The following is a 115,343-nucleotide window of genomic DNA, read 5'->3' as shown; positions in this document are numbered from 1 at the left end:
TGCCCGCCGCCACTTCCCGTGTGGTCAGTACCTTGACCGACGGATCGGCCAACGAGACATCGCTCAGGTACGCGGCACAGACCTGGATGAAATCCTCCACCAGCTCGGGATCGTAGAGTCGCCCGGCATAGCTGCGGATGTAGACCAGCGCTTCATCGCTGTTCATCTGCCGCTCGAGAATCAGCCCGCGCTGCAACTCGATGAAATCCACCGCCAGTTTCAACAGCCGCGAACCGAACGGAATCGCCTCGCCCTTGAGCCGGTCGGGGAATCCGCTGCCGTCCCAGCGCTCCTGATGATGAAGAATCAGGCGGGCGGCGTCCTTCATCGGGTCGAGCGTCATCAACAGCGATTCACTCTGCTTGGGATAACCGCGATAGCGTTCCCGATCGCTGTGATGCAGCAGGTCCGCGGGCGCGGTCATCATGCTGTCGGTCCAGCTCAGCTTGCCAATGTTGTAGAGCGCCGCGGCCATGGTCAGGTCGCGACCGGTACCCTCGTCCAGGCCATGAAGTTTGCAATACACCCGCACCAGCTCGATGATCTGGCGGTTGGTCTGTTTGGCCGGCGGCAGGCGCAGGTTGGCCAGCAGCGAGAACACCTCGGTGCCGGTGACATAGCTGTGCTTGAGTTCTTCGTAGGCCAGGTCGAGCATGTCGGCGGTCTGCTGGAGTTCGGCAGTGCGGGCGGCGACGTGTTTTTCCAGGGTGGTATTGAGCGACTTCAACTGGTCGTTCTGCACCCGGGTCAACTGCTCCAGGCGCTGGCGTTCGCGCTCGGAATGTTGATGAGCCAGGGCCTGGCGCAAGGTCAGGAGCATTTCCTCGTCGTTCCAGGGTTTGCTGATGTAGCGGTGAATCTTCCCTTCGTTGATCGCCTTGATGATCGTCGGCATGTCCGCGTAGCCGGTGAGCAGAATCCGGGTAGTCGCCGGGTATAGCTGATGGATGCGGGCCAACAGCGTGGCGCCATCCATATTGGGCATGCGGGCGTCCGTCATCACCAGCTCAATGGAATGTTGCTCCATGATCTCCAGCGCCTGGGCACCGCTGGTGGCCAGCAGCAACTCGTAGGGCTGGCCGCGTAACAGGCGACGCAGGCTGTTGAGAATTGACTCCTCGTCATCGACCAGCAGCACCTTGGGTTTATCGTTCAGTGTCGTGGGGAGTTGCTCTTCCATGGCGTTACCTCAAGTGAAACGGGCAGATCGTTGTGGCAGGCCCCGAGGCAAACATCCCCTATTGCCGGAGCCTGACCTACAGGCTAGATGATTTTCCGCCCGCCAACCGAAATGATTCGGCTCATTGAGTTGCGCGAAATGCAGGACAGGCGACTATGCTCAGCTGACTCGGATCCATAATCTGTGCGTTCGGCCAGGTGATCAGGGAAAGGAAGCCCCGTATGAGAAAACCGCATCAAGCTGCCGCCGGTACTGGCGTATGTCGATAAATACGCTGCTGGCGCGGACCAATCGACGAATTCTTATCGTCGACGACACAGCCTCGATTCATGCGGACTACACCAAGATCCTCAGCCCGCCATCGATCGATGACGACAGCCTGATCAGCGCTGAAAATGCCCTGTTCGGCACTCCTGCGGCGCAATCGCTGCAGAGCTTCGTGCTCGACTCGGCGTTTCAGGGCCTCGAAGCCCTGGACAAGGTCGAGACGGCACTGGCCAACGACATGCCTTACGCGATGGCCTTCATCGACATGCGCATGCCGCCGGGCTGGGACGGGCTGCAAACCATCGAACGGTTGTGGCAGGTCGATCCCAAGCTGCAAGTGGCGCTTTGCACCGCTTATTCCGACTATTCCTGGGAAGACATCGACGACCGCCTGGAACTGGGCGATCGCCTGCTGATTCTGAAAAAACCCTTCGATGCCATCGAAATTCGCCAAATGGCCAGCGCATTGACGGCCAAGTGGCAAATGACCGAAGACGCAGAGCTGAAGATGTCGCTGCTCGAACAGGCGGTCGAAGAGCGCACCCGAGAGCTGTCCGACGCCAACATCATCGTGCAGAACAGCCCGACCATTCTGTATCGGTTGCGCGGCGAGCCGTCGTTTCCGTTGATGTATATCTCGCACAACATCACCAAATACGGTCATGTCGCGGCGCAACTGGTCGCTTCGGCCAACTGGGCCCAGGAACTCATCCATACCGATGATCAAAGCAAGGTCGACACTGCCATGGCCCGGGTTCTGGACCGGCATGCGGCAGGCGCTTCCATCGAGTTCCGGATGCGCACTGGCGAAGGAGCCTGGCGCTGGGTCGAAAACCGCTACATCCCGGTGCGCGACGATGAAGGCCGGTTGCTGGAAGTCGAAGGCATCATCATCGACATCACCGAACGTAAACTGGCCGAAGAGAAAATCGCCCTGTTGGCCCGTACCGACGGGCTGACCGGGCTGGCCAACCGTGCGACGCTGATCGAGCGCTTGCACCAGGCATTCGCCTCGGCGCGTCGGGGGGCGGCACCGTTCGCCATGTTTTACCTGGACCTGGATCACTTCAAACGCATCAACGATACCCTCGGCCACCCGGTGGGCGATCTGTTGTTGCAAGAGGTTGCGCGCCGGATCAAGGACTGTGTGCGCGAAAACGATGTGGTTGCTCGCCTCGGCGGTGACGAGTTCGCGATCTTGCAGCTGGACGTCAGCGACCCGACCCAATCAGCGGCCCTGGCCGCCAAGATCCGCGACACGCTGGTACTGCCCTATTCCCTGGACGGCAATGATGTGCGGGTTTCGGTCAGTATCGGCATCAGCAGTTACACCCCGGTAAGCACCAGCGCCGACGGTCTGCTGACCCAGGCCGACATGGCGCTGTATCGCTCCAAGGAAAAGGGTCGCAACCAGTACCACTTCCACTCCGAGGAGATCAATCAGGAAGTGGTCGAACGCATGACCATCGCCAGCGACCTGAGAACGGCCATCGAACACGACGAACTCGAACTGCATTACTGGCCGGAAGTGGACCTGAGCAGCGGCAAGATCCTCGGCATGGAAGCGCAGGTCAGCTGGAACCACCCGGAGCGCGGTTTGCTGGAAGCCCCGGCGTTCCTGCCCGCGGCGGAAAAGACCGGCACCATCGTCGCGCTCGGTCACTGGGTCCTGGATCATGCCTGCCAGCAAATGCGTCAATGGCGCGATGAGGGCATGGCGCCGCCGGTGATTGCGATCAAGCTGTCCCTGGCCCAACTCAAGAGTGGACCCGAACTGATCTATGACGTGTTGCGCACCACTGCACGCTGGGAACTCTGCCCCTGGGACCTGCGCTTCGATGTCACGGAAGCGACGCTGGCCCAGACCAAATGGACGCACAACGATGTGCTGCCGCGCCTGCGTGAACTGGGGGTGAAGATCGCCATCGACGACTTCGGCACCGAGTACTCCTCGTTCGACTACCTCAAGACCTATCAGGTCAATCACCTGAAACTCGCCCAGGCCTTCATCGACACCGCGGCCCGCGATCCGGCCAGTGCGAACACTTTGCGCGCCATCATCAACTTCGCCCGTGATGTCGGGATCGGCATCATTGCCGAGGGCGTCGAAACCCAGGAGCAGCGCAGCTCGCTGATGGCCACCGGTTCACCGATGAACGCCCAGGGTTACTTCTTCAGCAAAGCGGTCAGCAGCCAGCAGGCCGCCGAGCTGCTGAAGGCCGGCAGCATCGTGCCCCCCAGCCATGACATCGGGCCGATTCTGGACAACATGCCACGCCTCACGGAGGACAAAGGATGAAATCGCCTTTCGTGCGGACCAACCGGCGCATCCTGGTCATCGACGACACGCCCTCGATTCATGAAGACTTTCGCAAGATTCTTGGGCCTGAGGCCGATGACGAAAAGACCCTGGCCGGCACTGAAGAAGCCCTCTTCGGCACCGTGCAGCTGGATCGGCTGACGTTCCAGCTCGACTCGGCCTATCAAGGCCAGGAAGCCCTCGAACTGGTCACGCGCGCACGGGCCGAAGGTCGCCCCTATGCCATGGCGTTCACCGACATGCGCATGCCACCGGGCTGGGACGGCCTGGAAACCATCGAACAACTGTGGAAGGCCGACCCTCACCTGCAAATCGCGTTGTGCACCGCTTTTTCCGATTACACCTGGGAAGACATGGCCGAACGACTGGAATTCGGCGACCAGTTGCTGGTGCTGAAAAAACCCTTCGACAGCCTGGAAATCCGTCAGATGGCCAGTGCCCTGACCTGGAAATGGCAGATGGCACAGGACGCGGCGATGAAGGTTCTGAGCCTGGAGCAAACCATCGAGGCGCGGGTCCACGAACTGCTCAAGGTGTCGCACCTGTTGCAGTACGACGTACTGACCGAGCTGCCCAACAGCACGTTGCTCGGTGACCGGTTGAACCAGTCCCTGGCCCTGTCCCGGCGCCATGACAAACAACTGGCCGTGATGTTTCTGGGCCTCGATCGCTTCAAGCGCATCAACAATGCCCTGGGTCATCCGGTCGGTGACGAAATGCTTAAACAGGTCGGGCGCAATCTGGTGGCGACGGTGCGCGAGTCCGACTCGGTGTTCCGCTACGGTTCCGATGAATTCGTGGTGATCCTCGCCGACGTCCGCCATCCCCAGCAGACCAAAGGCATCGCCGAAAAACTCTTGAACGCCATCCGCGTGCCGCAGCACATTGCCGGCCACGACCTGAGCGTTACCGCCAGCCTGGGCATCAGCATTTACCCGGACGACGGCTTCGATGCCATCGCGCTGATCAAGAAAGCCGAAACCGCGATGCGCAACGTCAAGGAAACCGGTCCCAACGATTTCAGTTTTTTCATTGACGAGATGAACCAGCGCGCCCGGGATCAGCAAAGCATCGAGAGCGGCATTCGCCTGGCGCTGGAGCGCAACGAATTTGTCCTGCATTACCAGCCCAAACTGGACCTGGGCAGTGGCCAGGTGGTCGGGGCCGAGGCGCTGATTCGCTGGCAAAAACCGGGGCACGGCCTGGTCTACCCCTCGGAGTTCATCAGTGTGGCCGAAGACAGCGGCTTGATCGTGCCGTTGAGCAAATGGGTGCTGGCCGAGGCGTGTCGCCAAAGCTGCGCCTGGCAGGCCGCGGGGCTGCCGAAGATCTGCATGTCGGTGAACATGTCGGCCATCGACTTCCGTCAGCGGGACTTTATCGACGGCATCGAACAGACACTCAAACAAACAGGCCTGGACCCGGCCTTGCTTGAGCTGGAAATCACCGAAGGCGTGTTGATGCAGAACGTCGAATCCACGGTGAACGCCCTGACCCGGCTCAAGGAGATGGGTGTGCGGCTGGCCATCGATGACTTCGGTACCGGTTATTCCAGCCTGAGCTACTTGCGGCGTTTTCCCATCGATGTGCTGAAAATCGACCAGTCGTTCATTCGCGGTTTAAGCAACGACAGCAGCGACGCCGCGCTGGTCAGCGCCATCATCAGCCTGGGCCGGAGCCTCAAGCTGACCATCATTGCCGAAGGGGTGGAAACCCTCGAACAACTGGATTTCCTCAAGGCCCATCGATGCGAAGAAGGCCAGGGTTTCTATTTCAGCAAAGCCGTCGAACCCGATGCCTTCGTCCGGTATCTGGGGTCGGTGAAGCCCTCTTCGCCCGCAGCCACGTGAACGATGCGCCACGACACACAGGCCCAAGCCAAGGAATCATCAGATGTCGCCTTTCTTTCACCGTCTGCTATTGGCGCCGTTGTTCGGACTCTGCCTGAGCGCTGGCGCCGCGCCGCTGGATGAACCGCTCAAACCACTGCCGGCGGAGCCCCAGCAAAATCCGCTGCGGGTCGAACTCGGTCGCCAGTTGTTCAACGAGACACGCTTGTCGGTGAACAACTCTCTGTCCTGCGCCAGTTGCCATCGACTGGAAAACGGCGGTGCCGACAACAAGGCATTTTCCATCGGGTTCAACGGCGTTCCAGTGACGGTCAACACCCCCAGCGTGTTCAACTCCAGCCTGAATTTCCGGCAATTCTGGAACGGCCGCGCCGACACCCTGGAAACCCAAATCCACGAAGTGGTGCAGAGCCCCAGCGAAATGGGCAGCAACTGGGTACACGTGGTGAAAATGCTGTCCGCTGACCCGGCTTACAAGACCTCGTTCAGTAACGCCTACCCCGACGGCGTGACCATGAACAATGCGCAAAATGCCCTGGCCGCCTACGAACGCACGCTGATCAGTGCCAACTCGCGTTTCGACCAATACCTGATGGGCGATACCGACATTCTCACCCGAGAGGAAAAGTACGGTTACCAACGCTTCAAGGAGTACGGCTGCATCGCCTGCCACCAAGGGGTGAACATCGGCGGCAACATGTACCAGAAGTTCGGGGTCATGGGCGATTACTTCCAGAGACGCGGCAATCCCACCGAGTCTGACCTGGGCCGTTACCTGGTCACCAAGGATGACGAAGACCGCAATGTGTTCAAGGTGCCGAGCTTGCGCAATGTCGCCGTGACCGCGCCGTACTTTCATGACGGCTCGGCCAAAACCCTCGAAGAGGCGGTGGACGTGATGTTCAAGTTCCAGCTCGGCCGTGACCCCTCTGACGACGACAAGACCCTGATCATCAAATTCCTCAAGACCTTGACCGGCGAATGGGGAGGCAAGCCCTTATGAACATTTCCCGTCGTCGCAACCTGATGCTGCTTGGTTTGGTAGCCGTGCTGCTGGCCTCGATGTTGCTGTTCCTGTACCTCAAATCCAATTCGAGCCAGACGACGACCTACGCCGAATCCCGGGACCTGATCGGCCGGATCAAACAACTGAACGCGCAGTGGGAGACCGAGATCCTCAAGGCCAGGATTGCCATCAGTCACAACTACGATCCGCTGGTCACACCGCCTACCCAGATGTCGGCGCTATGGGAACGGTTCGACACCATGGAAACCAGCCACGGCCGTAAAGAATCACCTATCTGGCGTGAAAGCCATGCTGCCTACCTCGCCGCCATTCAGGAAAAAACCCGTCTGGTGGAACGGTTCAAATCTCACAATGCGGTGCTGCGCAACTCGCTGGCATTTCTGCCGACCGCAGAAGACGACATTCAAGGGCAACTGGGTCAGGTGGTGGATGGCGACCAACTGCAACTGCAGAACATCGCCACCGACACCTATGACTTGCTGCTCAGCAGCCTGGAGTTCGCTCAGGTCACCTCCGACGACAAGGCCGCCGACATCTTGCTCGGGCTGAACAAACTGGGGGTCAACAAACAGAGGTTGCCGGAGCAGTTCCACAGCCCGATCGATATCTTGAGCAACCACATCGCGCTGATCCTGCGCGAACAACCGGTGGTCAATCGGTTACTGGAGAACATCGAAGCCGTTCCCGTGGCCCAACGCCTGGACGACATTACCAACCTGCTGAACACGGACCAGCAGCAGACCGATGCAATCGACCAGCGCTATCACTTCTACATGTTGTTGTTTTCGGTGCTGCTGGTGTTGCTGCTGGTGTACCTGGCGATTCACCTGATGCGCAGCTTCACGGTGATCAATCGCGTCAACAAAGCCCTGCAAACCGCCAATGAAGACCTGGAACTGCGGGTTGAAGAACGCACCCGCGAACTCAAGGATACCCAGAGCGAACTGCTCGACACCGCACGTCAGGCCGGCATGGCCGAGATTGCCACGAACGTGCTGCACAACGTCGGCAACGTGCTCAACAGCGTGAACATTTCAGCCGACCTGGTGAGCCGCAAACTGCGCGCCAGCAAAACCCAGGGCCTGGGCAAGGCCATGCAACTGATCAACGACCATCAAGGGGACCTCGGTACCTTTCTGACCGAAGACGCAAAAGGCAAGTTGCTACCGGGCTACCTGAACCAACTGGTGGAGGCGATAGCCCTGGAACAACAAGGCATGAGCGACGAACTGGCCCAGCTGACCAAAAGCGTGGACCACATCAAGGACATCGTTGCCACCCAGCAGTCCTACGCGGGCGCCAACAGCCTGATGGAACCGCTGTACATCAGCGAATTGCTGGAGGACGCCCTGCGCATGAACTCCGGCGCCCTGACCCGACACCACGTCACGGTGGTCAAGGAATACGGCGATGTGCCACAGGTCATGGGGGACAAACACCGATTGCTGCTGATCCTGATCAACCTGATCAGCAACGCCAAATACGCCATGTCCGATCTCACCAATCGCCCGCGGCAAATGACCCTGGGGGTCAAAATCGTCGAAGACACGACCCTGCAAGTCAGCGTCAAGGACGACGGCGAAGGCATTGCCGAGGAAAACATGACACGCATCTTTGCCCACGGGTTTACGACCCGCAAGGAAGGCCACGGCTTTGGCCTGCACAGCTGCGCCCTGGCCGCTATCGAAATGAATGGCCACCTCACCGCCCATAGCGACGGACCGGGCAAGGGCGCGCTGTTCACGTTGCAGATCCCGCTGAAAACCGTACCGGAGGAAGCATGAGCGAGCTTTCGAACCGACGCATTCTACTGATCGATGACACCCCGTCGATTCACGTGGACTTCCGCAAGATTCTCACCCCCATGCCGGAGCAGACCGCCGAACTGGACGAGATGGAAGCCGCACTGTTTGGCAACGAAGTGAAATCAACCCGTGCACTGTTCGAGCTGGACTCGGCCTATGGCGGCCAGGAAGGCCTGGGCAAACTGAACGAAGCCTTGCAGCAAAACCACCCCTACGCCCTGGCATTCGTCGATATGCGCATGCCCGAGGGCTGGGACGGTGCGCAAACCATCGAACATTTGTGGCAGGCCGACCCGCGCCTGCAAGTGGTGGTGTGCACCGCCTATTCCGACTATTCCTGGGATGAACTGCTGGACCGCTTGAAAGCGCATGACCGGCTGCTGATTCTGAAAAAACCGTTCGACAACATTGAAGTCCAGCAGATGGCCAATACCTTGCTGACCAAATGGGACATTACCGAACGAGCCAGCGTACAGATGGACCATCTGGGTCAGATGGTCGAGCGCCGAACCCGCCAGCTCACCGACGCCAGCGTCGAATTGCAGCGGGAAATCGACGAGCGCAAACAGCTGGAAACCCAATTGGTGCAATCGGAAAAACTCGCTTCACTGGGGCAACTCGCGGCCGGTGTCGCCCATGAAATCAACAACCCCATCGGCTTCATTTCCTCCAACCTCGGTACCCTGGACGGCTACTTCAAACAGCTGCAGGAAATGCTCGACGCCTATCGGGATGCGGAAGAAGCGATCGGCTCCAGCGAGCTCGTCGAGCGTTTGCACCAACTGCGTGAACGGGTCGAGCTGGAGTTCCTGCGCGAGGACATTCCGCTGCTGATCAAGGAATCCAAGGATGGCATCAACCGGGTCGGGCAGATCGTCAAGGACCTGAAGGACTTCTCCCGGGTGGACTCCAGTCAGGAATGGCAGTGGGCCAACCTGCAACAGGGCATCGAATCGACCTTGAACATTGTCGCCAACGAACTCAAGTACAAGGCCGATGTAATCAAGGAATATCAGGACCTGCCCGACATCGAATGCCTGCCTTCGCAAATCAATCAGGTAATCATGAACCTGATCGTCAACGCCTCTCAGGCCATCGGCCCGGAGCGCGGCACGATTACCTTGCGCACCGGGCTTGAAGCGCAGACGGTGTGGATCGAAGTCGCGGACACCGGCGCCGGCATTGCGCCGCAGTGCCTGCAAAAAATCTTCGACCCGTTCTTCACCACCAAACCGGTGGGCCAGGGGACGGGGCTGGGGTTGTCCCTGTCCTATGGCATCGTGAAAAAACATCGCGGGGAAATTACGGTGCGCAGTGAGGTGGGCGTGGGCACAACCTTCAGGGTTCAGTTGCCCGTGCACCAGACAAAACCAGCCGCCTGAACACAATTCAAACTGTGGGAGCGAGCCTGCTCGCGAAGGGGCCATGTCAGTCAACATCGATAGTGACTGACACACCGCCTTCGCGAGCAGGCTCGCTCCCACAGGGTTCTTCACCGGTATGGACGTCAGGTGGCTTCCTGGAAATCCATCTCCGGTGGCTGGCGACGGAAGCCGCCGGTCAGCACCGCCAGGTACACCACGCCAATCGCCAGCCAGCTCAGGCCCAGATAGATCGCCAGATGATCGAGGCTGACCATCAGCCACAAATCCGCCGCCAGACCGATAAACGGGAACAGCAGGAACAACACGAATTCACGCAGCCCTTTGTGCTCACCGCCAATCCAGTAGTGAAAGATCACCGACAGGTTCACCAGGCTGAACGCCAGGAACGCGCCGAAGTTGATGAACGAGGTCGAGGTGGTGACGTCCAGTTTCAGCGCCAACAAAGCGACTGCGGCGCACAGCAGGATGCTGTTGAGCGGCGTGCCAAAGCGTTCATGCAAGGTGCCGAAGAACGATTTGGGCAGCACGCCGTCACGGCCCATGGCGAACAGCAGCCGCGAGCCGCTGGCCTGCGCCGACAGGCCCGACGCGAACTGGCCGACGATCAGGCCGATCAGGAAGATCGACACGAACAGGTCACCACCGATGTTGCGGGCAATTTCATAGGCCGCCGAGTCGACGCTGTCGAACTGGAACGACGGATGCGCGATCTGCACGAAGTACGACACACCGACAAAGATCAGCCCGCCGATCAGGGTGATCAGCATGATCGCTCGCGGGATGGTGCGGCGTGGGTCGCGGGTTTCTTCGGTCAGGGTGCTGACCGCGTCGAACCCCAGGAATGAATAACAGGCGATAGCTGCACCGCTCATGATCAGCGGCATCTGCATGTCACCGTTGAAGAACGGTTTGAACGACCACAACGGCGTGCTCGCATCACCACCGACGTAATGAACGCACAGCGCCACGAAGGCGATCAGCACCAGGAACTGCACCAGCATCAGTAACGCGTTGATGCCGTTGGCCAGTTTCAGGCCGACGATGTTGATCGCACTGGTGATGCCGATAAACGTCAGCACCCAGATCCACTGCGGCACGGCCGGGAAGGCGGAGTGGAGGTAGGCCGCGCCGATCAGCCAGATCGCCATCGGCAGGAACAGGTAGTCGAGCAGCACGGCCCAACCGGCGATGAACCCGAGTTTCGGGCTGATCGCCTTGCGAACATAGCTATAGGCCGAGCCAGCGACGGGGAACGCCGCGGCCATTCGGCCGTAACTCATGGCGGTGAAAAACATCGCCACCAGCGCCGCCAGGTAAGCGGCCGGGACCATGCCGACGGTGGATTGAGCGAGGATGCCAAAGGTGCCGAGCACGATGATCGGCGTCATGTAGGCGATGCCGAACAGCACCACCGACCCCAATGACAGGGTGCGTTGCAAACGAGCCATGAGCGACTACTCCGAATTTATTGGATTTATGGCAGAGCCGAGTTCGGCGCTAAATTTCGGGTATTGCATGATCGTTCCCACGCTCCGCGTGGGAATGCAGCCCGGGATGCTCCGCGTCCCAAAAGCGGACGCGGAGCGTCCGTTGAGGCATTCCCACGCAGAGCGTGGGAACGATCGGTCTTCTTCAGTTTTTAGGAATCAGCAGCTCCCGCAATCCACAAGCATGCTCAACAACCTCCCCCGGCAACCGCAGCCGCTGATCATCCAGGTACCGATAATCCTGCCGCGCCGCCGTCAGCTGAGTCAGGTCCAGCTCCACTGCAAACTGCCCCTCCTCCCGCCCGGCCTCGAACAGCAAAGTCCCCAGCGGATCCACCAGCGCACTGCCGCCCGCGAACACCAACCCGCTATCGCCCTCTTCCACCCGGTTGACCATCAGCGCAAACGCCTGGTTTTCCTGGGCGCGGGCCATGATTGCGGTGCGGTGAGTCGGGCCGTAAGGGTCCATGTTGCCGTTGGTGACGATCAACAGTTCTGCACCCAATTGCGCCAGGGCCCGAGCGGTTTCCGGAAATTCGATGTCGTAGCAAATCAGCAGGCCGACCCGCACACCGTTCCACTCACACGTCGCGTAACGGTCGCCAGCCTCGAACACTCCGCGATCCGACGCCCAGAGGTGCGTCTTGCGATATTTCAGCGCGATACCTTCGGGAGTGATCAGCAACGTGGTGTTGTAGAAGCGGCCGTTGTCGTTCTCGGCCATGCCGATCACCACGGCGATCTGGCGTTCACGGGCCGCGGCCAGCACCGCGCTGACGGTCGGGCCGTCCAGCGGTTCGGCGGTCTCGGCCAGCGCTTCGAGGGTCGGGAAGCCCATCAGGTGGGTTTCGGGAAACACGATCAGCTGCGTATCGGCAGCACAGCCCGCTATCGCCTTCAGCGCGCGTTCGAGGTTGTAAGCCGTGTCGTTGTCACGGCCCGCCAATTGGGCGAGTTCGACTTTCATGGGTATTCCTTGTTCTTGACCAGGCTGGCAGAAAGATTGCCCGGTCGGTGTCTGTGCGCCAGTATGCGCAGCAAGCCACCGGCCGGAAAATCACGCCGGTGGGGTAACCCGATAGGGGTAGAGGCATGACACTCTCGTTAGACGACATCGCGTGGCACCGCTCGGTCGGGCAACTGATCGACGCCCTGGACAAGCCCAATTTCTGGACGCAACTGGTCCGGTTACTGGATCAGTACGTGACCTTCGACAGCTGGGTGGCGCTGCTTTTCAGCGCCGATCAGCACCCGCAAGTGTTCGCCGAATGCCCGGGCGCGGACGGCAGTCCTGATCAGTTGTTCCAGGACTATCTGCGCGGTCTGTACCTGCTCGATCCGTTCTACATCGCCTGTCGCGAGCAATCGCGCACCGGGCTCTATCGTCTGTCGGAAGTCGCGCCGGAGCATTTCGAACTGACCGAGTATTACCAGCGCTACTTTCGTCTGAATGTGGTGGCCGATGAAATCCAGTTCAATTGCCAACTCGAAGGCGACCGCACGCTGTGCCTGTCACTGGGCAGCAAGCAGCGTTTCAGTGGCCAGCAGATCGCCTTGCTGTCGCTGATCCAGCCCTGGGTGCTCGGCCTGTTGCGTCAGCGCCTGCCCTACGAAATCAACGAAGTCGTGGCCCTCGCACCCGCACCGCCGCAAGTCGACTGGCGCGTGCAGCTGGAAGCGTCGGTACAGCAACTCAAAGGCGCGCAATTGACCGCACGGGAGCTGGATGTCGGGCGCTTGATGCTCAGCGGTTGCTCCAGCAAAGAAATCGCCCGCAAGCTGGAAATCTCTGTCGAAACCGTGAAAGTCCATAAGAAACACATGTACAGCAAACTGGGGATCAAATCCCAGTCAGAGCTGTTTTCGATTTTTCTCCAGGCCCAAAATGCCTGATTACAACGCGGAGTGCTTTTTACTGTGGGAGCGAGCCTGCTCGCGATTGCGGTCTTTCATTCAGCATTGATGTCGACTGAACCACCGCAATCGCGAGCAGGCTCACTCCCACAGGGATCTGTGTGTATCCATGCCCCTGCTGCGTTGAAACTATTGAGTCCGAACCCAAGGAAACCGTATGAGCCTGTCACTCCTGAGCCGCTACGCCTTCTTTGCCGTCTGTGTGATCTTTACCCTCGCCAGCCTGCCCTTCCTGGCGCACGACTGGCTGTGGCCGATCACCGCCGTCACCGGCATTCTCAGCCTCGTGGGCCTGTTCGATCTGCTGCAAAGCCCTCACGCGGTGCGCCGTAATTATCCGATCCTCGGCAACATCCGCTATCTGGTGGAGGGTATTCGCCCGGAAATCCGCCAGTACCTGCTCGAGTCCGACAGCGACGCCCTGCCCTTCTCCCGGGCCCAGCGTTCGCTGGTCTATTCACGGGCCAAGAATGAAAGCGCCGACAAACCCTTCGGCACCTTGATCGATGTGTATCAGTCGGGTTTCGAATTCATCGGCCATTCCATGCGCCCGGCGCCATTGAGCGACCCGAGCAGTTTCCGGGTAACGGTCGGCGGCCCGCAGTGCACGCAGCCGTACTCGGCGTCGGTGTTCAACATTTCGGCCATGAGCTTCGGCTCCCTCAGTGCCAACGCGATTCGAGCGTTGAACCAGGGGGCAAAACTCGGCAACTTCGCCCACGACACCGGCGAAGGCAGCATCAGCGCCTATCACCGGGAAAACGGCGGCGACCTGACCTGGGAACTGGGCAGCGGCTACTTCGGCTGCCGCACCGCGGACGGCCGTTTCGACCCGGAACGCTTCGCGGCACAAGCGCAGACGCCGCAAGTGCGGATGATCGAAATCAAGATGAGCCAGGGCGCCAAGCCCGGTCATGGCGGGATCCTGCCCAAGCACAAAGTCACCCGGGAAATCGCCGAGACCCGCGGCATCCTGATGGGCGAAGATTGCATCTCACCGTCGCGGCACAGTGCGTTTTCCACGCCGATCGAACTGATGCACTTCATCCAGCAACTGCGCGAACTGTCGGGCGGCAAACCGGTGGGCTTCAAGTTCTGCCTGGGCCACCCATGGGAATTCATGGGCATCGCCAAGGCCATGCTGGAAACCGGCATCCTCCCCGACTTCATCGTGGTCGATGGCAAGGAAGGCGGCACCGGCGCCGCGCCCGTGGAATTCACCGACCACATTGGTGTGCCAATGCGCGAAGGCCTGTTGTTCGTGCACAACACGCTGGTCGGCCTGAACCTGCGGGACAAAATCAAACTCGGCGCCAGCGGCAAGATTGTCAGCGCCTTCGACATCGCCAGCGTCCTGGCCATCGGCGCCGACTGGGCCAACTCGGCACGCGGCTTCATGTTCGCCATCGGCTGCATCCAGTCGCAAAGCTGCCACACCAACAAATGCCCGACCGGTGTCGCCACCCAGGACACACTGCGCCAACGCGCACTCGTCGTCCCGGACAAGGCCCAACGCGTCTTCAACTTCCACCGCAACACCCTCAAGGCCCTGGCCGAAATGCTCGCCGCTGCCGGGCTGGATCATCCTTCGCAATTGTCGGCCAAGCATTTGGTTCGACGCATGTCGGCGACCGAGATCAAACTGTTCTCGCAGTTGCATGTGTTCTTGAAACCGGGAGAGTTGCTGACCGGGGAGGTGAATGGCGAATTTTATTCGCGGATGTGGCAGATGGCGCGTGCGGACAGCTTTGAGCCGAACGAGTCGGCTGCCGCGTAAACAACGATTGAACGCCAACCTCATCGGGAGGTTGGCTTTTCACCAAGGAAGGACAGCATGCTGAAAGTCATCGCTCAGGATTTGATCAAACCCGAACACATTGAAACCGTTCGCCCGTGGTACGCCGAACTTGTCGAGAAGACGCGACTGGAACCCGATTGCATCGCTTACGACCTGTTCGTCGATCAAAAAGACCCCGGGCACTTTATCTTCGTCGAACAATGGCCGAATCAGGCAGCGCTGGATGCTCATTGCCAGTCTGAGCACTTTCGGCGACTGGTACCGCAGATCAATGCTTACCAGGCCAGGGATTGTATTGTCGTGCTGATGGATGCGTTCTGACGCCTGCGTCACCAGTGCAGCGGCCCAAACATCAGGATCGTCGGCTGAAAACCCCTCATGACTCACACCCACGAAACACCACAAACCTGGAAAAGAAGAACTCGCCAATCAGGTACAACAACCAAGACGATGTCACCGTCACCAAACCATGCACCTGCCACAGATCTGCGATATGTCCGACGCCATAGCTCACGACACCCATGACAGCGCTGAACAACAGATAGCCCAGCACCATCGCCTTCCTGTCAAAGGTGTAAAGCGCATGCACATGAAAGGAAAAGGAGACGGCGACGCAAAACGCCACAAGGTTGCTGATCGCCTGACTGAGTTCGAAGGCGACGGTGAGTACGAAAAAAATCTGCCAATGAATGAGCGCATTGATCACGCCAATGACCATGTAGCTACAGAATCCTTTCCATAACGCTTTCATTCCGGCACCTGCCAATATCCCTGTTTCAGGTGCCTTTCAAATTAAGTGACAACCCTGTAGCGGTCTACTGACAGAAATAACAGGTAGATGAGGCCTCCTGACCAACGGTCATCTCCTCACCTTTCACCAGCGCAGCCTCTTAACCGGCGCGGGTTCTTTCATGACAATAAAACCGTAATCGCCAATCAGATAAATCCGGTAGTACTGGCTCTCCACCAGCGGCGGATAGTGCTGATAACCCACCCGGGTGGCGTTACGTCGCTCCTTCTCTGCAACAACGTTGGTGATCCCCACTTTCGGCAGGTTCTCGGCCAGCATGAAGAAGTCGATGTTCAGCAGATAGTGCAACACCGGCATCTGCTTGAACGAGCCCGCCGCCCCCCTCAGCCAGTAATCGGAATAGGTCACTGACATGTAAATGCGCTTGGCCTCGAGCAGCTGTCGATTCGACGCGATGTCGTGTTCAAGACTCAATAGTGCGCTGGACGCGAAGGCTTTCTGCACCGTCAGCACGCGCCCGTAGGCGTACGACAGCGAAAGCATCGCCAACAACGGAATCACCAACAACAGCGGCAGCCGCTGGTGGATTCGTGCCAGCGCCAGATGGCTCAAATAGAACAACAGCACCAACAGGACCGCGAAGCCCATCAGGGTCCTGGCCCCTTCATTGAAGTCCCGAAAAAACAGCGCCATACCCGACACCAGTAAGGTCACTGCCGGTAATGCCAGCACGCAGATCAGGCCGATCAGCATTTTGTTCGCTGGGCGGTCCTGGCGCGCCACGACGTTGAGCCCCAGTCGCACCGCGCCAGCCATGGCACACAGCAACAACCCGGCGAACACCCAGGTAAATCCGCCATGAAACAGCAGCACGACTTTTTCCAGCACCCTGGCGATGTTGACGTGCAGTTGCAGCAACGGCTCCGCGCTCCAGTTCAGCAGCAGGGTGCGCTTGTGCTGAGTGAACGGATAAGCACTGACGGCGTAAATCAGGCAGCCGAGAAAGGCCTGAGCGATTTTCCAGCCGATCAACCCGCACCATTGCGGCCAGGCCAGTTTGTCATTGGCGCCCCTGAGCACTTCCAGGCAACACAACCCGAGAAACACATTGAAGCTCACCTGATACAACCCTATCGCCAAGGCAACCAGAAAGGACGGCACCAGCCACTGCTGAATGCGCGAAGGGGAACGAAAGGTGATCGCATGGATGACCGCCACCACGCTCAACGCCATGGCGGGCCCGTCGTATTGATAAGACAGGTTTTGCAGGAAGAACGGGTTGTACCAGAGCGGTAGCGTTACCAGGCAGCAGGCGATTGTCGGTTGGGGATAGTAATGAAACGTCAGGCTGGTCAGTGCCGCGGCCATGGCCAGCGTGGCGATCAACAGCGGCAGCGGAAAGATGTTCGGCGCGGCCTGGCTGAAAGTCAGCAGGTTGTAGAAGAACTCGGTGAATAACCGTCCCTGCTCCGCCCAAGCCATACCGGCCGACAAGGATCGCCAGTTGTCATCGATATACGGATAGTCCGCAAGGATCAGCGGCACCACATACACCAGGGTTGCCAGCAAAAAAAACAGCCAGACTTGCCGACGCCCGAGTTCCTTGCTGAAAAAATCGCTGAACCTGCCCATGCTAAATCCCGAGCCGGTCTTTGCCGCCGATGATGTCTTTCACCACGTAGCGCGGCCGATGCTTGGCTTCGATGTAGATGCGGCCAACGTATTCACCAAGGATGCCGATGCCGATCAGCTGCACGCCGCCGAGAAACAGAATCGCGGTCATCAACGACGGGTAACCGGGGACGCTGTTGCCGAAGAAAATCTTGTCCAGCACCATGTACACCGCGTAGAGCACCGCGAAGATCGAAATACCGCCGCCGACGTAAGTCCATAAGCGCAACGGCACCGTGCTGAACGACGTCACGCCTTCCAGCGCCAGGTTCCAGAGTTTCCAGCCATTGAACTTGCTGGTGCCCGCCACTCGCTCGGCGCGCTCGTATTCCACCACCACGGTGTTGAACCCGGCCCACGACAGCACACCTTTCATGAACAACTGGTGTTCGGGAAGCGTGCGAATCACGTCGACCACCTTGCGGTCCATCAGCCGAAAATCGCCGACGTTTTCTTCGATGCGGGTGTAGGCGATACGGTTCAGCACCCGGTAGAACAGCGAAGCGCTGTGGCGTTTCAGGTAACCGTCGGCGGTGCGATCCCGGCGTTTGGCAAGCACCACATCCGCGCCTTTTTGCCATTGGTCGATCAACCGCGGGATGACGCTGATCGGGTCCTGCAAATCGACATCCATGGGAATCACCGCATCGCCGGTGGCGTATTCCAGGCCGGCGAACAACGCCGGTTCCTTGCCGAAGTTGCGCGAAAAGTTGATCAGCAATATCTGTTCATCGGCCTGCGCCAAGGCCTTGACCTCCTCGGCCGTGCGGTCGGAACTGCCATCGTTGATGAACACGATTTCGACCTCGGTCTGGTCAAGCTTCAACTCGCGACGCACGGCCTGGTAAAACAGGCTGACCGCCTGTTCTTCATTGAATACCGGAACGATCAGCGAGACTTTCATGCGTTACGCCTGCGAAAGACCACGTACTTTGAAAACAGAAAGCCCAGCACCAGGCTCAACGCCGAAAAAATAGCCACCGTCAGCAGGCCATGAAGTCTCCATACGTCACCGGCATGGCCGACGCCCAGACTCAGCGCCCCCATGGCTCCCAAGAATAGAAGATAACCGCCGACCGACGCCTTGGCTTCGAAGGTATACAGCGCGTTCATGTAGAAGGAAAACGAGGCGGCAACGCAGAAGGCAGACAGGTTACTGACAGCCTGACTGAAGCCGGCCCCCACGCTCAGCAGGAAGAAGATTTGCCAGTGAATCAGCGTGTTGGCGACCCCGACCACCGTGTAACTGGAGAATCCTTTCCACAAGAGCCTCATGGTGATTCTCCCGTTTCACTTCATAAAACTTTGAACATGTCTACTGTCAGAAATCACAGGTCTGACGACCTTTCAGACCAGCGGTCAGGGCTTACCTCAATGCCAAGAGACATTCCGTAATATCCCCGTTTTGCAATTACCAGCAAATCACGCCACCCTGCGCGCCGCCTAAGTGCGGCGCGCAATCTTTAGCGCCCTTGGCTTTTTCCTTTCTCAACACCCGCCCACGAGCCTGCCGTCATGACGTTTGAGCGCGATCACCGAATCGACTTTTTTCGCGGCCTGGCACTGATCTTCATTTTTTGGGATCACGTGCCTCACAACCCCCTTGGCCAAATCACCCTGCGCAATGTCGGTTTCAGCGATGCGGCAGAAATATTCGTGTTTCTCGCCGGCTACGCGGCCGTTCTGGCCTACGGCAAAATCCTTGCGCGCGATGGTTACCTGATTGCCTGCGTGAAGATTCTGCGGCGCGCCTGGGTGCTCTACGTGGTCCATATTTTCCTGTTGGCCATGCTGATGGGCATCGTGTTCTTCGCCAACAGCCATGTGGAAACCCGCGATCTGGTAGAAGAAATGGGCCTGCATCACTTCATCACCAACCCCCAGCAAGCGTTGACGGATGAGTTACTGCTGCGCTTCAAGCCGAACCTGATGGACCCGCTGCCGCTGTACATCGTGCTGCTGGCGGGATTGCCGCTGGTCCTGCCGTTGCTGGTGCGCAAGCCGTGGGCGGTCGTCGCCGTGTCATTGGCGGTGTACTTGCTGGCTCCGCGGTTTGGCTGGAACCTGGCGGCCATCAAGGACGGTGTGTGGTACTTCAACCCCGTGACCTGGCAACTGCTGTTTGTCCTCGGCGGCTTCATGGCGATTCATGGGCAGCGGCCACGTGTGCCCGACACTCGCCCGCTGGTGCGTCAGCCGTTGTTTGTCAGCGCGGCGGTGTACGTGGTGGTGGCCGGGGTGATTACTGTCTCCTGGCGCTGGCCGCAAATACACGATGCCCTGATGCCGGCGAGCCTGAGCAACTTGTTGTACCCGATCAGCAAGACCGATCTGTCGCCGGTCCGTTTGCTGCACTTCCTGGCGCTGGCCTATGTCACCGCCAGGCTCTTGCCCGGCAGTGGCTGGACGCAAAACTGGCTGGCGCAGCAATGCTGCCGCATGGGGCGCTACTCACTGGAAGTTTTCTGCCTCGGCGTGCTGTTGGCGCCCTTGGCGGACATGCTCAACGCCCTGACCGACGATGCGTTTGCCATGCAGGTTTTCACCGCATTGGTGGGTGCCGGGGTCATGGCGTTGCTGGGGGCGTGGCTGGATTTCAACAAACGCCTGAATCGGCAACTGTCGGTGGCGACCGCTTAAGATCAAAAGATCGCAGCCTCGTTTCACTCGACAGCTGCTACAGGGGAACGTGTTTGCCGAATCCGTGTACGGTCGTCAATCGCGATTCCTGTAGCAGCTGTCGAGTGAAACGAGGCTGCGATCTTTTGACCCTCCAAACGCAAAAGCCCCGATCATCACGACCGGGGCTTTTTCATTTCAGGTGTTACGTCTTACGAAGCTGAACGCACCGCCCCCTGCGACACATTGGTCGGTTGCAGCTTGAACACGTAGAACAACACTGTCAGCAGGACCAGGAACGCCGGGCCGACATAGAGCGCCACGCGGGTGTCCGGGAAGTACGCCATCAGGCCGACCACCAGCACCAAAAACGCCAGCGCCAGGTACGAGCTGACCGGGTACAGCCACATCTTGTATTTCAGACCGGCACGTTCGCTGGCGCTCAGGCCTTGGCGGAACTTGAGCTGGGCCAGCAGGATCATCACCCAGGTCCAGATCGCGCCGAAGGTGGCAATCGCGGTGACCCAGACGAAGACTTTCTCCGGGACCATGTAGTTGAGCAGCACACCCAGCAACAGCACGAAAATCGACAACAGCAACGCGCGACGGGGCACCCCATTGCTCGAAGTCTGGGCGAAACCGGCCGGGGCCTGACCGTTCTGCGCCAGGCTGTAGAGCATGCGCCCGGTGCTGAAGATACCGCCGTTGCACGACGACAGTGCCGCGGTGATCACCACGAAGTTGATGATGCCAGCGGCAGTCTTGATGCCCAGACGCTCAAAGGTCATCACGAACGGACTGCCCTGGGTGCCGATTTCGTTCCATGGGTAGATCGACAGGATCACGAACAGCGCGCCGACGTAGAACAGCAGAATCCGCCAGAACACCGAGCCGATCGCATTGGGAATGGTCTTCTGCGGGTTCTTCGCTTCACCGGCAGTCAGGCCGATCATCTCGACGCCGAGGTAGGCGAACATCACCATTTGCAGGGACATCAACACGCCTTGCACACCGTTGGGCATGAAGCCGCCGTGGGCCCAAAGATTGGAAATCCCCAGCGCCACACCGTCGTTGCCGAAACCGAATGCGATCACGCCGACACCGCCGATCACCATCGCAATGATGGTGACGATCTTGATCAAGGCGAACCAGAACTCGAACTCACCAAAGGCTTTTACTGCGATCAGGTTGATCGAGCCCATGCTGATCAATGCGGCAAGTGCCCAGATCCAGCGCGGCACATCAGGGAACCAGACGCCCATGTACACCGCCACCGCGGTGATTTCCGCAACGCAGGTCACCAGCCACAGGAACCAGTAGTTCCAGCCGGTCAGGAAGCCCGCCAATGGGCCGAGGTAGTCTTGAGCGTAGCGGCTGAAGGAGCCGGCGACGGGGTTGTGCACCGCCATCTCGCCGAGGGCGCGCATGATCACCAGGATCGCCAGACCGCCGATGATGTAGGACAGCATGATTGCCGGGCCAGCCATCTCGATGGCCTTGGCCGAACCGAGGAACAGACCGACACCGATACAGGCACCGAGCGCCATCAACCGAATATGCCGTTCGCCGAGTTCGCGTTTGAGCGGGCCGCCTTGAGCGGTCTCGCCATTGGGCAGGTGATTGCCTGGCATAGGAGTACAACCTCATCTTGTTATTGGATATGACCACCGAGTGTCGAAGCGCTGACCGGTAAGCCAATGCTTTTCTGAAACCGGACCTGCTTTGTGGGCAAACCCGTCTTGCAGGACAAAACCGGCAAGATCAGCGGGGCGTGCAGTATAAAAAGCTTCTGACAGGGTTTTTCACTCTATAAACCACAACATTCAGCGAGAACTCTCGGGAAAAGAGCGGTTTACGGAGTGGCATTACCTGGCTTACGTAGGATTAGTTGCCGATTAAGCGGCGCAGAGTATTGCACGGTAATGGTGCATCGTCATGCCCCTACATGCGTAGAAGTTACCGTCTGATGGCTCTAGTTCAGGCGTTTCAGACTCCCCACCGCGCATGGTGAGGGGGCTCTTGTGGTGAGGGGCTTTGTGGCGAGGGGGCTCGCCCCCGTTCGGCTGCGCAGCAGTCGTATTACCGGTACACGCGATGTTCCTGATGGGACTGCTTCGCAGTCCAACGGGGGCAAGCCCCCTCGCCACAGCAAGCCCCCTCGCCACAAAAGCCCCCTCACCACAGGGAATGATGGGAAATCGATACTTGTGCATTCACAATTTTTTCACCAAGGCCAACCACCGTCTAAGCTTCAGACAAGTCCTCTCAATCTGCGTGAATGGATCAGTCGACTATGGGCGTTTTGTGGCAAACCGATTCGAGTAAAAATGTGGTTCAGACTGGACGTATGGACGAAACGCCTTTACCTGAAAAATCCCGAAGCAGTCGCACCAGGCACGGCTGGGGTGCGTTTTGGTTGTTGTTGCTGATTATCCTGATTGTCGTCGGGTTGGCCGCAGCCAAGGAAATGCGCACGTCGAAGTTTCAATCCCGGGAACTGAGCCAATACGCCGCCACTTTGAGTTACGAGCTCAAACCCGGTCCCAGCGATGCCATTCGCTATCCCGGTGCCGGTCCTTTCGACTTGCGCCTGGGCTACAGCTCTCTGGATGAATTCCTGCCACGTCTGATCAAGCGTGACTACGTTGTGGCAGCCCAGACCCGGTTTTCACAAAAACTGATGGACTACACCGACAAGGGCTTTTTCGTGCCCTACCCGGAAAAAATCCAGGCGGGATTGTCGATCACCGATTGCCGTGCGGCACCGCTTTACCAGTACAAGTACCCACAACAACTGTATTCAAGCTTTGCGGCAATCCCTCCCGTGGTGGTCAACAGCTTGCTGTTCATCGAAAACCGCTTCTTGCTCGATCCCCGTCAGCCCCGGGCCAACCCTGCCGTGGATTGGCCGCGGTTCGGCATGGCGGCGTGGTCCCAGGTCGCCAAGTTGATGCACCTGCCGGGCCAGTCGGCGGGCGGCAGTACCCTGGCGACGCAACTTGAGAAGTACCGGCATTCACCCGATGGCCTGACCGTGTCGGGCGCGGAAAAAATCCGTCAGATGATTTCTGCCAGCGTGCGCGCCTATCAGGCCGGGCCGGAGACCCTTGAAGCCCGGCAGAATGTGATTCGCGATTACCTCAACAGCGTGCCTCTGTCGGCGGTACCCGGCCACGGTGAAGTGCATGGCATGGCCGAAGGTTTGCGTGTCTGGTACGGCGCCGACTTCAACCAGGCCAACGAGCGGCTGGCCAGCAAGGAGACCGATCCGAAAAGCATGTCGGAAAAAGGTCTGGCCCTGCGGGAGATGCTGTCTTTGATGATTGCCCAGCGCCGCCCTTCCCACTACCTGACCAAGGGCCGCGAGGAACTGGCCAGCCTCACCGACAGCCACATCCGCCTGCTGGCTCAGAATGGCGTGATCGATGCGCCACTTGCGGCGGCGGCATTGGCCAGCAAAGTGACCTATCGCGACTGGCAGACACAACCCACCATTCAGCCCATCGAAACCAACAAGGGCATCAGCGTGGCACGCAGTCGTCTGGGCGGGTTGCTCAACCGTCCGCTGTACGACCTCGATCGCCTTGATCTTTCCGCCACCAGCACCCTGCAAGGCGAGTTGCAAGCCCAGGCCACCGAGTACCTCAAGCATCTGGCCGACCCTGAGTTTGCGGCGCAGATCGGCTTGATGGGCGAACGCCTGCTGACCCCCACCAGTACCGCCCAGGTGCGCTACAGCTTCACACTGTTCGAACTGACCCCGGATGGTTCGCGGGTGCGGGTGCAGACCGACAGCACCGACCAGCCGTTCGATATCAATGAAGGCAGCAAGCTGGAACTGGGCTCCACCGCCAAGATGCGTGTGCTGACCACCTATTTGCAGATCATCGCCGAGCTGCACGAAAAATACGCAGCCATGACCGTCCCGGAACTGAAGAAGGTCGACGTCCCGGATCAGGACCGCCTGAGTCGCTGGGCCGTCGATTACCTGATCCAGACCAAGGACCGCAATTTGCCAGGCATGCTCGGCGCTGCACTGGATCGCAAATACTCGGCCAGCCCCGGTGAAGCTTTTTTCACCGGTGGCGGGCTGCACACATTCGTTAACTTTCGCAAAGAAGACAACGGGCGCCTCCCGACCCTGCGCGATGCCCTGCGCGAGTCGATCAACCTGCCATTCATTCGGCTGATGCGTGACCTGGTGCGCTACACCACGTATTCCGGCCCCAATAGCAGCGCCGAATTGCTCAAAGACGACCGCGACCCTCGGCGTCAGGAATACCTGGCTTCGTTTGCCGACCGTGAAGGCACATCGTTCCTGCTGAAGTTCTGGAAGAAGTACAAGAACAAGGACACCCAGGCGCGACTCGAGACCTTCCTCGACGGAATGCGCCCGACCCCGATCCGCATGGCCGCGGTGCATAGGTATCTGTTGCCACAGGCCAGTCAGGAAAGCTTCAACATGTTCGTGCGCTCGCACCTCAAAGGCGCCAAGCTCACCGAAAAACTGACTGACGAACGTCTTCAGCGGCTTTACGAAAGCTACGGCCCTGGCGCCTATGACCTACCGGACCAAGGCTTCATCGCCAAGGTTCACCCGCTGGATCTCTGGTTGATCGGCTATTTGTTGAACAACCCCGACGCCAAGTTCAGCCAGATCGTCAAAGCCAGCCAGTTCGAACGCCAGGAAGTCTACAGTTGGCTGTTCAAAAGCCGTCACAAGGGTGCGCGCGACAGCCGCATTCGCACCATGCTGGAGATCGAGGCGTTTCTCGACATTCACCAGCGCTGGCAGAAAGTCGGCTATCCGTTCGATCACCTGGTGCCATCGCTGGCCACCGCCATCGGCAGCTCCGGCGATCGTCCGGCAGCCTTGGCGGAGCTGATCGGCACCATCCTCAACGATGGCGTGCGCATGCCCACGCTGCGCATCGACAGCCTGCATTTTGCAGCGAACACACCGTACGAAACCAAACTGATCAATAACCCGGATGTCGGTAAACGGGTGATGTCTTCCGAGGTGGCCACAGCCATGCGTGAAGCGTTGTCGCAGGTGGTGGATGCCGGTACAGCCAAACGCATCTCCGGCAGTTTCATAACGCCTGATGGCAAACCGTTGGGCATGGGCGGCAAAACCGGTACGGGCGATAACCGCATCGAAGCCTTCGGTTCGGGGGGGCGAATTCTGAGTTCGAAATCCATTAACCGCACCGCGACCTTCGTGTTCTACATCGGCGATCGTCACTTCGGCACGATGACCGCGTTCGTGCCCGGGCAAACGGCCGAAGCGTTCAAGTTCACCTCTGCCCTGCCAGTGCAAGTGCTCAAGGGGATGGCGCCGATTCTGACGCCGTATCTGCAACCGGGAAGCAGTGTCGCGTGTGCGCCGGTTCCGACATCGCGACTGTGAGTTTCAGACATTCAGTTCAATGGTGGCGGCCGATGCGCGAGCGCCTTGAAAACCGAAGCGCTGCTTGCGCTCACTCCCCCGGCGCCCTGGCGTTGAACAACAACAGTACGTTGCCGTCGTAATCCCCCGGGCGGTATCCCCCGGGCGGCTTCACTGGCGCGATTTCCAGCAACACCCGCGTGCCTGCCGCCGCTTCAGCCGCCGACACCACCAGCCGTGAAGAAAGGTCCGGGCTCAACTCCACCCCGTTGAAACTGACCCGCAATGCCATGTTGTCACTCGGCCTGCCGTTCGACAGGTAGGGGGTGGCCTCCAGGCGCGCTTCAATGGCGCTGGTGTCATGCCGCACATCGAAATACTTGCGCACGCTGCTCAGGGTCTTGGTGGAAGGGTTCCAGTTCAACCGCTGCGGTCGGTGAATCCAGTCCGACTCGGCCGGGATTACGTAAAACCCGAGGGTCGGAATATCCGCCGACACTTCGAACGTGTGCTCCTCCCGCGCCGCGAAAGCGCAAGCACTTATCAGCGTCAAGGCCCCCACGCATCCGGCGACGGTCGCTTGCTTGATCATGTCAGTTATCTGTTGCATCACCGATCACCTCTTCATTGCTTGCTGGCGATGCGCAGCGTTTTTTTCGCGTTGCCCTCAACCAGATTGAAGCGGTACTCGCGACCGGGCTTTTTCTCGAATTCGAACGTCTTGCCCGCGAGGATGTGGTGTTTGGTAGTCGGCTCGCACTCGGTTTCATCCTTCAGCGAGCAGTTGCGAAACTCGTCGACCACCACGACCGTATTGCCGTTATTGCGCAGCGTGTAACGCTCGGCTGCGTCATCGATCACGCTGTCGAAACGAGTGTCCTTTGGCCGCACGAAGAACACCGTGCCAAACCCGGTCATGACGTTGACCCCCGCCGACAGATTCTTTTTGTACTCATCGCGTTCCTCGCTGGACACCGCAAAATCGTCTTCCTTTTCCGGCACCACCGGCACAAAGCGCACGCGAAAATATCGTTCGGTGTCCCGATTGCCCATCAGCAGCAAGCGTGTGCCCTGCATGCCATTGGCCGGCACGATCAAGCGCGCGGGACTGGCCATCAAGCCATCGCGGCCACTCGCATCCGCTTGGGTCTTGACCGGCACTTCACGGGACGTGCCATCGTCGTCGTAGAGGATCTCCAGGATGTTGACTTTGACGAACGCGGTGCTGTCACCGCGGTTGAACACACGCTTGAGGTACGTGCTCTTGTCACCATCCAGATAGTCGTAGACCGTTCCGACGTTAATCTGCGGCCCGGCCTGAAGACCCAATGAAAAACCGCTCAACCCCAACAGCAACCACAGACGTTTCATACCCTTGAACCTCATGACAATGAACACAACACGAATGGCACCTGGCGATACGTAGCCCATCAAAGATCCGAATCCCAGATCACCGTGACGTTGCCGGCGTAGTAGCCCGCCTGACCGGGGCTGAGCATGAAACCCATCTGACTGGCTGGAATTTCGAAGTGCAGTACGCCTGGACGCCTTTCCACATAAAAGCTCGGTTGAAACTGCTGGGCATTCGCTGCACCGGTACGTAGCCGGCGTTGCTTGACCGGTTGGCCGGCGAGGTCGGTCAGGCCATTGGGCAGCGTGGTGCTGACCTGCACCTCAACCGCACGCCCGGTCTTGCGGTCCAGGATCATGCACTCAAAAGGGTTTATGGCGATTTCGCATTCCAGGTGCATTTTGAAACGCGTCGACGCCGAGATATTGAAACTCTGATCCCGGAACAGCCGTACAGGCTTTCGCCCTTCCTGCAGCCAGCTTTGCCAGCCACCTGCCGGGGTCAACCGGACTTTTTCCCCGCCAGGAGGGATATCGACTTTCAGCGTGTGCTGTACGTCCAGCACGAAGTCCAGGGTCAGGTTACTGTCGTTCGCAGGCATGCTTCCCAAGTCGAAATCAGCGCCTGGGCCGACCCGATAGCTCATCGATCCGGTATAGAGCCCGCTCGACATTCCCAGCGGGTTGGGCGTGCGCAGTTCATAGGCAATATCCAGATTTTCGAAGGACATGTGCGGGATAGCAAAGTAGGTTCTTTTGTTGCAGGCCGCCTCTGTCGGGGTTTTCCAGAAGAATCGATACGTACTGGGTGAGTACGCCCCTACACCGCTGTACTCGCAAGGAGGTGGCGCGTATACCCAGCTGCTGCCGTACCACAGTTTCTGATGTCCCTCGAGAATGTCTGTCACACCGACCAGGCTGGCGGCCGAATGACTCAGGACGTATTCGGAACCGACACCGGTAATGCGCACCTCGACCGTTTCGGTTTCCAGTGTTTGCCTGTTCGTCACCGTCAGTTGCCGCCAGTTGGCCGGTACTTTCACAGGGATGAGATCCAGACGCCCGATGTTTGCCCTCGGTCCGAAGCGAATCGGCAAACGAATGCTGAACATATTGTTGTCCTGGCACTGGTCCGGGTAAGTCGCGCAATAGCCGCTGTTCGGGGTCTTGTTGATGAATACGTTTTTTTGCGGCTGCGAGGGATCGGGGGTGAACAGCGCCCGGATCTCCTGATTCACCGCCCCAACCGATGGAGCCACCAGCGTCATCGCCAGCGCCAGGCCGATAGTAGAGATTTTCATGGCTTCAACCTGCCTTCTGGTCAGAGGAACTGGCATCGGCCAGCGTGTCCGGCGTGCACTGCAGATCACCAATCATCAACACGTTGTTTTCACTGCGATAACGATTGGCATCAAGGCGGAACTGGCACAACAGCTGATTGGCGTAACGCACCTCCAGGGTCGGTGAACCGGCGTTCATCTCCATCGAGAAAAACCCGTCGACTTCAGTCACCCCACGGCTGGCATGGTTGATCACGTGATGCCCCTTGAGCGGCTGTCCTTGTGCATCGAGCAAGCGCCCGAGCACAGTCAGGGTTTTCATCACCCGCACCTGGCGATATTCCACGCCGCCCTTGTTCAAGTGATAGCGGGTACGGGAAGGTTCGATGCTCGCCGCCGGCACATGGTTGCCTTCGAAATCAAAGCTCACCGAGCTGTTCCTGTAGGCCGTCAATGGAATGAAATTGCGCCCCGGGCGCAACGCCACGCTGCCGCCACTGAGGTCGTCGGCGCGCAGGGCGATGCCGTCGATATCGGACTCGATGTCGACAATCATCCCGGCGCCGCGCCCCTGATGCTGGCTGGTCAGGGCCATGCGCTGACCACCAACGACCACCGTGCTGTCGAGGTTTACGCCGCCTGTGAAGTTGCCGTTGAAGGAGGAACGCTGAACAAAACCGTCGCCGTTGATTGCATCGGTGCGAAAGTTCGTCAGGCTCGACAAGCCGACGCCGTAAGTGTCTGTGAGCGCGGTTACCGAGACACTTTGCAGCACATGGTCTTGCAGGTCTTTGCGGTAACCGAGTGACGCGTTGTTGTCGCGGCTGCCGTCACGGGCCGTACGCGAACCGATGCTGCCGGATACCTGCTGACCAGGTCCGCCCAGTGCCATGTTGATGCTTAGATCGACCCCGCGATTACGCGCATCGCCGCTGCTGAAGCTGCCCGGACGATCGAACAGCGACAGTCGCCAGTTGGCATCGCTGCCCAGCAGCGTCATGCGTTGCGTCCAACCCAGGTCCAGGCCCACGCCTTCAACGTTGCCGTCGCTGTGAGACACCCGCGCGTTGAGCGAACTTTTGCGGCTGATCCGGTGGTTCAACGCCAGCGATGAATTGCTGGTTTCGCCGGTGAACACGTTACGTTGGCGCACGCGGGTGCCGTCGGGCAATGTGTCGTAGGTGTTGGTGGTGTCGAGCCAGCTGCGGTTATGGCTCACGACCAGGCTGCCGGAACCATAGTTGTAGAGCGCTTGCAGATCGGCGCCGCTGCCGTGGTCTTCGGTCTGGTACAGATTGGCGTAGAGGTTGATGCTGTTGGCCAGGCTCCAGTCGATGGAACTGCCGTACTGAAGGGTGTTGCGGACCTGACGTGCCGACAACCCTAGAATCGCTCGAGGATGCAGCAGGTAGTTGATCGCAGCTCCCGCCGTCGCATCGCCGTCGTTCTGTTGATCCCAGTTGCTGAGCAGTTTGCTTTCCTGCCCGGCGAACAGGTTATAGCGCCAGCGCTCATCAAGATTGCGCCAGTTGTTCGGTTTGTAGATCAGTTCCTGGGTGGTCGTGGTGGTTTGACCGTCTTCGATCAATCGCACTTCCACTTCGTAAATACCGCCGGGCAATGGCCGGGTGTCGAGGGTCTGCAAACCTGCCGGGACGGATTGGGTGTGGATCAGCAAACCATCGCGATAAATCTCCACCGAGGCCTGGCGATTGGCGGTGACATAAATCGGATAAACACTGGGTTTCGGGCTGTCGATCGCCAGGCTGTCAGAACTGCCGTACATCACGCCCACGGCGATGTCAGGGCTGGTGCCAAACGAGCGCGGCTGGCGAGTGAGGCCTTCGGAATTGGGGGTGAAATATCCCAGTCGAAAAAAACTGCCTTGCAGTTCGCGCTGGGTGTAAAGCTCATGCACCGCGTGGTAGGTCTTGGTGTCCGGGCCGCCAAGACGTGCCAGTTGCATGTTGAAGGTCTGGCTCCAGTTGCCAAGGCTGCCACTGGCTTCGAGGCCGAAGCGCCCCCCCAGATCCTGTTCCTGGCCTCCGTTGAGGTTGAGCTGGTTGCGCACCATCAGGCCGCTGCTGCCGCCTTCGGGCTGTTCGTAAAACCGCTTGGCTTGAGTGTCGCGCTCGGCATTTTCGGTGACGATCGACAGCAATGAGCTTTCCAGGTTGTAGTGAACCGCCAGCATCTGTTCCGGGCACTGACCGGTACAGGCGCCCAGCGCCACGCCGGGCTTGAGAACATCGGCCCAGGTTTGGCGCTCACTGGCGTCAAAACGGCTTTCGCTGGTATCGGTGAAATCGAGCAACGTCACCCGGTCGTCGCGGGACAACACAATCATCGCCTCGCCGAGAGGCTGTTGATCGAGCTCGACCCGAACGGCCAACGGCACATCGAAGAAATGCTCCTCGAAATCCGCCGGCAGACCCTTGGCCTGGGCCAGCAAACTTCTGGGGGTATTATCAATAGAAGTCGGCGCCGCAAATGCGCTGCTACATAACAGCAACGCAAGCGCTGCCGCGATGGGCGTCATCGGGAACATGAACAAGTACTCTGATTACAAGGAAGTCAAAACCCGGCCGACAAACCGAAAGTTTGCCGACCGGTTACGTTACTTTGAATAAGTAAACGTTCTGCCGCGAGTGTTACTTAGACGGAAGGTTCAACGACCAGCAGGACAACGCCGGTGTAATCACCTGCATCAGGCTTGCCGCCTGTTGCACTGATTTTGAACGGTGCGCGATAGCGGACGTTGGACTCGGCTTCGCCAACAACTTCCTGCGAAGTGGTCGTCAGCGTTTTGCCGTTGAGCTCGACTTTCAGGTCGATGGTCTTGTTACCGGCAATCAGCTTCGGCACGCCTTCCAGGCGGGCGTGAACCTTGCCGGCGGTGTGCAGCACGTCAAAGTGCCCGTCGACTGTTCTCATGGAGTCGGTAGACGGGTTGTAGCTCATGTCCTGGTCCTTGTTGACCAGGTCCGCATCGACCGGTACCGCGTAGAAATCGTCGGCCGGGACGTGGGCCAAAATGTTGATGGAGTGCTTGGCCTCGGTAGCGGCAAACGCCATCGAGGAGCTCAGTGCCAGAACAGCCAAAGGAGCAGCAAACGCGATTTTCTTGAACATTAGTCAGTACCTGTCGTTTTAAATAATCGATTCGTTGAAAGTTCCTGAATAAGTAGAACTGTCACGAGCAGTTATGACTCAACTGAACTTTCAACGCCGAAAGATGATCGACCAATTGTTCTGGAAAGTAAGCAGGCAAGTTCCGACAACCGTGTAGCCAAAGTGCATCAGCGAGGAAAGAAAAAACCTGAAATAACATAAAAGTGACTGTCTGACTGTAAGACACAGACTACAAACCCTGCTCTATCAGCAATAACAACGAGATATTAACGAAGCAACTTCTGTAGGACTAACACTACATACCCAGCAAACATTAGGCACACACATAACATTAGAGAGTTAACACTAATTTCCGGCCTTTAACTGAATTAAAAACCACCATTTTTCTGATATTGCAGGCTTCGACCCGACGCGACGTTCGGGGTAGCCACTGGTCGGGAGTCCTTGCCTTCTCGTTAAGATATATCTTAAGTTGTATCTAAACACGACGAGAGAAAGCAAAAAATGAGAGACCATCATTCCCCCCACCGTGAACACGGTGACGGCCGCGACGGCTTCGAGAAACGCCCCGGCCGCGAACGCAGTGGACGCGGCCCCCGGGTGTTTGCCCCCGGTGACCTGAAATTGCTGCTGTTGGCGCTGATCGCCGAACAGCCGTGCCATGGCTATGACCTGATCCGCCAGATAGAAAGCATGTTCGACGGCGCCTACTGCCCCAGCCCCGGTGTGATCTACCCGACCCTGACCTTCCTTGAAGAAAGCGAAATGATCCTGGGCGACGCCGAGGGCGGAAAAAAACGCTACACCATCACCGAGGCCGGACGTCTGTCATTAAGCGATCAGGCGATCGCACTGGATGGCGTGCGGATGCGCATCGAAGTCAGCAAGCGCTCATTGCGCGGCCATGACCGTCCCGCCGAAATTCACGAAGCAGTGCACAACTTGCGTCATGCCTTGCAGATGCATCACGGCCGCTGGAGCCCGGAAGAAATCCTGCGGGTGCGCGACCTGCTGAACAACACCGCCAAAGCCATCGTCGACGGCCCTGCCGTTCAACCCGCTCAGGAGCAAGCCGAATGACTGAAGTGATCGTGCAAACCATCCACCGTGTCAGCCACGAGATCAAACGCCGTCGTCTGGAATTGTTGCGGGTGGTCGACCTGACGCCGCGCATGCGTCGCATCACGCTGGGTGGTCCGGAATTGGCGGGCTTCGTCAGCCTCGGCACGGACGACCACGTCAAACTGCTGTTTCCACAAAACGCGGCGGAACAAGCGGCGCTGGAAACCCTGGTGCTCGGTGCCGGCAAAACCGATCAGCCGATGCCGGCCATGCGCGATTACACGCCGCGTCGTTACGATCTCGACACGCTGGAACTGGACATCGACTTCGTGCTGCACGGCGACGGCCCGGCCTCGACCTGGGCCGAGCAAGCCAAACCCGGCCAGTTCCTGCACATCGGCGGGCCACGGGGATCGATGGTCGTGCCGGACATCTTCGACAGCTACTTGCTGATCGGTGACGAAACGGCCCTGCCTGCGATCGCTCGACGCCTGGAAGGCCTGGCGGCCGATCGCCGGGTGCTGGCGGTCATCGAAGTGGAGAACGGTGCCGAGCAACAGAAGCTGGAAAGCGCTGCGCAGGTGAATGTGATCTGGGTCTTGCGCGAAGGCGGGAAGAACAACTTGCTCAACACCGTGAAGGAACTGCAAGTGCCCAGCGGCAATCTGTACGCCTGGGTGGCGACCGAAAGCAAAGTGTCGCGGCAGATACGCCGGGTGTTGCTCGATGAGCATGGACTGGATGAAAAGTTCGTCAAAGCTGTGGGTTACTGGCGGCTGGATGATAGCGTTGATGAGTGATCAAGGCTTATAAGCTTTTTTGTGGCGAGGGAGCTTGCTCCCGCTCGGCTGCGAAGCAGTCGTGAAATCAGCATACGCGGTGTTTCAGTTAAAACTCAGTCGCAGGTTTTAGCACTGCTACGCAGCGCAACGGGAGCAAGCTCCCTCGCCACAAAAGTAATCAAATCACCATCAGTGTTCACTTTCGACCCGCGCGCCAGCGATCCAGCCCAATCAACACAAGCGCAATCACCACAAATCCCACCAATACCCCCCCGGCATTCACAAACACCTGTGGATAACCCAGCTTCTCGACATCAATGAACGGATAGGGATAAACCGCCAGCAGATGCCCGCGCCACAACGAATATGCGAAGTACACCACTGGATAGATCGCCCACGCAGCGATATGCCGCAGTCGCAACGCGCCTTTCGGCACACAGCACCACCAATACGCCAGAAACAGCAGGGGCATGACGTCATGCATCAGCTCATCGGCCAGCCATTGCCAGCCTTGTGGATGCCATAAATGGCGCAACAACACGTTGTAGGCCAGGCCGACCACGGCGATGCTCACGGCAATGCCGCTACTCACCCACGGCTGCAAAAACCAGCGGCGCGCCGCCGACTCGCGGGACGTCAGTTCACAGGTCAGCACGGTCGCCACCAGCGTATTGGTCAGCACCGTGAAATAGCTGAAGAAGCTGACCAGCCCGCCGAGCAGGCTGGCCTCCAGCGTCCAGCGTGAGTAGAAAATCAGGTACAGCTGAATGCCCAGTCCCGCCCAGCCAAGCACCGCCGCCACTGCAACAAAACGACGCCTCGCGGCGGCCCCCGGCGTCGAGAGGCTAACCATGCTCAGACCGGGCGCTTGGTGCGCATCAACTTCACGTACAAGCGTTCGACCTTTTCCCGCGCCCACGGGGTTTTGCGCAGGAAAGTCAGGCTCGACTTGATGCTCGGATCACTTTTGAAGCAGCGGATATCGATGCGTTCGGCCAGCCCCGACCACTCATAGTGTTCAACCAGCGCGTTGAGGATTTGTTCCAGGGTCACGCCGTGCAGCGGGTTGTTGTTCTGTTCGGTCATGCCGGGCCTTCGAGCGGTGAAAGAATGGGAAGCCGCGCACCTTAGCCGAGGGTGTGGTCGGGTGGAAGCGCTCTGTGTGTTCCTCCATTAAATGTAGGTGACCTGCAAAAGAACGCACCCGGACCTGTAGGAGCAAGCGGTGCGCACTGTTACCAAATCCGAAACGCTCCATGTCAGTAAAAGCGCTTTCTCTATTTGTAACAGGACATTATCCTTGCGCCCGTCAAGCTGAAACGCTTCCGTTGCCCGCGACATACTGCCGCTTCAGTTCACTTCCCAGAAAAAGACCCAGAATTACTTCCCCTATGCCTTATCTTCAAACTCCGCGAGACAGCGCTGTCTGCCCCCCTATTGCCCAGCGAAAGGCCCTGAACCTGATCGGCGGATTCACCGCGTTGGGCCTCGCCACTTGCACCCAGGCCGCTCCGGCTTTCGACAGTGAGTCGCCGTGGATGCTCGGCGACTGGAACGGCACGCGCACCGAACTTTCGGAAAAAGGCTACGACTTCAAAGTCGATTACACCGGCGAAATGGGCAGCAATCTGCACGGCGGTTACGACCACGACCGTACCGCTCGCTACAGCGACCAGTTCGGCTTTGGCACTCATCTGGACTTGCAGAAAATTCTGGGCTGGGACGACGCCGAATTTCAGCTGACCATCACCGAGCGCAACGGCAACAACATCAGCAACGACCGGATCAATGATCCGCGCGTGGGCGGGTTCACCTCGGCTCAGGAAGTCTGGGGCCGTGGGCAAACCTGGCGCCTGACGCAGATGTGGTATCAGCAGAAATTCTTCGATCAGAAGCTCGACATCAAAGTCGGCCGTTTCGGCGAAGGCGAAGATTTCAACAGCTTCCCCTGCGACTTCCAGAACCTGGCGTTCTGCGGCTCCCAGGTCGGTAACTGGGTGGGCGACATCTGGTACAACTGGCCGGTCAGCCAATGGGCGATGCGGGTCAAATATCACCTGACGCCCGAGCTGTACGCGCAAGTCGGCGCCTACGAGCAAAACCCGTCGAACCTTGATCGCGCCAATGGTTTCAAGCTCAGCGGCAGCGGCACCCAGGGTGCCATCCTGCCGGTGGAACTGGTCTGGTCGCCGAAGCTCAACGGCCTGCCGGGTGAATACCGTGCCGGCTATTACTACAGCAATGCCAATGCCACCGACGCTTACAAGGACAGCAACGGTCAGCCGGCTGCCCTGAGTGGCGAGGCTTACCGCAGCGCATCGAGCAAGCATGGCGTGTGGCTGGGCGTGCAGCAACAGCTGACCAGCCGCGCCAGCGACCACTCTCGGGGCCTGAGCGTGTTTGCCAACGGCACGATGCACGACAAGAAGACCAACGCCATCGACAACTATGTCCAGGCGGGCGTCGTCTACAAAGGCTTGTTCGATGCACGCGCCAGGGACGACATCGGTTTCGCCCTGGCTCGCGTCCACGTCAACCCGGCCTATCGCAAGAACGCCGAGGCGACCAATCAGGCCCGCGCCGTGTTCGACTACAACGACCCGTCCTTCCTGCCACCGCAGGACACCGAATACAGCGCCGAACTCTATTACGGCGTGCACGTCACGAACTGGCTGACCGTGCGCCCGAACCTGCAATACATCCGCCACCCCGGTGGCGTTGACCAGGTCGATGACGCGCTGATTGGCGGGATCAAGATCCAGTCGTCGTTCTAATTAAAACCACAAGACCTGTGGGAGCTGGCTTGCCTGCGATGACGGTGTGTCAGCCGACACTTTTGCCAACTGACACACCGTCATCGCAGGCAAGCCAGCTCCCACAGGGATTGAATCAACCGCACACCTTTCTTAACTGAACCCTGCCCGCGCCGGATCGTCATCTACAGTGAACTGGCGCGGGACTACTTAAAACGTCACGGAGAACCACACTATGAGCACTGATGGTGCTTTGAGTCGAAGCCGTCTGCTGCCGAGCCTGCTCGGTATCCTGCTTCTGCTAATGGGCCTGGCCATGCTGGCCGGGGGGATCAAGCTGAGCATGCTCGGCGGCTCGCTGTATTACCTGCTGGCCGGTATCGGCCTGGCATTGACCGGCGTTCTGCTGCTTGCCGACCGTTATGCCGCGCTGAGCCTGTACGCGGTGGTGTTGTTCGCCAGTACCGTCTGGGCACTGTGGGAAGTCGGCCTCGACTGGTGGCAACTGGTGCCACGCCTGGCGCTGCTCTTCGCCCTCGGTATCGTCATGCTGCTGCCATGGTTTCGTCGTCCATTGCGTATCGGCGAATTCAACCCGGTCGGCACTGGCGTACTGAGCGCTGCCGTGGTCATTGCCGGTATCGCCGCGCTGGCCAGCCTGTTCACCAACCCGGGTGAAATCAAAGGCCAACTGGATCGCGACAGCGTGCCGGGCATGAGCAACACCGCCCCGGCCATGCCGGACGGTGACTGGAATTCCTACGGCCGTAGCGCCCATGGCGATCGTTACTCGCCACTGAGCCAGATCACCCCGCAGAACGTGAACAAGCTCGTTCCGGCCTGGACCTTCCGCACCGGCGACCTGCCAGGGCCGAACGATCCGGGCGAAACCACCGCCGAAAACACCCCGCTCAAAGCCAACGGCATGCTCTACGTCTGCACGCCGCACAGCCAGGTGATCGCGCTGGACCCGGACACCGGCAAGGAAATCTGGCGTTTCGACCCGAAGCTCTCCACGCAAAACGCGGCGAACTTCAAGGGTTGGGCGCACATGACCTGCCGTGGCGTGACCTATCACGATGACGCCGCCTACGCATCCGAGCAGAGCCCTACCGGCACTGCCAACGCGCCAGTCGCCAGTGTTTGCCCGCGCCGGATCTTCCTGCCGACCGCCGACACCCGCCTGATCGCCCTGAACGCCGACACCGGCAAAATGTGCGAAGACTTCGGCAACGGTGGTCAGGTTGACCTGACGACCAACATCGGTGAATTCACCGCCGGCGGTTACTACTCCACCTCTCCACCAGCGGTCACCAAAGACCTGGTGGTGATTGGCGGCCACGTCACCGACAACGTTTCCATCGACGAGCCAAGCGGCGTGATCCGCGCGTTCGACGTGCACACCGGCAAACTGGTGTGGAACTGGGACAGCGGCAACCCGGACGACACCACGCCGATTGCCGAAGGCAAGGTCTACACCCGCAACTCGCCGAACATGTGGTCGATTTTCAGCGTCGACGAAAAACTCGGCATGATCTACCTGCCGATGGGCAACCAGACCCCGGATCAGTTCGGTGGCGCACGCACCCCTGAATCGGAACTGCACGCCGCCGGCCTGACCGCCCTCGACATCGCCACCGGTAAAGTGCGCTGGCACTTCCAGTTCACCCACCACGACCTGTGGGACATGGACGTCGGCGGCCAGCCAACCCTGATGGACCTGAAAACCGCTGACGGCGTCAAGCCAGCGGTACTCGCGTCCACCAAGCAAGGCAGCATCTACGTGCTGGACCGCAGCAATGGTCAGCCGATCGTGCCGATCAAGGAAATCCCGGTGCCGCAAGGCGCAGTGGAAGGCGACCACACTTCGCCGACCCAACCGATGTCCGACCTCAACTTCGTGCCGCCGACCCTCAAGGAGCGCGACATGTGGGGCGTGACCCCGTTCGATCAGATGCTGTGCCGGATCGACTTCAAATCCCTGCGCTACGACGGCATGTTCACCCCGCCATCGCTGCAAGGCTCGATCGTTTATCCCGGTAACTTCGGCGTGTTCGACTGGGGCGGCATCTCGGTTGACCCGGTGCGTCAGATTGCTTTCGTGAACCCGAGCTACATGGCGTTCAAATCGAAACTGATCCCGGCCGCCGAAATAGCCAAACAAGGCCCTCGCGTCAGCGAAACCGAAGGCGTACAGCCCAACAAAGGCGCGCCTTACGGCGTGATCCTCGAAGCCCTGCTCTCGCCAATGGGCCTGCCGTGCCAGGCACCGGCCTGGGGTTACGTGGCTGCGGTCGACTTGACCACCAACAAAACCATCTGGATGCACAAGAACGGCACCGTGCGCGACAGCTCACCGGTTCCGATCCCGCTGAGCATGGGCGTGCCTAGCCTGGGCGGGGCCTTCACCACAGCCAGTGGCGTGGCCTTCCTGAGCGGCACCCTCGACCAGTACCTGCGCGCCTACGACGTGAAAAACGGTAACCAGTTGTGGGAAGGCCGCCTGCCAGCCGGCGCACAAACCACGCCGATGACCTACACCGGCAAGGACGGCAAGCAATACGTGCTCGTTGTTGCGGGTGGTCATGGGTCGCTGGGCACCAAGCAAGGTGATTATGTGATTGCGTACAAACTGTCCGAGTAAGTTTTAGCGGCGGTTAAAGGAAAGGCGCCTCCCGTTTGGGGAGGCGCCTTTTTTGCGAGTGACTACTCAAATCGGCTCGGTGTGCGTTCACTCAGGGTTGGTAGCCGAATACCTTGGGCAAGAATCTCTCAGCCATTTCATCACCCGCAATAACCAATCGACCATTGTCCTGAATATCCAACCCCGAGACGCCGCTCCCGCCTGGGCCTATGACCCACCCCTTGTCCGTGAATGTTTTATCAAAGCTCCCATCCTCAAGCACTCGCCCGAGTATCAATGCCTGTGAAATACCGCGCAGGCCCGCCGTTCCGGCCATGACGATGGCTTTATTTTGTTGCAGAGCGCCCGCCGCCCAATCGGTTTGCTGTTCGGCATCAACCAAAGCGGGTTCGCCTTTATTGAACGAACCATCCGGTTGACCGTTTTCAGTGAATCTCATCACCAAAGCACTCCAATGGGGTAAGGAACCCTCTTTCTGATACGACCCCATTACCAGAATTCCCTGATCAACAGCATCAGCCTGCAACAACACTTTCGATGCTTTGTAATAGCCAGGGAGAGGCCCATACACGATAGATCCATATTCACCGAAATTCAGATCAGGCCAGCCATCAGCGTCGTAGCGATTCAAGAGAATACGATCTTCTCCTGAAGACAGAGTGACATAGCCGCCTGCAATGAGTTTTCCGCTCTTCAAGCGTGCAATGCTGTTAATGACCGTGTTCAAACCTCGGTATTGAACGGGATGCGTTCTGATCAACTCTCCCGTCACATCATTGACTGTCAGCAGTAATGTGGTGCCAGTGCCGATTCCTCCAGCAATGTCCACGTAGGGAAATGTCATTAAAAGTTCTCCGGGGGCCCCTGACACAACATCAACCTCCCCCAGAAAAATGCTGTATTCCGCACCGGGGCGCCCCTTGAAAACAACTTTGCCGTCCACCCCGAATTGATGATCAGGGCTACCCTTGTCGTCCAATCGGGCAAGAGCCGGCAAACCTTTCGAAAGGTTCAGTTGGAACCGTACTCCCGCCAACAATATCTTCCCGTCAGGCTGAATCAGGATGTGGTTAACCCGGGTATCAAATCCTGCTTCGAACTCAACCAGCACACTACCGTTCATGCCGAACGAGCGATCAACCGTGCCATGTTGATCCAGTCGAAACACTTCGCATGCCCTATTGGCCCAGACCGCGACGATCAAGCGATCCTGCTGATCTTTCGCCACAGCTCGACACTGCCCTTGTAATCCGGGAAAGCCGACGATGCCTCCTGATCCGAAGGAGGGGTCCAGATTTCCTGTGTTCAATGCGGATACCAACTCAAAATTGCTGCTCATCTTTCCTCCCTGACGCAAGCGATATGCAGCACGGCATATCCTGCGGCGCGCGATAGTTTTGTGATGAGTGCCTGAAACCTCTCACCTGACTACTGAACCATGCTCTTCACCTGCTGGGACCTGACAGAAATAACAGCGTTTGAATCCTTAAAAGCCAAATTGATGTCTTTGTATACCAAGCAGCCCCAATCGTCCGCTGCGTAATTACAGCTGGCGCAGCGAATCAGAAATATCCCGAGCCATTGAAACCACCCCCCACCTGCCCCATCTAACACCCATACCCAATTGCGCAGGTGCCCCATGACCGACCAGCAAGAATTCCCCGAAGACCCGAGCGACTACGCCGACCCAGAGAATGCCGAACACCACTCCACCGGCAAAGGCCTCGCCCTGCCAGGCCAGAACCTGCCGGACAAGGTCTACATCATCCCGATCCACAACCGCCCGTTCTTCCCGGCCCAAGTGCTGCCGGTCATCGTCAATGAAGAACCGTGGGCGGAAACGCTGGATCTGGTGAGCAAATCCGATCACCACTGCCTGGCCCTGTTCTACATGGACACGCCCCAGGAAGACCCGCGCCATTTCGACACCTCGGCCCTGCCGCTCTACGGCACGCTGGTCAAGGTGCATCACGCCAGTCGCGAAAACGGCAAACTGCAATTCGTCGCCCAGGGCCTGACCCGCGTCCGCCTCAAGACCTGGCTCAAGCACCATCGCCCGCCGTACCTGGTGGAAGTCGAATACCCGCACCAGCCCACCGAGCCGACCGACGAGGTCAAGGCCTACGGCATGGCGCTGATCAACGCGATCAAGGAACTGCTGCCGCTCAACCCGCTGTACAGCGAAGAGCTGAAGAACTACCTCAACCGCTTCAGCCCCAACGATCCGTCGCCGTTGACCGACTTCGCCGCCGCACTGACCTCGGCCACCGGCAGCGAGCTGCAAGAAGTGCTCGACTGTGTGCCGATGCTCAAGCGCATGGAAAAAGTCCTGCCGATGTTGCGCAAGGAAGTCGAAGTCGCGCGCCTGCAAAAAGAAATCTCCGCCGAAGTGAATCGCAAGATCGGCGAGCACCAGCGCGAGTTCTTCCTCAAGGAACAGCTCAAGGTCATCCAGCAAGAACTGGGCCTGACCAAGGACGATCGCAGCGCTGACATCGAGCAGTTCGAACAGCGGCTGACCGGCAAGGTTCTGCCGCCTCAGGCGCAAAAACGCGTCGAAGAGGAAATGAACAAACTGTCGATCCTCGAAACCGGTTCGCCGGAGTATGCGGTGACCCGCAACTACCTCGACTGGGCGACCTCGGTGCCGTGGGGCGTGTACGGCGAGGACAAACTCGACCTCAAGCACGCCCGCAAGGTGTTGGACAAACACCATGCCGGCCTCGACGACATCAAGGACCGCATCCTCGAGTTCCTCGCCGTCGGCGCCTACAAAGGCGAGATCAGCGGCTCCATCGTGCTGCTGGTCGGCCCGCCGGGCGTGGGTAAAACCAGTGTCGGCAAATCCATCGCCGAATCCCTCGGTCGGCCGTTCTACCGCTTCAGCGTCGGCGGCATGCGCGACGAAGCCGAGATCAAGGGCCACCGCCGCACCTATATCGGCGCGCAACCGGGCAAACTCGTCCATGCGTTGAAAGATGTCGAAGTGATGAACCCGGTGATCATGCTCGACGAGATCGACAAGATGGGCCAGAGCTTCCAGGGCGACCCGGCCTCGGCGCTGCTGGAAACCCTCGACCCGGAACAGAACGTCGAATTCCTCGACCACTACCTGGACTTGCGTCTGGACCTGTCGAAAGTGCTGTTCATCTGCACCGCCAACACCCTGGACTCGATCCCCGGCCCGTTGCTGGACCGGATGGAAGTGATTCGCCTGTCGGGTTACATCACCGAAGAAAAAATCGCCATCGCCAAGCGTCACTTGTGGCCCAAGCAACTGGAGAAGGCCGGTGTGTCCAAAGGCAGTCTGTCGATCAGCGACAGCGCGTTGAAGGCGTTGATCGATGGCTACGCCCGCGAAGCCGGCGTGCGGCAGTTGGAAAAACAACTGGGCAAACTGGTGCGCAAAGCCGTGGTGAAACTGATCGACGAGCCCAAAGCGGTGATCAAGCTCGGGCCCAAAGACCTGGAAGCCTCACTCGGTCATCCGGTGTTCCGTAATGAACAAGTGCTGTCGGGGACTGGTGTGATCACGGGCCTGGCCTGGACCAGCATGGGCGGCGCAACCTTGCCGATCGAAGCCACGCGGATTCACACCTTGAACCGCGGCTTCAAACTCACCGGGCAATTGGGCGAAGTGATGAAAGAGTCGGCGGAAATCGCCTACAGCTACGTCAGCTCCAATCTCAAGTCGTTCGGCGGTGATCCGAAGTTCTTCGACGAAGCCTTCGTTCACCTGCACGTCCCGGAAGGCGCCACCCCGAAAGACGGCCCGAGTGCCGGCGTGACCATGGCCAGCGCCCTGCTTTCGCTCGCCCGAAACCAGCCACCGAAAAAAGGCATCGCCATGACTGGCGAACTGACGCTGACCGGGCATGTGCTGCCGATTGGCGGCGTGCGTGAAAAGGTGATTGCGGCGCGGCGGCAGAAAATATTCGAGTTGATCCTGCCCGAGCCTAACCGCGGCAGCTTTGAGGAATTGCCGGATTATCTAAAGGAAGGGATTACCGTGCACTTTGCCAAGCGCTTTGCGGATGTGGCGAAAATTCTGTTCTGACAGAACTGTAGCGCCTGTACCGACGCCTTCGCGGGCAAGCCCGCTCCCACAGGTTTGGGGTGGGCACAAATGTGTGACCACACTCGATCCCTGTGGGAGCGGGCTTGCCCGCGAAGGCGTCGGCACTTACAACACATCTCCTTCTGTGCCGTCACACTTTGTCTCATCTTCAGTTATGCTCGCCGTTCGTCGTGAATGCCGGAGCCACTGACCTTATGTCCCCCACCCGCCTGTTTGTCCCCCTCGCCCTCTCTTTGCTGGCCGCCTGCGCCACGCAACCGAAACAGAACGTGACCGTGGAAAAACAAAGCGAATGCCCAGTGCAATTGCACAACGGGCAAAACCTGATCCTGACCCTGCCAAGCAACCCGACCACGGGTTATCGCTGGACGATCCAGGATTCGGCCGGTGGCGTATTGCGCGCGCTCAGCCCCGAGGTCTACAGCAATCCGCAAGACGCGGGGATCGTCGGCAGCGCCGGCCTCTCCACCTGGCGCTTCCAGTCCTTCGCCGCGGGCACTGGCCGTTTGCGCCTGATTTACTCACAGCCATGGGAACCGGAAGTACCGGCAGTGGAAACCTTCGACTGCGCGATCTCGGTTAACTGATCGTGGGCTGGCTGATTCTGGCGCTGATGGGCGCGGTGACGTTCCTCTACGGCGTCAGTGTGCATGCAGCGTTGCTCTGCCTGCTGGTCAAGCCGCTGCCGGTATTGGCGCTGCTCGGTTGGTTGCATGACGCACCGCCCAGCGAATATCGGCGCTGGATCAGCCTTGGATTGATTTTCTCTCTGGTTGGCGATGTGTTGCTGGCATGGCCCGGGGACTTGTTTGTGTTCGGACTCGGCGCGTTTTTGGTCGCGCACCTGGCGTACCTGAAGGCCTACTTGAGTGATTGCCGGCGACTGGCGCTATTGCCACTGATCATCGCGTTGGGCGTCGGCGCGGTGTTGTTGGGGATTCTGATTTCCAATGACCTGGGGCCGCTGCTGATCCCGGTGATCGTCTACGGTCTGGCCATCAGCGCCATGCTCTGGCGCGCCCTGGCCCGACTCGGCACCGATGTGCCCAAGCGCTCGGCGTTGCTGGCGGCCGCAGGTGCGGTGGCGTTTGTGTTTTCGGACAGCGTGATTGGCATTAATCGGTTTGTGATGCCATTCCATGCCGCGCCTTACGTCATCATCCTCAGCTATTGGTTGGGGCAATGGGGGATTGCGGCGTCGGCCTTTTCTCAATCCGCTCACCGCCCCCAATAGATCGTTCCCACGCTCTGCGTGGGAATGCCGCCCGGGACGCTCCGCGTCCCTGCGCAAGCGTGACGCAGAGCGTCACAGGATGCATTCCCACGCGGAGCGTGGGAACGATCAGTGCGTAACCCCGTCAATTTGGCTAAAATGCCGGCCTTTTCCACCTACACCGCTGGAACCGCCGTGAGCAAAGAACCCGATCGCCTTTTCGCCCAGCCTCTGGCCCAGGTGCCTGACTTCGCCTTTAACGAGGACGTGGTGCGGGTGTTCCCGGACATGATCAAGCGCTCGGTGCCAGGTTATCCGACCATCGTTGAAAACCTGGGCGTACTTGCCGCGCAATTCGCCCAGCCCAACAGCGTGCTTTACGACCTCGGTTCGTCCCTCGGCGCGGTGACCCAGGCTCTGCGCCGTCACGTGCGCACCGACGGTTGCCGCGTCATCGCTGTGGATAACTCGGCGGCGATGGTCGAACGCTGCCGCGAATACCTCAACGGTCAGGACTCGATGTTCCAGGAGTTGCTGCCGGTGGAAGTGATCGAAGGCGACATCCTGGCCCTCGAATTCCAGCCAGCCTCGGTGGTGGCGCTGAACTTCACCCTGCAATTCATCGCCCCGGAGCAGCGCACCGCGTTGCTTTCGCGCATCCGCCAATCGCTGCTGCCCGGTGGTGCGTTGATCCTCTCGGAGAAGCTGCGCTTCAACGACCCCGAAGAACATGCGCTGCTCACCGACCTGCACGTCGCGTTCAAACGCGCCAATGGCTACAGCGAACTCGAGATTGCCCAGAAGCGCAGCGCCATCGAAAACGTCATGAAGCCCGACAGCCTCGAAGAACACCGCGAGCGCTTGCTGGCCGCCGGGTTCTCGAAAGTCGTGCCGTGGTTCCAGTGTCTTAACTTTGCCTCGTTGATTGCCTTGCCATGATTGATCTCTCCCCCTCGCCCGCCGTCTGGCCGGTACTCCGCTGGCCGACTGGGCGAACACCCTGCAGGCGCAACTCGACAAGAAAATGGAAAAAGGTCACGGCGATCTGGAGCGCTGGCAGAGTGCGCTGGACGCCTTGCCGAAGATTCAGCCGAAGGTCGTCGATTTACTGAATGGCCTGACGCTGGACACCGATTGCGATGACGAAACCCGCGTTCAGATGCGCACCGCACTGATGGGTTTATCGCCGTGGCGCAAAGGGCCGTTCGATCTGTTTGGCGTGCACGTCGATACCGAATGGCGGTCGGACTGGAAGTGGTCGCGTGTTGCACCGCATCTGGATCTGAAGGGTAAACGCATCCTCGATGTCGGCTGCGGCAACGGCTATTACATGTGGCGCATGCTCGGTGCCGGGGCCGACAGTGTGATTGGTGTCGACCCGAACTGGCTGTTTTTCTGTCAGTTCCAGGCGGTACAGCGCTACCTGTCCGAACCCAACGCCTGGCACCTGCCGTTCCCGTTCGAAGACCTGCCGCCGAACATGGAAGGCTTCGACACGGTGTTCTCCATGGGGGTGTTCTATCACCGTCGTTCACCGATCGAGCATTTGCTGGCGCTGAAGGATTGCTTGGTCAAGGGCGGCGAACTGGTGCTGGAAACGCTGGTGATTGAAGGCGATCAGCAACAGGTGCTGGTACCGGAAGACCGTTATGCACAGATGCGTAACGTGTGGTTCCTGCCATCAGTGCCCGCGCTGGAACTGTGGCTGCGCCGCGCCGGGTTCACGGATGTTCGCTGTGTGGACGTGAGCGTGACGACGGTCGAGGAACAGCGCGGGACGGAGTGGATGAAGTATCAGTCGCTGAGCGATTTCCTTGACCCGCAAGATCACAGCAAGACGATTGAAGGGCTGCCAGCGCCGATGCGCGCCGTCATCGTCGCCCGCAAATAAATCCCCTTCCAATGATCGTTCCCACGCTCCGCGTGGGAATGCCGCCCCGGGACGCTCCGCGTCCCTTGCGGATGTGACGCAGAGCGTCACTGGATGCATTCCCACGCGGAGCGTGGGAACGATCAGTCTCTACTGGCTCTTCGGGCCTTGAAGAACTCGCTCAACACCGCCCCGCACTCCTCGGCCAACACCCCGCCTTCATACAGCACCCGGTGGTTCAAGAATCCCTGGGTAAAAAACTGCCCCTGACTCTGCACAATCCCGGCCTTCGGCTCCAGCGCCCCATACACCACCCGCGCAATCCGCGAATGCACGATCAGCCCGGCGCACATGCTGCATGGCTCAAGCGTTACATACAGCGTGCTGCCGGGCAGACGATAGTTGCTGGCGGCCAACGCGGCAGCGCGGATCGCCACCATCTCGGCGTGGGCACTCGGGTCGTTGCCGCTGATCGGGCAGTTGAAACCCCGACCGATGATTTCACCATCCTGCACCAGCACCGCACCCACCGGCACTTCACCGAGCGCCGCGCCTTGGGCGGCCAGGGCCAGGGCTTCACGCATGAAGTCACGATCACGGCTGCGATCAATGATTGCTGTCGGGCGTATCTGACGCATCAGGCCACCTCAATGGCGGCCATCAGGCCGGTTTCCATGTGGTCGATCACATGGCAGTGGAACATCCAGATCCCAGGGTTATCCGCCACCAGCGCCACTTGCGCGCGCTCGTTCTTGCCCAGCAAGTAGGTGTCCGTGAAATACGGAATAACCTTGTGCCGGTTCGACGCAATCACCTTGAAACTCATGCCGTGCAGGTGAATCGGGTGTTGATACTGAGTCATGTTCTTCAATTCGAAAATGTAGCTCTTGCCCTTCTCGAGCTTGGCAATCGGGCGGTCGGCGCACGTCTTGTCGGTGATGTCCCAGGCCTTGCCGTTGATCTGCCACAGGCTCGGCGGCTTGCCATTGTCGACGTTCACCGACACTGAGCCTACCCATTCGAAATTGAAGTTGAGTTTCTCCGCGTTAGCCAGGTCCGGCTCGGCCACCGGGTTGGCGGGCAGTGCGGGTGGCCACTCGGTCGGTGCATCGGCGTTCGCCACCGAACGGAGCGTGCCCAGGCGTACCGGGCCATTGCGCAGGGACATTTCTTCACCGGCCGGCGGGGCCTTGATCGCCAGGCAAATGCGCATGCCCGGGCCGAGCCAGTATTCCTTGCCCAACGGCCGCGGTTCGATGGGGTTGCCGTCCAGCGCGTAGATCTGCGCTTCGACGCCAGGGATGTTGAGGCGGTAAGTCAGGGTGTTATCGAGGTTGAGCAGGCGCACCCGGGTGATCTGCCCGGCGGGCAATTCAATCACCGCTTGCGCGACACCGTTGATGGTCGACAGGCGCCCCGCCGTGCCACCACGGGCCGCTTCGCGAGGAATGCTGAACGCGACAAAAGCGCCCTCTTCATCGACGTGCCAGCTCTTGAGGCTCAAGGTCTTTTCGTACTTGAAGCCGGTAGGCTCGCGCTCTTCGATGATCAACGGGCCAACCAGCCCGCGACCCAGTTCCTCGCTGCTGTTCACATGCGGGTGATACCAGTAACTGCCGGCGTCGGGCACGCGGAATTTGTAGTCGAAGTATTCGCCCGGCAGCACTGGAAGCTGCGAGACGTAGGGCACGCCGTCCATTTCCAGTGGCAGGCGGATGCCGTGCCAGTGAATGGTGGTGGCAACCGGCAGGTGGTTGATGAAGCGCACCCGCAGCCATTCCCCCTGACGCACGCGCAACTCGGTGCCCGGCGCCGACGGGCCGAACGCCCAGGCTTCGGTCTTGTGCCCGGCCACCAGTTCAACGTCCAGCGGTGCGGCGATCAGCTCGTAGTCGTGGCCCGCGTCGGCGTCGGCCATCTTGCCCAACCAGTACCGCGACGCGCCCCCCGCTCCGACACCAACGACAACAAGACCGGCCAGGCCACCGAGGATTTGGCGACGGGTAAAGGACATGAACTCAACTACCTCACGTATCAGCGACAGGCACGGGGGGCCTGTAAAAGGCGAATACGATACACCTGCGGATGAGAAACAGTAAGGGTGACCAAGGGCCGCACATCACCCTTGTGGCGAGGGAGCTTGCTCTTGCTCGGCTGCGAAGCGCTGTTAATAAAGGAATTGCCCTACATCAATTCCCACCTTTCCCTACTTCTTTCCTGATTGATCCCCCGCAAAGTCCCCGCGCCTAATTTTCTGCGCGAGGGATTGTTCATGTTTGACCCGGTCTTTGACCCCGCCTCCTGTCGTTCGGTGCGTTGATGGAGCACGTCGCCCGTATCGAACAGGAACTCGACAATTTCCGGGCACCCTGTCCCTCTACCGTGAACAGCTCAAACACTGGTTCAGCCAAGCGGCGGACACGGCCAGCCGCGCCGCTGATCTGCCGTCGTTGATGGGCATGGAGCGGATCATCCGGTTCGGCAACGCCAGCACCGCTGTCAGCAGCGACGATGACGAGTTTTTATCCACCGTCGTGCAGTGCCCGAAAGGTGGATTGCTGGAAATCGAGAGCAAGTTTGAATCGGTTTATGACATCCCCGTGGGGAATATTCAGGTCGATGTGATTGCGCTGGAGAGCGGCGAAACGACGCTTGTCACCCTTGATGAAAATGGCAAAGGGACGTTCATGGGGGATGAGGGCAAGTTCTACCGCCTTCACGTCCACCACGAAGTCACACCGCAGCACGTTGAAGATCTTTTCTCTTCCTACAACGGCCTGACGAAGGAACTTGAGAGATGGCTGCGTGATGAATGGAAGTCGTTTAAGCCGAAGTGGCCGGAGTCTTCTTCGGTTGCTGTAGGCAATGGATTGCTCGCGGGAAGTTGGGCGGCAATCGAGGGCGTGTGGGACGGCATCGGTCTGCTGTCGGACATCCTCAAGGATCCCGGGAAGTTTGGTGAGCGGTTGGGCGAGAGCGCCGCAGAACTGAAGAAACTCGCGCAAACCGCCCCCGATGTCATGGAAAAAGCCCAACTGTTGGCCAGTGACGAAGCGGCGCTGTACCTGCTGCTACGCACCGCCAGCCTCTGGTTGGACATGCTGCCGCCCGGCGAGATCGCCGGCAAAACCGCCGAGGCCGTGTCGACGGTAGTCGTGCAGTTGCTCATCGACATTCTGATCGGGGTTGTCCTGACTTTTGCCGGTGCAGGTGCGGGCATTGCCTACCTGGGTATGCGCCTTGCGAACTATGGCGCGCGGATCGTTGAGGCTGTTCAAGGCTTCGTCAAAGCGATTTTCAGCATCATCAACAGCTTCACCGCCTACGTCGACCGCTACAAAAAAGTCGCCGCACGCGGCGTTGTTGCGGGTCTGAAAAAAGGCCGCATGCAGCTGCGCTGGGATGCCAAGCGCAATACCACGCTGAAAAAAGACGAACACCACGACGACGCCCCGGATCAGGCGAAAAACCCCAACGGCGACAGCGTCGATTCCGTCGATAAAACCGCGACCAATAAATGCCCGGTGTCGATGGTCACCGGCGAGGAACTGCTGACCCTCAACGACGGTACGCTGGACGGGATTTTGCCGTTCGAGTTCACCCGGCTCTATCGCACCAGCGCGGTGGAGATCGATTGCGGGCTCGGGTTTGGCTGGAGTCATTCGCTGTCGCATCGACTGGAAATCGAGGGCGACAGCGTTATCTGGATCGACCACGAAAACCGCCGTACCACCTTTCCGTTACCGAATATCGAGCGTCCGGCGATTCACAACAGCCTGTCGCGGGCGGCGATTTATCTGGGTGACGAGCCGGAAGAACTGATCCTCGCCCAGGCGGGGGAAAAATCGCGGTTTTTCCATTTCCGTGCCGGGCGTCTGACGGCGATCAGCGATGCCTACGGCAATCGGCTGACGGTGCAACGGGACATTTCTGACAGGATCAAACGCCTCGACAACGGCGCCGGGCGCTCCCTTCTGTTGCGCTATGACCGCCGCCATTTGCTCGCCATCGACTATCAGCGTTTTCAGCCGGCCGACACCCTGGAAGACGCCTGGCGTACCGAGCAAACACTGGTCGCCTACCGCTACGACGCTCGTCATCGCTTGATCGAAGCCACCAATGCCGCTGGCGAAAGCGAGCGCTACGACTACGACGATCAGCACGTCATCCTGCAGCGGCAGTTGGCCGGTGGGGCGAGTTTCTTCTGGGAGTGGGAAAGGTCCGGTAAGGCGGCCCGATGTGTCCGGCATTGGGCGTCGTTTGCGCAGATGGACGCGCGTTACGTCTGGGACGACCACGGCCGTGTGCGGGTTAAAAACGCCGACGGCAGCGAAGAGGTTTACGAACACGACGACCGGGCGCGGCTGGTGCGCAAGGTCGGGCTGGACGGCGGCGAACACCTCAAGGCCTACGACGACCACGGTCGGCTGTTGGCCGAGCAGGACCCGCTCGGCGCCGTCACCGAATACCGTTACGACGAAGTCGGACGGCTGATCGCGCTGATTCCGCCGGAAGACGAGCCGACGGCCTACGAATACCGCAACGGTTTCCTGCAGGCGCGGTACCGCGGTCAAGCGGTGTGGACATACCAGCGCAACGCCCAGGGCGACATCACCGAAGCGAGCGACCCCGACGGCCAGGTCAGCCACTATTACTACGACGACAAAGGGCAACTGCTGTCGATCCGCTACCCGGACACCAGCCGGCACGTGTTCGTCTGGAACGCCCTGGGGCAACTGCTCGAAGAGACCTTGCCGGACGGCGGCCGGCGGCGCTTTTCCTACGACGCGCTGGGGCGGCAGCTTACCCGTCAGGACGAACATGGCGCCGTCACCCGCTACCAGTGGGATGCCGTGGGCCGACTGCTCCAGACCACACTGCCTAGCGGCGCCAGCCGCGCGTTCAGCTACAACGCCTATGGCAAGATCACCGCCGAACGCGATGAACTGGGCCGCGTCACCCGCTACGAATACCTCGACGACCTGCACCTGGTCAGCCGCCGCCTCAATCCCGACGGCACCCAGCTGCGCTACCGCTACGACAACGCCCAGCTGTTGCTCACGGCAATCGAAAACGAATCCGGCGAAACCTATCGCCTGGACTACACGCCCAATGGTTTGATCCGACAGGAAACCGGCTTCGACGGCCAACGCACGGCGTACGCCTACGACCTCAATGGCCAGCTGCTGGAGAAAACCGAGTTCGGCGAGGACGGCTCGCAGCGGCTGACCGCTTACCAGCGGGATTCGGCCGGCCGCCTGCGAGTCAAAACCCTGCCCGACGGCAGCCAGGTTGAGTACCGCTACGACCGCCTCGGCCGGTTGGTCAGCGTCGACGACGGCCACGACCATCCGCTGGAATTCGAGTACGACCCGCAGGACCGGCTGATCACCGAGCATCAGGGCTGGGGCACGTTGCGTTATGGCTACGACGCTTGCGGCCAACTGAATCGCCTGCGCCTGCCGGACGGCAGCAAACTCGATTACCACCACGCCCGGGGCGGCGCGCTGACCGCGATCGACCTCAACGGCGCGCGGCTCAGCGATCACCAGTTCGCCTTCGGCCGCGAACAGCAACGCCAGCAGGGGCAGTTGCTCAGCGAATATGCCTACGACGATCAGGGCCGCTTGAAGGCCCACGCGGTCAGTCAGCTGTATCGCCGTGACTATGCCTACAGCGCCAACGGCAACCTTGACTACATTGCCGACACGCGACACGGTCAACGCAGTTACCACTACGACCCGCTCAACCGCCTGATCGGCGTCCGCCACACCCGCGATCAACCCCCGGAAAGCTTCGCCCACGACCCGGCTGGCAACCTGCTGATGCACGATCGTCCCGGCCCGTCCACCGTCAAAGGCAACCGCCTGCTGAGGCAAGGCGACCGCCACTACGACTATGACGCCTTCGGCAACCTGATCCGCGAACGCCGCGGCACCGGGCAAAAACGCGTCACCGAATACCGCTACGACTGCCAACATCGGCTGATCGGCGTCACCCTGCCTAACGGCAGCCAGGCGACCTACCGCTACGACGCCTTCGGCCGCCGCATCAGCAAAACCGTCGACGGCAAAACCACCGAGTTCTTCTGGCAAGGCGACCACCTCATCGCCGAAAGCAGCCGCGAGCACTACCGCAGCTACGTCTACGAACCCGGCAGCTTCCGCCCACTGGCCATGCTCGACGGCAAAGGCCCGGACCAGGCTTGCCCGTTCTACTACCAACTCGACCACCTTGGCACACCGCAAGAACTCACCGATTACAGCGGCGACATCGTCTGGTCGGCGACGTACAACGCCTACGGCCAAGTCACGCGCCTGGCGTTCGGTGGAGGAGAACAACTCGAGCAGCCGTTGCGGTTTCAAGGGCAGTACTTCGACGCCGAGAGCGGCCTGCATTACAACCGGCATCGGTACTATGATCCGGAGGTGGGTCGGTACCTGACGCCCGATCCGATCAAGTTGGCGGGTGGGCTGAATCAGTACCAGTACACGCCGAATCCGACGGGGTGGGTTGATCCGTTGGGGTTGAGCGGGAACTGTCCGCCACCGAATAGGCCTGGGTGTGGGGCACCGGATGATACGACTGGCGCTAGGGTTGATGAGGGTGAGCCGGCGCTGCCGAAGCTGACGGGGGATCAGCGTAGGGCGCGGATTGATGAATTGGCGGAGGCGGTTATTCATAGGCGATTGAAAGAAATGGAAGACTCAATTGATGAGGCCCACTTTCTACAGAGACATGGGGCTCAAACCACTCTGCAGTCCCAGCTTCAGCGAGTGCAAGAAGGCAGGAACCCTGGGACCGGCGAAATAGATAGGTACGAGAGAGGAAGGCGAACGGGCGAGCCCGTAATACCCTCTGCGGCGACACACTTTCTCAGCCATCGCGATCAGATGAATGCGATACAGCGCGCACAGTTGATTTTTAAACAGAGTGGTTTGAATGCTTCCAAGCGTCCAATTGAAATGGGTAAAAAAATAGGAGAGGGATTTAAGAGAGACGGCTTGCAGTACGGTGAACAAACTAGAGCAGTAGTTTACTTGAATTCAGCGGGCCAGCCTATAACAGCTTTTACGGATTTTGACTAATGAAAAATTCTTACGATATCTGGGATATACGTAGTTTGCTTTTCGTTTTTGATATAGAAAATACACGTGACCTGAAAAGGGAAGAAATAATAGTTTCGAAGGACGTGAATGATGAGAATGCGCTCACTGAGCTATTTGATCTCTTGCTGCGTCCGGAGTTTTTTATCTATAGCCAAAAAGAGCGGCAATTACTTATTGATACTTTGGAGTATTTTTTAGGTTGTGGCGACAATTTCGATGGGGTTTTTTCAAAAATTGACACTTATTTTGATGAGAATGTTAAGGACCAGAGAGGGTTTATGATAGTTCTTCTTAACTGTTTGAAGCGTTATAAGTCTGAGGACGATGATAAATAATAGTGTAGATGAACTTGTCCGTTTTTGAAAGGTAGCGAGGCCAGCGAATGACTAGATATGAAGCCGTAGTGCTGGCAATAGGTCCAGTGGTTGAAGAAGAGGTCTTGTTGCTCGTTAAGGGCTTGAAAGTTAAATACTTCGCAAGCTACTGCCCATCAAGAATTGAAATGGGAGAAACCTGTGAGGTGGAATTCGATTTGGTGCTTGCCGATACTGATGTAGTTGCTGCGGCAGAGGAGTCAATCACTACACTGATAGAAATGAAAGATGACGGATTTTTATGCGCGCTTTATGGGTATTTGGATGGGAGTGTGTTTCGATCTTTTGTGGATTTTTCGGATCAGGACATTCACTACGACTATCCTCATCTGAACGGGCGATTCGTAAAAGTTAAGGTAGATCGAATAGACGTTTCTTTCTGACTTAGAGGTTGGTTATTTTGTTGAAGGTTGTTGAAAGAGAAAGTACTGCATCATTGCGTGAACGAATGGATAGCGCCGGATGCGTGTTCAAGTTTGTGGTTCTTTCACCGGAATCTGAGATTGAAGCTGGTGAAAGCATGCATCGACAGGCGTTGATAGCGCTTCATGAGATGCTGATGACAGAGGCGATGGAGTGGCACGAAAATCTCATCAAAGATCCAAAATATGAGGATTATCCGGAGCCGCTGATTAGTTGGGATTTGGAAAATGCCATAGCTACTCCACTCAGTCGGGATGAGGTGCGGCATCTGACTTCCACTGATAAAGACGATATTTTTGAGCGATTAGCGCTATACGCCTGCTTTGTAAATCCTCCATATCGTGCTCGGTTTAAAGGGGGAGAGACAGAGGCACAGTCGGTTTTTCTCAAATGGTGCGAACTCCTTGGGTTAAGCGAAATAGATGATGTCTCAGTGGTGAATTGGGTCGAACGGCTCAATACAGGTCTGCATGGTGATGACGACACCATCGAACGTGTCGAGTCATGGAGCAATTATTTTGATGCAGGCTTGGAGTGGTGGGGAGTGTGGTGTCTCACGATCTGGAATCCCAAGCGTCGAACTATTAGCACGTTGATTGCTAGCACCACAGACTGATTCAGCTGTTTAGAAGTCTCGCAACAATCGCGAAATTTCTGGGCAAGATCATCGGAAGTTTCCTTCAACGCGTATCGGTTTCCATGAACTGGTGTGAAATGTTCTCCATCGATAGTCTCTGGTGGTCACTGAAAATTCAGTGGCGGGGTGTAGGAACCCTTCAAGACTAGAGAGGACGCTTCGGCGTCGACACCTGAATTGCGGCCATCAACGTGCGTCCGTAAGATCAGTTGCGGCGGCTGTGCGCGGGCACGCTTCGGTGTGGTCGAGTTCTCTGGTCTCGATATTCCTACCCCGCGTATAGCTGCCACCCAAGCCTGTAGGAAGGCCCGATGGTAGCTCCACTTCTACCAGAGGTTTAAAAATGAAAAGTATTCACCCCGATCCACCCTACGAAAAACCACCCCCCCACCCCAAAAACCGTTTCATGGCGCTCACCAGCAATTGCGACGACATGCCAACCCTGTTCGTCGACACCCAAGCGCCGCTGGATGTTTTGTATGACGCTGCCAACTTTCGAATTCGCGCCGTCACCCAGGTGATGGAGAACTTGTCCATGCGTGGTTCGATCGAGTGTCAGTCCTTCCTTCTCAGTGATTTTGCTTTGCTCTGTGCCATTCCATTGCGGGATGGGTGTGATGTGCTGGATGTTCTTGGGCGGCGGTTGAAGGCGCGGTCTTCGGAATAGCGACGAAGGGCTTTTGTGGCGAGGGGGCTTGTCGGAACGCCGCATCGCCCCGTTGGGCTGCGAAGCAGCCCCAAAACCAGCAACGCGGATTTGTCAGGCACACCGCTGGGCTTGGTTTGACGACTGCTGCGCAGCCGAACGGGGCGATGCGGCGTTCCGACAAGCCCCCTCGCCACAGGGTTAATGGAGGCCGGTGATCAAGTGCACCACCCCGTCATCCAGCATCATGACGCCTGGCACACCGGCCACATTCAATGCCTGCCGATCCATCCGCGCCACATCGCGCAATTCCACCCGAACCCGGGTCAGCGCCACAGGCTGCTGCGACTTGAGGTTATCCACACCGCCCAGTGCGGCGACGATGTCCGGGGCCAGAGCAGACACAGGCTGAGCCAGCACTTTCGGCTCATCCACCACCAGGTCCGGGGTCAATGCTTTCCAGAACGCCCGCTGCATTTTCTCGAACATGTTCAGTTCTCCAGTACCAGTGAAGTATCGACCGTCGCCTCGTGATACAGCCGCAACGCCTCGCGCACTTGCTCGGCGCTTTCCAGGCCCAGCACTTGCTGGGCGATGGCCTGGCAGTCGAGCAGATCCACTTCGCGAACCGCCGCTTTGATCGCCGGAATCAACGGCACGCTCACCGACAGTTCATCCACCCCAAGTCCCAGTAACAACGGCACCGCCAGGGTTTCCGAGGCCATGGCGCCACACACGCCGACCCATTTGCCATGGGCGTGGGCGGCCGTCACGGTGCTGGCAATCAAACGCAGCACCGACGGATGAAAGCTGTCGGCCTGACTGGCCAGGCGCGGGTGATCGCGGTCCATGGCCAGGGTGTATTGGGTCAGGTCGTTAGTGCCGATCGAGAAGAAATCCACTTCGGGCGCAAACAGATCAGCCATCAGCGCCGCTGCCGGCACTTCGATCATGATCCCCAGTTTCGGCCGTTCGGTGAGGCCCAAAGCCAGCGCCTCTTCCTCAAGCAGCTGCCGAGCCAGGCGCAACTCCGACAGCTGCGTGACCATGGGCAACATGATGTGCAGACGGGCCAGCCCGGCGCTGTTCAGGATCGCCTTGAACTGGTCGCGCAACAGCTGCGGGCGCTCCAGGCACAAACGAATTCCGCGCATGCCGAGGAACGGATTGGTTTCGCTCTCCATCGGCACGTAGGCCAACGGTTTGTCGCCGCCGACATCCAGTGTGCGCACCACCAGATTGCGCGCCGGCCCCAGGGCGCGGGCGATGGCGCTGTAGGTGGATGCCTGTTCGTCATGGCTCGGCGCATGATTGCGGTCCAGATAAAGAAACTCCGAACGCAGCAAACCGACGCCCTCGCCTCCCAGTGCCACGGCCTGCTCCGCTTCAGCCAGCGAGGCGATGTTGGCCGTCACTTCAACGTGGTGTCCATCGCGGGTACACGCCGCCAGCGCGGCGTGCGCCAACTCATGTTGATGGCGTTTCTGCTGGCGCTGACGGTTGGCTTGCAGCTGCTCGATGGCCGCCAGATCCGGGTCCAGGTGCAGCTCGCCCTTGTCGGCGTCGAGCAACACCTGAGTGCCGTTGGCCAGCCCCAACACCTGAACGGGCAACCCGCAGATCGCCGGCAATCCGGACGCCCGAGCGAGGATCGCGACGTGGCTGGTAGCGCCGCCACCGACCGTGGCGAAACCCAGTACCTTGCGGGTATCGAGCCCGGCGGTCTGCGACGGTGTCAGTTGTTCGGCGATCAGGATCGCCCCTTCAGGCAGCTCCATCGCCTGATCCTGTACGCCGAGGATCAGCTTGAGCACTCGCTGGCCGACATCGGCCAGGTCCGCCGCCCGCTCCGCCAGCAAGGCATTGCCCAGGCTGTTGAACACGGTTGCCGCCGACTCGGTGGCCGCGCGCCAGGCGAACCCGGCACTTTTGCCTTCGTCGATCTGCACGTGAGCCACCTCAAGCAAACCCGGATCTTCGAGCAATTCCTGATGAGCCTTGAAGATGTCTGCCTGCGCACTGCCAACGGCGGTGTCACGCAATTGTTGCAGGGCCAGCAGCGCCTCGGCCAAGGCGCGGGACAGATGATCGCGTTCAACCTGTGGTGTGGCGCCGAATTCATTCACGTCCAGGTGTTGTTCGGCTATCTGCACCACTTGGCCAAACGCCGACCCGGCCGATGCGCACACCCCACGCAACACCGTCAGCGATGAAGCCTCAATCGCAACCGCCTCAACCGGCGCCGGGGCCGCCCCCGCTTCACCGCATCCAGTCGCCAGCAATTCGGCGAGTGTCTTGATCGCCGCTTCAGCATCCGGGCCGGCCGCGCTGACTTGCACAACGTCACCATGAGCCGTCTGCAACGCCATGATCGCTACCAGGGATTTCGCGTTCGCACTCGCCTGCTGTTTATGCAGATAAATACTCGCCGAAAAACCTTTCGCCGCCTGCGCGAACACCGCTGCCGGACGGGCGTGCAAACCGTTCGGATTGGCCAATGTCACCGGTTTGGAAAACACTGCTTCGCCCGCTTCCGCCACTGGCTCATCCGTTGCCTGCTCGATGGGCTTCAAGCTCAGTAACGGCTGGCCACTGTCGACCACAGCCGTTTCCGGCGTCAGCCAAGTGAACGGCTCGCCGCTGACCACCAGCATCAACGTCAGCAGGCTGCGGGCATTCAATGCGACGAAATCGGCATCGAATTCGATCAGCGACTGCCCAACGTCAACCTGCTGGCCCTCCTCCACCAACCGCGTGAAGCCTTTCCCGGCGAGGTTCACCGTGTCGAGGCCTATGTGCATCAACACCTGCACGCCATTTTCGCCGGTGATGCTGATCGCATGCCCGCTGGCCTGCACGTTGCTGACAACCCCTGCCAGCGGCGCGCACAACGTCGTTGAAGTCGGATCGATGCACAGGCCATCGCCGATCACGCGGGTGGAAAACACCGGATCGGGCACGAGGTCCAGTGGCATCAATACGCCGGACAGGGGCGCGTGCAGTTGCAATTGTTGGGGTGTGGCCATGACGTCACCTGCTGTTTTGTTCTTTGAAGTGCCGATGGAGCGCGAGGCTCCGACAGCATCGCTTATTTCCACCAGTACTCGACCTGCAATCCGACGTTCGAACCGTGGCGCGCCGTGCCGAAAGCGCCGGTGTCGGACAACGCCGAGCCCGCCGCCAGTTCATTGGCCGCCCGTTTGGCCGCCTCGTTCCAGCTGGCATAGGTGTAATACAGACGCACCTCCGGGCGCGCCCAGAATTCCGGCCCCTTGGGCGACCACGTCGGGGCGAAGGTGAACTTGCTCAGCTTGCGCGTGCCGCCCGTGGCGTCGACCTGATCGTGACCCAGTTCGGTCACCAGTTTGAACTGCTCGGTGAGCGCATAGGCCGGACGAACACCCAGGGAAATCCAGTTCTGATCACTGCCGTCCGGGCGAATGTCTTTCTGGTAAACCGCCTCGATCTGCCCGCCAAATCGCGGCGTCACCTGCCAGTCGAAGAACTCCACCACCCGGTAACTTTTGTTGCTGTCGTCGAGCTTCACGTTACCGGTATAACCCAGCCCCGTGCCGGGACCTTCGCCGTACTGGAAAGCCAGTTTGTTCTTGCCGCCCAAAAAGCCTTTCTGCACATGCTGGGTGGTGATCGCCCAGCCACGGTGAGCGTCGCGGCTGTCGGGTTTGTCGATGTAGCTCAGCCCGAATTCCAACGCACCGCCGGGGTTGGTGTTGAAGCCGGCAACGTTGAAGTCATGTCGGTTGATGTAGTCCTTCTGGTACAGGTTGTCCTTGCGCGAGAAGGCGTAGCTGTATTTCAGATCGCCAATCAGCACGTCCTCGATACCGCCGCCGGTGGCGCTCTGGTTCCAATAGTAGAAGTCGGAAATGTGAATATCGTTCCGTTTGTAGTAACGCCGGCCGGCCCACAACGAACCGCCGTTGAGGCTTGGCATGTTCGACCACTGCGCGTACGCCTGCGGCAGGCGCACCGAGCCGTTGTCACCGTTGAAGGTCAGGTCCTTGTCGTACTGGTTGTACAACGAAGCCATGCCGTCGACGCTCAGCACCGAACCGTCGTCCAGGGTGTAAAGATCCTGGCGCAACTCCAGTTCGGCGTACTGCTCGCATTCGTTGCCCAAGCGGTATTTGGTCTGCGCACCCGGCAGCTGGAAGCACTGCTGTTTACCGCTGTTGACCGAGGTGCCGACGCCGCTTCGCAAGTAACCGGCGAACTCCAGCGCCTGAGCCGAAAGAGGCAAAGCCAGGCACATGCCCGCCATGACAAGGCTGCGATTTATTGTTGTTTTCAAGAGCTACCCCATTATTTTTATTGTGTGCAGCGGCAAAATCGGCGCGCAAAACTCCCCCGCGCAGCGTTCTGCGTGTTTTTTTGAGTCGGTGTTTTTTTTGCGGTCGGTCAGTCGGTCATATGCAGCACGAACGACTCATAAGGCCGTAAGAGGACCTGCCGATTTCGCGTCGGGCAGTCCGGGTAATTGCTGATGACCAAACGTTGGGCCATGGTTTCGCTGATCACTTCATCGGGCAGTTCGACTTCGCATGGCGTGCCGTAGAAATTGTTCAGCACCAGCAACCGTTCGCCATTGCCCTCACGCACGTACGCCCAGATTTGCGTGTGCTCGGGCAACAATTGCCGATAGACACCGTCGGACATCAGCGCCTCAGTGCGGCGCAAGGCGATCAACCGACGGTAGTGATGCAGCACCGAATCCGGGTCATCGAGTTGGGCGGCAACGTTGATCTGCCCGGCGTTCGCCGGTACGCCGATCCACGGTTCGACGGCGCTGAACCCCGCGTTGGGCTCGGCATTCCAGTGCATCGGCGTACGGCCGTTGTCCCGGGACTTCTGCATGATCGCCGCCATGTTGTCGGCGTCGCTCGCACCCGCCTCGCGCTTGAGCCGGAAGATGTTCAGCGTCTCGACATCGCGGTACTGATCGATGTGATCGAAGCCCGGATTGGTCATGCCCAGTTCCTCGCCCTGGTACACGAACGGTGTGCCCTGGAGGAAATGCAGCGCCGTGCCGAGCATCTTCGCCGAGAGCACCCGATATTCGCCGTCATGACCAAAACGCGAGACCACACGAGGCTGGTCATGGTTACACCAGAACAGCGCGTTCCAGCCACCGCCGGCCTGCATGCCGGTTTGCCAATCGGAAAGAATGCGCTTGAGTTCGAGGAAGTCGAAATCGGCGCGAATCCACTTCTGCAGGTTCGGGTAATCGACCTTCAGGTGATGGAAGTTGAAGGTCATCGACAGCTCTTTCGACTCGGGTCGCGAATAACGAATGCAGTGCTCCAGGCTGGTGGAAGACATCTCGCCGACGTTGATCAGGTCATGGCCTTCGAACACTTCGCGGTGCATCTGCTGCAAGTACTCGTGAACGTTCGGGCCGTCAGTGTAGAAACGTCGACCGTCGGTATTGTCCTCGGGGAAGTCCGCCGGTTTGGAGATCAGGTTGATCACGTCCAGACGGAACCCGCCGACGCCCTTGTCGCGCCAGAAACGCATCATCTTGAAGACTTCGGCACGCACCTTCGGGTTGTCCCAGTTCAGGTCGGCCTGAGTGTGATCGAACAGGTGCAGGTAATACTGACCGGTCTGGGCTTCGTATTCCCACGCCGAGCCACCGAACTTGGATTCCCAGTTGTTCGGCTGGTCGCGCCAGATGTAGAAATCCCGGTACGGGTTGTCGAGGCTGCTGCGGGCCTGCTGGAACCAGGTGTGTTCGATCGAGGTGTGATTGACCACGATGTCGAGCATCAACTTGATCCCGCGCTTGCCGGCCTCGGCGATCAGCAATTCGCAATCGGCCATGGTCCCGTAGCTCGGGTCGATGGCGTAGTAGTCACTGATGTCGTAGCCGTTGTCGCGCTGGGGCGAACGCAGGAACGGCGTGATCCACAGGCAATCGACACCCAGCCAGTGCAGGTAATCGAGCTTGGCCACAACGCCAAGCAAATCACCCGTGGGGTTGCCGGCGTGGCTGTGAAAACTCTTCGGGTAGATCTGGTAGATCACCGAACGTTGCCAGTCTTGCATGACTGAGTTCCTTCAATTTGGTTTGATACTGGCCTTGCGGGCCTCATCGCGAGCAGGCTCGCTCCCACAGTTGATCGCGTTCCAATGTGGGAGCCTGCTCGCGAATGCGATCTGTCAGGCAACCCGATACCCAGGCCGAACAATCTTCATGCTCAACCCGCAGGTCAGAACAAACGGCACGACCATGGCAATCACCATCCCGATCACGAACATCGGAATGAACTGCGGGATGATCGAGATAAAACCGGGCAAGCCACCGACGCCGATTGCCGAGGCCTGAACCTTGTTCAGCGACAGGAAAATGCAGCCCAGGGCCGAACCGATCAGGGCCGCATAAAACGGAAATTTGTAGCGCAGGTTGACCCCGAACATGGCCGGTTCGGTGATGCCGAAGTAAGCCGAAATCGCCGAGGTCGAGGCCATGCTTTTATCCCGCACACTGCGGGTCATGTAGAACACCGCCAATGCCGCGCTGCCCTGGGCCAGGTTGGACATGACGATCATCGGCCAGATGAAGGTGCCGCCCTGGGTGGAAATCAACTGCAAGTCGACCGCGAGGAACATGTGGTGCATGCCAGTGATCACCAGCGGCGCGTAGAGCAAACCGAAAATCGCCCCGCCGACCATCGGCGCCAGGTCGAACAGCATGACCACGCCTTCGGTGATGAGAATCCCCAGATGCCGGGTCACCGGGCCGATCACGGCCAGCGCCAGCACGCCGGTGACGACGATGGTGGTGATCGGCACCACCAGCAATTGCACCGCATTTGGCACCCGCGCCCGCAGCCATTTTTCGATGACGCTCATCACGTAGGCTGCCATCAGGATCGGCAGGATCTGCCCTTGGTAACCCACCTTCTCGATCTGGAACAAACCGAGGATGTCGAAGTACGGCAGGCTCTGCCCGTCCAACCCGGCCACCGCTTTGCCGTAGTTCCAGGCATTGAGCAGATCGGGGTGAACGAGCATCAAACCGAGCACGATGCCGAGGATTTCGCTGCCGCCAAACCGCTTGGCCGCCGACCAGCCCACCAGCGCCGGCAGGAACACGAACGAAGTGTTGGCCATGAGGTTGATCAGGCTCCAGAGCCCGTCAAGCTTGGGATAGGCATCAAGCAGGGTCTTGCCCTCGATGAACATGCCCTTGGCGCCGATCAGGTTGTTGATGCCCATCAACAGGCCGGCAATGATCAGCGCCGGCAGAATCGGCATGAAGACGTCGGAAAACACCCGCACCAGACGCTGCACGGCGTTGATCTTGTCAGCGCTTTTTTGTTTAACGTCGGCGATGGTCGAGGCGGCGAGACCGGTTTGCCGGCGCAGTTCGGCGTAGACCTTTTCCACTTCACCGGGACCGATGACCACCTGGAACAGGCCGCCGGTGAAGAACGAACCTTTGACCAGATCGATCTGGTTCAGCGTGGCGCTGTTGACCAGGCTCGGGTCCTTAAGAGCCAGGCGCAACCGTGTGACACAGTGCGCGGCCTGCTCGAGGTTGTCGCTGCCACCGAGGCTTTGCAGCAGCTCGCTGGCGATATTCGGATAGTCGTGGCTCATGCTTGTTCTTCCGCTGTAGTTTTTTGTTATTGGCAGCACGCCGAAACGAAAAGTACTCGTCTGTACGAGTTAAAGCAACAACTCGTACAGACGAGTTTGAATTTGTTTATCCTGAACCCGACAGGCGGCGATGTTTCCTACCTCCAAAGTCAAAGAAACCTAACGCCGCATGGACAAACCCCTACCCTGCCCTTAAGGTTCGAAGCCTTGAGTACAGCGCGGCATAGAGCCATTCCCATGAGTAAATACAACCAGATCTACAGCGATCTGCTTGCCAGCATCACGACCGAACGTCTGGAACGCGGCGCCCGGTTGCCTTCCGAAACCGAACTGATGGACAGCTATCAGGCCAGTCGCGGCACCGTGCGCAAGGCCATCGAGCAATTGCAGGAACGCGGTTTCGCGCAGAAGGTTCACGGCAAAGGCACGTTCGTGCTGTCGACTAACCCGATCGAATTCCAGCTCGGCGGGATCGTCAGCTTTCAGGAAACGTATCCACGCCTGGGTAACGACGTCAGCACCGAGGTGGTCGAGTTCACTCAAATCCCCCTTGAGGGCACGCTGCTGGAACACATCCAGGCCGAAGCCGGCAGCCAGATCACGCGGATCAAGCGAGTACGGCGGATCGACGGTAAACGCGTGATCCTGGACATCAACCATTTCGTCAGCGACGTGATCCCCGGCCTGTCCCGGGACATTGCCGAGCACTCGATCTACGCCTTCATTGAGCAGACCTTGCAACTGCAAATCGCCTACGCCCAGCGCACCATCGAAGCGGTGCCCCGCAGCAAGGACGATCAGCAACACCTGGACCTCGACGGCCAGAGCCATGTGATCGTGGTCAGCAATCAGACGTTTTTGCAGGATGGTCGGCAGTTCGAATACACAGAGTCGCGGCATACGCTGGACAAGTTTTACTTTTCTGACATTGCGCGCCGCTGAGCCTGACTCTGGTACTCATCATTTCCTACGTCTTGCGTCAGCAACTGACCACCGCCAGCGACCCAGTGCCTTACAGCTGGAATCGATGCCCCTTGAGATAGTGAGCGCCCCGACCACCTCTCAAGGAAGACATCATGGACGATACCCAAGAAATTACCCTGCCCGACGCTGCCGATGTGTTGGCCCTCCAGCCCCTGATCACTGATCTCGTTGCCGATTGCCCCGACCTGCACGCGTTGGCATATCAGGTCGCCAAGGACATTCTCGTCAAGCACGACATCACGGATATCGAACCCGACAAAGTCTACTGGCACCGGTTCCATGGCGCCCAAAGCAGCTCCACGGCTTTTACCGGCTGGCAGCACATCCTTGAAAAACCCAAGGAATCCATGACCTTCCCGCAACTGGTCATGCAACGTTTCAGCGTCCACGATCAGGACAATGCCGACCTGCTGGACCTCTACGGCGGCTTTTATCGTGTGGGGGCGGACGCCGAATCCTACGATGAAACCAATGAAGTGCGCCTGCACGGCAACGACGTGCTGAAAGCCTTCTGGGACATCAATTTCGCTGATCGCTACAAAACGGCCATTGCGACATTCTGGGAAAAACACAGCGCCAACTTCCGTGCGCTGGCCAAGTGCACGTTCATCGCCAAAGCGATTGAAGACTATGAGAAGGGTTACTTGACCCAAGAACACTTCAGCACGGTGCTCAGCGCCTGCGCCGGTAATGTCAGCAGGCCGCTCACCCGGCAAATGCTGATGGACGAGGCGACCACACCCAGCGGTTTATCGATTCGCAAGTTTTGCATTGACCACTTCGTGTCGACGGACATCCTCAGCATCACTGACGACAGTGACCTGAACATTCTCTACATTCCGGGCGAGCTCAGAGGTTTTCACTGTTTCAACAAGGTCGAAGAGCTGCACGAATGGCTGGTCAATGAGGTCAAGGACGCCGAAGGCCGTGAACGCATGCTCATGCACTTCAAGCAGGAAGAGCGCGACATCGTTCAGGAAAAGCCCACTTCCCTAGGGCACAAACTGGCCAACTTCACCGGCATTGGTCTGATCGTTCATTTCCTGGAAAACACGGAACATGAAAATGTCGGCCTCACCCACGCCTATGACGTTCTACCCAGTGACAATGAAGCCGGGAACGTTCATTTGCTCCACTATCGTGGCGAGAAAATTGCCGGTGATGCGTTCACCTATCTGAATCAGTCCACCCATGAGCGCATGCTCAGCGACGCCAATTTCCTGCTGCACTCCAACGGCGAGATCAGGAAAAAGCTGTGGATCGGCTACCTCAATGCCTTCAACCACACGTTCGGACCGATGGCCGCCCTTGCATGGCCGGCAGCGCTGGTCGTCATCGGTGCCGGCATCGCCAATGTCGGCCTGCACATCGACCAGGCCATCAACGGCACCACTGCGATGGAACGTAAGGCCGCGGTCAAAGCTGCGATTTTTGGCAGTGTGGATGTACTGTTTAATTTGCCATTTCTGCGCGGCGCAGTTGAACTGGCAGATGCCGCCGAGATCGCAGAGGCCGCCGAGACAGAAGAGGCGCTTGCCTCCGGGGAAGCGCCGAAGACAGACATAGAATCGCCGGCGATACCTTCCCTTTCCGTCGACGCCGAGGCTATTGGCCCCTCAGACATGGACATACTGGCGCCCTTTGAAACCAATGAGGTTCTCGACGGCGAATTCCCGGTGAGTGTTGAAGGTAAATTTCAAGGCATCTATCAACCCGCAACCGGGGGTCACTACATTACTATCGACGACCGTTTTTTTCAGGTGCGTTACAGCAATGAACTGCGGTCCTGGGCAATCGTCGACCCCACCAATCCCTACTCCTTTTTCCGCAATATTCCGGTACGTCTGAATGAAGCAGATGAATGGGAAATGTTCTCGCGACAGGGTTTGAAGGGCGGTGGCAAAAACCTCTCTAAACCGGCGACACCGAAGCCCGGCCAGAGCACCAGCAACTCCGCGCCACCAGCCCCTGTCCCCCTTGAACCAGTAGCTTCTACCTCCCCCCACCCCACAATGCAGCCTCTTCGTACTCTGAGAACGCCATACGATGTTCAGCCGCGACTCCAGGCATCACTAAAAAAATGGGCATTGAACCTATTCGAAACCCATGTCCGCCTTACAATGCGTCACTTGCCCGTGTTCACGGTGGAAGACCGCTACGCAAGTCACTTCACCGACAAGCTAAACCTGCTGAGGTCCACGGCCGGACGCTTCTTCAACGAGTTGCAGTGGCGCAACCTGCCGTCTCGGCCAATGATTCCTGCCGTCAGTGAGTCCATGACCAGTGCCGAATTGATTGAGAGAGTGTTCGAAACAGCACCGGGGCTGGTCGTGGGTGAAACCCTGGATCGCATCAGCAGCATGCGCTTCATGATTGAAAACATGCCTGAATTCGCTCGTCGGGGTGTCAATACGATTTACATGCGCGGCTTGCTCAGTGATTTTGCCCAGCAAGATCTGAATGCCTTTTTCAACACGGGAAGCATGCCCAAGGATCTGCACGAATACCTGACCGAGCTCGGCCAGGATCCCGCCGGGCGTTTCAACGAACTGGAACTGGTCAAGAGCGCAAGACAAAACAACATCCGGATCCAGGCCACCGACTGCGCAACAAGCTTTAAAAAACCGCTTTTTTTCAGGCCGGTTGAAGAGCAAATGATCACTAACAGCCTGACGAACGAAATCATGCTTGCCGATAAGGCCTTGAATCAGCCGACCAAATGGGTGGTGTTAACCGGACAGGAAAACATCAATACCTTCCGCGGGATGGCCGGCATCAGTGAACTGCAAGGCGGTATCGGCCTGCGGATCGAAGAGGTCAATCCAGGCGAAAGCCTGGGCATCACCTTGGATCCCGGCATCGAAATCGATCGCGGACCGATCATGCAGAACGAGACCATGCGCGGAACTTTCGACCCATTCTATGCAGACCTTCGCATACAAATGGAAGCGATGCCGGCGATCCGAACCGAGCAGCAAATGGAGAAGCTACTCGATGTACCCAGCAAATACCTGTTCGAGAAAACCGGTGACAGCTACACCCTGATTCACCGCGGCAGAAACGAACTGATCAATCGCACGCCGGTCGAGCGACTCGCCAACGGCAGTTTTGTTATCGACCGACCATCCTGGCCACAAAACAGGCTTCCTTTCCCCAGCATCGAAGCGCTGTCGAGCTCGCTGAACAACTCAGGTATGAGGCTGCAGATGCGCATTCCCACTTGATCAGTTGTATGTAACAGCAGTTTTGCTCGCGAATTCACTGCATACCAAGGAAAGCATCATGGACGATACCCAAGACCTCATCCTGACCAACTCCGCCGATGCCCAGGCCCTCCAGGCCCTGGTCCCCGACCTGGTCGACGACTGCCCCGACCTGTACGCCATGGCGTACGAAATCGCCCAGGATATCCTCACCAGACATCACATCACCGACATAACCCCGGACAACGTCTGGTGGCACCGTTTCCATGGCGCCCAAAGCAGTTCCAAGGCCTTTACCGGCTGGCAGCACATCCTTGAAAAGCCCAAGGAATCCATGACCTTCCCGCAACTGGTCATGCACCGCTTCAGCGTCCACGACCAGGACAATGCCGACCTGCTGGATCTCTACGGGGGCTTTTACCGGGTCGGTGATGACGCCGAGAGTTACGACGAAACCAACGAAGTGCGCCTGCATGCCAGCGACGTGCTGAAAGCCTTCTGGGACATCAATTTCGCTGACCGTTACAAAACGGCCATTGCGACATTCTGGGAAAAACACAGCGCCAACTTCCGTGCGCTGGCCAAGTGCACCTTCATCGCCAAAGCGATTGAAGACTATGAGAGCGGGCACTTGTCCCGTGAACATTTCACCCTGGTGCTCAGGGCCTGCGCCGGTAATGTCAGCAGGCCGCTCACCCGGCAAATGCTGATGGACGAGGCGGCCACAGCCAGCGGTTTATCGATTCGCAAGTTCTGCATTGATGAGTTCGTTTCGACGGATATTTTCAGTATCACTGACGACGGTGACCTGAACATTCTCTACATTCCGGGCGAGCTCAGAGGATTTCACTGTTTCAACAAGGTCGAAGAGCTGCACGAATGGCTGGTCAATGAGGTCAAGGACGCCGAAGGCCGTGAACGCATGCTCATGCGCTTCAAGCAGCAAGAGCGCGACATCGTCCAGGAAAAGCCCACTTCGCTGGGGCACAAGCTCGCCAATTTCACCGGCATTGGCCTGCTCACTCATTTCCTGGAGAACACGCAATATGAAAATATCGGCCTCACCCATGCGTACGAGGTATTACCTGATGAAAACACCGCCGCCGACCATCACTTGCTTCACTACCGTGGCGAGATAGTCAGTGGCGATGCGTTCACCCATTTGAGCCAGTCCACCCATGAGCGCATGCTCAGCGACGCCAATTACCTGCTGCATTCCAATGGCGAGCTACGCAAAAAGCTGTGGATCGGCTACCTCAATGCCTTCAACCGCGTCTTTGGGCCAATGGCTGCAGCGGCCTGGCCAGCAGCGTTGGTTGTCATAGGCGCGGGCATTGCCAATGTCGGCTTGCACATCGATCAGGCCATCAACGCCACGACCCCAGCGGAACGCAAGGCCGCGATCAAAGGGGCCATCCTTGGCAGCGTGGACATCCTGTTCAACTTGCCATTCCTGAGAGGGGCAAGCGAGTTCGCCGAAGCAGCGGAAGCAGCGGAAGCAGAGGAGACAATCACCCCTGGGGAAGATTTGAAGTCGCCGAGCCCTCCGCTGCAACTTCCCTTCGAATCCATCAAACCCGACCCGGGAGATGCCAGCCTGTTGGCGCCTTTTGAAACCAATGAAATCCTCGAGGGCTATTCCTCCATCAACGGGGAAGGCAAGTTTCAAGGCATCTATCAGCCCGAGACAGGCGGTAATTACATCGCCATGGGGGACAGTTTCTACCAGGTGCGCTACAGCAACGAACTGAAGACCTGGACGATCATTGATCCGGTCGATCCCCACTCCTTTTACCGCAACATACCGGTGCGCCTGGATGAAATGGGTGAGTGGGTGCCCCTCACGCGCCCCGGTCTGGCGGGAGGCGGCAAGTTTTCCGATCTGTTCGCCAGGGCCGAGCCGCCACTCCCCGACTTCGACGCCCCGGCGACTGCATACGATGTTCCGCAGGAGATCAAGCCAGCCCTCAAAAGGCAGCCAATGGTTTGGAGACAAAGGGCGATTTGAAGGACGGCTTTATCAATCCCAACAATCCAGCCGATGAGCTGGAAGCCTTCAAAAGACTACGCCGAAGACTACACGACGACGCCGTGTCCTTTTATTCGCAGCCGCAACCACAGCTGCCACCCAGGCCTGCCATTCCATCGTTCATCGCGAATGCGAAGCTCAAGGACATCATCAAGACCCTGTTCAAGCGCTCACAAAGCCTGGTCGTCGGCGAAAGTCACTCCAGCGTGGGCAGCAAACAATTTTTGATCGAGAACATGAGCGTGCTGCGCAAACAGAAGGTCAAAACCCTGTACGTGGAGCATCTGCTGACCGATTTCCATCAAGCGGACCTGGATGTGTTCAACCGCACCGGGGTGATGTCCGAGGATCTGGAAAGCTACCTCCAGGATCTTGATGCAACTTTTTCGACCGACCCCAGCAAACAATTCACGTTTGAACAGGTCGTCAGGACAGCGCAAAAAAATAACATCCGCGTGCAAGCCATCGACTGCCTGGCCAGTTACCGCAGCGCCGGTATTCAAAGGCCCGATCTCAATTTCCGGCAAAAAATGATGAATTTCTTCGCCCAACAAGTCATTGGCGCCGACCAGACAGCCAGAGGCGCCCATCGCTGGGTGGCATTGGTCGGTAACAGCCACGCCAATACCTATGCTGACGTGGCGGGGGTCAGTGAGCTTGAAGGCAGCATCGGCCTGCGTATCGAGAGTGTGGGCCCGGATGAGCTCGGCGGTATCAAGATCGACCCCGGGGTCTCCGATGTGGCGCGCCCGGGGCAAGCGGTCAGTTTTGTCAGAAATGACTTGTTGCTGCAGATCCCGACGCCGAAAAGCGTGGCCCTTGCGCAAAGGCTGGAAGATGGCCTGCCCAGGCCTGGCATGTACACCCTCAGCACCAGTACCGGTGAACCAATACTGGTTCATCGCAGCAGAACCGTCACCAAAAACGGCATCGTGACCTGGGGAAAACTCGTTCGCACGCCCATAAAACAAGATGCAAACGGCTACTACATCGAACGGGATTCCTGGCAAATCAGCGGACGACGCTTTCCAACGACCGAGGGCTTGAGTTCCGCGCTGCACAGAATTGGCATGGCCCCCGTTCGGCTACCCGGCGTCTAAAACGCAAAAAGGCCGTGTGAACAGTGTTCACACGGCCTTTTTTGTTACCTGCAATCAAGCCATCAAGGCCTGCGCAGGATCACTCCCACTCAATCGTCGCCGGCGGCTTGCTCGACACGTCATACGTGACGCGGGAGATGCCTTCGATTTCATTGATGATCCGGCCGGAAACGGTTTCCAGCAGTTCGTAAGGCAGGTGTGCCCAACGTGCGGTCATGAAGTCGATGGTTTCCACGGCACGCAGGGCCACGACCCAAGCGTAACGACGGCCATCGCCGACTACGCCAACCGATTTCACTGGCTGGAACACCACGAATGCCTGGCTGACCTTGTGGTACCAGTCGGCCTTGCGCAGTTCTTCGATGAAGATGTGGTCGGCGCGACGCAGCAGGTCGGCGTATTCCTTCTTCACTTCACCGAGGATCCGCACGCCCAGGCCCGGGCCCGGGAACGGGTGACGGTAGACCATGTCGTACGGCAGGCCTAGTTCCAGGCCCAGACGACGGACTTCGTCCTTGAACAGCTCGCGCAGGGGTTCAACCAGCTTGAGGTTCATTTCTTCCGGCAGGCCGCCCACGTTGTGGTGCGACTTGATCACGTGTGCCTTGCCGCTTTTGGCGCCAGCCGACTCGATTACGTCCGGGTAAATGGTGCCTTGGGCGAGGTACTTGATGTTGTCCAGTTTGTTGGACTGGGCATCGAAGACGTCGATGAAGGTACGGCCGATGATCTTGCGCTTCTTCTCCGGGTCGGACTCGCCGGCCAGGTTGTCGAGGAATTGATCTTCGGCATTGGCGCGGATCACCTTGACGCCCATGTTCTCGGCGAACATGGCCATCACTTGCTCGCCTTCGTGCAGGCGCAGCAGGCCGTTGTCGACGAAGACGCAGGTCAGTTGGTCGCCAATGGCTTTGTGCAGCAGCGCGGCAACCACCGAAGAGTCCACACCGCCGGACAGGCCGAGCAGTACGTTGTCGGTGCCGACCTGGGCACGAATGTTGGCGATGGCGTCTTCAGCAATCTTCGAAGGCGTCCACAACGCTTCGCAGCCGCAGATGTCGAGGATAAAGCGCGAGAGGATGCGACCGCCCTGCTTGGTGTGGGTCACTTCCGGGTGGAACTGCACGCCGTAGTAGCCACGTGCGTCGTCGAACATGCCGGCGATCGGGCAGCTTGGGGTGCTGGCCAGGATGTGGAAGTCTTGCGGCATCTTGGTGACCTTGTCACCGTGACTCATCCAGACGTCGAGGCCGAACAGGCCGTCGGCGTCGATGTGGTCTTCGATGCCGTCGAGCAGACGGCTCTTGCCGACCACGTCGACACGGGCGTAACCGAACTCACGCAGCTCGGAACCTTCGACCTTGCCACCCAGCTGTTCAGCCATGGTTTGCATGCCGTAGCAGATACCGAAGACCGGTACGCCCAGGTCAAACACCGCTTGCGGGCAGCGCGGGCTGTCGGCTACGTGCACGGACTCGGGGCCGCCGGCGAGAATGACGCCTTTGGGAGCGAATTCGCGAATCGCTTCGTCGTCCATGTCGAACGGATGCAGTTCGCAGTACACGCCGATTTCACGCACGCGGCGGGCAATCAGCTGGGTGTACTGGGAACCGAAGTCGAGGATCAGGATGCGGTGAGCGTGAATGTCGAGGGCCATGATTCAGTCTCGTCTAGATAATTCAAAAACAGTCGTGATTCAGAAACAACTCGGGGCTGAATAGAACAGCCCCGGTTGCTTAACGATTTGCTTGAAGCCTCAACCTACGCGGTAGTTTGGCGCTTCTTTGGTGATCTGTACGTCGTGAACGTGGGACTCGGCCATGCCAGCACCGGTGATCCGCACGAACTCAGGCTTGGTGCGCATTTCTTCGATGTCGGCGCTGCCGGTGTAGCCCATCGAGGAACGCAGGCCGCCCATCAGTTGATGGATGATGGCGCTCAGGGTGCCCTTGTAAGGAACACGCCCTTCGATACCTTCCGGAACCAGTTTCTCGGCGCCTGCCGAGGAGTCCTGGAAATAACGGTCGGAGGAGCCTTGAGCCTGGGACATGGCGCCCAGCGAACCCATGCCGCGGTAAGCCTTGTACGAACGACCCTGGAACAGTTCGATCTCGCCTGGCGCTTCTTCAGTACCGGCGAACATCGAGCCCATCATCACGCAGGAAGCACCGGCAACGATGGCCTTGGACAGGTCACCGGAGAAACGGATGCCGCCGTCGGCGATCAACGGAACACCAGTGCCTTCGAGGGCAGCGGCGACGTTGGCGATGGCACTGATTTGCGGGACGCCGACACCGGCGACGATACGGGTGGTGCAGATCGAGCCTGGGCCGATACCGACCTTGACTGCGTCAGCGCCAGCTTCGGCCAAAGCCTTGGCGGCAGCGCCGGTGGCGATGTTGCCGCCGATGACCTGCACTTCAGGGAAGTTCTGCTTGACCCAGCGAACGCGGTCGATCACGCCTTTGGAGTGACCGTGAGCGGTGTCGACCACCACCACGTCAACGCCGGCATTGACCAGGGCAGCGACGCGATCACCGGTGTCTTTACCGGTACCGACAGCAGCGCCAACACGCAGACGACCTTGGTCGTCCTTGCTCGCCAGCGGGTATGCCTTGGCTTTTTCGATGTCGTTGACGGTCATCATGCCTTTGAGGGCAAATTTGTCGTCGACGATCAGCACGCGTTCGATGCGGTGTTTGTGCAACAACTCGCGGACGTCGTTCTTGTCGGCGCCTTCCTTGACCGTGACCAGACGCTCTTTAGGCGTCATCACTTGACGGACGGTGGCGTCCAGACGGTTTTCGAAACGTACGTCACGGGAAGTGACGATGCCGACCAGGTCGCCATTGTGCAAAACCGGAACGCCGGAGATGTTGTGCATGCGGGTCAGTTCGAACAGTTCACGAACCGTGGCGTCAGCCTCGATGGTGATCGGATCCTTGACCACGCCGGCCTCATAACGCTTGACCTTGCGCACTTCGGCAGCTTGCTGCTCGATGGTCATGTTCTTGTGGATGATACCGATGCCACCTTCCTGAGCCATGGCAATTGCCAGACGGGCTTCAGTAACGGTGTCCATGGCGGCAGAAACCAGAGGAATATTCAGCTCGATGCCACGGGTTAGGCGGGTCTTGAGACTGACTTCGTTAGGAAGCACCTCGGAATAACCGGGCACTAGGAGAATGTCGTCGAATGTCAGAGCTTCTTGGCTGATACGCAGCATCGCGGGGGCTCCCGAGCGGGAAAATGGAAGCGCGCCATTATAGTCAGACACCCCTTCGGGTTCAATGTAAAACTCTGTCTATTTCGACACAGTCGATCGACGGGTATTTAACGCCGAATTCTGTAGGAGCACAGCTTGCTGGCGATGGCGCCCTTAAGTCCGCCATCGCCAGCAAGCTGTGCTCCTACAGTTCGACTTTCACCCAACTGACAGGTTGATCGAGCCAATCGGCAAATTCGTCGATGAAGCTCTGTTTGAACCCGGCCTCGGCCCAGTTATTGAAGATAAAGCCCAGGTTGGAAAAGCCGCATTCCTGCAGGAAAAGAAAGCCGTTGATGTCATCTTCATGCCCGCATTCCGGGCAGGTGAAGTTATCAGTGCGCCCCGGCATCCAGTCTTCCAGGCTTTCGAACAGCGCTTCGCCGACTTCCTTGCGGCACTCGGCGCAACCCGCCTCTTCAAGGAAACCCTTGGCCGGCGTATAGATGCAGCGCTTGGTGATGATTTCCAGGCCATTGATCGGTTCGCCGAATGGCAGCGCTTCAGGATGCAGCACGACAGCGCGGGCACCGTCGGCGATGGCATGAGCCATGCGGTTGCCCGTGCGGCCACAGGTGGTCAGTTCTTCTTTGACGATGTTCTTGCGCACCAGCCAACGCACGACTGCCCGGGCCCGGGGTTCGTGCACCGGCAGTGTGGAGATTTTCGGGACGATGATGCTTTGCGAGTTCATGGTGCAAGCCTACTGCGTCAAATGGATATTTCTGCGGTGTTCGTCCTGACGCCATCGCGGGCAAGCCCGCTCCCACACGATCTCGGTCGTAAACACATTTGTGCTCACCTGAGATCCTTGTGGGAGCGGGCTTGCCCGCGATGGCGCCAGGGCGGCCGGCAGCTTAATCCCTGACGAAATCCGGTCAAGTACTCAAATAGCGCCCAATCAATGCAATTCCGCTGGCCAGCACCAACCAGGTCACCAGCCGCACAAACGCCTCGCGGGACAACCTCATGGTCAACCGCCGGCCGATCCACAGCCCTAATGCCATGGCCGGCAATAAACACAGCGCCAATACCAACAAGGGTAGCTCGGCGTACACACCGGCGACGGCAAACAGGCTCAAGCGCACCACCGTGCTGCAACTGATCAGCGCACTCTGGGTCGCCCGGGCCGCCTCCTTGGGCAGGCGGCTGTTCAAATAAATCGCATATAAAAAGCCGCCACTGCCAAACAATGCCCCGAACATCCCGCCCACCGTGCCCATCGGCATGGCCCACGCGGCAGACAATTGCGCCGGACGGGTTTTAATCCACAGGCTGTAAATCGCATAAGCGCTGATAAACAACCCCATCAACAGCAGCAACACATCGGATTTCAGATTCAACAGAAAAATCACCCCCAACGTGCAGCCCACCGCCATGCACGGCAGAAGTCGCAGCAACTCAGGCTTCGCCACATCCCGTCGCGAAGGCAGCAGATTGCCGAACGCCGCGACAAAATCCAGCAGCACCAACAGCGGCACGATCTTCGACAGCGGCATGAACAGAATCAGAATTGGCCCGGCCACCAGCGCGGTACCAAAACCAGCGATGCCGAAAACGATGTAGGCCAAGGCAACGCCCAATCCAATCACCAGCCAATCCACCGCACCCCACGGCCATTGGTTTAACAACTCCAGCACATTCATCGATACGGCTTCCTTTTATTCCTGCGATGACTTTAGCCAGCACCGAGCGTTGCGACTAATATCTTCAACGTCGTCAACCCATCTCGAAAAGGCATACCTGGTGCTTTCAACCCGCCAATTGCGTTACTTCGTGGAAATCGCCGAAAGCGGCAGCTTCAGCGCTGCAGCCGAACGACTGTTTATTGCGCAATCCGCCTTGAGCCGGCAGATAAAGGACATGGAAACCCGGCTGCAAACGCCGCTGTTCGAACGCACCGCGCGCCAGCCTCGACTGACGGCAGCGGGTGAAGCCTTTTTGCCTCGGGCGAGAAACCTTCTGAACGAACTGACCAAGGCCAGCGAGATGGCCACTCAGGTGGGCAGCGGTCAAGTCGGCGTGTTGCGCCTGGGTCACTCCAGCACTGTGCCCATGAGTGGCCGGCTGTTGCGAGGCATCAGCGACTATCTGGATCGGCACGCCGGTGTGTCCATGGACATCGTCAAGCTGTCCTCCGAGGCGCAACTGGAAGAATTGGCAGAAGGTCGTCTCGATGTGGGACTGTTGCGCCTGCCGGTGCTGCGTCAGCGTGAAGGGGTGCAGATTGTTCCGCTGTACCGCGAGCGTTTGTTGCTGGCAGTGCCTCCGAATCATCGGCTGGCTGTGGATAAGTCCGCGCCTGGCATCGATCTGGCACAGTTGAAGAATGAAGCGTTTATTTCCATCCCTCATCCACAGCGTGGTGGCCTGAGCTATCTTTCCGCCGAGTTGTGCATGCGCCAAGGGTTCTTTCCGCAGGCGGCTCGGGTGGTGTCGCGCAAAACCACGCAACTGCAATTGATCCAGGCCGGATTCGGCATCGCGCTGTTACCGGAATCGATGCAGGACATCGCGCCGCCGGATATCCACTTTCTGCCCTTGGCCGATCCCGATTGCCACAGCACGGTCGCCCTCGCCTGCCGGCAAAATCCCACGGCACTGGTTCAACACTTCATCAAAACCTGCACAGACCATTGTGGGAGCGAGCCTGCTCGCGATAGCGGTTCAACATTCAACATCAATGTCGACTGACACACTGCTATCGCGAGCAGGCTCGCTCCCACAGGGGATTTTCGCTGGATCATGGAGATTGATCGCCGAATGCCTTTATCATGCGCCCCATGATTAAAGATCCCTTTGCAAGACTCGGCCTGGACCGTGAAGTCCTGACTGTCAGCCAGCTCAACGGCCGCGCGCGGGTGTTGCTCGAAGACGTGTTCAGCAACATCTGGGTCGAAGGCGAAATCTCCAACCTCGCCCGTCCGGCGTCCGGCCACGTGTATTTCACCCTCAAGGACAGTGGTGCCCAGGTGCGTTGCGCACTGTTCCGGCAGAACGCGGCGCGGGTGCGTCAGGCATTGAAGGATGGCCTGGCGGTCAAGGTACGCGGCAAGGTTTCGCTGTTCGAGGGCCGTGGCGACTACCAGTTGATCCTCGATACCGTGGAGCCGGCCGGCGACGGTGCGCTGCGTCTGGCCTTTGACGCACTGAAGGAAAAACTCAGCGCCGAAGGCCTGTTCAGCGCCGAACGCAAAGTGCCGCTGCCCGCGCATCCGCAACGCATCGGCATCATCAGCTCGCCCACCGGCGCGGTGATTCGCGACATCATCAGCGTATTCCGCCGCCGTGCTCCGCAGATCCAACTGACGTTGATCCCCACTGCCGTGCAGGGTCGCGAAGCCACTGCGCAGATTGTCCGCGCATTGAAACTGGCGGACGCCCGCGGTTTCGATGCCTTGATCCTGGCCCGTGGCGGTGGTTCGCTGGAAGACCTTTGGTGCTTCAACGAAGAAGCCGTAGCGCGCGCCGTGGATGCCTGCGTGACACCGATTGTCAGCGCCGTCGGCCATGAAACCGACGTATCGATCAGCGACTTTGTGGCCGACGTCCGCGCCCCGACGCCGTCCGCCGCCGCCGAACTGCTCGCGCCGGATTCCAGTGACCTGGTCCGTCGGCTCGAAAGCCTGCATCGACGGCTGGTGATGCGTATCCGCGACCGCTTGATGCGTGATCGACTGCGCCTGGAAGGCATGTCCCGCCGTTTGCGTCATCCCGGCGAACGTCTGCGCCAGCAAGCGCAGCGTCTGGACGATCTGGACATGCGCATGCGCCGCGCGTTCGAACGCAGCCTCAATACCCGTCGCGAACGGTTGATCCGCCTGGAAACCCGCCTCGCCGGGCAACATCCGGGACGGCAACTGGCGATGCTCCGTCAGCGCCTCGACAGCCTTGCCGAGCGCCTGCCCCGTGCCATGCGCGAAGGACTAAAATCCCGTCGCCTGCAACTGCAAAGCCAGATGCAGACGCTGCATGTGGTCAGCCCGTTGGCGACCCTTGGCCGTGGCTACAGCATCTTGCTGGACGAACGCGGTAACGCAATCCGCAATGCCGCGCAAACCCACACCGGCCAGCGCCTGAAAGCCAAACTAGGCGAAGGCGAACTGCAAGTGCGGGTCGAAGACAATCACCTGACGCCTGTCACCCTTTCTTTACTGGATTGATCCATGCCGCGTTTTTTAGCTCCGCTGCTGTTGCTGTGCCTGACCTTCAATGCCCACGCCGACAGCTACATCACCCGCCTGTTGAACAAACCGGTGCCGGGCGGCGTGGCCGTGGTCGATCTGGGCGCCTCTGCCCAGGCGCCGAAGGCCAGCTATCAAGGCAAACCGGTATTGGTGGTCAAGGAACAGAACAACTGGCTGGCGATTGTCGGTGTGCCGCTGACGGTTAAACCGGGCACGCAGCAGGTCAGCAGTGGCGGGCGGAATCTGAGCTTCACGGTCGGCTACAAGAAATACCCGGAACAGCACATCACGTTGAAAAATAAGCAGCAGGTCAACCCGGATCCGGAAAACCTCAAGCGCATTGAACGCGAATTGGCCGAGCAGATAACTGCCTACCGCACGTTCAGCCCGAATACGCCGAGCAATTTGCTGTTGGACAAACCGGTGAACGGGCCGCTGTCGAGCAAGTTCGGCGTGCGCCGTTTCTTCAACGGTGAAGAACGTAATCCCCACTCTGGCCTGGATTTCGCCGTGGGCGCTGGCACACCGATCAAGACCCCGGCGGCCGGCAAGGTGATTCTGATCGGCGACTACTTTTTCAACGGCAACACGGTGTTTGTCGACCATGGGCAAGGGTTTATCAGCATGTTTTGCCACATGTCGAAAATCGACGTGAAGGTTGGTCAGCCATTGGCCCGTGGTGGGGTGGTCGGGAAAGTGGGCGCCACCGGGCGCGCGACCGGGCCGCATATGCACTGGAATGTCAGCCTGAATGATGCGCGGGTGGATCCGGCGATTTTCATTGGGGCGTTTCAGCCTTAAATTGCCGTTGAGACGACCGGCCTCATCGTCGGAACGCCGCCCGGAGCAGGCTCACTCCCACATTGGATTTGTGTTCACCACAGATCAACTGTAGGAGTGAGCCTGCTCGCGATGGCGGCGTAACAGACACCATCTATTCCGCTTCCAAGTCCTCAATCCCATGAATCTCCCTGTGCGCCAGGCACTCCTTGATCCACGCCCGGGTTTCCTCCGAAAAGCCCGCCAACTCTTCAGCGCTGATCAACTCATGAGTACACAGCCCCAGCAAGTGAGCAGGCGCCTCATTGCGTGAGTGACCGAACACGCCAAACGCCCAATACAGTTCCTGTTGACCTGCCTTCAGCCTTTCCTCACTGGCTTCAATCCGCTCGTATGGCGCGATGCTTTTATCCAGCACTAAGCGCTCGACCTCATCCATGATGCGGATGCACAGCCGCTCATGGGCCAACGGACGCAGCGCACTGTAAAGCTTCCAATCCGACTCGTTCATTGTCGACTCCTGCCTGCCAGTAGTCCTCGGTGAGGCTTTAAGAATAGCCGCGCCGGCACGCCCCATCACCGAAAGCCTTCAATTGCGCATCGCTCAAACCTCGCGCAAACATAAAAACAATCAGCGCCCTTCACCGCAATAAAATCTCGATAACCACGACTTTTCGAGGATTCCTCTCAATTTTTTTCGACCGCTTGCCATCCTTCACCCTCGCGGTTAGGGTTGAGGGCATGAAAACCTCTCACACCCTCATTCAGCTTCGCCAGCACCGCAGCCTGTGCCTTGTCAGTGCACGACTGCCAGGCTGAATCGCGGTGCCTCGTCCTACGCTTTATCCCCAGAACATTTGATCCACCGGCAGGCCGCCTTTTTTCGGCCCACACAATAAGGATTTCCCGATGAGCATGCTCAAAGACCCGTCTTCGAAATACCGCGCGTTCCCGACCATCGACATCCCGGACCGCACCTGGCCATCGAAGACCATTACCGCCGCGCCGATCTGGTGCAGCTCCGACCTTCGTGACGGTAACCAGTCGCTGATCGAGCCAATGGACGCGGTCAAGAAGCTGCGTTTCTGGAAAACCCTGGTGTCGGTCGGCGTTAAAGAAATCGAAGCGTCGTTCCCGGCGGCTTCGCAAACCGACTTCGACTTCGTGCGCACCCTGATCGAAGGCAACCACATCCCGGACGACACCACCATTCAGGTGCTGACCCAGGGCCGTGAAGATTTGATCGAGCGCACCTTCGAATCCCTGCGCGGAGCGAAGAAAGCCATCGTTCATTTGTACAACGCCACCTCCCCGTCCTTCCGTCGCATCGTCTTCAACCAGGACAAGGAAGGGGTCAAGGCCATCGCCGTGAACGCGGCCAAGCTGTTCGTCAAATATGCCGCCCAGCAGCCAAACACCGAGTGGACCTTCGAATACTCGCCAGAAACCTTCAGCGCCACCGAGCTCGAGTTCGCCAAGGAAGTCTGCGACGCCGTCATCGAAGTCTGGAACCCGACGCCTGAGCACAAGGTGATTCTCAACCTGCCTGCCACTGTCGAATGCGCGACCCCGAACATCTATGCCGACCAGATCGAATGGTTCGGCCGTCACATCAACCGTCGTGACAGCGTGATCATCAGCCTGCACACCCACAACGACCGTGGCACTGGCGTTGCGGCTACCGAACTGGGCCTGATGGCCGGCGCCGACCGTGTCGAAGGCTGCCTGTTCGGCAACGGCGAGCGTACCGGTAACGTCGACTTGGTCACTGTGGCGCTGAACCTCTACACCCAAGGCATTCACCCTGAGCTGGACTTCTCCGACATCGACGGCGTGCGCAAAGTCGTCGAAGAATGCAACCAGATTCAGGTGCACCCACGTCACCCGTACGTCGGCGACCTGGTGCACACCGCGTTCTCCGGCTCCCACCAGGACGCCATCCGCAAGGGCTTCGCCCAGCAAAAACCGGACGCCCTGTGGGAAGTGCCGTACTTGCCGATCGACCCGGCCGACATCGGCCGCAGCTACGAGGCGGTGATCCGCGTCAACAGCCAGTCGGGCAAGGGCGGTATCGCTTACCTGCTGGAACAGGAATACGGCATCAGCTTGCCGCGTCGCATGCAGATCGAGTTCAGCCAGGTGGTGCAGCGTGAAACCGATCGCCTGGGCCTTGAGATGACGGCTCAGCAGATCCATGCCCTGCTGCACAGCGAGTACTTGCAGGCCAACACCCCATACGCGCTGGTCAGCCATCGCCTGCAGGAAGAAAACGGTCACAGCGCCGTGGAAGTGGAAGTCTCGGGCAAAGGTCAGGGTGAAACCAACCTGCACTGGCGCGGCAAGGGCAACGGTGCCCTGGAAGCGCTGGTGGCCGGTCTGCCGATTCCGGTTGAGATCATGGACTACAACGAACACGCCATCGGTTCGGGCACCAATGCCAAGGCGGCGGCCTACATCGAACTGCGTGTGAACGGCGAGCGTGCGGTGCACGGCGTCGGTATCGATGAAAACATCACCACCGCCAGCTTCAAGGCTTTGTTCAGCGCGCTTAACCGCTCGCTGAGCCAGCCGGAAGCGAAAGCGGCGTAAGCCTTCGCTGCAATGCAAAAGGCCCCTAGGTGAAAACCTCGGGGCCTTTTTTTGCTGATCGTTCCCACGCTCTGCGTGGGAATGCAGCCCGGGACGCTCCGCGTCCCATCAGAAGCCGAACGCAGAGCGTCCGTTGAGGCATTCCCACGCAGAGCGTGGGAATGATCGGTTACGTGAACTCGAAGGTATCGGCATCCAGATTCGCCGGAAACCGCGTGCGGTAAGCTTGAAGATCAGCAGCATTCAAAACAACCTGAAACACCCCGTCCGCCTCGCCTGCACTGAGCAAAGTCTCCCCCTGAAAATCCAGCACCTGACTGTCACCGGTATACGCAAAACCCTTTCCGTCAGTACCCACGCGATTCACCGCCGCCACATAGCAAAGGTTCTCGATCGCTCGCGCTGGCAGCAAACGGTTCCAGTGCTGACGCCGCGCCCCCGGCCAGTTGGCGGTGTACAGCAGCAAATCAGTGTCCTGAGCATCGCGGCTCCAGACCGGGAAGCGCAGGTCGTAGCAAATCAGCGGACGCACGCGCCAGCCCTTGAGTTCGAACTGCACCTGACGCTCACCCGGGGTGAAGTGGTTGTGCTCGCCGGCCATGCGGAACAGATGGCGCTTGTCGTAGTGCAACACCTCGCCGTCCGGCCGCGCCCACAACAGGCGATTGCGATGACTGCCGTCAGCCACCTGGACGATGATGCTGCCGGTGATCACCGCATCCAGCTTCGCCGCCTGAACCCGCAGCCATTTACTGGTGGGACCGTTTTCCGGCTCGGCGAGGGTCTCGGACTCCATCGAAAAACCGGTGGTGAACATCTCCGGCAGGATGATCAAATCCGCCCCGCGAGCCTGTTCCAGCAACGGCTCGAAATGCTCCAGATTGGCCTGACGATCGTGCCAGGCCAGGGTGGTCTGGATCAGCGCGATGTTCAGATTGGGCAGCGCACTCAGATCACGCATAGTTTTTCCGCTGCTTCACGCAGGGTCTCCTCACGTTTGGCAAAGCACAGGCGCACCAGGCGCTGGCCTTCGGGTGGGGTCTGGTAGAACACCGAGATCGGGATGCTCGCCACGCCATGTTCGCGGGTCATCCACAACGCCATCTCGACATCGTTGAGGTCCGGGCGGATCTGCGAGTAGTCGACCAATTGGAAATACGTACCGGTCACTCGGGTGAAACTGAAGCGCGACGGCATCAGCAGATCGCAGAACAGATCGCGCTTGGCCTGATAGAAGCCCGGCAATTCTTCGACGTGCTCCGGGTGCTCGGCCATGAAGTCGGCCAAAGCATATTGCAGCGGCGTTACACCGCAGAAACTGACGTATTGGTGAACCTTGCGCAGCTCCGCTGTGAGGGCCGGCGGTGCGACCACGTAGCCGGTTTTCCAGCCAGTAACGTGATAGGTCTTGCCAAAGGAGCTGACCACGAAAGCACGCTGATACAGCTCTTCGTGATTCAACACGCTGACGTGGGGCACGCCATCGAACACCAGGTGTTCGTAGACTTCGTCGCTGACGATGTAGATGTCGCGATCTCGAATCAACGCCGCCAGCTGATCCAGCTCTGCACGATTGATCAGCGCGCCACTTGGGTTATGCGGGGTGTTGAGGATGATCATCCGCGTGCGCGGCGAAATGGCTTCACCGAGCTTCTGAAAGTCGATGGCGAAGTCATTCAGGCCCAACGACACATGAACGCAACGACCACCGGCCAGCTCAACCGAGGGCTCGTAACTGTCATAGGCCGGGTCGAACACAATCACTTCGTCGCCGCTGCGAATAACGGCTTGAATAGCGCAGAAGATCGCCTGGGTTGCGCCGGGCGTGACGGTCACTTCATGGTCGACATCCACATTGACGCCGTAGCTGCGGGCGATCTTCGCCGCAATCTGCTGACGCAATGCCGGAAGGCCGGTCATGGGCGAATACTGGTTGTGGCCATTGGCGATATGCCGACCGACCGCATCGCACAGGGCTTGCGGGGCATCGAAGTCGGGGAAACCCTGGGACAGGTTCAGCGCCCCGGTTTGCGCCGCGAGCTGAGACATCTGCGTGAAGATAGTGATGCCGACATTCGGCAGCTTACTGGTGATCATCGGTGATTCCCTGCTCAACACCCGGCTCTAACGGCGGCGCGGGAGAGCCCGAGAATAGCCCAGACGACGCCCATAAAAAAAGGGCGCCAACCGGCGCCCTTCTTCTAATACATTCACCGCAATACCTGTGGCGAGGGAGCTTGCTCCCGCTGGACCGCGAAGCGGTCCCAATCTCTGCAACCAAAGTCGTTCAGACAGAACACATCGGCTGGTTTGCGACTGCTGCGCAGTCGAGCGGGAGCAAGCTCCCTCGCCACAACAAGCCCACTCCAACAGAATGGGCAATCGTATATCAGCGCTTGTCGCGGCGCTTTTTGTCGGCTTTCTTGTGGTGCGACATCATCCGGCGCTTCTTGTTGACCTGGCGGTCGGTCAGCGAGTTCTTGTTGCCTTCGTACGGGTTCTCGCCGCCCTTGAACTCGATGCGGATCGGCGTACCGACCAGCTTCAAGACACGGCGATAAGTGTTTTCCAGATAGCGCACGTAAGACTTCGGCACCTTCTCGATCTGGTTACCGTGAATCACGATGATCGGCGGGTTAGCCCCACCCAAGTGGGCATAACGCAGCTTGATCCGACGGTTGTTGACCATCGGCGGCGCGTGCTCACCGACCGCATCTTCCAGAATCGTGGTCAGGCGGTTGGTCGGCCAGCGGGTGACCGCAGACTTGAACGAGTTCTGTACGGAGGCGTAGAGGTTGCCCACGCCCGTGCCGTGCAGGGCCGAGATGAAGTGAATGTCGGCGTAGTCAACGAAGAACAGTCGACGTTGCAGCTCGACCTTCACGAAGTCGCGCTCGCTCGGCGTCATGCCGTCCCACTTGTTGATCGCGATGACCAGCGCACGACCCGACTCAATGGCAAAGCCCAGCAGGTTGAGGTCATGGTCGACCACACCTTCGCGGGCGTCCATTACAAAGATCACCACGTTGGCGTCTTTGATCGCTTGCAGGGTTTTGACCACGGAGAACTTTTCAACTTCTTCGTGGATCTTGCCGCGCTTGCGCACGCCGGCGGTGTCGATCAGCGTGTACTTCTCGTCGTTACGCTCGAACGGGATGTAGATACTGTCGCGCGTGGTGCCGGGCTCGTCATAGACGATTACCCGGTCTTCACCGAGCATACGGTTGACCAGGGTCGACTTGCCGACGTTCGGACGGCCGATGATCGCGATCTTGATCCCGTCTTTTTCGCTTGGGCCAGGAATGCGCTTGGCTTCCTCGCCTTCGGCAACGATCTCTTCCTCGCCTTCTTCCGGCTCGTCATCGTCTTTCGGGAAGTCGCTGAGGGCGATTTCCAGCATCTGGGTGATGCCACGACCATGAGCACCGGCGATAGGGATCGCGTGGCCCATGCCCAACGGGGCGAATTCGGCGCGGGCCATTTCAGGGTCGATGTTGTCGACCTTGTTGGCAACCACGTAAGAACGCTTGTTACGTTTGCGCAAATGCTCGGCGATCATCTGGTCGGCGGCGGTGAAACCGGCCTTGGCATCTACCAGGAACAGAACGACATCCGCTTCTTCAATGGCCAGCAGCGACTGCTCGGCCATTTTTTCGTCCATACCGTGCTCGTCACCGGAGATACCGCCGGTGTCGACCAGAATGTAGGAACGCCCTTGCCACTTGGCCTCACCGTATTGGCGATCACGGGTCAGACCGGACAAGTCGCCGACGATGGCGTCACGAGTCCTGGTCAGGCGGTTGAACAAGGTGGACTTGCCGACGTTCGGTCGGCCCACCAGGGCGATTACGGGAACCATGCGGCTCTCCACTTCGTTATTTCAGAAAATACAAAAGCCGCTGCGAGGCAGCGGCTGGTGCTCGGGGCAGCGCTTGAGGGCGCTGCGAACCTTGCAGAGCAAGGCTGCCTGGGGTTAAACCCCAAGCATAGTCAAACCTTTACTTAATGGTCAGGGCTTCCAGCTTGCCACTGTTGCCATACAGATAAATCGTGTCACCCACCACCAGCGGACGGGCACGCAGGCCATCGCTGTCGATGCGCTCGCGGCCGACGAAACGACCGTCCACCTGGCTCAGCAGATGCAGGTAGCCTTCCATGTCGCCGACTGCAACGTAGCTGGAGAACACTTCCGGAGCCGACAGTTGACGACGAGCCAGCGAATCATTGCTCCACAAGGCTGTGGTGGAACGTTCGTCGACGCCTTCAACGGTGCCCGAAGACAGACTCACGTAGACGTTGCCAAAACCCTGGGCGACACCGGCATAGCTGGAAGCATCACGCTGCCAGAGCTGACGACCGCTTTGCAGGTCCAGTGCCGCAACGCGACCCTGGTAGCTGGCGACGTACAACGTTTCGCCGGAAAGCAGCAGGCCGCCGTCGATATCGACAACGCGCTCCAGTTCCGAACGACCCTGTGGAATTGCTACACGTTGTTCCCACACCGGCACGCCGTTGGAAATATCGAGAGCGACCACTTTACCGGTCGACAGGCCAGCCACCGCGAGGCGGTTGGTGACGATCGGCGCGCTGGTGCCGCGCAGGGTCAATACCGCTGGAGTGCTGTCATACAACCAGCGCTGGTTGCCGGTAGCGGCATCCAGACCGATCAGACGGTCATCCTGAGTCTGAACGACAACGACATCACCATTGTTGGCCGGCGGTGCGAGGACTTCACTGGACACGCGAGCGCGCCATTTCTCTTCACCGTTGATGGCATCCAGGGCAACGATTTCGCCCTTGATCGTACCGATCAGGAGCAGACCGTAACTGACGCCGACAGCGCCGGATACAGGCAATTCGAGATCTTTCTTCCATTTGACGTCGCCATTGCTGCGATCCATCGCCATCACCACACCGGTGACATCGGCGGCATAGATGGTATCGCCATCGATCGCCGGAACCAGCATGTTGTACGACTGGCCCTGACCGTCACCGATCGAACGACTCCACTGCTTTTGCAGAACCACTTCTTCTTTGAAGTCGGTCAACTCGGCCGGTGGCAGTTCTTTTTTGCTGTTGCTGCTGCAACCCGCGGCCAATATGGCCAGAGCCAGCAATGCTGCATGTTTCCAACGAATCACGTCACGCATCCCCTTTGGCCAGATCGTCCAGCTTGATTTGCAGGCCACCCACTGCCGCTTCATCCGACAGTGCCGCCTTGGCTTTTTGATACGCCGTGTTCGCTTCGTCGGTACGACCCAACTGCACCAGCAGGTCGCCCTTGAGTTCTTCGCGAGTAGCCAGGAATGCTTTATCGGCATCGCCTTCGAGCAGTTTCAGGGCTTCATCGGCCTTGTTCTGCGCGGCCAGCACCTGCGCCAGGCGCTGACGAGCAATTTCGCCCAGCGCCGGGTTGGCCGGCTTGGCAACAATGGCTTTCAGCTCGCCGGCTGCGTCATCCAGCTTGCCGCTGTCGACCGCAACTTTTGCCATGAACAGGCTGCCGTACTGCGCGTAAGCGCTACCGCCGAACTCGCTGTTGAGCTTGCCGGCCAGGTCCGCAACACGGGCAGCATCAGGCTTGCCGTCGGGCGTCAGCGTGGTTTCCAGCAGTTGCTGATAGAGCACCGAGGCGCCTTGCGACTGATTGCTCTGATACTTTTGAAAAGCCTGCCAGCCGAACACGATGACCAGCGCCAACAGGCCGCCAGTGACCAGGGGCTTGCCGTTGCGTGTCCACCAGTCCTTCAACTCCGCCAGATGTTCGTCTTCGGTACTCGACACCCCAATACTCCTTAATCGCTAAATCGGCTGTTTGACAGCTTCAACCCTGCACGACGCAGGTGGCCAGGTGTGCTGCAAGCGCATCCCAGGCAATGCTTTGTTGTTCGCCCTGGCCACGCAGGGGTTTGAAACCTACCACTTGCTGGGCCATTTCGTCGTCACCGAGGATCAGCGCGTACAACGCACCACTCTTGTCGGCTTTCTTGAACTGGCTTTTGAAGCTGCCGGCACCGGCATTCACTTGCAGGCGCAGGTTGGGCAATTGATCACGAACACGTTCACTCAGGGCCAGGCCGGCCAGCTCGGCGGCTTCACCGAAGGCGCAGAGGTAGACGTCGACCTGACGGGAAATCTCTGCCGGGATCTGCTCCAGGGTTTCAAGCAACAGCACCAGGCGCTCGATGCCCATGGCGAAACCAACGCCAGGGGTCGGCTTGCCGCCCATCTGCTCCACCAGACCGTCGTAACGACCACCGGCACACACGGTGCCCTGGGCGCCCAGTTTGTCGGTGACCCATTCGAAAACGGTCTTGCTGTAGTAATCCAGCCCGCGAACCAGCTTCGGGTTGATCACGTAAGGAATGCCGGCGGCGTCCAGGCGAGCCTTGAGGCCCTCGAAGTGCACGCGGGATTCTTCGTCGAGGTAGTCGGCCATTTTCGGCGCGTCGGCCAACACGGCTTGAGTGTCAGCGTTCTTGGTATCCAGAACCCGCAAAGGGTTGGTTTTCAGACGGCGCTGGCTGTCTTCGTCCAGCATGTCCGAACGGGCCGAAAGGAACTCGACCAACGCTTCGCGATAACGACCACGGGACTCGGCAGTGCCCAGGCTGTTGAGTTCGAGCTTGACCGCATCACGAATGCCCAGCTCGCCCCACAGGCGCCAGGTCAGCACGATCAGCTCGGCGTCGATGTCCGGACCGTCGAGGTTGAAGACTTCGCAACCGATCTGGTGGAACTGGCGATAACGGCCTTTCTGCGGACGTTCGTGGCGGAACATCGGGCCGATGTACCAGAGTTTCTGCACCTGGCCACCGCCGGTGATGCCGTGCTCGAGCACCGCACGCACGCAGGCCGCTGTGCCTTCGGGGCGCAGGGTCAGGGAGTCGCCGTTGCGGTCGTCGAAGGTGTACATCTCTTTTTCGACGATGTCGGTCACTTCACCGATGGAGCGCTTGAACAGCTCGGTGAACTCGACGATCGGCATGCGGATCTGCTTGTAACCGTAGTTATCCAGCAAACGCGAGACGGTGCCTTCGAAATGACGCCACAGGGGAGTCTGCTCGGGCAGGATGTCGTTCATGCCACGTATGGCTTGCAGAGACTTGCTCACTTTAAAATCCTTAAATTCGTTCGGCTCTTTAGTCAGGCTCAGCCACGCGCGATCAAGGCAGCGTCAGCTTTGACCTTTTCGGCCGCTTTCTGGCGGATCAAGCGTTCAAGCTCATCCACCAGATTGTCATTCGTCAGTTTCTGCGCCGGCTTGCCATCGATGTAAATCAGGTTTGGCGTGCCGCCGGTCAAGCCGATATGGGCTTCCTTGGCTTCACCCGGTCCGTTGACCACGCAACCGATGACCGCGACATCCAGCGGCACCAGCAGGTCTTCGAGGCGCCCTTCCAGCTCGTTCATGGTCTTGACTACATCGAAGTTCTGCCGCGAGCAGCTCGGGCAGGCGATGAAGTTGATGCCACGGGAACGCAAATGCAGGGATTTGAGAATGTCGTAGCCGACTTTCACTTCCTCGACCGGGTCGGCCGCCAACGAGATGCGAATAGTATCGCCAATCCCTTCGGCGAGCAGCATACCGAGGCCCACGGCGGATTTCACTGTGCCTGAACGCAAACCACCGGCTTCGGTGATGCCCAGGTGCAGCGGCTGGACGATTTCCTTGGCCAGCAAGCGGTAAGCGGCGACGGCCATGAACACGTCGGAAGCTTTCACACTGACCTTGAAGTCCTGGAAATTCAGGCGCTCAAGGTGTTCGACGTGACGCAGGGCAGATTCAACCAGCGCAGCCGGAGTCGGCTCGCCGTATTTCTTTTGCAGGTCTTTTTCCAGGGAACCGGCGTTCACGCCGATGCGGATGGGAATCCCGCGATCGCGAGCGGCATCGACTACCGCACGCACGCGGTCTTCGCGACCGATGTTGCCCGGATTGATGCGCAGGCAGTCAACGCCCAGTTCGGCTACGCGCAGAGCGATCTTGTAGTCGAAGTGGATGTCGGCAACCAACGGCACCTTGACCAGTTGCTTGATCTTGCCGAAAGCCTCAGCGGCATCCATGTCGGGCACGGAAATACGCACGATATCGACGCCAGCCGCTTCCAGACGATTGATCTGGGCCACGGTGGCGGCGACATCATTGGTGTCGCTGTTGGTCATGCTCTGCACAGCGATAGGCGCATCGCCGCCAACAGGCACGTTACCGACCCAGATCTTGCGAGATTCGCGACGTTTGATTGGAGATTCGCCGTGCATGACTTATTGACCCAACTTCAGGCGAGCAGTCTCGCCACTGGTGAACGGAGCGACATCAACCACCTGCCCGTTGTAGCTGACCTGCGCGCCGCGGGCGAAGCCCAGACGCACGGAAAACGGTGGCTTGCCGCTCACGGAAACGTTTTCGCCTTTGCGCTTGAGACCGCTCAACAACACCTTGCCGGTGCCATCGGTCACTTGCGTCCAGCAATCGGCAGTGTATTGCAGTTGAACCTGACCCTGGCCGGCAACCGGAGCAGCCGCTGCCGGAGGGGGAATGGTCGGAGTCACCGAAGCGCTCGCAGGCGGGGTTGATACCACAGGAGCAGTCGGGGCTGGCGCGACTGGAATCGAGACAACCGGAGCAGCGCTGTGAGCAGGTGCAGCGGGCGCTGGTGCAACCGGTGCAGCCGCTTCAGTTTCGGCCGGCGCTTCAGCCGACGTATCGGCTTGCGGCAATGCAAGAGCGGTGGTGCCTTCAGCCTGACCTTGCGCGACGGCCTGGTCTTCCGGCTCGTCCAGCGGATGGATCTGGGTAGTGCCGTCAGCGCCTTCGACTTCCACGTGTTCCGGGCTCAGGCTAGTCAGGTCTTTGGTACGCAATGAGGTCTGATCCTGCCACCAGACAAAACCACCACCGATCACTGCAAACAGCAACAGCAGGCTGACCACTCGCAAAATGGTGTGGGAAACCCGAACCGGCTCTTCGATACGTCCCAGGCTATGGACGTTGCTGCCTTGGGAGTCGGTGCCGGTGGATTGGTCGAACTGCTGGACCAGTACGGTTTGATCCATGCCGAGCAATTTCGCGTAGGCGCGAATATAACCGCGAGCAAAGGTATGCCCAGGCAGCTTGTCGAAAGCGCCGGCTTCCAGATTGCTCAGGGAATTGACGGTGAGGTTGAGCTTGAGGGCCACTTCGGCCAGCGACCAGCCATTGCTTTCGCGAGCCTGGCGTAAAGTTTCACCGGGATTAACGCGATTCGCTGCTACAACTTCGGGATGCGCCGCTTTCATCATTGCTCCGACAGGTATTGCTGATATTCCGGCGTACCGGGATAGAGTCGTTTTAGTTGCAGGCCAAAACTGGCGGCCTTGTCGCGATCATCAAACACTTTTGCCAGCCGAACGCCGAGCAATAGACTACGTGCATTTTGCTCGGTGAGCAGGCTAAAACGATCGTAATAGTCGCGCGCGGGCACATAATGCCTGTCTTCGAAGGACAACTCAGCCATTTCCAGCAATGCACGCGGTTGTTGGCGATTCAACCGCAGGGCTTTTTCCAGCTGCTGCTGCGCCAGATCGCGCTGCCCCAGCTTCGAAGCGGTCATACCGAGGTTCTCGAACACCCGCGAACGCTCAGGATACAAAGTGTCAGCGGCGGCCTGTTCAAAGCGCTCGTAAGCTTCTTTGTAGCGTTTCTCTTCGAAAAGAAAACTGCCGTAGTTGTTCAGGATTCGCGCATCGTTGGGGCTGGAAGACAGCGCCTTGCGAAAATGCTTATCCGCCAGCTCCGGCTCCATCTCTGCCTGGAATACCAGACCCAGCGCAGCGTTGGCATCCGGGTCCGAGTCATCCAGGTCCAGGGCTTTTTTCAACGGTACTTTCGCCCGTTCGGTCATGCCCTGCTGCAAGTACCCCAACCCCAGCTGCACATAGGCAACACGCGCTTCATCGCGGCCCTTGCTGGTCTTCATCGGGTTGAAATCGCCCGACAGGACACAACCAGCACAGAGGCTGGCCAACAGCAAAAGCAGCGCGAAGCGCAGGGACATAGAGATCCTCTCTTAATTATTGTTCGCAGCGTTCTGTGCGATATCGTTTTCGGCGCTCAACTCGCGCACGGCGATATAACGTTCGCTGCGACGGGTGCGATCCAGCACCTGTCCTACCAATTGGCCACACGCGGCATCGATGTCTTCACCGCGGGTGGTGCGGACGGTGACATTGAAGCCGGCATGGTGAAGCTGATCCTGGAAACGACGAATCGCGTTGTTGCTCGGACGCTCGTAACCGGAATGCGGGAACGGGTTGAACGGAATCAGGTTGATCTTGCACGGGATGTTCTTGAGCAACTCGATCATCTCAACGGCATGTTCAACCTTGTCATTGATGTCCTTGAGCAAGGTGTACTCGATGGTCAGCACGCGCTTCTCGCCCAGGGACGACATGTAGCGCTGGCACGACTCGAGCAGCATCTTAAGCGGATATTTCTTGTTGATCGGCACCAATTGGTTACGCAATGCGTCGTTCGGTGCGTGCAGGGACAACGCCAGGGAGACGTCGATGTGCTTGGACAGCTCATCAATCATCGGCACCACACCCGATGTAGACAGGGTTACGCGGCGCTTGGAGATCCCGTAGCCCAGGTCATCCATCATCAGATGCATGGCGGCCACGACGTTGTCGAAGTTCAGCAGCGGCTCACCCATGCCCATCATCACCACGTTGGTGATGGCACGGTCGGCGGTCGCCGGGATGCTGCCGAACGATTTATTGGCAATCCACACCTGGCCGATCACTTCGGCGGCGGTGAGGTTACTGTTGAAACCTTGCTTGCCGGTGGAGCAGAAACTGCAATCCAGGGCACAGCCTGCCTGGGACGAAACGCACAAAGTGCCGCGTTTGCCCTGGGGAATGTACACGGTCTCGACGCAGCTGCCGGACGCCACGCGCACCACCCACTTGCGGGTGCCGTCGGTGGAAATGTCCTCGCTGACAACTTCAGGACCGCGAACTTCGGCAATAGCCTTGAGCTTGTCGCGCAAGGCCTTGCTGACGTTCGTCATGGCGTCGAAATCATCGACGCCAAGGTGGTGAATCCATTTCATTACCTGACCGGCACGGAAACGCTTCTCCCCGATCGAGTCGAAGAATTTTTCCATTTCCTGTTGAGTCAGACCCAGCAGGTTGGTTTTTACAGTCGATGTAGTCATGGATTCACCTTCACTCTTAAGCCAATGCTTAGCGAGTGGTTACTTCAGTAGCTGCGAAGAAGTACGAGATTTCGCGAGCAGCAGCGGCTTCGGAGTCCGAACCGTGTACAGCGTTGGCGTCGATGGAATCAGCGAAGTCAGCGCGGATGGTGCCGGCAGCAGCTTCTTTAGGGTTGGTAGCGCCCATCAGCTCACGGTTCAGAGCGATAGCGTTTTCGCCTTCCAGAACCTGAACGACAACCGGACCGGAGATCATGAAAGCAACCAGGTCGTTGAAGAAACCACGAGCGCTGTGCTCAGCGTAGAAGCCTTCAGCTTCAGCTTTGGACAGTTGCTTCAGTTTCGAAGCTACAACGCGCAGGCCAGCTTTTTCGAAACGAGTGGTGATCTCGCCGATAACGTTTTTTGCAACAGCGTCAGGCTTGATGATGGAGAAAGTACGTTGAACAGCCATGGTGTAACTCCAGAAACGGTAATTTGCGAAAAATTAAACCCGCGAATTATACGCGGGTTCTTGGGTATTGCCTAACTGCATACGGCGCAGACTCAGTCTGCTTCTTCGATCCAGGCGGCCTGAATGGCTTCAAGCACCTTCTCGCCACCGCGGGTCGGATCATCACTGAACTCCGGCAATGCCAGCACCCATTTGTGCAGATCGACGAAGTTCACATAACGCGGATCCACATCCGGCTTGGATTCAGCCAGCTGGATCGCGATTTCCAGCACATCAACCCATTTCAGACTCATTTCAGTTCCTTGAATCAGTGCGGCGCTTCAGCCGCATGGTTGACCGAGTATTTTGGAATTTCGACAGTCAGGTCTTCATTCCCGACAATCGCCTGACAGCCTAGACGCGATTGCGCCTCCAGACCCCAGGCACGATCCAGAAAGTCTTCTTCCAGCTCATCCGCTTCTTCCAGCGAGTCGAAACCTTCGCGGATGATGCAGTGGCAGGTGGTGCAGGCGCAGACGCCGCCACAGGCGCTTTCCATCTCGATATGGTGTTCGTGGGCCAGCTCGAGAATGGAGATGCCAGGCTCAGCCTCCACAACCATACCTTCCGGGCAGAACTTCTCGTGTGGCAGAAAAATGACCTGTGGCATCGTTATTCCTCAATCTCATTCAGGTTGCGCCCCGCCAGCGCGGCTTTCACCGTCGAGTCCAGGCGGCGAGCAGCAAAGGCGTCGGTCACTTGCGACAGACGCTTGGTCTGCTGCTCGATGGCGTAACCATCAGTACCTTTCATCAGTTCGGTCAGTTCTTGCATCTGCAATTCGATGACCATGCGCTCTTCGGCGTCGAGCAAGCGCTCGCCATCGACGTCGAGGGCGCCCTGCACCGCTTCGATCAGGCGCTGCGCATCGACCTGCTGTTCACGCAAGACACGAGCGACCTTGTCGTCGCTGGCGTGCTGGAAGGAATCCTTGAGCATCTTGGCAATTTCGCCGTCCGTCAGACCGTAGGACGGCTTGACCTGGATGCTGGCCTCAATGCCCGAACCCAGCTCGCGGGCAGAAACATTGAGCAGACCGTCGGCATCGACCTGGAAAGTCACGCGAATCTTCGCCGCACCGGCCACCATCGCCGGAATGCCGCGCAATTCGAAGCGCGCCAGGGAGCGGCAGTCGCTGATCAGCTCGCGCTCGCCCTGCAATACGTGGATCGCCATGGCCGACTGGCCATCTTTATAGGTCGTGAAGTCCTGAGCGCGGGCGACAGGAATGGTGGTGTTGCGCGGAATCACCTTCTCCATCAGTCCGCCCATGGTTTCCAGCCCCAGGGACAACGGAATCACATCGAGCAGCAGCAGTTCATCGCCATCGCGCTTGTTGCCGGCCAGCGTATCAGCCTGGATCGCGGCACCGATGGCCACCACTTGATCCGGATCGATTTCGGTCAGCGGCTCGCGACCGAAGGCTTCTGCGACGGCTTCGCGGACGCGAGGCACACGGGTCGAACCGCCCACCATGACGACCGCGTGCACTTCGTCCAGCTCGATGCCGGAATCACGCACAGCGCGGCGACAGGCTTTCAGGCTGCGGGCGACCATTGGCTCGATCAGCGCATTGAAGGCTTCACGGGTCAGCTCGGCTTTCCAGTCGCCATAAGCGACTTCAACGGACGAGGCATTGGTCAGGGCTTCCTTGGCCGCACAAGCGGTTTGCAGCAGATTGCGTTGCGCACCCGGATCGAGGTCAGCAGACAGACCGGCGCTCTCGATGATCCAGCCGGCAATTGCATGGTCGAAGTCATCGCCGCCCAGCGCGCTGTCGCCGCCGGTAGCCAAAACCTCAAACACACCGCCGGTCAGGCGCAGAATCGAAATATCGAAGGTACCGCCGCCCAGGTCATAAATGGCGACCAGGCCTTCAGCGTGCTGATCCAGACCGTAAGCCACAGCGGCGGCAGTCGGCTCGTTGAGCAGCCGCAGCACGTTAAGGCCAGCCAGTTTGGCCGCATCCTTGGTGGCTTGACGCTGAGCATCGTCGAAATAGGCCGGAACGGTGATTACCGCACCTACCAGTTCGCCACCCAACGTCGCTTCGGCGCGCTGACGCAGCACCTTAAGGATATCGGCGGAGACTTCGACCGGGCTTTTCGGGCCCTGGATCGTGTCGATGAAAGGCATGTGCGACTCGCCGCCGACGAAGCGGTACGGCAGTTGGTCGCCCAATTGCTTGACGTCGGACAAACCACGACCCATCAAGCGCTTGACCGACAGCACGGTGTTCAAAGGGTCGGTGGCGGCAGCCAGCTTGGCCGACTCGCCTACTTCAACGCGATCAGCGTGGTAGCGCACCGCGGACGGCAGGATGACCTGCCCGTCAGCGTCAGCCAGAGGCTCGGAAAGACCACTGCGCAACGCAGCGACCAGCGAATTGGTAGTGCCCAAGTCGATCCCCACAGCCAGACGACGCTGGTGCGGTTGAGGACTTTGGCCGGGTTCGGCGATCTGCAGTAGGGCCATCGTTATCAGGACTTATCTGTATATCAGGCGTGCGACCGGAGCGGCACTGGGTTAATCGTCGAGGCGCTCTTCTAACTGGCGCACTTCGTAGGTGAGCTTGTCGAGAAACTGCATGCGCCGCATCAGGCGTTCGGCCCGTTCACGTTGCGCAGCATCGTTCCAGCAAGCCGAGAAGCTTTGGTTCAGTTCATCCTGGGCAAACTTCAGGCGACGCTTGAAGACGGCAACGCCATTGAGGTCGGCGCTGTCCTGCAGGTCTTCGAGCTCTTCACGCAACTCCATCTGCTGCAGAAGAAACTCCGGATCATGCACCGTGACCTCCAGCGGCAGCTCGCCACCATTCAAGGCGAGCAGGTAACGCGCGCGCTTGGGTGGGTTTTTGAGCGTCTGGTAGGCCTCGTTGAGGCTCGCGGATTGCTCTAGCGCCAGCCGCTGCTCACGCTCGGAAGCATCAGCGAAGCGGTCTGGATGAACGCCGCGCGCCAACTCACGGTAGCGCGTAGCCAGCTGATCGAGGTCCAGATCGAAACTCGGTTGCAGCTCAAATAAAGCGAAATGACAAGGAGTACCCACGACAAGCCTCAAATGTTGAAGCTTTCGCCGCAGCCACATTCACCGCGAACGTTGGGGTTGTTGAACTTGAAGCCTTCGTTCAACCCTTCCTTGACGAAATCGAGTTCGGTACCGTCCAGGTAGGCCAGGCTTTTCGGGTCGATGATCACTTTCTCGCCGTGACTTTCGAACACCTGATCCTCTGCAACCACCTCGTCGACAAACTCCAGCACGTAGGCAAGGCCGGAACAGCCTGTGGTGCGAACACCCAGACGAATCCCTTCACCTTTGCCGCGCCCGTTGAGGGAGCGTCGCACGTGTTGAGCAGCCGCTTCTGTCATGCTGATAGCCATCGGTGACTCCTTACTCGTCGCCAAATCTTGAAAGTCAGATCAAGCCTTTCTTCTGCTTGTAGTCGCGAACGGCCGCTTTGATAGCGTCTTCAGCAAGTACGGAGCAGTGAATTTTTACTGGCGGCAGAGCCAGTTCTTCAGCCAGCTGAGTGTTTTTGATGGTCTCTGCTTCATCCAGAGTCTTGCCTTTCATCCACTCGGTCGCCAGGGAGCTGGAGGCGATAGCCGAACCGCAACCGTAGGTCTTGAACTTGGCGTCTTCGATGATGCCTTGCTCGTTGACCTTGATTTGCAGGCGCATCACATCGCCGCACGCCGGAGCGCCGACCATGCCGGTGCCGACATCTGGGTCTTCCGCGTCCATCTTGCCGACGTTGCGCGGGTTCTCGTAGTGGTCGATGACCTTTTCGCTGTAAGCCATGATTCTTAATCCTCACTCATCAGAGAGTCGCTCTTGAAGCCCTGCGCCCGAAGGTTCACAGGGCCGGTTTGCGGCGACTTGAAATCAGTGTGCCGCCCACTCGATTTTCGAAATGTCGACACCGTCTTTGTACATGTCCCACAGCGGCGACAGAGTGCGCAGCTTGGTAACGGCCTCGCAGACTTTCTGCGCGGCGTAGTCGATTTCTTCTTCGGTGGTGAAACGGCCGAAGGTGAAGCGAATCGAGCTGTGTGCCAGTTCGTCGTTGCGGCCCAGGGCGCGCAGTACGTACGAAGGCTCAAGGGAAGCCGAGGTGCAGGCCGAACCGGACGAAACCGCCAGATCCTTGAGCGCCATGATCAGCGACTCGCCTTCAACGTAGTTGAAGCTCAGGTTCAGGTTGTGCGGTACGCGGGCGGTCATGCTGCCGTTGATGTACAGCTCTTCCAGGCCTTCGACCTGTTTGAAGAAGCGGTCACTCAGGGCCTTGATGCGGATGTTCTCGGCAACCATGTCTTCCTTGGCTACGCGGAAGGCTTCGCCCATGCCGACGATCTGGTGAGTCGCCAGGGTGCCGGAACGCATGCCACGTTCGTGACCGCCGCCGTGCATGGTCGCTTCGATGCGAACACGCGGCTTGCGGCTCACGTACAGTGCGCCGATGCCTTTAGGGCCGTAAGTTTTGTGGGCAGAGAACGACATCATGTCGACTTTCAGCTTCGACAGGTCGATATCGACCTTGCCGGTGGACTGAGCAGCGTCGACGTGGAACAGGATGCCCTTGGAGCGGGTCAGTTCGCCGATGGCTGCGATGTCGTTGATGGTGCCGATTTCGTTGTTCACGTGCATGACCGAAACCAGGATGGTGTCGTCGCGCAGGGCGGCTTCGATCATCTCCGGAGTGACCAGGCCATCAGTGCGAGGCTCGATGTAGGTGACTTCAAAGCCTTCACGCTCCAGTTGGCGCATGGTGTCGAGGACAGCCTTGTGCTCAATCTTGGTGGTGATCAGGTGCTTGCCTTTGGTGGCATAGAAATGCGCCGCACCCTTGATTGCCAGGTTGTCGGACTCGGTGGCACCGGAGGTCCAGACGATTTCACGCGGATCGGCGTTGACCAGGTCAGCGACCTGACGACGAGCGTTTTCGACGGACTCTTCAGCTTTCCAGCCGAACACGTGGGAACGGGACGCCGGGTTACCGAAGTTTCCGTCGACCAGCAGGCATTCACTCATCTTTTGCGCGACACGCGGATCAACCGGGGTGGTCGCAGAGTAATCAAGGTAAATCGGCAATTTCATGGACTATCTCCTAAATCAGGCTGGCTGGCGTGCCGCTAGCTCTTTGGCTGTCATTCGACGGCGGACGCTTCAATCTTGTCCAGGCGTGGCGCCTTGCTGTTGCAACGGCGCTGATCCTGACGCTGGGCTACTTCTTGTACCTCACGGCGAGTGACAAGGTCAGCCAAGCTGATACCGCTGAGAAATTCGTGAATCTGCAGGCTCAGATCGCACCACAAGTGGTGGGTCAGACAGGTGTCGCCTTGATGGCAATCACCCTGGCCCTGGCATTTGGTGGCATCGACCGATTCGTTCACCGCATCGATCACCTGGGCGACCTGGATACCCTGCATGTCGCGCGACAGCTGATAGCCGCCGCCCGGACCACGGACGCTGGACACCAGATTGCTGCGGCGCAATTTGGCGAAGAGCTGTTCGAGGTAGGACAGGGAGATGCCTTGGCGCTCGGAGATATCGGCCAGGGACACCGGCCCGTGCTGCGCGTGCAACGCCAGGTCAAGCATGGCGGTCACGGCGTATCGGCCTTTTGTAGTCAGTCGCATGGACAATTACCACGGAGTTCGGAATGGGGCGAGTATGCAATTCCCGAGTATTTAAGTCAACTATAAGACCTAGTGCTTTACTCGGGATTACCCGCAAAAGAGCGGCCGCATCATAACAAAGGCTGGCCGCTAACAGCCAGCAGTACCGAGTTATCGTTCATCGCGAGCAGGCTCACTCCCACACCGGACCTTCGTCAAACACAGAATATGTGGGCACAGAAGATCCAATGTGGGAGTGAGCCTGCTCGCGATTGAAGTCGACGCGGTTTAGCTGGCCTGGCTCTGATCCTTGTCCTTCACACAGGCAAAGTCTTCTTCGCGCAGCTCAGGCAGATCTTTCGCACAGTAATTACTGCCCAGGTCTTTCAGCGCCCCGCACATCCCCTCCAGGCGCCCGTCAACCGCCTGCAAATGATCGAGCAACTGATTGATGGCGCGCGCCACCGGGTCCGGCATGTCTTCACCCACCCCATAGGCATCGAAACCGATCTTCTCAGCCATGGCCTTGCGCTTGGCGTCCTGCTCTTCATCGGACTTGACGATGATCCGGCCCGGAATCCCCACCACTGTCGCCCCGGGTGGGACCGCCTTGGTGACCACGGCATTGGAACCAACCTTGGCGCCAGCACCGACCGTAAACGGGCCAAGCACCTTGGCCCCTGCCCCGACCACTACGCCATCTTCAAGCGTCGGGTGGCGCTTGCCCTTGTTCCAGCTGGTGCCGCCGAGGGTCACGCCCTGATAAAGGGTGACGTCATTGCCGATCTCAGCAGTTTCACCGATGACGATGCCCATGCCATGGTCGATAAAGAAGCGACGACCGACCTTGGCACCTGGATGGATTTCGATCCCGGTCAACCAGCGACCGAAGTTCGACACCAGTCGCGCCAGCCACTTCCAGCCCATGCCCCACAGGGCTGACGACAAGCGGTGGATCCAGATGGCGTGCATGCCCGGGTAGCACGTCAGAACTTCAAAGGCGTTGCGCGCTGCCGGATCACGATGGAAAACACTCTGGATATCTTCACGCAAACGCTCGAACATTTTTAATCCTTCCGCTTAAGAAGCTCACCACGGGCCGCTTTCTGGGTTTCCGTGAGGATGCCACGCAATATATTCATTTCCGCCCGGCTGACCGAGCTGCGTCCGTACAACCGGCGCAGGCGCGCCATCAAGTGCCGCGGCTTTTCCGGATCGAGGAACTCAATGGCCACCAGGGTTTGCTCCAGGTGTTCATAGAATCGCTCCAGCTCATCCATGGTCGCCAGCTCAGCGCTTTTGACGGAGGCCACTTCTTCCTTCTCGACCTTGCTCGGCTGGCCTTGGGCCGCCAGCCAGGACATGCGCACTTCATAACTCAACACCTGAACCGCCGCCCCAAGGTTCAGCGAACTGAACTCAGGGTCTGATGGGATGTGCACGTGATAATGACATCGCTGCAGCTCTTCATTGGTCAGGCCGGAATCTTCTCGACCAAAGACCAAGGCAATCTCGGCACCCTGCGCTGCCTCCTCGACCACTTTCACCCCGCATTCGCGGGGATCGAGCAACGGCCAGGGAATGCGACGGTCACGGGCGCTGGTGCCGAGCACCAGATTGCAGCCGACCAAGGCATCTTCCAAGGTGGCGACGACTTGCGCGTTTTCAAGGATGTCACCGGCACCGGAAGCACGAGCATCGGCCTCGTGGTGCGGGAACAACCGCGGTTCGACCAGCACCAGCCGCGACAGGCCCATGTTCTTCATGGCACGCGCAGCACCGCCGATATTCCCGGGGTGGCTGGTATTGACCAGGACGACACGAATGTTTTGCAGCAAGGGAGGCGCTCTCGAACACTTTAATGGGGAGCAGAATCTTACAGCTCAACCTACCGTTAAGCTATGAAAGCGAACACCGACCTTCTCCTGTAGAAACTTTCTGATAGAATGCCCGGCTTTCTTTAACAACCTTAGGTGACACATCCATGCAGCCCATGCTGAATATCGCGCTGCGCGCCGCCCGCAGCGCCAGTGAATTGATCTTCCGCTCCATCGAGCGCCTGGATACCATCAAGGTCGACGAAAAAGACGCCAAGGATTACGTATCCGAGGTGGATCGCGCCGCTGAGCAAAAAATCATCGACGCGCTGCGCAAGGCCTACCCGAATCACTCGATCATGGGTGAAGAAACCGGCATGCACGCCGGCACCGGGATCGAAGGCGAAGAGTACCTGTGGATCATCGACCCACTGGACGGCACCACCAACTTCCTGCGCGGCATTCCTCACTTCGCTGTCAGCATCGCCTGCAAATACCGCGGTCGCCTGGAACACGCTGTGGTTCTGGACCCGGTTCGCCAGGAAGAATTCACCGCCAGCCGTGGTCGCGGCGCTCAACTGAACGGTCGTCGTCTGCGCGTCAGCGGCCGCACCAGCCTGGACGGCGCCCTGCTGGGTACCGGCTTCCCGTTCCGCGATGACCAAATGGACAACCTCGACAACTACCTGGGCATGTTCCGCGCCCTGGTTGGCCAGACTGCCGGCATCCGCCGCGCTGGCTCGGCAAGCCTGGACCTGGCTTACGTAGCGGCCGGCCGTTTCGACGCCTTCTGGGAGTCGGGCCTGTCCGAGTGGGACATGGCTGCAGGCGCCCTGCTGATCCAGGAAGCAGGCGGCTTGGTGAGCGACTTCACCGGTGGTCACGACTTCCTTGAGAAAGGCCATGTCGTTGCCGGTAACACCAAATGCTTCAAAGCAGTACTGACGGCCATCCAGCCGCACCTGCCGGCCTCGCTGAAACGCTAAGCGAGCAGCCACAAAAAAGCACCTCTCGGGGTGCTTTTTTTATGCCTGAAATCCAATTCCCGAAAACACCACAGGTTCAATGTGGGAGCGGGCTTGCTCGCGAAAGCGGTGTATCAGCCACCGTCAATATTGAATGTGAAGCCGCCTTCGCGAGCAAGCCCGCTCCCACAAGGAATTGGTGGTGAGGCATAAATTCCGGGCACAAAAAAAGCACCCCGCAGAGTGCTTCTTTTTGATTTTGGCAATCAGCTGATTATTGAGCTGGAGCCGGCTCGTTCTGCGACAGGACCAATTTACCGTCCTTGTCGACCGGAATCTGGTTGCCCGGATCGCGATCCATCCGCACTTTGCCTTCCTTGCCATCCAGCGAATAACGCACGTCGTAACCTACAACCTTGTCGCTGATGTCATGCACCGTGTTACAGCGGGTTTGAGTCGTGGTGTAGGTGTCACGCTCCTGCATGCCTTCTTGCACCTTGTTACCCGCATAACCGCCGCCGACCGCACCGGCCACTGTGGCGATTTTCTTGCCAGTACCGCCGCCGATCTGATTACCCAACAGACCACCCGCCAGCGCACCAACCACCGTACCGGCGATCTGGTGTTGATCTTTCACCGGCGCTTGCCGGGTAACCGCTACGTCCTTGCACACTTCACGTGGCGTCTTGATTTGCGTCTTGACCGGTTCAACGGCTAGAACTTGCGCATATTCAGGGCCGCTATTAACCAGCTTGTAGGTGGCAACAGCACCTCCGGCTGTTACACCGACAGCACCCAATACTGCACCAACCAGCATCGACTTGTTCACATGAACCTCCTGACCATCACATGCGGGACAAGCCCGCGCTTCTCCCAGCCTTGGAGCATAAAAAAAGGCGCGAGTTCAATACTCGCGCCTTTTCGGCCGACAGCTGGAAAACGATTGCCGTTATGGGCGGTCGTCGACTTCCTTGTCGGTAGCCACTGCCGGGATCAGATCCTCGGTGCTCAGGTTCAGCCAGATCAGCACGACGTTGGCGATGTAGATCGACGAGTAGGTACCCGCCAATACACCGACAAACAGCGCGATAGAGAAGCCGAACAGGTTATCGCCACCAAAGAACAACAGGGCCGCGATCGCCAGCAAGGTGGAGATCGACGTCGCCATGGTCCGCAGCAGGGTTTGCGTGGTCGAGATGTTGATGTTCTCGATCAGGGTCGCCTTGCGCAGTACGCGGAAGTTCTCACGAACCCGGTCGAACACCACGATGGTGTCGTTGAGCGAGTAACCGATAATCGCCAGCACCGCCGCCAACACCGTCAGGTCGAAGGTGATCTGGAAGAACGACAGGATACCGATGGTCACGATCACGTCGTGAATCAACGAAACGATGGCACCGACTGCGAACTTCCACTGAAAGCGGAAAGCCAGGTAGATCAGGATACCGCCGAGCGCCATCAGCATGCCGAGGCCGCCCTGGTCGCGCAGTTCTTCACCGACCTGAGGGCCGACGAACTCAACGCGCTTGACCGTTGCCGGGTTATCGCCGCCGACTTTCAACAGCGCTTCTGCCACTTGATGACCCAACTGCGGGTCTTCACCCGGCATACGCACCAGCAAATCGGTAGTGGCACCGAAGCTCTGAACGACCGCATCGTTATAACCCGATGTAACCAGCTGCTCACGCACCTTGGTGACGTCGGCCGGACGCTCGTAGGTCAGCTCGATGAGCGTACCGCCGGTGAAGTCCAGGCCCCAGTTCATGCCCTTGGTGGCGACACTGAACAATGCCAGTGCCGTGAGGAACAATGTGACGCCGAACGCAAAGTTGCGAACGCCCATGAAGTTGATTGTACGTAACATGGCAGCCCCTTAAATCCACAACTTCTTGAAGTCACGACCGCCGAAGATCAGGTTGACCATCGCGCGGGTCACCATGATGGCCGTGAACATCGAGGTAAAGATCCCGAGGGACATGGTCACTGCGAAGCCCTTGACCGGGCCGGTGCCCATTGCAAAGAGAATCCCGCCGACCAACAAGGTTGTCAGGTTGGCGTCGAGAATCGCGGTGAATGCCCGGCCGAAGCCTTCGTTGATTGCCCGTTGCACGCTCATGCCCGCCGCGATCTCTTCACGTATCCGCGAGAAGATCAGAACGTTGGCGTCGACGGCCATACCCATGGTCAACACGATACCGGCGATACCCGGCAGGGTCAGCGTTGCACCCAGCAGCGACATCAGGGCCAGCAGCAGCACCATGTTCACCGCCAGCGCGACGGTGGCGATGATGCCGAAGAAGCGGTAGATGGCGATGATGAACAGCGAGACAAACAGCATGCCCCACAGCGATGCATCGATACCTTTGACGATGTTGTCGGCACCCAGGCTTGGGCCAATGGTGCGCTCTTCAGCGAAGTACATTGGTGCAGCCAGACCACCGGCACGCAGCAGCAGCGCCAGTTCGGACGACTCGCCCTGACCGTTCAGGCCGGTGATGCGGAATTGAGCACCCAGCGGCGACTGGATGGTCGCCAGACTGATGATCTTTTTCTCTTCCTTGAACGTCTGGACCGGCACTTCTTTCTCGACGCCGTTAACCACTTGCTTGACGTAAGAGGTAACCGGACGCTGCTCGATAAAGATCACGGCCATGCTGCGACCGACGTTGCTGCGAGTCGCACGACTCATCAGCTCGCCACCGTGGCCATCCAGACGGATGTTCACTTCCGGCGTGCCTTGCTCGCCGAAGCCAGCCTTGGCGTCAGTCACCTGGTCGCCCGTGATGATCAAGCCACGCTCGATCTGTGCGGGCGGACGATTGCCTTCACGGAACTCGAAGGTTTCGGAAGTGGCTTTCGAAGCGCCTGGCTCGGCAGCCAGACGGAACTCAAGGTTGGCCGTCTTGCCGAGGATACGCTTGGCTTCGGCGGTGTCCTGCACGCCCGGCAGCTCAACCACGATGCGGTTGGCGCCCTGGCGCTGAACGATTGGCTCGGCAACACCCAGCTCGTTGACGCGGTTACGTACCGTGGTCAAGTTCTGCTTGATGGAGTATTCACGGATTTCCGCCAGCTTGGCCGGGGTCATCGCCAGACGCAGTACCGGTTGGCCATTGAGGTCGGCCGGAACAATATCGAAATCGTTGAAGCTCTTGCGGATCAGCGCACGGGCTTGTTCGCGGGCTGCTTCATCAGTGAAGCCCAGCTGAATGGCACCGTTGAGTTGCGGCAGGCTGCGATAGCGCAGTTTCTCTTTACGCAACAGGCTCTTCACATCGCCTTCGTACACTTTCAAGCGAGCGTCGAGGGCTTTGTCCATATCCACTTCCAGCAGGAAGTGCACGCCACCGGACAAGTCCAGACCCAGCTTCATCGGGTGCGCGGCCAGGCTGCGCAGCCATTGCGGGGTGGTTTGTGCCAGGTTCAGTGCAACGACGTAGTCATCACCCAATGCCTTGCGCACGACGTCTTTGGCAGGTAGCTGGTCTTCAGCCTTGGTCAGACGAATCAGACCGCCCTTGCCGTTTTCCGCCAGGGTGGCAGCCTTGACGTTGATCCCGGATTCCTTGAGCGCTGCGCTCACACGATCCAGATCAGCCTGATTGACCTGCAGCGAAGTGCTTGCACCGCTGACCTGAATGGCCGGGTCATCAGGATATAGATTGGGAGCGGAATAAATCAGACCGACCGCTAGCACCGCCAGGATCAGAATGTATTTCCACAGAGGGTATTTGTTCAGCATCACGCCGCCCGCTTATGACGCGGGGCGCCTTGCGCGCCCCGTCGATTGAGTAGAAGTTGGAACTTAGATCGCTTTGAGCGTGCCTTTTGGCAGCGTGGCGGCAATGGCGCCTTTCTGGAACTTCATTTCGACGGTGTCGGAGACTTCCAGTACAACGAAGTCGTCGGACACTTTGGTGATCTTGCCGGCGATACCACCGGTGGTCACAACTTCGTCACCTTTTTGCAGGCTGCCCAGCAGGGTTTTCTGCTCTTTGGCGCGCTTGGCCTGTGGACGCCAGATCATCAGGTAGAAGATGACCAGGAAACCGACCAGGAAAATCCACTCAAAGCCGCCGCCCATTGGGCCTGCAGCAGGTGCAGCAGCGTCAGCCATGGCATTAGAGATAAAAAAGCTCATTTAGCACTCCAGTTGCAAATGTTGAATCTTGGGGTCAGAAAACTCAGTCCAAAGGCGGAACAGGTAACCCGCGTTTGGCGTAGAAGGCATCGACAAAGGCGGCCAATGTACCCTGTTGAATAGCCTCGCGCAAACCAGCCATAAGCACCTGGTAATGGCGCAAATTGTGGATGGTATTCAACATGCTACCCAGCATTTCGCCACACTTGTCCAGATGGTGCAGATAAGCACGGGAGAAGTTCTGGCAGGTGTAGCAATCGCAGGTCGGATCCAGCGGCGAATCATCATGGCGATGGAACGCGTTACGGATCTTCAGCACGCCTGTATCAATGAACAGATGCCCATTGCGGGCATTACGGGTTGGCATCACGCAATCGAACATGTCCACACCGCGGCGCACACCCTCAACCAGATCTTCCGGTTTGCCAACGCCCATAAGGTAACGAGGTTTGTCAGCCGGCATCTGACCCGGCAGGTAATCCAGCACCTTGATCATCTCGTGCTTCGGCTCGCCCACCGACAGACCGCCAATGGCCAGGCCATCGAAGCCGATCTTGTCGAGGCCTTCCAGGGAGCGCATGCGCAAATCCTGGTGCATGCCGCCCTGAACGATGCCGAACAGTGCCGCCGTGTTGTCGCCATGGGCTTCTTTCGAACGCTTGGCCCAACGCAACGACAGCTCCATCGAGACCCGCGCGACGTCTTCGTCGGCCGGGTACGGGGTGCATTCGTCAAAGATCATCACGATGTCCGAGCCCAGGTCGCGCTGGACCTGCATCGACTCTTCCGGGCCCATGAACACTTTGGCGCCGTCGACCGGAGAAGCGAAGGTCACGCCCTCCTCCTTGATCTTGCGCATCGCGCCCAGGCTGAACACCTGGAAACCGCCGGAGTCGGTCAGAATCGGGCCTTTCCACTGCATGAAATCGTGCAGGTCGCCGTGCTTCTTGATCACTTCGGTGCCAGGGCGCAGCCACAAGTGGAAGGTGTTGCCCAGAATGATTTCCGCGCCCGTGGCGGTGATATCCCGCGGCAACATGCCCTTGACCGTACCGTAGGTGCCCACCGGCATGAAGGCCGGGGTTTCTACGGTACCGCGTGGAAAGGTCAAACGACCGCGACGAGCCTTGCCGTCGGTAGCAAGCAACTCAAACGACATACGACTCATACTGTTTCCTCAGGGCCGCGTGGCGCCGGATTACGGGTGATAAACATCGCATCACCGTAGCTGAAAAAGCGGTAACCATGCTCCACCGCTGCTTTATAGGCAGCCATGGCTTCGGGATAACCGGCAAACGCCGAAACCAGCATCAACAGCGTGGATTCGGGCAAATGGAAGTTGGTGACCAGGGCATCGACCACATGAAACGGCCGGCCCGGGTAAATAAAGATGTCGGTGTCGCCACTGAACGGCTTGAGCACGCCATCGCGCGCGGCACTTTCCAGGGAACGCACGCTGGTGGTGCCCACGGCCACCACGCGACCACCGCGAGCGCGGCAGGCTTCGACGGCATCGACCACATCCTGGCCGACTTCCAGCCATTCGCTGTGCATGTGGTGGTCTTCGATCTTCTCGACACGCACCGGCTGGAACGTACCCGCACCGACGTGCAAGGTCACGAACGCGGTTTCGACGCCCTTGGCGGCAATCGCCTCCATCAGCGGCTGATCGAAATGCAGCCCCGCCGTCGGCGCCGCTACCGCGCCCAAGCGCTCGGCGTACACCGTCTGATAACGCTCGCGGTCCGAGCCCTCATCCGGGCGGTCTATATAAGGAGGCAACGGCATGTGCCCGACGCGGTCGAGCAGCGGCAACACCTCTTCGGCGAACCCCAACTCAAACAACGCGTCATGGCGCGCCAGCATCTCGGCTTCGCCACCGCCATCAATCAGGATCTTCGACCCCGGCTTCGGCGACTTGCTGGACCGTACATGGGCCAGCACGCGATGACTATCGAGCACCCGCTCCACCAGGATTTCCAGCTTGCCGCCGGAAGCCTTCTGGCCAAACAGCCGCGCCGGAATCACCCGGGTATTGTTAAACACCATCAAATCGCCCGGGCGCAAATGCTCAAGCAAATCAGTGAATTGACGGTGTGCCAGGGCGCCGCTGACCCCATCAAGGGTCAACAGGCGACTGTTGCGACGCTCGGCCAAAGGATGGCGGGCGATCAGCGAATCAGGGAGCTCGAAGGTAAAGTCAGCAACGCGCATGATGGGGTTCGTCTAGCAGGGCCGGGAAGTCTAGCGGAAATATCAAAAATTCTCCATGTACCTGATTGACCGACGGTTATCTCATCTCTATACTTCGCCGCCATTGAGCCCTGATGGCGGAATTGGTAGACGCGGCGGATTCAAAATCCGTTTTCGCAAGAAGTGGGAGTTCGAGTCTCCCTCGGGGCACCAAAATTAAGAAAGGTCTTGCTTTGCAAGGCCTTTTTTTTCGTCTGTAGAAAAGCCACCCCGCCCCTGTGGGAGCTGCTGAAGGCTGTGATCTTTTGATCTTGCTCTTCCACGCCGCCCGCACCTGCGGAACATTTCACAAGGATTCCCCCCATGGAATTGCTGCTGGAAACCGTCGCCCTCTTTTCCCTCAAGCTCGCTTACGAGACGGAAGATTCGAGTCCGATTCTGCGTGATGATCTGATGATGAGTGATTACGAGCGGGAGGTGTTTGGGTTGCTGGTGCGTAGGGGGGATGTTGAGGCGATCCAGAAGAAGGTGGATGAATGCCTGAGTTTGGCGCTGAACGCTATCGGTGGTGCGGATACAGTGCTGGGCCGCGAACTGTATAGGTTGGCGGCGGATTTCAGCGCTGCGCAATCTACCGAGCAACTCCATACACCGCTCATCGCGCTTAAGGACTACCTGAAAGACATTCAATGAAAGTAGAGGCTACTAAATAGTGGAGGTCACCTACTCCGAGCCCCTACTATGGTTACCATGCCTTGACGAGCAATGAATTTGTTCCCGTTTTCTCAAAAACTCCGAGACGAACAGGGATGTCCGATAAAATCTCAGTTACCGATCCCATGCGAAGCGTTGAATCTGATTATCATTTTCATGCCCCCTCTTTCGATGCCGCCCTCTTTCACAGCGCACCCGTAGAGTCTTAGCTGGACTCAAAGAAAGGGTTAATCCTTTTCGTATATTAGAGCCTTAGCAGATTTCACACCCTTGGGAAAGCAGAGCGCCAGTTGCAGCATCCCCCGAAGCCTTGACCTATGGATGAAACGGCCCGAATAGTATGTCATATTGACACCATACAATAAGGCGGTTCACGGTCAGATGACATGAGGTTTTAGGGATGAAAAAAATAGGAGTTGTTTTTGTTCACGGTTTTACCGGAGGAGAGAACACTTGGAAAAATGCCGACGGAGAGAAATTTAGCGACTTACTGAAACAAGATGCAGGATTAGCTAACCGATATGACTTCTTTGAATTCGATTACTTCACAAAACTGATTAGTATTTATCATTCAGCGCCGGTGCAAAGAGTCCTCGGCCTAATAGGTTTTGGAAAAAACAGGGTCAGGTCAAACAAGCCTATAAAACAACTGAGCGAATCCCTAGACGCCTATATTCGAACAAGACTTGAGGATTATGAGCATGTAATTCTCATTGCCCATAGCATGGGCGGTCTAATTGCAAAAGATTATATCTTAAACTATGAAGAGGGAAACGGCCCTCAGCCAACTGGATATATCTCCATCGCAGTTCCACATAAAGGTTCATTGGGCTCGGTCTTGCTGGCCCCAACCATGAATGTGAACGCTAAAGAAATGCAACCTCTCTCTGACTACGGTGATGCATTGAATTCAGAGTGGACGCATCGCAAAGAAGAGCTACCACGTTGCATGTACATAGTAGCCCTTCATGATGAATGTGTCCCAGTAACAAGCTCCATTCCATTCACAGTAAATAAATCCGAAAAGTTTACTTTTTCTCACGACCATCTTTCTATCTGCAAGCCGAACGGACCGGAGGATCTTGTATACATGAGAGTAAAAAGTTTCTTATCCTCACTTGCTCATGATCATAGCATGAATGAATTAGCAGCAACCACATTCGACCCAGATTTAAACGAATATGATAAAGAAATTTTCGTGATCAAAATGATCCTATCTGGGATAGGGGAAATGGGAATTGAAGATGCAAAAGCATCTTTTTTTCATGCGGAAATAATTTCAAAGGCAGCAGATCAAAAAGACCGGATAATATTAGTTGACCTTCAAAACAAGGTATTAGGACTGTATCGACAAACCTTTAACGAGCACTTTGCATCCAGTGAGGGAAATGAGATTTTTTCGGAAGTGCATCGACTCCTCTTAGACCAAGATGCAAAAGTCCTTGAGTCCGGCGTTAAATATATAAATTTCATACATAAAAAAGGTCTTCTTCAACAATTAGCCAACAAGCTAAACCGCCACGTTATCTGGTCAAATGACGTTACGACTGATCACATCCAGGATAAAATGTGATGAGTGACCCAATCAACATAATTGACTACCGAGACGAGTTCTACTTAAAGCTATACAGACGTTGGCTTATAGTATCTATATTAGGGTTAAACAGAAAAAAAGAACAAATACTCACCATACAAAAAGGTGCTTTTTTTGATTTTCTGATAAAAAACCCAAAAATAGCTCATGCTTTTCTAGTCAAATTTAATCGCTTGAATCAATCTTCACCTATAAAAGAAACCCTATATAGTAGCAACATAGATTACGGCGCATCCCAAGAGCATAGAGATTTCCTTCAGAGCATGCTTATTCTTGAGAGAAACGGTTTCGTGCACATTACGAAAAGCGGACAAGATTTTTTTGTAAGTGCAACCGACTTAGAAATGAAAAAAACTGAAACTCTGACAGAAAGCTGGAAGCTCAACATCGAACTTTTAAAGCCGGTGGTTGGCAAGTCATTAAATGTACTACAAAAAAGTATACTGGGAGATTGATCATGGATGTTAGCCCGTACCTGTTAGTAAAAAAACTGTTAATAAAAGGACTTGAAAACACATATGAAGCAACCTTCCAAGAAGGAGTCAACCTAATTTGGGGCGACATGGATTGCGGAAAATCCAGTATTCTTAACCTTATTGACTTCTGCTTAGGCGGCAGCAATGAGAATCTACTTTATGGAGAAATAACAGCCAAAGCACGTATAGCTTATTTAGAAGTTAGTTTAAACGGCAAAATCTGCACTTTTGAAAGGAACATTATTGACGCCAATGCACCTATTAAAGTATTTGTAGCCGAGTATGCAAATATATCTGACAACTTCCCTATGCTTATGTCTGCCAGTTCCACTTTGCAGATGCCAGACGGATGGGTATCTGACTTCATACTTGATTCGTTAGGAATTGCTAAAGTAAGCATTCGAGAATCCAAAATTAGGGATGATGCAGGGGCGGACCGCCTTAGCTTCAGGGACTTAATGAAGTTAATGTATCTCAAGCAGACCAAGGTTGGCGCAGACAGCCTCCTGAACTATGGGAATAATGCTGTCTTTAACAAAAACATAGAAATACAAAAATTCGTTTTCAACATACATGACAATCGAATTTCGTCTTTAAACCAGCAATTGACGCTGGAATCAACAATATTACGCGAACTAAAGACCTCAGAAGCCTCAATATCTAAATTTTTATCAGATGTGAATATATCAGTCGGAGCACTAGCAACAGAGGAGACTCCACTAGACGATAAAAACTCTGAGCTATTGGAACTTGAAAGCAGTATTTCCAAACTGAAAAACGATTATAAATTTGCTACCGATGTGGCCTTATCAATGGCCGGAAAGATCGTCGAACTCAAAAGTTCGCTAGCAACAACAAGAATAGAAAAACACTCTTTATCTAAGCAACACAAGAACTTTGCAGATCTAAAAAACACATACCAAAGTGATTTGGAATGCTTAAATCTATCTAAAATTACCAGAGGCTCACTTTCTAAACAACATCTTCAAAGCATATCACTCCCCTGCCCTCTATGCACAACCCCCGTAAGTTTAGCGTCTACAGTCATCAGCGATGATGATATAGATGGCGAAATTCGTTCAATAAAAAATAGAATTTCGGGTACCCATACCGCTCTGGAAAAACTGTGGAACAGAAAATTAGAGATCTCTGACAGCGAGGACAAAGCGCTAGAGACTCTTAGTGCACTATCAACAGAGTTCGACAGGTTCAACATTGACAACATCTCCTCTTTGATTATGTCAATAGAGGCTGTCGAAAAAGCGAAAGTCAATGTAAAAATCGACATCGCAAATATAAAAAGAAATATTGCCATAAGCAATAAATATTCAGAAATCTCAACAAAAATCGACAGCAAGGAGTCTGTTATTTCAGGCTTAAAGAAAAGCCTTCGCTTGGTTGAGGAAGGGCTATCAGGCCTAGACGAAGTTATTGCCAAGCTTTCCGGAATCTTCAAAAAACACATGATAAATAGTGGCCTTCAAAATGCGAATGGCATTTTTATCGATAAAAAATTCATACCTCACTTCAGAAATATTTCCTATTACTCATCTTCATCCGGCGGCGTCAGAACCATAACTTCAATTGCTGGATTTGTTTCCCGATTAAAATATTTATTGCAAGAGCCAGGAAATCTACCTACTTTTTTGATGATTGATACTCCAGGCCAAAATATCGGGCGAAGAGGCCGAGAAGACGACGACACGGCTGATCCAGCGTTGTACAACAATATTTTTAAGCAAATTATCGAAGTCACCCAGAAGGCAGAGACAGACTCCAGAGTCTGCCAAGTAATAATCGTGGATAATGATCTTCCACCAGTGCTGGAATCAGGTGCTAAATTTCATCTCGTTAAAAGATTTAGAAAAAAAGGCGGACAATTTGAAAAAGGTTTGATTAATGACTTCTAATTGACCTCATCAAAGCCCCCTCACTTAACACAAGTGAGGGTTTATAAAAAAGACTTAAATATCCTCCACAACCCATACACTCAGCAAGCACAAAAAATTAATACATTAACAAATTTTGCCAACTCACCCAACCGTTTATAGATACCACATCAACCTTGGCTAGCGTCAATAGCACGACACAACTCTTGATCACTTTCCCCAACGAAATTATTAGCGCGCCTCCAGTTTCCTCCAACTCGCTTTTCCACAATTGAGCCTTGAGGACTAGTTATTAATCTAAAGCTTCGCCCACCAACATTGCACGTCGGAACAGCATCAATAACCTTCCAATCAGCTACATTTCGACGAGCATCATGCAGCTTCAAGCGAAACTCTGACGCTGTGGAAAATCTACTTTCGGGATCGGTGTGGCATGCTTTTCTAATGATCCTTTTAAGATTCTCAGGCACCCATGCAGGCAGTGAAGCATAATCTAGAATGCGACCTTTAGATATTTTAGTTCTCAGACATTGATCAGCAAACATCGTCTGATCACCAGGACTATGTAACCCCTCATAATGTTTTAACTCAGAAACAGTTAGCCACGCAATCTCCTCATACGGCAGAAAACCGCCTAGAGCCTGGTAAAGGAAAACACCAGTTTGATAAACATCGCCAGTAAAGCCATATTGATTTGAATCAATCGACTCAGGAGGTCTATAGAGCATTGAGTGCTTTGAACCAGGAACAGCCGAATTACCTTCGGGAATTTTCTTTATTGATCCGAAGTCCCCAATAACCGCTACACCGTCGTCTTTTATGTAAATATTTTCAGGCTTCAAATCTCGATGTAGAAGCCTTTGCTGATGCAGGTGAGTGAGACCATTGAGAAGTTGGCAGGTAAGGTCTAAAGCAGCTAAATTCCCTACATTTCGCTTTAGGTACTCATCTGCATCCCCCGCATCATAGTATGGCGTAACAAAATATGCGTAAGAGATATCAGCATAACCCGCATCATAAATTTCAATTACATTTGGTGATCGTATTTCAGATAGTGCCTGAGGCTCAACATGCAATGTCTTGTCACCTCCCCAGTAATAAAACTTTATTGCTACGCGAACACCACTCACCCTATTTCTACCAAAAAACAAATAGCCATTCCAGACTGTGTGAAAACCTAGCAATCTGTTGGCCGGTTGAAGAAAATGCTCGTATCGCAAGATACGGGCATTTTTCTTATGCGCTATATCCAAGGTGAAAACCGCTCCCAGAGCGCGCTTTTTCCACTCTCGCTGGACGAGCTCATTCCTGACGACCATCTGGTACGGGTGATCGAAGCCTACATTGCTCTTCTGGACTTCGAGCATTTGGGCTTTGATAAAGCCAGACCCAAGGCCACTGGGCGTCCTTCGTACGATCCCGCCGACCTGCTCAAACTCTATCTGTACGGCTATTTTCAGCGCATTCGTTCGTCGCGGCGACTGGAGGCGGAGTGTCGGCGCAATGTGGAGGTCATGTGGTTGTTGGGCCGACTGGCACCTGACTTCAAAACCATTGCTGATTTTCGGCGCGACAACAGCGCCGCGTTCACCGCAACCTGTCGTGCCTTCGTTCGATTCTGCCGCCAGGCTGGTCTGATTGCCGGAGAGTTGGTGGCCATCGACGGCAGCAAGTTTCAGGCGGTCGCTTCCAGCCGCAAACACCTGACAACAAAAAAACTCGAGCACCGGGAAGCGGCGCTCGACAAGAAGATTGCGCGTTACCTGGCACAACTCGATGAAGCGGATCGCGACGAAGAAGGAGAGTCGATCGACCGCTCAGCGGTACAGAAAGCGCTAGCCGAGTTGCAGGTAAAAAAGGCCAATAACCAGACCTGCCAAGTGCTGATGCAAGCTCAAGGTCTGACTCAACACGTTGTTGGCGAGTCCGATGCGCAAAAAATGCGAACGGCCTCCGTCCCGCTGGTGGCTTACAACGTTCAAAGTGTTGTGGATGCGAAGCACTGCCTGATTTTGCACCACGAAGTCACTCAGGAAGGCACCGATAACCGCCAACTCGAACCGATGGCCAAGGCCGCTAAAGATGAGCTGCAGCAAACAAAACTCTGCGTCACAGCGGATGCAGGTTACTCCAATGGCGCCCAGTTCCAGGCGTGCGAGGACGCGGCGATCACCGCTTTTGTTCCACCGAACAGGGCCAACAACCCTACCAGTGGTGAGGAGCAGTACTTTGACCGGACAGACTTCAGCTACGACAAAGATACTGATCAATATCAGTGCCCCGCTGGCAAACCACTGACACTTAAACAGCTGAACAAAGGCGATCGAATCTACCAGGCGGCAATCAGCGACTGCGGGAAATGTCCGCTGAAAAGCCGCTGCACCAAGGCTCAGCGTCGCTATCTGATGCGCCATGCCCATGAAGCGGCGTTTGAGCGAATGGAACAGCGAATGAAGGCCCATCCCGAGATGATGGTCAATCGCCGATCCATCGTCGAACATCCCTTCGGCAACCTAAAGCACTGGATCTTCGGAAATGGCCGGTTTTTGCTGCGCCAGTTGAAGGGGACTCGCGCAGAAATGGCGCTAGCGGTACAGGCCTACAACTTGAAAAGGGCTATCCAGGTGCTGGGAGCACAAAAGCTGATAGCGCTGATGGGCTGAGAGGCCCTTTATTTTTTTTTCCGGTAAAGCAAATGCCCCGACAAGTCGGGGCATCTGCTTTACGCCGCCGCAAACTACGTTTTCACACAGTCTGCATTCGCCCCTTTATTAGACTCTCGTTCCAACTCTATATTCTGAGCCAACCTAAGCAAACACTCTCTGATCGACTTCGGGAGAGTATTACCAATATAAAAACTCATCTCGATGCACACTTAGCTGTAAAATATGCTACCTCCTGATACTTGTTCATACCATCAGGCCGAAGCCAGCCATTCTTTTTTTGATCTTTTGCTATCGTATTACTATGAACAATTATTACATCTGCATCTGGGCACAGCTGAAATATCGCTTCCATCTTAAAAGTAATGCCTCCTCCAGCAAACCTTCCTGAGTCCTGCCTCTGCTTTATTGCAAAAAGCTCTATATGCTGATCACGTGCAAACGCATTAACAGCCTCATAAAAAAACCTCGCCGACCGTCTGTCTAAGCTATCGCCGAAAGTTATTTTCTTGGTATTACACTCCTGCCAGTTACCGTCATCGACAATCGCAAATATTGCGTCACTCCCACTAAGCTCAACCCCACAAATTTTCATTAGCACTCCTTGCATATAATTATGTATTCAGCCGACCATATCCTTTCAACTTCGAGTCAAATCCATTCAACCAAACTCAACAACACTTAGCCTCTGACATTTGAGGTTCAGTACAACACCAGACTTTAAATTCGGCGCTTTGATTAAAATTAGCACGTTCTGTGAATACTGCTCGAAACCTACGACCAAGCGATATCTGATTTCGCATGCGCGCGGAACGCAGTTTCGAGGTTGCAGGAAAAAGGTCTCCGCGATACCCTCCCACCGTCGCTGCCAATTCAGCGACCGGGTGTGGAAACCCGTGTAATTCAAGGCGCAACAGCGCCCCCATCACGTCTGCCGGCGCTTTTTTTATGCCTGCGGCGTGAGTTATGGCGGCTGTGCGTGGGACGTCTTCGGGCGTGCCGG

93 protein-coding genes, 1 tRNA gene and 3 pseudogenes (1 of these 97 running past the window's edge) are annotated in these 115,343 nt (G+C 57.9%); 40 read left to right on the top strand and 57 right to left on the bottom strand.

Features of this window, described 5'->3' with window-relative positions; genetic code table 11:
- Positions 1 to 1,180: the 5' portion of a response regulator c-di-GMP phosphodiesterase, NosR family gene (locus BLW70_RS10825; RefSeq protein ID WP_074874008.1), read on the bottom strand. Its footprint begins 179 nt before the window's first position; only the first 1,180 of its 1,359 coding nucleotides appear in the window; its start codon is at positions 1,178 to 1,180; its stop codon lies off the left edge, out of view.
- A gap of 259 nt (positions 1,181 to 1,439) precedes the next feature.
- Here BLW70_RS10825 and BLW70_RS10820 point away from each other — a divergent pair, with 259 nt between their 5' ends.
- The 6 genes and pseudogenes from BLW70_RS10820 (at position 1,440) to BLW70_RS31465 (ending at position 9,831) form a co-directional block, all read left to right on the top strand.
- Entirely contained in the window at positions 1,440 to 3,746 is a 2,307-nt protein-coding gene (locus tag BLW70_RS10820) for a GGDEF/EAL domain-containing response regulator (protein ID WP_074874007.1), read from the top strand.
- The gene (locus BLW70_RS10815) at positions 3,743 to 5,617 is read left to right on the top strand and encodes a putative bifunctional diguanylate cyclase/phosphodiesterase (protein ID WP_074874006.1); all 1,875 of its coding nucleotides are present in this window, start codon (positions 3,743 to 3,745) and stop codon (positions 5,615 to 5,617) included. Before BLW70_RS10820 ends, BLW70_RS10815 begins: the two co-directional genes overlap by 4 nt.
- Before the next feature lie 43 nt (positions 5,618 to 5,660).
- Positions 5,661 to 6,620, top strand: coding sequence for a cytochrome-c peroxidase (locus tag BLW70_RS10810; protein WP_074874005.1), 960 nt, complete (start codon positions 5,661 to 5,663; stop codon positions 6,618 to 6,620).
- Positions 6,617 to 8,428, top strand: a complete 1,812-nt coding sequence (locus tag BLW70_RS10805; protein ID WP_074874004.1) for a DAHL domain-containing protein — start codon at positions 6,617 to 6,619, stop codon at positions 8,426 to 8,428. The genes BLW70_RS10810 and BLW70_RS10805 overlap by 4 nt, the downstream gene beginning before the upstream one ends.
- 590 nt (positions 8,429 to 9,018) lie before the next feature.
- Positions 9,019 to 9,105: pseudogene (locus tag BLW70_RS31470) on the top strand (hypothetical protein); the annotation flags it as partial.
- Positions 9,106 to 9,162: 57 nt separating this feature from the next.
- Positions 9,163 to 9,831 (top strand): ATP-binding protein, encoded by a 669-nt coding sequence (locus BLW70_RS31465; protein ID WP_404942556.1) that lies wholly within the window; start codon positions 9,163 to 9,165, stop codon positions 9,829 to 9,831.
- Positions 9,832 to 9,956: 125 nt separating this feature from the next.
- On the opposite strand, the gene BLW70_RS10795 is transcribed toward BLW70_RS31465, so the two are convergent.
- Positions 9,957 to 11,282 (bottom strand): APC family permease, encoded by a 1,326-nt coding sequence (locus BLW70_RS10795; protein WP_074874002.1) that lies wholly within the window; start codon positions 11,280 to 11,282, stop codon positions 9,957 to 9,959.
- A gap of 184 nt (positions 11,283 to 11,466) precedes the next feature.
- A complete protein-coding gene (locus BLW70_RS10790) occupies positions 11,467 to 12,288 on the bottom strand; it encodes a carbon-nitrogen hydrolase family protein (protein WP_074874001.1) in 822 nt (273 codons plus the stop codon).
- 125 nt (positions 12,289 to 12,413) lie between these two features.
- Here BLW70_RS10790 and BLW70_RS10785 point away from each other — a divergent pair, with 125 nt between their 5' ends.
- The 3 genes from BLW70_RS10785 to BLW70_RS10775 all read left to right on the top strand — a co-directional run bounded on the left by BLW70_RS10785 (position 12,414) and on the right by BLW70_RS10775 (position 15,354).
- Positions 12,414 to 13,214, top strand: a complete 801-nt coding sequence (locus BLW70_RS10785) for a helix-turn-helix transcriptional regulator (RefSeq protein ID WP_008147857.1) — start codon at positions 12,414 to 12,416, stop codon at positions 13,212 to 13,214.
- Positions 13,215 to 13,392: 178 nt separating this feature from the next.
- Positions 13,393 to 15,012, top strand: coding sequence for an FMN-binding glutamate synthase family protein (locus BLW70_RS10780; protein WP_074874000.1), 1,620 nt, complete (start codon positions 13,393 to 13,395; stop codon positions 15,010 to 15,012).
- 57 nt (positions 15,013 to 15,069) lie between these two features.
- Entirely contained in the window at positions 15,070 to 15,354 is a 285-nt protein-coding gene (locus BLW70_RS10775; protein WP_074873999.1) for a putative quinol monooxygenase, read from the top strand.
- Between the two features lie 55 nt (positions 15,355 to 15,409).
- Here BLW70_RS10775 and BLW70_RS10770 read toward each other — a convergent pair whose 3' ends face one another.
- The 4 genes from BLW70_RS10770 to BLW70_RS10755 form a co-directional block, all read right to left on the bottom strand.
- Positions 15,410 to 15,784 carry a GtrA family protein gene (locus BLW70_RS10770; RefSeq protein ID WP_074873998.1) on the bottom strand — a complete coding sequence of 125 codons (375 nt, stop codon included), beginning with the start codon at positions 15,782 to 15,784 and terminating at the stop codon, positions 15,410 to 15,412.
- A 123-nt stretch (positions 15,785 to 15,907) separates the two neighbouring features.
- Positions 15,908 to 17,416, bottom strand: coding sequence for a glucosyltransferase domain-containing protein (locus BLW70_RS10765; protein WP_074873997.1), 1,509 nt, complete (start codon positions 17,414 to 17,416; stop codon positions 15,908 to 15,910).
- A 1-nt stretch (position 17,417) separates the two neighbouring features.
- Entirely contained in the window at positions 17,418 to 18,359 is a 942-nt protein-coding gene (locus BLW70_RS10760) for a glycosyltransferase family 2 protein (RefSeq protein ID WP_074873996.1), read from the bottom strand.
- Entirely contained in the window at positions 18,356 to 18,730 is a 375-nt protein-coding gene (locus BLW70_RS10755; protein ID WP_074873995.1) for a GtrA family protein, read from the bottom strand. The genes BLW70_RS10760 and BLW70_RS10755 overlap by 4 nt, the downstream gene beginning before the upstream one ends.
- 240 nt (positions 18,731 to 18,970) lie before the next feature.
- Here BLW70_RS10755 and BLW70_RS10750 point away from each other — a divergent pair, with 240 nt between their 5' ends.
- Positions 18,971 to 20,095, top strand: coding sequence for an OpgC family protein (locus BLW70_RS10750; protein ID WP_074873994.1), 1,125 nt, complete (start codon positions 18,971 to 18,973; stop codon positions 20,093 to 20,095).
- Positions 20,096 to 20,286: 191 nt separating this feature from the next.
- On the opposite strand, the gene BLW70_RS10745 is transcribed toward BLW70_RS10750, so the two are convergent.
- Positions 20,287 to 21,705, bottom strand: a complete 1,419-nt coding sequence (locus BLW70_RS10745) for an amino acid permease (RefSeq protein WP_074873993.1) — start codon at positions 21,703 to 21,705, stop codon at positions 20,287 to 20,289.
- 662 nt (positions 21,706 to 22,367) lie between these two features.
- On the opposite strand from BLW70_RS10745, the gene BLW70_RS10740 reads away from it, so the two are divergent.
- A complete protein-coding gene (locus tag BLW70_RS10740; RefSeq protein WP_074873992.1) occupies positions 22,368 to 25,484 on the top strand; it encodes a transglycosylase domain-containing protein in 3,117 nt (1,038 codons plus the stop codon).
- 70 nt (positions 25,485 to 25,554) lie between these two features.
- Here BLW70_RS10740 and BLW70_RS10735 read toward each other — a convergent pair whose 3' ends face one another.
- The 5 genes from BLW70_RS10735 to BLW70_RS10715 form a co-directional block, all read right to left on the bottom strand.
- The gene (locus BLW70_RS10735) at positions 25,555 to 26,055 is read right to left on the bottom strand and encodes a CS1 type fimbrial major subunit (RefSeq protein ID WP_074873991.1); all 501 of its coding nucleotides are present in this window, start codon (positions 26,053 to 26,055) and stop codon (positions 25,555 to 25,557) included.
- 32 nt (positions 26,056 to 26,087) lie between these two features.
- Positions 26,088 to 26,834, bottom strand: a complete 747-nt coding sequence (locus BLW70_RS10730) for a pilus assembly protein (protein WP_074880501.1) — start codon at positions 26,832 to 26,834, stop codon at positions 26,088 to 26,090.
- Positions 26,835 to 26,893: 59 nt separating this feature from the next.
- Positions 26,894 to 28,114 (bottom strand): hypothetical protein, encoded by a 1,221-nt coding sequence (locus tag BLW70_RS10725; RefSeq protein WP_074873990.1) that lies wholly within the window; start codon positions 28,112 to 28,114, stop codon positions 26,894 to 26,896.
- Positions 28,115 to 28,118: 4 nt separating this feature from the next.
- Entirely contained in the window at positions 28,119 to 30,641 is a 2,523-nt protein-coding gene (locus tag BLW70_RS10720; RefSeq protein ID WP_074873989.1) for a CS1-pili formation C-terminal domain-containing protein, read from the bottom strand.
- A 107-nt stretch (positions 30,642 to 30,748) separates the two neighbouring features.
- Positions 30,749 to 31,225 (bottom strand): CS1 type fimbrial major subunit, encoded by a 477-nt coding sequence (locus BLW70_RS10715; protein ID WP_074873988.1) that lies wholly within the window; start codon positions 31,223 to 31,225, stop codon positions 30,749 to 30,751.
- A gap of 504 nt (positions 31,226 to 31,729) precedes the next feature.
- Between BLW70_RS10715 and BLW70_RS10710 the strand changes: the two genes are divergently transcribed.
- Together BLW70_RS10710 and BLW70_RS10705 are read left to right on the top strand one after the other, a co-directional pair.
- Positions 31,730 to 32,305 (top strand): PadR family transcriptional regulator, encoded by a 576-nt coding sequence (locus BLW70_RS10710; RefSeq protein ID WP_074873987.1) that lies wholly within the window; start codon positions 31,730 to 31,732, stop codon positions 32,303 to 32,305.
- The gene (locus BLW70_RS10705; RefSeq protein WP_074873986.1) at positions 32,302 to 33,087 is read left to right on the top strand and encodes a siderophore-interacting protein; all 786 of its coding nucleotides are present in this window, start codon (positions 32,302 to 32,304) and stop codon (positions 33,085 to 33,087) included. The genes BLW70_RS10710 and BLW70_RS10705 overlap by 4 nt, the downstream gene beginning before the upstream one ends.
- A gap of 178 nt (positions 33,088 to 33,265) precedes the next feature.
- Here the strand turns inward: BLW70_RS10705 and BLW70_RS10700 are convergent, their stop codons facing one another.
- Together BLW70_RS10700 and BLW70_RS10695 are read right to left on the bottom strand one after the other, a co-directional pair.
- Positions 33,266 to 33,922 carry a Pr6Pr family membrane protein gene (locus tag BLW70_RS10700; RefSeq protein ID WP_074873985.1) on the bottom strand — a complete coding sequence of 219 codons (657 nt, stop codon included), beginning with the start codon at positions 33,920 to 33,922 and terminating at the stop codon, positions 33,266 to 33,268.
- A gap of 2 nt (positions 33,923 to 33,924) precedes the next feature.
- Positions 33,925 to 34,155 (bottom strand): VF530 family protein, encoded by a 231-nt coding sequence (locus BLW70_RS10695; RefSeq protein ID WP_007944895.1) that lies wholly within the window; start codon positions 34,153 to 34,155, stop codon positions 33,925 to 33,927.
- A gap of 305 nt (positions 34,156 to 34,460) precedes the next feature.
- On the opposite strand from BLW70_RS10695, the gene BLW70_RS10690 reads away from it, so the two are divergent.
- On the top strand, positions 34,461 to 35,843 hold the full coding sequence (locus BLW70_RS10690) for a carbohydrate porin (RefSeq protein WP_074873984.1): 1,383 nt from the start codon (positions 34,461 to 34,463) through the stop codon (positions 35,841 to 35,843).
- Between the two features lie 214 nt (positions 35,844 to 36,057).
- On the top strand, positions 36,058 to 38,466 hold the full coding sequence (locus BLW70_RS10685) for a glucose/quinate/shikimate family membrane-bound PQQ-dependent dehydrogenase (protein ID WP_074873983.1): 2,409 nt from the start codon (positions 36,058 to 36,060) through the stop codon (positions 38,464 to 38,466).
- 91 nt (positions 38,467 to 38,557) lie between these two features.
- Here BLW70_RS10685 and BLW70_RS10680 read toward each other — a convergent pair whose 3' ends face one another.
- On the bottom strand, positions 38,558 to 39,805 hold the full coding sequence (locus tag BLW70_RS10680; protein WP_074873982.1) for an NHL repeat-containing protein: 1,248 nt from the start codon (positions 39,803 to 39,805) through the stop codon (positions 38,558 to 38,560).
- Between the two features lie 300 nt (positions 39,806 to 40,105).
- Here BLW70_RS10680 and lon point away from each other — a divergent pair, with 300 nt between their 5' ends.
- The 5 genes and pseudogenes from lon to cmoB all read left to right on the top strand — a co-directional run bounded on the left by lon (position 40,106) and on the right by cmoB (position 45,648).
- Positions 40,106 to 42,523: an endopeptidase La gene (gene lon, locus BLW70_RS10670; RefSeq protein WP_074873980.1), complete on the top strand. Its 2,418-nt coding sequence runs from the start codon at positions 40,106 to 40,108 to the stop codon at positions 42,521 to 42,523.
- A 215-nt stretch (positions 42,524 to 42,738) separates the two neighbouring features.
- Positions 42,739 to 43,131, top strand: coding sequence for a protease inhibitor I42 family protein (locus tag BLW70_RS10665; protein WP_074873979.1), 393 nt, complete (start codon positions 42,739 to 42,741; stop codon positions 43,129 to 43,131).
- 2 nt (positions 43,132 to 43,133) lie between these two features.
- Entirely contained in the window at positions 43,134 to 43,778 is a 645-nt protein-coding gene (locus BLW70_RS10660) for a lysoplasmalogenase (protein WP_074873978.1), read from the top strand.
- Positions 43,779 to 43,916: 138 nt separating this feature from the next.
- Positions 43,917 to 44,696, top strand: coding sequence for a carboxy-S-adenosyl-L-methionine synthase CmoA (gene cmoA, locus BLW70_RS10655; RefSeq protein WP_174553779.1), 780 nt, complete (start codon positions 43,917 to 43,919; stop codon positions 44,694 to 44,696).
- Positions 44,693 to 45,648 (top strand): annotated as a pseudogene (gene cmoB, locus BLW70_RS10650) (tRNA 5-methoxyuridine(34)/uridine 5-oxyacetic acid(34) synthase CmoB). The gene cmoA and the pseudogene cmoB overlap by 4 nt, the downstream one beginning before the upstream one ends.
- Before the next feature lie 122 nt (positions 45,649 to 45,770).
- Here the strand turns inward: cmoB and tadA are convergent.
- Positions 45,771 to 46,265: a tRNA adenosine(34) deaminase TadA gene (tadA, locus tag BLW70_RS10645; RefSeq protein ID WP_046049260.1), complete on the bottom strand. Its 495-nt coding sequence runs from the start codon at positions 46,263 to 46,265 to the stop codon at positions 45,771 to 45,773.
- Positions 46,265 to 47,641 (bottom strand): multicopper oxidase family protein, encoded by a 1,377-nt coding sequence (locus tag BLW70_RS10640; protein ID WP_074873976.1) that lies wholly within the window; start codon positions 47,639 to 47,641, stop codon positions 46,265 to 46,267. Before BLW70_RS10640 ends, tadA begins: the two co-directional genes overlap by 1 nt.
- Before the next feature lie 305 nt (positions 47,642 to 47,946).
- Here BLW70_RS10640 and BLW70_RS10635 point away from each other — a divergent pair.
- From BLW70_RS10635 to BLW70_RS10615, 5 genes and pseudogenes are all read left to right on the top strand, one after another.
- A pseudogene (locus BLW70_RS10635) lies at positions 47,947 to 52,715 on the top strand (RHS repeat-associated core domain-containing protein).
- A complete protein-coding gene (locus BLW70_RS10630; RefSeq protein WP_074873975.1) occupies positions 52,715 to 53,071 on the top strand; it encodes a hypothetical protein in 357 nt (118 codons plus the stop codon). Before BLW70_RS10635 ends, BLW70_RS10630 begins: the two are co-directional and overlap by 1 nt.
- Before the next feature lie 47 nt (positions 53,072 to 53,118).
- The gene (locus BLW70_RS10625; protein ID WP_074873974.1) at positions 53,119 to 53,493 is read left to right on the top strand and encodes a hypothetical protein; all 375 of its coding nucleotides are present in this window, start codon (positions 53,119 to 53,121) and stop codon (positions 53,491 to 53,493) included.
- Between the two features lie 17 nt (positions 53,494 to 53,510).
- The gene (locus tag BLW70_RS10620; protein WP_074873973.1) at positions 53,511 to 54,149 is read left to right on the top strand and encodes a hypothetical protein; all 639 of its coding nucleotides are present in this window, start codon (positions 53,511 to 53,513) and stop codon (positions 54,147 to 54,149) included.
- Between the two features lie 364 nt (positions 54,150 to 54,513).
- Positions 54,514 to 54,837, top strand: a complete 324-nt coding sequence (locus BLW70_RS10615) for a hypothetical protein (RefSeq protein ID WP_074873972.1) — start codon at positions 54,514 to 54,516, stop codon at positions 54,835 to 54,837.
- Between the two features lie 180 nt (positions 54,838 to 55,017).
- On the opposite strand, the gene BLW70_RS10610 is transcribed toward BLW70_RS10615, so the two are convergent.
- The 5 genes from BLW70_RS10610 to treP all read right to left on the bottom strand — a co-directional run bounded on the left by BLW70_RS10610 (position 55,018) and on the right by treP (position 62,439).
- Complete coding sequence (locus BLW70_RS10610; protein WP_074873971.1) at positions 55,018 to 55,305, bottom strand: PTS sugar transporter subunit IIB; 288 nt, start codon at positions 55,303 to 55,305, stop codon at positions 55,018 to 55,020.
- A 2-nt stretch (positions 55,306 to 55,307) separates the two neighbouring features.
- Positions 55,308 to 57,842: a phosphoenolpyruvate--protein phosphotransferase gene (ptsP, locus tag BLW70_RS10605; protein WP_074873970.1), complete on the bottom strand. Its 2,535-nt coding sequence runs from the start codon at positions 57,840 to 57,842 to the stop codon at positions 55,308 to 55,310.
- A gap of 62 nt (positions 57,843 to 57,904) precedes the next feature.
- Positions 57,905 to 59,128, bottom strand: a complete 1,224-nt coding sequence (locus BLW70_RS10600) for a maltoporin (protein WP_074873969.1) — start codon at positions 59,126 to 59,128, stop codon at positions 57,905 to 57,907.
- A 107-nt stretch (positions 59,129 to 59,235) separates the two neighbouring features.
- Positions 59,236 to 60,882, bottom strand: a complete 1,647-nt coding sequence (gene treC / locus BLW70_RS10595) for an alpha,alpha-phosphotrehalase (protein WP_074873968.1) — start codon at positions 60,880 to 60,882, stop codon at positions 59,236 to 59,238.
- A 114-nt stretch (positions 60,883 to 60,996) separates the two neighbouring features.
- Positions 60,997 to 62,439, bottom strand: coding sequence for a PTS system trehalose-specific EIIBC component (gene treP / locus BLW70_RS10590; protein ID WP_074873967.1), 1,443 nt, complete (start codon positions 62,437 to 62,439; stop codon positions 60,997 to 60,999).
- A gap of 237 nt (positions 62,440 to 62,676) precedes the next feature.
- Between treP and treR the strand changes: the two genes are divergently transcribed.
- The 4 genes from treR (at position 62,677) to BLW70_RS31035 (ending at position 69,755) form a co-directional block, all read left to right on the top strand.
- Positions 62,677 to 63,381: a trehalose operon repressor gene (treR, locus tag BLW70_RS10585; protein ID WP_074873966.1), complete on the top strand. Its 705-nt coding sequence runs from the start codon at positions 62,677 to 62,679 to the stop codon at positions 63,379 to 63,381.
- Positions 63,382 to 63,515: 134 nt separating this feature from the next.
- A complete protein-coding gene (locus BLW70_RS10580; RefSeq protein ID WP_074873965.1) occupies positions 63,516 to 66,647 on the top strand; it encodes a membrane-targeted effector domain-containing toxin in 3,132 nt (1,043 codons plus the stop codon).
- Between the two features lie 58 nt (positions 66,648 to 66,705).
- Complete coding sequence (locus tag BLW70_RS31040; protein ID WP_235864996.1) at positions 66,706 to 68,634, top strand: dermonecrotic toxin domain-containing protein; 1,929 nt, start codon at positions 66,706 to 66,708, stop codon at positions 68,632 to 68,634.
- Complete coding sequence (locus BLW70_RS31035) at positions 68,613 to 69,755, top strand: membrane-targeted effector domain-containing toxin (RefSeq protein ID WP_235864995.1); 1,143 nt, start codon at positions 68,613 to 68,615, stop codon at positions 69,753 to 69,755. Before BLW70_RS31040 ends, BLW70_RS31035 begins: the two co-directional genes overlap by 22 nt.
- Positions 69,756 to 69,834: 79 nt before the next feature.
- Here BLW70_RS31035 and guaA read toward each other — a convergent pair whose 3' ends face one another.
- The 4 genes from guaA to BLW70_RS10555 all read right to left on the bottom strand — a co-directional run bounded on the left by guaA (position 69,835) and on the right by BLW70_RS10555 (position 74,666).
- Positions 69,835 to 71,412, bottom strand: coding sequence for a glutamine-hydrolyzing GMP synthase (gene guaA, locus BLW70_RS10570; RefSeq protein ID WP_074873964.1), 1,578 nt, complete (start codon positions 71,410 to 71,412; stop codon positions 69,835 to 69,837).
- Between the two features lie 99 nt (positions 71,413 to 71,511).
- Complete coding sequence (guaB, locus tag BLW70_RS10565; RefSeq protein ID WP_074873963.1) at positions 71,512 to 72,981, bottom strand: IMP dehydrogenase; 1,470 nt, start codon at positions 72,979 to 72,981, stop codon at positions 71,512 to 71,514.
- Positions 72,982 to 73,165: 184 nt separating this feature from the next.
- Positions 73,166 to 73,714: a sugar ABC transporter ATPase gene (locus BLW70_RS10560; RefSeq protein WP_074873962.1), complete on the bottom strand. Its 549-nt coding sequence runs from the start codon at positions 73,712 to 73,714 to the stop codon at positions 73,166 to 73,168.
- A 184-nt stretch (positions 73,715 to 73,898) separates the two neighbouring features.
- Positions 73,899 to 74,666, bottom strand: a complete 768-nt coding sequence (locus BLW70_RS10555) for a sulfite exporter TauE/SafE family protein (protein ID WP_074873961.1) — start codon at positions 74,664 to 74,666, stop codon at positions 73,899 to 73,901.
- 100 nt (positions 74,667 to 74,766) lie between these two features.
- Between BLW70_RS10555 and BLW70_RS10550 the strand changes: the two genes are divergently transcribed.
- The 3 genes from BLW70_RS10550 (at position 74,767) to BLW70_RS10540 (ending at position 78,008) form a co-directional block, all read left to right on the top strand.
- Positions 74,767 to 75,714, top strand: a complete 948-nt coding sequence (locus BLW70_RS10550; protein ID WP_074873960.1) for a LysR family transcriptional regulator — start codon at positions 74,767 to 74,769, stop codon at positions 75,712 to 75,714.
- An 89-nt stretch (positions 75,715 to 75,803) separates the two neighbouring features.
- Positions 75,804 to 77,183 carry an exodeoxyribonuclease VII large subunit gene (gene xseA, locus BLW70_RS10545; protein ID WP_074873959.1) on the top strand — a complete coding sequence of 460 codons (1,380 nt, stop codon included), beginning with the start codon at positions 75,804 to 75,806 and terminating at the stop codon, positions 77,181 to 77,183.
- A 3-nt stretch (positions 77,184 to 77,186) separates the two neighbouring features.
- Positions 77,187 to 78,008 carry a peptidoglycan DD-metalloendopeptidase family protein gene (locus tag BLW70_RS10540; RefSeq protein ID WP_074873958.1) on the top strand — a complete coding sequence of 274 codons (822 nt, stop codon included), beginning with the start codon at positions 77,187 to 77,189 and terminating at the stop codon, positions 78,006 to 78,008.
- A gap of 133 nt (positions 78,009 to 78,141) precedes the next feature.
- Here the strand turns inward: BLW70_RS10540 and BLW70_RS10535 are convergent, their stop codons facing one another.
- A complete protein-coding gene (locus tag BLW70_RS10535) occupies positions 78,142 to 78,498 on the bottom strand; it encodes a hypothetical protein (RefSeq protein WP_074873957.1) in 357 nt (118 codons plus the stop codon).
- A 398-nt stretch (positions 78,499 to 78,896) separates the two neighbouring features.
- Between BLW70_RS10535 and leuA the strand changes: the two genes are divergently transcribed.
- Entirely contained in the window at positions 78,897 to 80,576 is a 1,680-nt protein-coding gene (leuA, locus tag BLW70_RS10525) for a 2-isopropylmalate synthase (RefSeq protein ID WP_008147766.1), read from the top strand.
- Between the two features lie 169 nt (positions 80,577 to 80,745).
- Here leuA and BLW70_RS10520 read toward each other — a convergent pair whose 3' ends face one another.
- From BLW70_RS10520 to trmJ, 21 genes are all read right to left on the bottom strand, one after another.
- Positions 80,746 to 81,537 carry an amidohydrolase gene (locus tag BLW70_RS10520; protein WP_074873956.1) on the bottom strand — a complete coding sequence of 264 codons (792 nt, stop codon included), beginning with the start codon at positions 81,535 to 81,537 and terminating at the stop codon, positions 80,746 to 80,748.
- Positions 81,525 to 82,673: a pyridoxal phosphate-dependent aminotransferase gene (locus BLW70_RS10515; RefSeq protein WP_074880497.1), complete on the bottom strand. Its 1,149-nt coding sequence runs from the start codon at positions 82,671 to 82,673 to the stop codon at positions 81,525 to 81,527. The genes BLW70_RS10520 and BLW70_RS10515 overlap by 13 nt, the downstream gene beginning before the upstream one ends.
- 292 nt (positions 82,674 to 82,965) lie before the next feature.
- Complete coding sequence (der, locus tag BLW70_RS10510; RefSeq protein WP_074873955.1) at positions 82,966 to 84,435, bottom strand: ribosome biogenesis GTPase Der; 1,470 nt, start codon at positions 84,433 to 84,435, stop codon at positions 82,966 to 82,968.
- Between the two features lie 139 nt (positions 84,436 to 84,574).
- Positions 84,575 to 85,726: an outer membrane protein assembly factor BamB gene (gene bamB, locus BLW70_RS10505; RefSeq protein ID WP_074873954.1), complete on the bottom strand. Its 1,152-nt coding sequence runs from the start codon at positions 85,724 to 85,726 to the stop codon at positions 84,575 to 84,577.
- Positions 85,719 to 86,360, bottom strand: a complete 642-nt coding sequence (locus BLW70_RS10500; RefSeq protein ID WP_074873953.1) for a YfgM family protein — start codon at positions 86,358 to 86,360, stop codon at positions 85,719 to 85,721. Before BLW70_RS10500 ends, bamB begins: the two co-directional genes overlap by 8 nt.
- Before the next feature lie 40 nt (positions 86,361 to 86,400).
- The gene (gene hisS, locus BLW70_RS10495) at positions 86,401 to 87,690 is read right to left on the bottom strand and encodes a histidine--tRNA ligase (RefSeq protein ID WP_074873952.1); all 1,290 of its coding nucleotides are present in this window, start codon (positions 87,688 to 87,690) and stop codon (positions 86,401 to 86,403) included.
- A gap of 38 nt (positions 87,691 to 87,728) precedes the next feature.
- Positions 87,729 to 88,838, bottom strand: coding sequence for a flavodoxin-dependent (E)-4-hydroxy-3-methylbut-2-enyl-diphosphate synthase (gene ispG, locus BLW70_RS10490; RefSeq protein ID WP_074873951.1), 1,110 nt, complete (start codon positions 88,836 to 88,838; stop codon positions 87,729 to 87,731).
- Between the two features lie 3 nt (positions 88,839 to 88,841).
- Positions 88,842 to 89,855, bottom strand: coding sequence for a RodZ domain-containing protein (locus BLW70_RS10485; protein WP_074873950.1), 1,014 nt, complete (start codon positions 89,853 to 89,855; stop codon positions 88,842 to 88,844).
- Positions 89,855 to 90,613, bottom strand: coding sequence for a type IV pilus biogenesis/stability protein PilW (gene pilW, locus BLW70_RS10480; RefSeq protein WP_074873949.1), 759 nt, complete (start codon positions 90,611 to 90,613; stop codon positions 89,855 to 89,857). Before pilW ends, BLW70_RS10485 begins: the two co-directional genes overlap by 1 nt.
- A gap of 12 nt (positions 90,614 to 90,625) precedes the next feature.
- Entirely contained in the window at positions 90,626 to 91,774 is a 1,149-nt protein-coding gene (gene rlmN / locus BLW70_RS10475; RefSeq protein WP_074873948.1) for a dual-specificity RNA methyltransferase RlmN, read from the bottom strand.
- A gap of 28 nt (positions 91,775 to 91,802) precedes the next feature.
- Entirely contained in the window at positions 91,803 to 92,228 is a 426-nt protein-coding gene (gene ndk, locus BLW70_RS10470; protein WP_007903599.1) for a nucleoside-diphosphate kinase, read from the bottom strand.
- A 92-nt stretch (positions 92,229 to 92,320) separates the two neighbouring features.
- Complete coding sequence (iscX, locus tag BLW70_RS10465) at positions 92,321 to 92,521, bottom strand: Fe-S cluster assembly protein IscX (protein WP_008147746.1); 201 nt, start codon at positions 92,519 to 92,521, stop codon at positions 92,321 to 92,323.
- 14 nt (positions 92,522 to 92,535) lie between these two features.
- Positions 92,536 to 92,877, bottom strand: coding sequence for an ISC system 2Fe-2S type ferredoxin (gene fdx / locus BLW70_RS10460; RefSeq protein WP_074873947.1), 342 nt, complete (start codon positions 92,875 to 92,877; stop codon positions 92,536 to 92,538).
- Between the two features lie 2 nt (positions 92,878 to 92,879).
- Positions 92,880 to 94,742: a Fe-S protein assembly chaperone HscA gene (gene hscA, locus BLW70_RS10455; protein WP_074873946.1), complete on the bottom strand. Its 1,863-nt coding sequence runs from the start codon at positions 94,740 to 94,742 to the stop codon at positions 92,880 to 92,882.
- Positions 94,743 to 94,793: 51 nt separating this feature from the next.
- Positions 94,794 to 95,315 carry a co-chaperone HscB gene (hscB, locus tag BLW70_RS10450; RefSeq protein WP_074873945.1) on the bottom strand — a complete coding sequence of 174 codons (522 nt, stop codon included), beginning with the start codon at positions 95,313 to 95,315 and terminating at the stop codon, positions 94,794 to 94,796.
- A gap of 8 nt (positions 95,316 to 95,323) precedes the next feature.
- A complete protein-coding gene (gene iscA, locus BLW70_RS10445) occupies positions 95,324 to 95,647 on the bottom strand; it encodes an iron-sulfur cluster assembly protein IscA (protein WP_007903589.1) in 324 nt (107 codons plus the stop codon).
- A 34-nt stretch (positions 95,648 to 95,681) separates the two neighbouring features.
- On the bottom strand, positions 95,682 to 96,068 hold the full coding sequence (gene iscU / locus BLW70_RS10440) for a Fe-S cluster assembly scaffold IscU (protein ID WP_003443374.1): 387 nt from the start codon (positions 96,066 to 96,068) through the stop codon (positions 95,682 to 95,684).
- Between the two features lie 84 nt (positions 96,069 to 96,152).
- Complete coding sequence (locus tag BLW70_RS10435; protein WP_074873944.1) at positions 96,153 to 97,367, bottom strand: IscS subfamily cysteine desulfurase; 1,215 nt, start codon at positions 97,365 to 97,367, stop codon at positions 96,153 to 96,155.
- Between the two features lie 50 nt (positions 97,368 to 97,417).
- Positions 97,418 to 97,909, bottom strand: coding sequence for a Fe-S cluster assembly transcriptional regulator IscR (gene iscR, locus BLW70_RS10430; protein WP_007903581.1), 492 nt, complete (start codon positions 97,907 to 97,909; stop codon positions 97,418 to 97,420).
- A gap of 267 nt (positions 97,910 to 98,176) precedes the next feature.
- On the bottom strand, positions 98,177 to 98,953 hold the full coding sequence (cysE, locus tag BLW70_RS10425; protein WP_007903579.1) for a serine O-acetyltransferase: 777 nt from the start codon (positions 98,951 to 98,953) through the stop codon (positions 98,177 to 98,179).
- 2 nt (positions 98,954 to 98,955) lie between these two features.
- Complete coding sequence (trmJ, locus tag BLW70_RS10420) at positions 98,956 to 99,726, bottom strand: tRNA (cytosine(32)/uridine(32)-2'-O)-methyltransferase TrmJ (RefSeq protein WP_074873943.1); 771 nt, start codon at positions 99,724 to 99,726, stop codon at positions 98,956 to 98,958.
- A gap of 146 nt (positions 99,727 to 99,872) precedes the next feature.
- Here trmJ and suhB point away from each other — a divergent pair, with 146 nt between their 5' ends.
- Entirely contained in the window at positions 99,873 to 100,691 is an 819-nt protein-coding gene (gene suhB / locus BLW70_RS10415; protein ID WP_007982736.1) for a type III secretion system regulator SuhB, read from the top strand.
- Positions 100,692 to 100,944: 253 nt separating this feature from the next.
- Here suhB and BLW70_RS10410 read toward each other — a convergent pair whose 3' ends face one another.
- The 6 genes from BLW70_RS10410 to queA form a co-directional block, all read right to left on the bottom strand.
- Positions 100,945 to 101,499, bottom strand: coding sequence for a glycine zipper 2TM domain-containing protein (locus BLW70_RS10410; protein ID WP_074873942.1), 555 nt, complete (start codon positions 101,497 to 101,499; stop codon positions 100,945 to 100,947).
- A gap of 120 nt (positions 101,500 to 101,619) precedes the next feature.
- Positions 101,620 to 102,534 carry a protein translocase subunit SecF gene (gene secF, locus BLW70_RS10405; protein WP_074873941.1) on the bottom strand — a complete coding sequence of 305 codons (915 nt, stop codon included), beginning with the start codon at positions 102,532 to 102,534 and terminating at the stop codon, positions 101,620 to 101,622.
- A gap of 9 nt (positions 102,535 to 102,543) precedes the next feature.
- Positions 102,544 to 104,412 (bottom strand): protein translocase subunit SecD, encoded by a 1,869-nt coding sequence (gene secD, locus BLW70_RS10400; RefSeq protein WP_074873940.1) that lies wholly within the window; start codon positions 104,410 to 104,412, stop codon positions 102,544 to 102,546.
- A 63-nt stretch (positions 104,413 to 104,475) separates the two neighbouring features.
- On the bottom strand, positions 104,476 to 104,811 hold the full coding sequence (gene yajC / locus BLW70_RS10395; RefSeq protein WP_007903559.1) for a preprotein translocase subunit YajC: 336 nt from the start codon (positions 104,809 to 104,811) through the stop codon (positions 104,476 to 104,478).
- Positions 104,812 to 104,854: 43 nt separating this feature from the next.
- The gene (gene tgt, locus BLW70_RS10390; RefSeq protein WP_162130615.1) at positions 104,855 to 105,970 is read right to left on the bottom strand and encodes a tRNA guanosine(34) transglycosylase Tgt; all 1,116 of its coding nucleotides are present in this window, start codon (positions 105,968 to 105,970) and stop codon (positions 104,855 to 104,857) included.
- A gap of 5 nt (positions 105,971 to 105,975) precedes the next feature.
- Positions 105,976 to 107,025 (bottom strand): tRNA preQ1(34) S-adenosylmethionine ribosyltransferase-isomerase QueA, encoded by a 1,050-nt coding sequence (gene queA, locus BLW70_RS10385; RefSeq protein ID WP_074873938.1) that lies wholly within the window; start codon positions 107,023 to 107,025, stop codon positions 105,976 to 105,978.
- Between the two features lie 107 nt (positions 107,026 to 107,132).
- On the opposite strand from queA, the gene BLW70_RS10380 reads away from it, so the two are divergent.
- From BLW70_RS10380 to BLW70_RS10360, 5 genes are all read left to right on the top strand, one after another.
- Positions 107,133 to 107,217: transfer RNA gene (locus tag BLW70_RS10380), tRNA-Leu, on the top strand.
- Between the two features lie 150 nt (positions 107,218 to 107,367).
- On the top strand, positions 107,368 to 107,697 hold the full coding sequence (locus BLW70_RS10375; protein WP_074873937.1) for a hypothetical protein: 330 nt from the start codon (positions 107,368 to 107,370) through the stop codon (positions 107,695 to 107,697).
- A gap of 421 nt (positions 107,698 to 108,118) precedes the next feature.
- Positions 108,119 to 109,291 (top strand): ABC-three component system protein, encoded by a 1,173-nt coding sequence (locus tag BLW70_RS10370; protein WP_074873936.1) that lies wholly within the window; start codon positions 108,119 to 108,121, stop codon positions 109,289 to 109,291.
- Positions 109,291 to 109,767 (top strand): hypothetical protein, encoded by a 477-nt coding sequence (locus BLW70_RS10365; RefSeq protein ID WP_074873935.1) that lies wholly within the window; start codon positions 109,291 to 109,293, stop codon positions 109,765 to 109,767. The genes BLW70_RS10370 and BLW70_RS10365 overlap by 1 nt, the downstream gene beginning before the upstream one ends.
- Before the next feature lie 2 nt (positions 109,768 to 109,769).
- On the top strand, positions 109,770 to 111,698 hold the full coding sequence (locus tag BLW70_RS10360; protein ID WP_074873934.1) for an AAA family ATPase: 1,929 nt from the start codon (positions 109,770 to 109,772) through the stop codon (positions 111,696 to 111,698).
- Positions 111,699 to 111,847: 149 nt separating this feature from the next.
- Here BLW70_RS10360 and BLW70_RS10355 read toward each other — a convergent pair whose 3' ends face one another.
- A complete protein-coding gene (locus BLW70_RS10355) occupies positions 111,848 to 112,996 on the bottom strand; it encodes a serine/threonine protein kinase (protein ID WP_083383359.1) in 1,149 nt (382 codons plus the stop codon).
- Between BLW70_RS10355 and BLW70_RS10350 the strand changes: the two genes are divergently transcribed.
- Positions 112,916 to 114,340: an IS1182 family transposase gene (locus BLW70_RS10350; RefSeq protein ID WP_074873932.1), complete on the top strand. Its 1,425-nt coding sequence runs from the start codon at positions 112,916 to 112,918 to the stop codon at positions 114,338 to 114,340. The two genes, BLW70_RS10355 and BLW70_RS10350, sit on opposite strands and share 81 nt — an antisense overlap.
- Before the next feature lie 196 nt (positions 114,341 to 114,536).
- Here BLW70_RS10350 and BLW70_RS10345 read toward each other — a convergent pair whose 3' ends face one another.
- Positions 114,537 to 114,935: a DUF3010 family protein gene (locus BLW70_RS10345; RefSeq protein ID WP_074873931.1), complete on the bottom strand. Its 399-nt coding sequence runs from the start codon at positions 114,933 to 114,935 to the stop codon at positions 114,537 to 114,539.
- Between the last annotated feature and the right edge of the window lie 408 nt (positions 114,936 to 115,343).

The organism is Pseudomonas frederiksbergensis (genome assembly GCF_900105495.1).
In the GTDB taxonomy this organism is placed as follows: domain Bacteria; phylum Pseudomonadota; class Gammaproteobacteria; order Pseudomonadales; family Pseudomonadaceae; genus Aquipseudomonas; species Aquipseudomonas frederiksbergensis.
This window is presented reverse-complemented; position numbering and strand designations above follow the sequence as displayed.

What these genes read in the sequence shown, in the direction of transcription:
- lon (WP_074873980.1), top strand. Translation starts at nt 40,106, where the DNA reads ATGACCGACCAGCAAGAATTCCCCGAAGACCCGAGCGACTACGCCGAC.
- BLW70_RS10725 (WP_074873990.1), bottom strand. Translation starts at nt 28,114, where the DNA reads ATGAAAATCTCTACTATCGGCCTGGCGCTGGCGATGACGCTGGTGGCT.
- BLW70_RS31040 (WP_235864996.1), top strand. Translation starts at nt 66,706, where the DNA reads ATGGACGATACCCAAGACCTCATCCTGACCAACTCCGCCGATGCCCAG.
- BLW70_RS10555 (WP_074873961.1), bottom strand. Translation starts at nt 74,666, where the DNA reads ATGAATGTGCTGGAGTTGTTAAACCAATGGCCGTGGGGTGCGGTGGAT.
- iscA (WP_007903589.1), bottom strand. Translation starts at nt 95,647, where the DNA reads ATGGCTATCAGCATGACAGAAGCGGCTGCTCAACACGTGCGACGCTCC.
- BLW70_RS10760 (WP_074873996.1), bottom strand. Translation starts at nt 18,359, where the DNA reads ATGAAAGTCTCGCTGATCGTTCCGGTATTCAATGAAGAACAGGCGGTC.
- BLW70_RS10370 (WP_074873936.1), top strand. Translation starts at nt 108,119, where the DNA reads ATGAAAAAAATAGGAGTTGTTTTTGTTCACGGTTTTACCGGAGGAGAG.
- yajC (WP_007903559.1), bottom strand. Translation starts at nt 104,811, where the DNA reads ATGAGCTTTTTTATCTCTAATGCCATGGCTGACGCTGCTGCACCTGCT.
- BLW70_RS10765 (WP_074873997.1), bottom strand. Translation starts at nt 17,416, where the DNA reads ATGGGCAGGTTCAGCGATTTTTTCAGCAAGGAACTCGGGCGTCGGCAA.
- BLW70_RS10355 (WP_083383359.1), bottom strand. Translation starts at nt 112,996, where the DNA reads ATGGTCGTCAGGAATGAGCTCGTCCAGCGAGAGTGGAAAAAGCGCGCT.
- BLW70_RS10485 (WP_074873950.1), bottom strand. Translation starts at nt 89,855, where the DNA reads ATGAAAGCGGCGCATCCCGAAGTTGTAGCAGCGAATCGCGTTAATCCC.
- iscR (WP_007903581.1), bottom strand. Translation starts at nt 97,909, where the DNA reads ATGCGACTGACTACAAAAGGCCGATACGCCGTGACCGCCATGCTTGAC.
- BLW70_RS10665 (WP_074873979.1), top strand. Translation starts at nt 42,739, where the DNA reads ATGTCCCCCACCCGCCTGTTTGTCCCCCTCGCCCTCTCTTTGCTGGCC.
- iscU (WP_003443374.1), bottom strand. Translation starts at nt 96,068, where the DNA reads ATGGCTTACAGCGAAAAGGTCATCGACCACTACGAGAACCCGCGCAAC.
- BLW70_RS10360 (WP_074873934.1), top strand. Translation starts at nt 109,770, where the DNA reads ATGGATGTTAGCCCGTACCTGTTAGTAAAAAAACTGTTAATAAAAGGA.
- treC (WP_074873968.1), bottom strand. Translation starts at nt 60,882, where the DNA reads ATGCAAGACTGGCAACGTTCGGTGATCTACCAGATCTACCCGAAGAGT.
- BLW70_RS10700 (WP_074873985.1), bottom strand. Translation starts at nt 33,922, where the DNA reads ATGGTTAGCCTCTCGACGCCGGGGGCCGCCGCGAGGCGTCGTTTTGTT.
- secD (WP_074873940.1), bottom strand. Translation starts at nt 104,412, where the DNA reads ATGCTGAACAAATACCCTCTGTGGAAATACATTCTGATCCTGGCGGTG.
- bamB (WP_074873954.1), bottom strand. Translation starts at nt 85,726, where the DNA reads ATGCGTGACGTGATTCGTTGGAAACATGCAGCATTGCTGGCTCTGGCC.
- BLW70_RS10630 (WP_074873975.1), top strand. Translation starts at nt 52,715, where the DNA reads ATGAAAAATTCTTACGATATCTGGGATATACGTAGTTTGCTTTTCGTT.
- BLW70_RS10770 (WP_074873998.1), bottom strand. Translation starts at nt 15,784, where the DNA reads ATGAAAGCGTTATGGAAAGGATTCTGTAGCTACATGGTCATTGGCGTG.
- suhB (WP_007982736.1), top strand. Translation starts at nt 99,873, where the DNA reads ATGCAGCCCATGCTGAATATCGCGCTGCGCGCCGCCCGCAGCGCCAGT.
- leuA (WP_008147766.1), top strand. Translation starts at nt 78,897, where the DNA reads ATGAGCATGCTCAAAGACCCGTCTTCGAAATACCGCGCGTTCCCGACC.
- BLW70_RS10780 (WP_074874000.1), top strand. Translation starts at nt 13,393, where the DNA reads ATGAGCCTGTCACTCCTGAGCCGCTACGCCTTCTTTGCCGTCTGTGTG.
- BLW70_RS10365 (WP_074873935.1), top strand. Translation starts at nt 109,291, where the DNA reads ATGAGTGACCCAATCAACATAATTGACTACCGAGACGAGTTCTACTTA.
- BLW70_RS10815 (WP_074874006.1), top strand. Translation starts at nt 3,743, where the DNA reads ATGAAATCGCCTTTCGTGCGGACCAACCGGCGCATCCTGGTCATCGAC.
- ndk (WP_007903599.1), bottom strand. Translation starts at nt 92,228, where the DNA reads ATGGCTGTTCAACGTACTTTCTCCATCATCAAGCCTGACGCTGTTGCA.
- BLW70_RS10805 (WP_074874004.1), top strand. Translation starts at nt 6,617, where the DNA reads ATGAACATTTCCCGTCGTCGCAACCTGATGCTGCTTGGTTTGGTAGCC.
- BLW70_RS10710 (WP_074873987.1), top strand. Translation starts at nt 31,730, where the DNA reads ATGAGAGACCATCATTCCCCCCACCGTGAACACGGTGACGGCCGCGAC.
- tgt (WP_162130615.1), bottom strand. Translation starts at nt 105,970, where the DNA reads ATGTCGTTTGAGTTGCTTGCTACCGACGGCAAGGCTCGTCGCGGTCGT.
- treP (WP_074873967.1), bottom strand. Translation starts at nt 62,439, where the DNA reads ATGAGCCACGACTATCCGAATATCGCCAGCGAGCTGCTGCAAAGCCTC.
- BLW70_RS10680 (WP_074873982.1), bottom strand. Translation starts at nt 39,805, where the DNA reads ATGAGCAGCAATTTTGAGTTGGTATCCGCATTGAACACAGGAAATCTG.
- cysE (WP_007903579.1), bottom strand. Translation starts at nt 98,953, where the DNA reads ATGTTCGAGCGTTTGCGTGAAGATATCCAGAGTGTTTTCCATCGTGAT.
- BLW70_RS10540 (WP_074873958.1), top strand. Translation starts at nt 77,187, where the DNA reads ATGCCGCGTTTTTTAGCTCCGCTGCTGTTGCTGTGCCTGACCTTCAAT.
- BLW70_RS10640 (WP_074873976.1), bottom strand. Translation starts at nt 47,641, where the DNA reads ATGTCCTTTACCCGTCGCCAAATCCTCGGTGGCCTGGCCGGTCTTGTT.
- secF (WP_074873941.1), bottom strand. Translation starts at nt 102,534, where the DNA reads ATGTTACGTACAATCAACTTCATGGGCGTTCGCAACTTTGCGTTCGGC.
- tadA (WP_046049260.1), bottom strand. Translation starts at nt 46,265, where the DNA reads ATGCGTCAGATACGCCCGACAGCAATCATTGATCGCAGCCGTGATCGT.
- BLW70_RS10535 (WP_074873957.1), bottom strand. Translation starts at nt 78,498, where the DNA reads ATGAACGAGTCGGATTGGAAGCTTTACAGTGCGCTGCGTCCGTTGGCC.
- xseA (WP_074873959.1), top strand. Translation starts at nt 75,804, where the DNA reads ATGATTAAAGATCCCTTTGCAAGACTCGGCCTGGACCGTGAAGTCCTG.
- BLW70_RS10690 (WP_074873984.1), top strand. Translation starts at nt 34,461, where the DNA reads ATGCCTTATCTTCAAACTCCGCGAGACAGCGCTGTCTGCCCCCCTATT.
- BLW70_RS10735 (WP_074873991.1), bottom strand. Translation starts at nt 26,055, where the DNA reads ATGATCAAGCAAGCGACCGTCGCCGGATGCGTGGGGGCCTTGACGCTG.
- BLW70_RS10755 (WP_074873995.1), bottom strand. Translation starts at nt 18,730, where the DNA reads ATGAGGCTCTTGTGGAAAGGATTCTCCAGTTACACGGTGGTCGGGGTC.
- BLW70_RS10720 (WP_074873989.1), bottom strand. Translation starts at nt 30,641, where the DNA reads ATGTTCCCGATGACGCCCATCGCGGCAGCGCTTGCGTTGCTGTTATGT.
- pilW (WP_074873949.1), bottom strand. Translation starts at nt 90,613, where the DNA reads ATGTCCCTGCGCTTCGCGCTGCTTTTGCTGTTGGCCAGCCTCTGTGCT.
- BLW70_RS10685 (WP_074873983.1), top strand. Translation starts at nt 36,058, where the DNA reads ATGAGCACTGATGGTGCTTTGAGTCGAAGCCGTCTGCTGCCGAGCCTG.
- BLW70_RS10560 (WP_074873962.1), bottom strand. Translation starts at nt 73,714, where the DNA reads ATGAACTCGCAAAGCATCATCGTCCCGAAAATCTCCACACTGCCGGTG.
- guaA (WP_074873964.1), bottom strand. Translation starts at nt 71,412, where the DNA reads ATGGCCCTCGACATTCACGCTCACCGCATCCTGATCCTCGACTTCGGT.
- iscX (WP_008147746.1), bottom strand. Translation starts at nt 92,521, where the DNA reads ATGAGTCTGAAATGGGTTGATGTGCTGGAAATCGCGATCCAGCTGGCT.
- BLW70_RS10345 (WP_074873931.1), bottom strand. Translation starts at nt 114,935, where the DNA reads ATGAAAATTTGTGGGGTTGAGCTTAGTGGGAGTGACGCAATATTTGCG.
- BLW70_RS10610 (WP_074873971.1), bottom strand. Translation starts at nt 55,305, where the DNA reads ATGTTCGAGAAAATGCAGCGGGCGTTCTGGAAAGCATTGACCCCGGAC.
- BLW70_RS10795 (WP_074874002.1), bottom strand. Translation starts at nt 11,282, where the DNA reads ATGGCTCGTTTGCAACGCACCCTGTCATTGGGGTCGGTGGTGCTGTTC.
- ptsP (WP_074873970.1), bottom strand. Translation starts at nt 57,842, where the DNA reads ATGGCCACACCCCAACAATTGCAACTGCACGCGCCCCTGTCCGGCGTA.
- BLW70_RS10625 (WP_074873974.1), top strand. Translation starts at nt 53,119, where the DNA reads ATGACTAGATATGAAGCCGTAGTGCTGGCAATAGGTCCAGTGGTTGAA.
- queA (WP_074873938.1), bottom strand. Translation starts at nt 107,025, where the DNA reads ATGCGCGTTGCTGACTTTACCTTCGAGCTCCCTGATTCGCTGATCGCC.
- BLW70_RS10775 (WP_074873999.1), top strand. Translation starts at nt 15,070, where the DNA reads ATGCTGAAAGTCATCGCTCAGGATTTGATCAAACCCGAACACATTGAA.
- BLW70_RS10750 (WP_074873994.1), top strand. Translation starts at nt 18,971, where the DNA reads ATGACGTTTGAGCGCGATCACCGAATCGACTTTTTTCGCGGCCTGGCA.
- BLW70_RS10785 (WP_008147857.1), top strand. Translation starts at nt 12,414, where the DNA reads ATGACACTCTCGTTAGACGACATCGCGTGGCACCGCTCGGTCGGGCAA.
- rlmN (WP_074873948.1), bottom strand. Translation starts at nt 91,774, where the DNA reads ATGACTACATCGACTGTAAAAACCAACCTGCTGGGTCTGACTCAACAG.
- BLW70_RS10615 (WP_074873972.1), top strand. Translation starts at nt 54,514, where the DNA reads ATGAAAAGTATTCACCCCGATCCACCCTACGAAAAACCACCCCCCCAC.
- fdx (WP_074873947.1), bottom strand. Translation starts at nt 92,877, where the DNA reads ATGCCACAGGTCATTTTTCTGCCACACGAGAAGTTCTGCCCGGAAGGT.
- BLW70_RS10350 (WP_074873932.1), top strand. Translation starts at nt 112,916, where the DNA reads ATGCGCTATATCCAAGGTGAAAACCGCTCCCAGAGCGCGCTTTTTCCA.
- BLW70_RS10715 (WP_074873988.1), bottom strand. Translation starts at nt 31,225, where the DNA reads ATGTTCAAGAAAATCGCGTTTGCTGCTCCTTTGGCTGTTCTGGCACTG.
- BLW70_RS31465 (WP_404942556.1), top strand. Translation starts at nt 9,163, where the DNA reads ATGCTCGACGCCTATCGGGATGCGGAAGAAGCGATCGGCTCCAGCGAG.
- cmoA (WP_174553779.1), top strand. Translation starts at nt 43,917, where the DNA reads ATGCCGGCCTTTTCCACCTACACCGCTGGAACCGCCGTGAGCAAAGAA.
- guaB (WP_074873963.1), bottom strand. Translation starts at nt 72,981, where the DNA reads ATGCTGCGTATCAGCCAAGAAGCTCTGACATTCGACGACATTCTCCTA.
- BLW70_RS10375 (WP_074873937.1), top strand. Translation starts at nt 107,368, where the DNA reads ATGGAATTGCTGCTGGAAACCGTCGCCCTCTTTTCCCTCAAGCTCGCT.
- BLW70_RS10515 (WP_074880497.1), bottom strand. Translation starts at nt 82,673, where the DNA reads ATGATCACCAGTAAGCTGCCGAATGTCGGCATCACTATCTTCACGCAG.
- BLW70_RS10820 (WP_074874007.1), top strand. Translation starts at nt 1,440, where the DNA reads ATGTCGATAAATACGCTGCTGGCGCGGACCAATCGACGAATTCTTATC.
- BLW70_RS10580 (WP_074873965.1), top strand. Translation starts at nt 63,516, where the DNA reads ATGGACGATACCCAAGAAATTACCCTGCCCGACGCTGCCGATGTGTTG.
- BLW70_RS10810 (WP_074874005.1), top strand. Translation starts at nt 5,661, where the DNA reads ATGTCGCCTTTCTTTCACCGTCTGCTATTGGCGCCGTTGTTCGGACTC.
- hscA (WP_074873946.1), bottom strand. Translation starts at nt 94,742, where the DNA reads ATGGCCCTACTGCAGATCGCCGAACCCGGCCAAAGTCCTCAACCGCAC.
- BLW70_RS10520 (WP_074873956.1), bottom strand. Translation starts at nt 81,537, where the DNA reads ATGCGTGATCTGAGTGCGCTGCCCAATCTGAACATCGCGCTGATCCAG.
- der (WP_074873955.1), bottom strand. Translation starts at nt 84,435, where the DNA reads ATGGTTCCCGTAATCGCCCTGGTGGGCCGACCGAACGTCGGCAAGTCC.
- treR (WP_074873966.1), top strand. Translation starts at nt 62,677, where the DNA reads ATGAGTAAATACAACCAGATCTACAGCGATCTGCTTGCCAGCATCACG.
- BLW70_RS10730 (WP_074880501.1), bottom strand. Translation starts at nt 26,834, where the DNA reads ATGAAACGTCTGTGGTTGCTGTTGGGGTTGAGCGGTTTTTCATTGGGT.
- BLW70_RS10790 (WP_074874001.1), bottom strand. Translation starts at nt 12,288, where the DNA reads ATGAAAGTCGAACTCGCCCAATTGGCGGGCCGTGACAACGACACGGCT.
- BLW70_RS10740 (WP_074873992.1), top strand. Translation starts at nt 22,368, where the DNA reads ATGGGCGTTTTGTGGCAAACCGATTCGAGTAAAAATGTGGTTCAGACT.
- BLW70_RS10435 (WP_074873944.1), bottom strand. Translation starts at nt 97,367, where the DNA reads ATGAAATTGCCGATTTACCTTGATTACTCTGCGACCACCCCGGTTGAT.
- ispG (WP_074873951.1), bottom strand. Translation starts at nt 88,838, where the DNA reads ATGCACGGCGAATCTCCAATCAAACGTCGCGAATCTCGCAAGATCTGG.
- BLW70_RS10745 (WP_074873993.1), bottom strand. Translation starts at nt 21,705, where the DNA reads ATGCCAGGCAATCACCTGCCCAATGGCGAGACCGCTCAAGGCGGCCCG.
- BLW70_RS10705 (WP_074873986.1), top strand. Translation starts at nt 32,302, where the DNA reads ATGACTGAAGTGATCGTGCAAACCATCCACCGTGTCAGCCACGAGATC.
- BLW70_RS10695 (WP_007944895.1), bottom strand. Translation starts at nt 34,155, where the DNA reads ATGACCGAACAGAACAACAACCCGCTGCACGGCGTGACCCTGGAACAA.